116 protein-coding genes, 2 tRNA genes, 1 other RNA gene and 2 pseudogenes are annotated in these 111,062 nt (G+C 60.7%); 54 read left to right on the top strand and 67 right to left on the bottom strand.

The features are described from left to right. The first annotated feature begins 40 nt into the window (after window positions 1-40). Together HGP16_RS29510 and HGP16_RS29505 are read left to right on the top strand one after the other, a co-directional pair. Window positions 41-117 (top strand) — tRNA-Met (locus tag HGP16_RS29510). A 644-nt stretch (window positions 118-761) separates the two neighbouring features. After that, the gene (locus HGP16_RS29505; protein ID WP_168843509.1) at window positions 762-1,133 is read left to right on the top strand and encodes a hypothetical protein; all 372 of its coding nucleotides are present in this window, start codon (window positions 762-764) and stop codon (window positions 1,131-1,133) included. A 252-nt stretch (window positions 1,134-1,385) separates the two neighbouring features. On the opposite strand, the gene HGP16_RS29500 is transcribed toward HGP16_RS29505, so the two are convergent. From HGP16_RS29500 to HGP16_RS29465, 8 genes are all read right to left on the bottom strand, one after another. Next, window positions 1,386-2,018, bottom strand: a complete 633-nt coding sequence (locus HGP16_RS29500; RefSeq protein ID WP_168843502.1) for an outer membrane protein — start codon at window positions 2,016-2,018, stop codon at window positions 1,386-1,388. Window positions 2,019-2,377: 359 nt separating this feature from the next. Beyond that, complete coding sequence (locus HGP16_RS29495) at window positions 2,378-3,598, bottom strand: MFS transporter (RefSeq protein ID WP_168843501.1); 1,221 nt, start codon at window positions 3,596-3,598, stop codon at window positions 2,378-2,380. A 150-nt stretch (window positions 3,599-3,748) separates the two neighbouring features. Next, on the bottom strand, window positions 3,749-4,813 hold the full coding sequence (locus HGP16_RS29490) for an ABC transporter ATP-binding protein (protein ID WP_168843500.1): 1,065 nt from the start codon (window positions 4,811-4,813) through the stop codon (window positions 3,749-3,751). Further along, on the bottom strand, window positions 4,810-5,739 hold the full coding sequence (locus tag HGP16_RS29485) for a PfkB family carbohydrate kinase (RefSeq protein ID WP_168843499.1): 930 nt from the start codon (window positions 5,737-5,739) through the stop codon (window positions 4,810-4,812). The genes HGP16_RS29490 and HGP16_RS29485 overlap by 4 nt, the downstream gene beginning before the upstream one ends. Next, window positions 5,740-6,762, bottom strand: coding sequence for an SIS domain-containing protein (locus tag HGP16_RS29480; RefSeq protein WP_168843498.1), 1,023 nt, complete (start codon window positions 6,760-6,762; stop codon window positions 5,740-5,742). Further along, complete coding sequence (locus HGP16_RS29475; RefSeq protein WP_168843497.1) at window positions 6,759-7,604, bottom strand: carbohydrate ABC transporter permease; 846 nt, start codon at window positions 7,602-7,604, stop codon at window positions 6,759-6,761. Before HGP16_RS29475 ends, HGP16_RS29480 begins: the two co-directional genes overlap by 4 nt. Beyond that, window positions 7,604-8,488: a carbohydrate ABC transporter permease gene (locus tag HGP16_RS29470; protein WP_168843496.1), complete on the bottom strand. Its 885-nt coding sequence runs from the start codon at window positions 8,486-8,488 to the stop codon at window positions 7,604-7,606. Before HGP16_RS29470 ends, HGP16_RS29475 begins: the two co-directional genes overlap by 1 nt. A gap of 74 nt (window positions 8,489-8,562) precedes the next feature. Next, window positions 8,563-9,801, bottom strand: coding sequence for an extracellular solute-binding protein (locus tag HGP16_RS29465; protein WP_168843495.1), 1,239 nt, complete (start codon window positions 9,799-9,801; stop codon window positions 8,563-8,565). A 235-nt stretch (window positions 9,802-10,036) separates the two neighbouring features. On the opposite strand from HGP16_RS29465, the gene HGP16_RS29460 reads away from it, so the two are divergent. Beyond that, the gene (locus tag HGP16_RS29460; protein WP_168843494.1) at window positions 10,037-11,239 is read left to right on the top strand and encodes an ROK family transcriptional regulator; all 1,203 of its coding nucleotides are present in this window, start codon (window positions 10,037-10,039) and stop codon (window positions 11,237-11,239) included. Window positions 11,240-11,242: 3 nt separating this feature from the next. On the opposite strand, the gene HGP16_RS29455 is transcribed toward HGP16_RS29460, so the two are convergent. Further along, window positions 11,243-11,578 (bottom strand): DUF6665 family protein, encoded by a 336-nt coding sequence (locus tag HGP16_RS29455; protein ID WP_168843493.1) that lies wholly within the window; start codon window positions 11,576-11,578, stop codon window positions 11,243-11,245. A gap of 254 nt (window positions 11,579-11,832) precedes the next feature. Here HGP16_RS29455 and HGP16_RS29450 point away from each other — a divergent pair, with 254 nt between their 5' ends. Then, window positions 11,833-12,366: a methylated-DNA--[protein]-cysteine S-methyltransferase gene (locus HGP16_RS29450; protein ID WP_168843492.1), complete on the top strand. Its 534-nt coding sequence runs from the start codon at window positions 11,833-11,835 to the stop codon at window positions 12,364-12,366. 86 nt (window positions 12,367-12,452) lie between these two features. Here the strand turns inward: HGP16_RS29450 and HGP16_RS29445 are convergent, their stop codons facing one another. The 5 genes from HGP16_RS29445 to HGP16_RS29425 all read right to left on the bottom strand — a co-directional run bounded on the left by HGP16_RS29445 (window position 12,453) and on the right by HGP16_RS29425 (window position 18,692). Continuing rightward, window positions 12,453-14,456 carry an aldo/keto reductase gene (locus HGP16_RS29445; protein WP_168843491.1) on the bottom strand — a complete coding sequence of 668 codons (2,004 nt, stop codon included), beginning with the start codon at window positions 14,454-14,456 and terminating at the stop codon, window positions 12,453-12,455. A 51-nt stretch (window positions 14,457-14,507) separates the two neighbouring features. Further along, window positions 14,508-15,596, bottom strand: a complete 1,089-nt coding sequence (locus HGP16_RS29440) for an ABC transporter ATP-binding protein (protein ID WP_168843490.1) — start codon at window positions 15,594-15,596, stop codon at window positions 14,508-14,510. 15 nt (window positions 15,597-15,611) lie between these two features. Further along, complete coding sequence (locus tag HGP16_RS29435) at window positions 15,612-16,448, bottom strand: carbohydrate ABC transporter permease (protein ID WP_168843489.1); 837 nt, start codon at window positions 16,446-16,448, stop codon at window positions 15,612-15,614. After that, complete coding sequence (locus HGP16_RS29430) at window positions 16,445-17,305, bottom strand: carbohydrate ABC transporter permease (protein WP_168843488.1); 861 nt, start codon at window positions 17,303-17,305, stop codon at window positions 16,445-16,447. The genes HGP16_RS29435 and HGP16_RS29430 overlap by 4 nt, the downstream gene beginning before the upstream one ends. 112 nt (window positions 17,306-17,417) lie before the next feature. After that, complete coding sequence (locus HGP16_RS29425) at window positions 17,418-18,692, bottom strand: ABC transporter substrate-binding protein (protein ID WP_168843487.1); 1,275 nt, start codon at window positions 18,690-18,692, stop codon at window positions 17,418-17,420. An 86-nt stretch (window positions 18,693-18,778) separates the two neighbouring features. Between HGP16_RS29425 and HGP16_RS29420 the strand changes: the two genes are divergently transcribed. Together HGP16_RS29420 and HGP16_RS29415 are read left to right on the top strand one after the other, a co-directional pair. Beyond that, the gene (locus tag HGP16_RS29420) at window positions 18,779-19,726 is read left to right on the top strand and encodes a helix-turn-helix domain-containing protein (protein WP_168843508.1); all 948 of its coding nucleotides are present in this window, start codon (window positions 18,779-18,781) and stop codon (window positions 19,724-19,726) included. Window positions 19,727-19,802: 76 nt separating this feature from the next. After that, on the top strand, window positions 19,803-20,594 hold the full coding sequence (locus HGP16_RS29415; protein ID WP_168843486.1) for a TIM barrel protein: 792 nt from the start codon (window positions 19,803-19,805) through the stop codon (window positions 20,592-20,594). A 1-nt stretch (window position 20,595) separates the two neighbouring features. Here the strand turns inward: HGP16_RS29415 and copD are convergent, their stop codons facing one another. Together copD and HGP16_RS29405 are read right to left on the bottom strand one after the other, a co-directional pair. Continuing rightward, window positions 20,596-21,480 carry a copper homeostasis membrane protein CopD gene (gene copD / locus HGP16_RS29410; RefSeq protein ID WP_168843485.1) on the bottom strand — a complete coding sequence of 295 codons (885 nt, stop codon included), beginning with the start codon at window positions 21,478-21,480 and terminating at the stop codon, window positions 20,596-20,598. Window positions 21,481-21,664: 184 nt separating this feature from the next. After that, the gene (locus HGP16_RS29405) at window positions 21,665-21,859 is read right to left on the bottom strand and encodes a hypothetical protein (RefSeq protein ID WP_168843484.1); all 195 of its coding nucleotides are present in this window, start codon (window positions 21,857-21,859) and stop codon (window positions 21,665-21,667) included. Here HGP16_RS29405 and HGP16_RS29400 point away from each other — a divergent pair. Continuing rightward, the gene (locus tag HGP16_RS29400) at window positions 21,858-22,631 is read left to right on the top strand and encodes a metallophosphoesterase (RefSeq protein WP_168843483.1); all 774 of its coding nucleotides are present in this window, start codon (window positions 21,858-21,860) and stop codon (window positions 22,629-22,631) included. The genes HGP16_RS29405 and HGP16_RS29400 overlap by 2 nt on opposite strands. Before the next feature lie 8 nt (window positions 22,632-22,639). Here the strand turns inward: HGP16_RS29400 and HGP16_RS29395 are convergent, their stop codons facing one another. Both HGP16_RS29395 and HGP16_RS29390 read right to left on the bottom strand, forming a co-directional pair. Then, window positions 22,640-24,121: an NAD-dependent succinate-semialdehyde dehydrogenase gene (locus HGP16_RS29395; protein WP_168843482.1), complete on the bottom strand. Its 1,482-nt coding sequence runs from the start codon at window positions 24,119-24,121 to the stop codon at window positions 22,640-22,642. Window positions 24,122-24,193: 72 nt separating this feature from the next. After that, window positions 24,194-25,465 carry a 4-aminobutyrate--2-oxoglutarate transaminase gene (locus HGP16_RS29390; RefSeq protein ID WP_168843481.1) on the bottom strand — a complete coding sequence of 424 codons (1,272 nt, stop codon included), beginning with the start codon at window positions 25,463-25,465 and terminating at the stop codon, window positions 24,194-24,196. A 221-nt stretch (window positions 25,466-25,686) separates the two neighbouring features. On the opposite strand from HGP16_RS29390, the gene HGP16_RS29385 reads away from it, so the two are divergent. The 3 genes from HGP16_RS29385 (at window position 25,687) to HGP16_RS29375 (ending at window position 29,144) form a co-directional block, all read left to right on the top strand. Next, the gene (locus HGP16_RS29385) at window positions 25,687-26,517 is read left to right on the top strand and encodes a MerR family transcriptional regulator (protein ID WP_168843480.1); all 831 of its coding nucleotides are present in this window, start codon (window positions 25,687-25,689) and stop codon (window positions 26,515-26,517) included. A 96-nt stretch (window positions 26,518-26,613) separates the two neighbouring features. Continuing rightward, complete coding sequence (locus HGP16_RS29380; protein WP_168843479.1) at window positions 26,614-27,240, top strand: ribonuclease D; 627 nt, start codon at window positions 26,614-26,616, stop codon at window positions 27,238-27,240. 233 nt (window positions 27,241-27,473) lie between these two features. Next, complete coding sequence (locus HGP16_RS29375) at window positions 27,474-29,144, top strand: hypothetical protein (RefSeq protein WP_168843478.1); 1,671 nt, start codon at window positions 27,474-27,476, stop codon at window positions 29,142-29,144. Window positions 29,145-29,246: 102 nt separating this feature from the next. On the opposite strand, the gene rpsA is transcribed toward HGP16_RS29375, so the two are convergent. The 4 genes from rpsA to aroA form a co-directional block, all read right to left on the bottom strand. After that, a complete protein-coding gene (rpsA, locus tag HGP16_RS29370) occupies window positions 29,247-30,950 on the bottom strand; it encodes a 30S ribosomal protein S1 (RefSeq protein WP_168843477.1) in 1,704 nt (567 codons plus the stop codon). A gap of 182 nt (window positions 30,951-31,132) precedes the next feature. Next, window positions 31,133-31,765 carry a (d)CMP kinase gene (cmk, locus tag HGP16_RS29365; protein WP_168843476.1) on the bottom strand — a complete coding sequence of 211 codons (633 nt, stop codon included), beginning with the start codon at window positions 31,763-31,765 and terminating at the stop codon, window positions 31,133-31,135. 29 nt (window positions 31,766-31,794) lie between these two features. Next, a complete protein-coding gene (locus tag HGP16_RS29360; protein WP_205926733.1) occupies window positions 31,795-31,965 on the bottom strand; it encodes a hypothetical protein in 171 nt (56 codons plus the stop codon). 57 nt (window positions 31,966-32,022) lie between these two features. Further along, complete coding sequence (gene aroA / locus HGP16_RS29355; protein WP_168843475.1) at window positions 32,023-33,378, bottom strand: 3-phosphoshikimate 1-carboxyvinyltransferase; 1,356 nt, start codon at window positions 33,376-33,378, stop codon at window positions 32,023-32,025. Between the two features lie 272 nt (window positions 33,379-33,650). On the opposite strand from aroA, the gene HGP16_RS29350 reads away from it, so the two are divergent. The 3 genes from HGP16_RS29350 to HGP16_RS34615 all read left to right on the top strand — a co-directional run bounded on the left by HGP16_RS29350 (window position 33,651) and on the right by HGP16_RS34615 (window position 35,012). Beyond that, window positions 33,651-34,031: a TIGR02300 family protein gene (locus HGP16_RS29350; RefSeq protein WP_168843474.1), complete on the top strand. Its 381-nt coding sequence runs from the start codon at window positions 33,651-33,653 to the stop codon at window positions 34,029-34,031. A 151-nt stretch (window positions 34,032-34,182) separates the two neighbouring features. Further along, window positions 34,183-34,258 (top strand) — tRNA-Ala (locus tag HGP16_RS29345). Window positions 34,259-34,517: 259 nt separating this feature from the next. Further along, window positions 34,518-35,012, top strand: coding sequence for a zincin-like metallopeptidase domain-containing protein (locus HGP16_RS34615; RefSeq protein WP_312867351.1), 495 nt, complete (start codon window positions 34,518-34,520; stop codon window positions 35,010-35,012). Here the strand turns inward: HGP16_RS34615 and HGP16_RS29335 are convergent. The 4 genes from HGP16_RS29335 to HGP16_RS29320 all read right to left on the bottom strand — a co-directional run bounded on the left by HGP16_RS29335 (window position 34,963) and on the right by HGP16_RS29320 (window position 37,658). Beyond that, window positions 34,963-35,571, bottom strand: coding sequence for a DNA-3-methyladenine glycosylase I (locus HGP16_RS29335; RefSeq protein ID WP_168843473.1), 609 nt, complete (start codon window positions 35,569-35,571; stop codon window positions 34,963-34,965). The two genes, HGP16_RS34615 and HGP16_RS29335, sit on opposite strands and share 50 nt — an antisense overlap. 3 nt (window positions 35,572-35,574) lie before the next feature. Then, the gene (locus HGP16_RS29330; RefSeq protein WP_168843472.1) at window positions 35,575-35,862 is read right to left on the bottom strand and encodes a YciI family protein; all 288 of its coding nucleotides are present in this window, start codon (window positions 35,860-35,862) and stop codon (window positions 35,575-35,577) included. An 83-nt stretch (window positions 35,863-35,945) separates the two neighbouring features. Then, window positions 35,946-36,536, bottom strand: coding sequence for a TetR/AcrR family transcriptional regulator (locus HGP16_RS29325; RefSeq protein WP_168843471.1), 591 nt, complete (start codon window positions 36,534-36,536; stop codon window positions 35,946-35,948). Between the two features lie 30 nt (window positions 36,537-36,566). Further along, entirely contained in the window at window positions 36,567-37,658 is a 1,092-nt protein-coding gene (locus HGP16_RS29320) for an alkene reductase (RefSeq protein ID WP_168843470.1), read from the bottom strand. A gap of 373 nt (window positions 37,659-38,031) precedes the next feature. Between HGP16_RS29320 and HGP16_RS29315 the strand changes: the two genes are divergently transcribed. The 8 genes and pseudogenes from HGP16_RS29315 (at window position 38,032) to HGP16_RS29285 (ending at window position 42,938) form a co-directional block, all read left to right on the top strand. Beyond that, window positions 38,032-39,123, top strand: coding sequence for a tyrosine-type recombinase/integrase (locus HGP16_RS29315; protein WP_246705632.1), 1,092 nt, complete (start codon window positions 38,032-38,034; stop codon window positions 39,121-39,123). Beyond that, window positions 39,120-39,326 carry a hypothetical protein gene (locus tag HGP16_RS34265; RefSeq protein ID WP_246705631.1) on the top strand — a complete coding sequence of 69 codons (207 nt, stop codon included), beginning with the start codon at window positions 39,120-39,122 and terminating at the stop codon, window positions 39,324-39,326. Before HGP16_RS29315 ends, HGP16_RS34265 begins: the two co-directional genes overlap by 4 nt. 29 nt (window positions 39,327-39,355) lie before the next feature. Continuing rightward, complete coding sequence (locus tag HGP16_RS29310; protein WP_246705630.1) at window positions 39,356-40,057, top strand: tyrosine-type recombinase/integrase; 702 nt, start codon at window positions 39,356-39,358, stop codon at window positions 40,055-40,057. Further along, window positions 40,054-41,046 carry a tyrosine-type recombinase/integrase gene (locus HGP16_RS29305; RefSeq protein ID WP_168843505.1) on the top strand — a complete coding sequence of 331 codons (993 nt, stop codon included), beginning with the start codon at window positions 40,054-40,056 and terminating at the stop codon, window positions 41,044-41,046. The genes HGP16_RS29310 and HGP16_RS29305 overlap by 4 nt, the downstream gene beginning before the upstream one ends. A gap of 103 nt (window positions 41,047-41,149) precedes the next feature. Beyond that, window positions 41,150-41,413 (top strand): annotated as a pseudogene (locus HGP16_RS29300) (zincin-like metallopeptidase domain-containing protein); the annotation flags it as partial. Window positions 41,414-41,486: 73 nt separating this feature from the next. Then, entirely contained in the window at window positions 41,487-42,125 is a 639-nt protein-coding gene (locus HGP16_RS29295) for a hypothetical protein (protein WP_168843469.1), read from the top strand. Between the two features lie 52 nt (window positions 42,126-42,177). Next, a complete protein-coding gene (locus HGP16_RS29290) occupies window positions 42,178-42,462 on the top strand; it encodes a DUF1778 domain-containing protein (RefSeq protein ID WP_168843468.1) in 285 nt (94 codons plus the stop codon). Continuing rightward, entirely contained in the window at window positions 42,462-42,938 is a 477-nt protein-coding gene (locus HGP16_RS29285) for a GNAT family N-acetyltransferase (protein ID WP_168843467.1), read from the top strand. Before HGP16_RS29290 ends, HGP16_RS29285 begins: the two co-directional genes overlap by 1 nt. 8 nt (window positions 42,939-42,946) lie before the next feature. On the opposite strand, the gene HGP16_RS34815 is transcribed toward HGP16_RS29285, so the two are convergent. Continuing rightward, the gene (locus HGP16_RS34815; RefSeq protein WP_168843466.1) at window positions 42,947-43,534 is read right to left on the bottom strand and encodes a recombinase family protein; all 588 of its coding nucleotides are present in this window, start codon (window positions 43,532-43,534) and stop codon (window positions 42,947-42,949) included. A 178-nt stretch (window positions 43,535-43,712) separates the two neighbouring features. Here HGP16_RS34815 and HGP16_RS29275 point away from each other — a divergent pair, with 178 nt between their 5' ends. From HGP16_RS29275 to HGP16_RS29260, 4 genes are read left to right on the top strand one after another with little or no spacing between them, the layout of a single operon-like run. Beyond that, a complete protein-coding gene (locus tag HGP16_RS29275; RefSeq protein ID WP_168843465.1) occupies window positions 43,713-43,946 on the top strand; it encodes a hypothetical protein in 234 nt (77 codons plus the stop codon). Window positions 43,947-43,987: 41 nt separating this feature from the next. Next, complete coding sequence (locus HGP16_RS29270) at window positions 43,988-44,185, top strand: hypothetical protein (protein ID WP_168843464.1); 198 nt, start codon at window positions 43,988-43,990, stop codon at window positions 44,183-44,185. After that, window positions 44,182-44,502 (top strand): hypothetical protein, encoded by a 321-nt coding sequence (locus tag HGP16_RS29265; RefSeq protein ID WP_168843463.1) that lies wholly within the window; start codon window positions 44,182-44,184, stop codon window positions 44,500-44,502. The genes HGP16_RS29270 and HGP16_RS29265 overlap by 4 nt, the downstream gene beginning before the upstream one ends. 28 nt (window positions 44,503-44,530) lie before the next feature. After that, window positions 44,531-44,746 (top strand): hypothetical protein, encoded by a 216-nt coding sequence (locus tag HGP16_RS29260; protein ID WP_168843462.1) that lies wholly within the window; start codon window positions 44,531-44,533, stop codon window positions 44,744-44,746. A gap of 280 nt (window positions 44,747-45,026) precedes the next feature. Here HGP16_RS29260 and HGP16_RS29255 read toward each other — a convergent pair whose 3' ends face one another. Continuing rightward, window positions 45,027-45,542 carry a recombinase family protein gene (locus tag HGP16_RS29255; protein WP_168843461.1) on the bottom strand — a complete coding sequence of 172 codons (516 nt, stop codon included), beginning with the start codon at window positions 45,540-45,542 and terminating at the stop codon, window positions 45,027-45,029. Window positions 45,543-45,675: 133 nt separating this feature from the next. Here HGP16_RS29255 and HGP16_RS29250 point away from each other — a divergent pair, with 133 nt between their 5' ends. Together HGP16_RS29250 and HGP16_RS29245 are read left to right on the top strand one after the other, a co-directional pair. After that, window positions 45,676-46,077 carry a hypothetical protein gene (locus HGP16_RS29250; protein WP_168843460.1) on the top strand — a complete coding sequence of 134 codons (402 nt, stop codon included), beginning with the start codon at window positions 45,676-45,678 and terminating at the stop codon, window positions 46,075-46,077. Window positions 46,078-46,145: 68 nt separating this feature from the next. After that, the gene (locus HGP16_RS29245) at window positions 46,146-46,835 is read left to right on the top strand and encodes a hypothetical protein (protein ID WP_168843459.1); all 690 of its coding nucleotides are present in this window, start codon (window positions 46,146-46,148) and stop codon (window positions 46,833-46,835) included. Between the two features lie 50 nt (window positions 46,836-46,885). Here the strand turns inward: HGP16_RS29245 and HGP16_RS29240 are convergent, their stop codons facing one another. Then, a complete protein-coding gene (locus HGP16_RS29240; RefSeq protein WP_205927585.1) occupies window positions 46,886-47,332 on the bottom strand; it encodes a hypothetical protein in 447 nt (148 codons plus the stop codon). Further along, window positions 47,314-47,817, bottom strand: coding sequence for a hypothetical protein (locus HGP16_RS29235; protein WP_168843457.1), 504 nt, complete (start codon window positions 47,815-47,817; stop codon window positions 47,314-47,316). Before HGP16_RS29235 ends, HGP16_RS29240 begins: the two co-directional genes overlap by 19 nt. A 647-nt stretch (window positions 47,818-48,464) precedes the next feature. Between HGP16_RS29235 and HGP16_RS34475 the strand changes: the two genes are divergently transcribed. The 3 genes from HGP16_RS34475 to HGP16_RS29225 all read left to right on the top strand — a co-directional run bounded on the left by HGP16_RS34475 (window position 48,465) and on the right by HGP16_RS29225 (window position 50,524). Continuing rightward, the gene (locus tag HGP16_RS34475; protein WP_281408275.1) at window positions 48,465-48,590 is read left to right on the top strand and encodes a hypothetical protein; all 126 of its coding nucleotides are present in this window, start codon (window positions 48,465-48,467) and stop codon (window positions 48,588-48,590) included. Between the two features lie 348 nt (window positions 48,591-48,938). Then, window positions 48,939-49,661 (top strand): YoaK family protein, encoded by a 723-nt coding sequence (locus tag HGP16_RS29230; RefSeq protein WP_168843456.1) that lies wholly within the window; start codon window positions 48,939-48,941, stop codon window positions 49,659-49,661. A gap of 71 nt (window positions 49,662-49,732) precedes the next feature. Then, window positions 49,733-50,524 (top strand): YdcF family protein, encoded by a 792-nt coding sequence (locus tag HGP16_RS29225; protein ID WP_168843455.1) that lies wholly within the window; start codon window positions 49,733-49,735, stop codon window positions 50,522-50,524. A 22-nt stretch (window positions 50,525-50,546) separates the two neighbouring features. Here HGP16_RS29225 and HGP16_RS29220 read toward each other — a convergent pair whose 3' ends face one another. Beyond that, complete coding sequence (locus HGP16_RS29220) at window positions 50,547-51,026, bottom strand: hypothetical protein (RefSeq protein WP_168843454.1); 480 nt, start codon at window positions 51,024-51,026, stop codon at window positions 50,547-50,549. A gap of 140 nt (window positions 51,027-51,166) precedes the next feature. On the opposite strand from HGP16_RS29220, the gene HGP16_RS29215 reads away from it, so the two are divergent. Beyond that, entirely contained in the window at window positions 51,167-51,802 is a 636-nt protein-coding gene (locus HGP16_RS29215) for a trimeric intracellular cation channel family protein (protein WP_168843453.1), read from the top strand. 104 nt (window positions 51,803-51,906) lie between these two features. On the opposite strand, the gene irrA is transcribed toward HGP16_RS29215, so the two are convergent. Then, window positions 51,907-52,329 carry an iron response transcriptional regulator IrrA gene (gene irrA / locus HGP16_RS29210; RefSeq protein WP_168843452.1) on the bottom strand — a complete coding sequence of 141 codons (423 nt, stop codon included), beginning with the start codon at window positions 52,327-52,329 and terminating at the stop codon, window positions 51,907-51,909. A 296-nt stretch (window positions 52,330-52,625) separates the two neighbouring features. Between irrA and fabA the strand changes: the two genes are divergently transcribed. From fabA to HGP16_RS29185, 5 genes are all read left to right on the top strand, one after another. Next, entirely contained in the window at window positions 52,626-53,141 is a 516-nt protein-coding gene (gene fabA, locus HGP16_RS29205) for a 3-hydroxyacyl-[acyl-carrier-protein] dehydratase FabA (protein ID WP_168843451.1), read from the top strand. 53 nt (window positions 53,142-53,194) lie between these two features. After that, window positions 53,195-54,418 (top strand): beta-ketoacyl-ACP synthase I, encoded by a 1,224-nt coding sequence (gene fabB / locus HGP16_RS29200; protein ID WP_168843450.1) that lies wholly within the window; start codon window positions 53,195-53,197, stop codon window positions 54,416-54,418. Window positions 54,419-54,422: 4 nt separating this feature from the next. After that, the gene (gene fabI / locus HGP16_RS29195; RefSeq protein WP_168843449.1) at window positions 54,423-55,229 is read left to right on the top strand and encodes an enoyl-ACP reductase FabI; all 807 of its coding nucleotides are present in this window, start codon (window positions 54,423-54,425) and stop codon (window positions 55,227-55,229) included. Between the two features lie 77 nt (window positions 55,230-55,306). Beyond that, the gene (locus HGP16_RS29190; RefSeq protein ID WP_168843448.1) at window positions 55,307-55,885 is read left to right on the top strand and encodes a GNAT family N-acetyltransferase; all 579 of its coding nucleotides are present in this window, start codon (window positions 55,307-55,309) and stop codon (window positions 55,883-55,885) included. A gap of 207 nt (window positions 55,886-56,092) precedes the next feature. After that, window positions 56,093-57,319 carry an acyltransferase gene (locus HGP16_RS29185; protein ID WP_168843447.1) on the top strand — a complete coding sequence of 409 codons (1,227 nt, stop codon included), beginning with the start codon at window positions 56,093-56,095 and terminating at the stop codon, window positions 57,317-57,319. Between the two features lie 37 nt (window positions 57,320-57,356). Here the strand turns inward: HGP16_RS29185 and HGP16_RS29180 are convergent, their stop codons facing one another. The 14 genes from HGP16_RS29180 to HGP16_RS29115 form a co-directional block, all read right to left on the bottom strand. Beyond that, window positions 57,357-58,373 carry a class I SAM-dependent methyltransferase gene (locus HGP16_RS29180; RefSeq protein ID WP_168843446.1) on the bottom strand — a complete coding sequence of 339 codons (1,017 nt, stop codon included), beginning with the start codon at window positions 58,371-58,373 and terminating at the stop codon, window positions 57,357-57,359. Window positions 58,374-58,673: 300 nt separating this feature from the next. Next, window positions 58,674-60,812: a polyribonucleotide nucleotidyltransferase gene (gene pnp / locus HGP16_RS29175; protein WP_168843445.1), complete on the bottom strand. Its 2,139-nt coding sequence runs from the start codon at window positions 60,810-60,812 to the stop codon at window positions 58,674-58,676. A gap of 323 nt (window positions 60,813-61,135) precedes the next feature. Continuing rightward, window positions 61,136-61,405, bottom strand: coding sequence for a 30S ribosomal protein S15 (gene rpsO, locus HGP16_RS29170; protein ID WP_047635766.1), 270 nt, complete (start codon window positions 61,403-61,405; stop codon window positions 61,136-61,138). Between the two features lie 152 nt (window positions 61,406-61,557). After that, window positions 61,558-62,409 (bottom strand): alpha/beta fold hydrolase, encoded by an 852-nt coding sequence (locus HGP16_RS29165; RefSeq protein WP_168843444.1) that lies wholly within the window; start codon window positions 62,407-62,409, stop codon window positions 61,558-61,560. A gap of 91 nt (window positions 62,410-62,500) precedes the next feature. After that, window positions 62,501-63,433, bottom strand: a complete 933-nt coding sequence (gene truB, locus HGP16_RS29160) for a tRNA pseudouridine(55) synthase TruB (protein WP_168843443.1) — start codon at window positions 63,431-63,433, stop codon at window positions 62,501-62,503. 12 nt (window positions 63,434-63,445) lie between these two features. Further along, a complete protein-coding gene (gene rbfA, locus HGP16_RS29155) occupies window positions 63,446-63,853 on the bottom strand; it encodes a 30S ribosome-binding factor RbfA (RefSeq protein WP_168843442.1) in 408 nt (135 codons plus the stop codon). Window positions 63,854-64,098: 245 nt separating this feature from the next. After that, window positions 64,099-66,816, bottom strand: coding sequence for a translation initiation factor IF-2 (infB, locus tag HGP16_RS29150; protein ID WP_168843441.1), 2,718 nt, complete (start codon window positions 66,814-66,816; stop codon window positions 64,099-64,101). A gap of 101 nt (window positions 66,817-66,917) precedes the next feature. Further along, entirely contained in the window at window positions 66,918-67,610 is a 693-nt protein-coding gene (locus HGP16_RS29145; protein WP_168843440.1) for an RNA-binding protein, read from the bottom strand. Beyond that, on the bottom strand, window positions 67,607-69,211 hold the full coding sequence (gene nusA, locus HGP16_RS29140) for a transcription termination factor NusA (protein ID WP_168843439.1): 1,605 nt from the start codon (window positions 69,209-69,211) through the stop codon (window positions 67,607-67,609). The genes HGP16_RS29145 and nusA overlap by 4 nt, the downstream gene beginning before the upstream one ends. Window positions 69,212-69,273: 62 nt before the next feature. Beyond that, entirely contained in the window at window positions 69,274-69,879 is a 606-nt protein-coding gene (gene rimP / locus HGP16_RS29135; protein WP_168843438.1) for a ribosome maturation factor RimP, read from the bottom strand. Window positions 69,880-70,038: 159 nt separating this feature from the next. Continuing rightward, window positions 70,039-71,277, bottom strand: coding sequence for a lytic murein transglycosylase (locus tag HGP16_RS29130; protein ID WP_246703601.1), 1,239 nt, complete (start codon window positions 71,275-71,277; stop codon window positions 70,039-70,041). A gap of 238 nt (window positions 71,278-71,515) precedes the next feature. Further along, on the bottom strand, window positions 71,516-72,121 hold the full coding sequence (recR, locus tag HGP16_RS29125) for a recombination mediator RecR (protein ID WP_168843436.1): 606 nt from the start codon (window positions 72,119-72,121) through the stop codon (window positions 71,516-71,518). 122 nt (window positions 72,122-72,243) lie between these two features. Further along, window positions 72,244-72,855, bottom strand: coding sequence for a LysE family translocator (locus tag HGP16_RS29120; RefSeq protein ID WP_168843435.1), 612 nt, complete (start codon window positions 72,853-72,855; stop codon window positions 72,244-72,246). A gap of 148 nt (window positions 72,856-73,003) precedes the next feature. Beyond that, window positions 73,004-73,540: an RBBP9/YdeN family alpha/beta hydrolase gene (locus HGP16_RS29115; RefSeq protein ID WP_168843434.1), complete on the bottom strand. Its 537-nt coding sequence runs from the start codon at window positions 73,538-73,540 to the stop codon at window positions 73,004-73,006. Window positions 73,541-73,653: 113 nt separating this feature from the next. Here HGP16_RS29115 and HGP16_RS29110 point away from each other — a divergent pair, with 113 nt between their 5' ends. After that, entirely contained in the window at window positions 73,654-74,130 is a 477-nt protein-coding gene (locus tag HGP16_RS29110) for an Lrp/AsnC family transcriptional regulator (protein WP_168843433.1), read from the top strand. A 17-nt stretch (window positions 74,131-74,147) separates the two neighbouring features. On the opposite strand, the gene HGP16_RS29105 is transcribed toward HGP16_RS29110, so the two are convergent. From HGP16_RS29105 to ffs, 3 genes are all read right to left on the bottom strand, one after another. Continuing rightward, window positions 74,148-74,471: a YbaB/EbfC family nucleoid-associated protein gene (locus HGP16_RS29105; protein ID WP_149635072.1), complete on the bottom strand. Its 324-nt coding sequence runs from the start codon at window positions 74,469-74,471 to the stop codon at window positions 74,148-74,150. Between the two features lie 106 nt (window positions 74,472-74,577). Beyond that, window positions 74,578-76,464, bottom strand: a complete 1,887-nt coding sequence (locus HGP16_RS29100; RefSeq protein WP_168843432.1) for a DNA polymerase III subunit gamma/tau — start codon at window positions 76,462-76,464, stop codon at window positions 74,578-74,580. A 47-nt stretch (window positions 76,465-76,511) separates the two neighbouring features. Continuing rightward, window positions 76,512-76,608, bottom strand: an RNA gene (ffs, locus tag HGP16_RS29095) — signal recognition particle sRNA small type. Between the two features lie 90 nt (window positions 76,609-76,698). Here ffs and HGP16_RS29090 point away from each other — a divergent pair. From HGP16_RS29090 to HGP16_RS29065, 6 genes are all read left to right on the top strand, one after another. Next, window positions 76,699-77,109: an HIT family protein gene (locus tag HGP16_RS29090; protein ID WP_168843431.1), complete on the top strand. Its 411-nt coding sequence runs from the start codon at window positions 76,699-76,701 to the stop codon at window positions 77,107-77,109. After that, entirely contained in the window at window positions 77,106-78,065 is a 960-nt protein-coding gene (gene nudC, locus HGP16_RS29085; protein WP_168843430.1) for an NAD(+) diphosphatase, read from the top strand. Before HGP16_RS29090 ends, nudC begins: the two co-directional genes overlap by 4 nt. 13 nt (window positions 78,066-78,078) lie before the next feature. After that, window positions 78,079-78,765, top strand: a complete 687-nt coding sequence (locus HGP16_RS29080; RefSeq protein WP_168843429.1) for a helix-turn-helix transcriptional regulator — start codon at window positions 78,079-78,081, stop codon at window positions 78,763-78,765. Between the two features lie 82 nt (window positions 78,766-78,847). After that, window positions 78,848-79,078, top strand: a complete 231-nt coding sequence (locus HGP16_RS29075) for a hypothetical protein (protein WP_168843402.1) — start codon at window positions 78,848-78,850, stop codon at window positions 79,076-79,078. Between the two features lie 229 nt (window positions 79,079-79,307). Next, the gene (locus HGP16_RS29070) at window positions 79,308-79,676 is read left to right on the top strand and encodes a VOC family protein (protein ID WP_168843428.1); all 369 of its coding nucleotides are present in this window, start codon (window positions 79,308-79,310) and stop codon (window positions 79,674-79,676) included. A 278-nt stretch (window positions 79,677-79,954) separates the two neighbouring features. Beyond that, window positions 79,955-80,353 carry a VOC family protein gene (locus HGP16_RS29065; protein ID WP_168843427.1) on the top strand — a complete coding sequence of 133 codons (399 nt, stop codon included), beginning with the start codon at window positions 79,955-79,957 and terminating at the stop codon, window positions 80,351-80,353. 196 nt (window positions 80,354-80,549) lie between these two features. Here the strand turns inward: HGP16_RS29065 and HGP16_RS29060 are convergent, their stop codons facing one another. Continuing rightward, a complete protein-coding gene (locus HGP16_RS29060) occupies window positions 80,550-81,404 on the bottom strand; it encodes a prephenate dehydratase (protein ID WP_168843426.1) in 855 nt (284 codons plus the stop codon). 24 nt (window positions 81,405-81,428) lie between these two features. Then, on the bottom strand, window positions 81,429-82,184 hold the full coding sequence (locus HGP16_RS29055; RefSeq protein WP_168843425.1) for a 3-deoxy-manno-octulosonate cytidylyltransferase: 756 nt from the start codon (window positions 82,182-82,184) through the stop codon (window positions 81,429-81,431). Between the two features lie 151 nt (window positions 82,185-82,335). On the opposite strand from HGP16_RS29055, the gene HGP16_RS29050 reads away from it, so the two are divergent. Further along, entirely contained in the window at window positions 82,336-82,914 is a 579-nt protein-coding gene (locus HGP16_RS29050) for a c-type cytochrome (RefSeq protein ID WP_168843424.1), read from the top strand. Between the two features lie 60 nt (window positions 82,915-82,974). Here HGP16_RS29050 and HGP16_RS29045 read toward each other — a convergent pair whose 3' ends face one another. Further along, the gene (locus HGP16_RS29045; RefSeq protein WP_168843423.1) at window positions 82,975-84,132 is read right to left on the bottom strand and encodes a patatin-like phospholipase family protein; all 1,158 of its coding nucleotides are present in this window, start codon (window positions 84,130-84,132) and stop codon (window positions 82,975-82,977) included. Between the two features lie 122 nt (window positions 84,133-84,254). Continuing rightward, on the bottom strand, window positions 84,255-85,199 hold the full coding sequence (locus HGP16_RS29040) for an AEC family transporter (RefSeq protein WP_168843422.1): 945 nt from the start codon (window positions 85,197-85,199) through the stop codon (window positions 84,255-84,257). A gap of 395 nt (window positions 85,200-85,594) precedes the next feature. Here HGP16_RS29040 and HGP16_RS29035 point away from each other — a divergent pair, with 395 nt between their 5' ends. Then, on the top strand, window positions 85,595-86,587 hold the full coding sequence (locus HGP16_RS29035; RefSeq protein WP_168843421.1) for an adenosine kinase: 993 nt from the start codon (window positions 85,595-85,597) through the stop codon (window positions 86,585-86,587). A gap of 97 nt (window positions 86,588-86,684) precedes the next feature. On the opposite strand, the gene HGP16_RS29030 is transcribed toward HGP16_RS29035, so the two are convergent. Together HGP16_RS29030 and HGP16_RS29025 are read right to left on the bottom strand one after the other, a co-directional pair. Next, window positions 86,685-87,284 (bottom strand): cadmium resistance transporter, encoded by a 600-nt coding sequence (locus HGP16_RS29030; protein ID WP_312867354.1) that lies wholly within the window; start codon window positions 87,282-87,284, stop codon window positions 86,685-86,687. Window positions 87,285-87,384: 100 nt separating this feature from the next. Beyond that, window positions 87,385-87,924, bottom strand: coding sequence for an SH3 domain-containing protein (locus HGP16_RS29025; protein WP_168843419.1), 540 nt, complete (start codon window positions 87,922-87,924; stop codon window positions 87,385-87,387). Window positions 87,925-88,114: 190 nt separating this feature from the next. On the opposite strand from HGP16_RS29025, the gene HGP16_RS29020 reads away from it, so the two are divergent. Continuing rightward, entirely contained in the window at window positions 88,115-89,116 is a 1,002-nt protein-coding gene (locus HGP16_RS29020) for a 2-hydroxyacid dehydrogenase (protein WP_168843418.1), read from the top strand. Between the two features lie 143 nt (window positions 89,117-89,259). Then, entirely contained in the window at window positions 89,260-90,573 is a 1,314-nt protein-coding gene (murA, locus tag HGP16_RS29015; RefSeq protein WP_168843417.1) for a UDP-N-acetylglucosamine 1-carboxyvinyltransferase, read from the top strand. Window positions 90,574-90,680: 107 nt separating this feature from the next. On the opposite strand, the pseudogene HGP16_RS29010 reads toward murA, so the two are convergent. The 3 genes and pseudogenes from HGP16_RS29010 to recF form a co-directional block, all read right to left on the bottom strand. Then, window positions 90,681-91,152, bottom strand: a pseudogene (locus tag HGP16_RS29010) (GNAT family N-acetyltransferase). Window positions 91,153-91,157: 5 nt separating this feature from the next. Continuing rightward, a complete protein-coding gene (locus tag HGP16_RS29005; RefSeq protein ID WP_168843416.1) occupies window positions 91,158-91,928 on the bottom strand; it encodes a molybdopterin-synthase adenylyltransferase MoeB in 771 nt (256 codons plus the stop codon). Between the two features lie 36 nt (window positions 91,929-91,964). Beyond that, window positions 91,965-93,092, bottom strand: coding sequence for a DNA replication/repair protein RecF (recF, locus tag HGP16_RS29000; protein ID WP_168843415.1), 1,128 nt, complete (start codon window positions 93,090-93,092; stop codon window positions 91,965-91,967). 335 nt (window positions 93,093-93,427) lie between these two features. Between recF and HGP16_RS28995 the strand changes: the two genes are divergently transcribed. Continuing rightward, the gene (locus HGP16_RS28995) at window positions 93,428-94,249 is read left to right on the top strand and encodes an APH(3'') family aminoglycoside O-phosphotransferase (RefSeq protein WP_312867353.1); all 822 of its coding nucleotides are present in this window, start codon (window positions 93,428-93,430) and stop codon (window positions 94,247-94,249) included. Window positions 94,250-94,320: 71 nt separating this feature from the next. Here the strand turns inward: HGP16_RS28995 and dnaJ are convergent, their stop codons facing one another. From dnaJ to HGP16_RS28980, 3 genes are all read right to left on the bottom strand, one after another. Then, entirely contained in the window at window positions 94,321-95,466 is a 1,146-nt protein-coding gene (dnaJ, locus tag HGP16_RS28990) for a molecular chaperone DnaJ (protein WP_168843413.1), read from the bottom strand. An 80-nt stretch (window positions 95,467-95,546) separates the two neighbouring features. Further along, window positions 95,547-97,466, bottom strand: a complete 1,920-nt coding sequence (gene dnaK / locus HGP16_RS28985) for a molecular chaperone DnaK (RefSeq protein ID WP_168843412.1) — start codon at window positions 97,464-97,466, stop codon at window positions 95,547-95,549. 509 nt (window positions 97,467-97,975) lie between these two features. After that, window positions 97,976-100,357: a transglycosylase domain-containing protein gene (locus HGP16_RS28980; protein WP_168843411.1), complete on the bottom strand. Its 2,382-nt coding sequence runs from the start codon at window positions 100,355-100,357 to the stop codon at window positions 97,976-97,978. 352 nt (window positions 100,358-100,709) lie between these two features. Here HGP16_RS28980 and HGP16_RS28975 point away from each other — a divergent pair, with 352 nt between their 5' ends. From HGP16_RS28975 to HGP16_RS28970, 3 genes are all read left to right on the top strand, one after another. Next, window positions 100,710-100,898, top strand: a complete 189-nt coding sequence (locus HGP16_RS28975; protein WP_168843410.1) for a hypothetical protein — start codon at window positions 100,710-100,712, stop codon at window positions 100,896-100,898. Window positions 100,899-100,989: 91 nt separating this feature from the next. Beyond that, window positions 100,990-101,112, top strand: a complete 123-nt coding sequence (locus HGP16_RS34470) for a hypothetical protein (protein WP_281408273.1) — start codon at window positions 100,990-100,992, stop codon at window positions 101,110-101,112. 235 nt (window positions 101,113-101,347) lie between these two features. Beyond that, entirely contained in the window at window positions 101,348-101,590 is a 243-nt protein-coding gene (locus tag HGP16_RS28970; RefSeq protein ID WP_168843409.1) for a DUF982 domain-containing protein, read from the top strand. A 342-nt stretch (window positions 101,591-101,932) separates the two neighbouring features. Here HGP16_RS28970 and HGP16_RS28965 read toward each other — a convergent pair whose 3' ends face one another. Next, entirely contained in the window at window positions 101,933-102,796 is an 864-nt protein-coding gene (locus HGP16_RS28965; RefSeq protein WP_168843408.1) for an SH3 domain-containing protein, read from the bottom strand. Between the two features lie 201 nt (window positions 102,797-102,997). Here HGP16_RS28965 and HGP16_RS28960 point away from each other — a divergent pair, with 201 nt between their 5' ends. Further along, entirely contained in the window at window positions 102,998-103,249 is a 252-nt protein-coding gene (locus HGP16_RS28960) for a hypothetical protein (RefSeq protein ID WP_168843407.1), read from the top strand. Between the two features lie 278 nt (window positions 103,250-103,527). Here the strand turns inward: HGP16_RS28960 and HGP16_RS28955 are convergent, their stop codons facing one another. The 4 genes from HGP16_RS28955 to HGP16_RS28940 all read right to left on the bottom strand — a co-directional run bounded on the left by HGP16_RS28955 (window position 103,528) and on the right by HGP16_RS28940 (window position 107,918). Further along, window positions 103,528-104,979, bottom strand: coding sequence for an efflux transporter outer membrane subunit (locus tag HGP16_RS28955; protein WP_168843406.1), 1,452 nt, complete (start codon window positions 104,977-104,979; stop codon window positions 103,528-103,530). A 348-nt stretch (window positions 104,980-105,327) separates the two neighbouring features. After that, window positions 105,328-106,275, bottom strand: coding sequence for a phosphoribosylaminoimidazolesuccinocarboxamide synthase (locus HGP16_RS28950; protein WP_168843504.1), 948 nt, complete (start codon window positions 106,273-106,275; stop codon window positions 105,328-105,330). 145 nt (window positions 106,276-106,420) lie between these two features. Beyond that, a complete protein-coding gene (locus tag HGP16_RS28945; RefSeq protein WP_168843405.1) occupies window positions 106,421-107,104 on the bottom strand; it encodes a phosphoribosyltransferase in 684 nt (227 codons plus the stop codon). Window positions 107,105-107,117: 13 nt separating this feature from the next. Continuing rightward, window positions 107,118-107,918, bottom strand: coding sequence for a pseudouridine synthase (locus HGP16_RS28940; protein WP_168843503.1), 801 nt, complete (start codon window positions 107,916-107,918; stop codon window positions 107,118-107,120). Window positions 107,919-108,280: 362 nt separating this feature from the next. On the opposite strand from HGP16_RS28940, the gene HGP16_RS28935 reads away from it, so the two are divergent. Together HGP16_RS28935 and HGP16_RS28930 are read left to right on the top strand one after the other, a co-directional pair. Continuing rightward, window positions 108,281-109,000: a response regulator gene (locus HGP16_RS28935; RefSeq protein ID WP_168843404.1), complete on the top strand. Its 720-nt coding sequence runs from the start codon at window positions 108,281-108,283 to the stop codon at window positions 108,998-109,000. Window positions 109,001-109,003: 3 nt separating this feature from the next. After that, window positions 109,004-110,356, top strand: a complete 1,353-nt coding sequence (locus tag HGP16_RS28930; RefSeq protein ID WP_168843403.1) for an ATP-binding protein — start codon at window positions 109,004-109,006, stop codon at window positions 110,354-110,356. A 65-nt stretch (window positions 110,357-110,421) separates the two neighbouring features. On the opposite strand, the gene HGP16_RS28925 is transcribed toward HGP16_RS28930, so the two are convergent. Next, window positions 110,422-110,628, bottom strand: a complete 207-nt coding sequence (locus tag HGP16_RS28925; RefSeq protein ID WP_112340115.1) for a hypothetical protein — start codon at window positions 110,626-110,628, stop codon at window positions 110,422-110,424. Window positions 110,629-111,062: the final 434 nt, after the last annotated feature.

Below are 111,062 nucleotides of genomic sequence, written 5' to 3'. Positions count from 1 at the left end.
TGGATAAGACGACAAATCGCCGCGCGATTTGCGTCAATGGCGCGGGGTGGAGCAGCCCGGTAGCTCGTCAGGCTCATAACCTGAAGGCCGCAGGTTCAAATCCTGCCCCCGCAACCAAATACAAAAGACTATCAAGACTTTGTCGGCCTCCTTCGGGAGGCCGAAGTCGTTTTTACCCCCGCAGCCCGCAACAAGCCAAAGCAAACCCCAAGGCGCAGAAAAATATTAAGCCGGGAAATAATATAAATACCTCTCTCAAATTCCCCAGGGCTTTCCTAGCGCGCAACAAGCGGCCACTGCGCTCACAACGCTATCTCTTCGCTCCCAAGCTCCCCGTACAAGCGTCGGCTATGGAGACCATCCCCTGCATCTGAGCAGGTCCAACCGCTCTTGCTGGGATGAAGCCATCTCCCATCGCCTCATCCCTCAAAAAGTATGATCGATGGTGACGCGATCGGAGATCGAGTGTGGTCGGCGAGAGGCGCCTCGTGTAGATCCGTGCACGGATGGGCGTTTCAACCATGGGTGAGTCCGAACCTGGCGTGAATTGCTGGATTGATTGTCTAGCACCTATCTCAACCCAGCCCAGCCCAGCCCAGCCCGCCCGATCCTCGATCGATATGAATATCCGAGACCAGATTTGGCTGCTCGACAAAAAGCAGCTGATATCGCGGCGCGCAATGCTGCCGTAATCCCCGCGACGTACCCCTGCCTGCGATCCCTCTCCAGTCGCAAAGGACTTCCTGATGTCTGTTACTCGCATGAAGCGGCGGCCGGCCGGTATTGCCGCGCTCGCAGTTTTGCTGGTCCTGCCGGCCTGCGCCTCGCAAATCATGAAGAGCTATATCGGCGCGCCGATCAGCAGCGTCATGCTCGATTATGGCCCGCCTGATAACGTTTATGATTTGCGCCAGGGTGAGCGCGCCTATCAGTGGCGCAAGCCGAAGACGCAAGTGGTATCAGGTCAATCCAGCGGTGAAGTCAAGGAAACGCGCCGGGGCAAGCGCTACGAAGTCACCGAAACGCCTGGCTATGTCGAGCAGACGGAATGCTTCTATACCTTCTATACCCGAAGCTCCGGGGCCGATTGGTATGTGACCAGCTTCCGCCAGCCCTCGCTCGAGTGCGAATAGATCCCCTGGCTGCCGGACTCCGAGATCTGAAAGGCAGCTCATGAACTTGGCCGTCATTGCTCGGCCTTCTCAGGAAAATTAGGCCAGACGCGGTGGATACGAATGGTTCGATTGCATGCGGATGGGCGTCTGACTGTCATGATTAAGAACGGCGAAGGGACTGATTCGGGGTTTGATCAGTCATCCTTCGCCGCTCCCGTCGGGCATGTCTTGTCTTGAAAAAGGCATGCCGACCTCTGCAAACTTCGCCGGTCAGAAGCGATAGTTCAGGCCGGCTTTGATGACGTGGTCGTGCACATCGCTCTTCGACTTGCCGGTCGATGTCGTCGTAGATACGTCGTTGGTCATGACGTAGTTGTATTCGACCTTAGCCGAGAGCCCGCCACCGAAGCCCTGTTCGATGCCGCCGCCGAAGAGATATCCCTGTTTCCAGCCGCCAGGACTGGAAACGCCCCTGCCGCCCTCGAATTTCGTCATCGTCAGGCCCGCTGTTCCGTAGATGAGGGTACGATCGAAGGTCAGGCCCGCCTTCGCCTTGGCGGCGCCGCGAAAGCGCTCTTCCACCTTGCCGTTTGGTACGCGTATCTCGTTGTTCCCAAGGTAGGAGCCCTCCAGTTCGGCGCCGAGGACACCTGGGCCGACCTGGAAGTTGTAGCCGGTTTGCACGCCACCGGTCAGGCCCTTGCCGCTGGCAAAGGGGCTCAGTTTCGGCGAGGCGATGCCGCCATGCGCGCCGAAATAGGCGCCGCTCCACTGGAAGGCCGACGGGCGGTCATAGGCGGAGGCATCCGGAGCCTGGTAGGTCGTGAAATCGGCGGCGAAGGCATTGGTCGCGGTCGCTAAAGCCAAAGCCGCGAACAGAATCGTTTTTGCGCTGAGAGACATTGATAACTCCATACGAAACCCATGCGCCATCCTCGGCGCCCGCAAGGTCTCTGTTTGCGTTGGAGAACCGGAAACGGTTCCTGCTTCTCTCCGGTGCCGTCCGTCTTGGGAAACGGATTGGCCTCGGGAGATGCAGGTCATTTTGCTCGCGAGAATTGCGGATACATTGCAGATTTTTGAAAGTATCGAAAAATTAGCAAGTATTTTTAGGTGGTTGAGTAGATTTATTTAATTATATTTTAAGGAAGAGAGGTTGCCGTCAGGCTTGGCCGTCGATCGAAATAGTGTTGTCGAAGGCATGAGCAGCGACATTCCCGCATCCATCATGTGCAATCGGATGCATGCGGCGTCCTCAATATTTACTCCGCTGATTTCGACGGGTCATTCTGGATGCATTCCAGCCAGGCGGCGGCGACGGCTGCCGCCAGCGACAGCAGGAAGACGAGGAGGATGCAGGTGGTGCGGAACGAGGTCAGGCCGATCGCGAGACCCGTCAGCATGTATTCCAGCGGCAGAAACAGCAAGACGACCGAATAGCAAAGACCCGTCACATAGGGCCGGCCGTCGCGCGGCGCCTTCATTTGCAGGATCGCAACGAAGGCGGGGGAGAGCCAGCCATTGGCCAGTCCGGCGACGAGACCGGCAAGCATCATCGTCACTGGCGAAATCTCCATCCACAGGATGCCCATCGAGAGCGCCAGGCCGAGGAGAGCCCCGCAAATGACAGAGGCGGGCGTCGGCGTGGCATGGCGCGATGCCAGATGCAGGTTCATCATGATCGTGCCCGTCGCCGACGCCGCGATGAAGAGGCCGAGCCACGCCACCGATTCACCCTGCAGCCGCAAGGCGGCGGGTACGATGAAAATCTGCAGCGTCATGAAGAAGCCGAGCGCCGCGCTTCCCCAAAGCGCGAATGGCAGCGACACGGCCGAATCGCGGAGCCGTTTCCCGGCATTGGCGATATCGCCGAGCCTTGGCGCCGGACGCAGACGGAATCTTGGCAGGCTGAAGGACAGGAGCATCATCGCGATGAAATTGCCGATGACGACCCACCACGCCGCATCCTTCGGGCCGATGACGGCAATGACGAAAGCGCTGGCCGCGGACGCCGTCAGCAGCATGAGGCCGTCGATCATATCGTCGACGGAACTGGCGGCGGCCGACGACAACCTCGAAAGACGGGCAATTTCCGGCGCCTTCGCTTCGGTGGCGACGGTCGCCGGCCCGTCGAGGATCGAGCCGGTGAAGCTCAGAATGAGGAAAGTGCCCGCATGCAGGAAATCCGCCATGTAGAGGATCGCGATCAGCAGCGACGTCAGCATTCCGACCTTGGCGGAGATGAGCGCGGTGTAGCGGATCCCGAGCATCTCGGCGATATAGCCGCCAAAGACCATGCCGATCAGGAGGACGACGCCGTTCACGAAGGCCACCAGCGCCATGAACACCACGCTGCGGGTGAGGTCATACATGATCCAGGGATATAGGACGGTCGCGAAGGCATGGCTGGCGTTCAAGGCGACATTGCTCAATTGAAGCCCGACGAAAGGCCATCGTACGCTGCGTTGAAGTTGTCGAAACACGATTCTTTCCCCGACGATGGTTTGGATCGTCAGGTTCGGGTCTCTGCCTTGCGGTAACATTACACAGGCTGAAATTTCATGGGGACGGCATCGGCAACCGAAACAGTTCGCGTGCCACCCTCGGCGAAGATATGCCTGGGTTCGAAAGGCCTATTCGCAGCGCCGGCCTGTGGCGCGATCGAAGAGATGCAGCGCATTGGCGTCGAAGCCGAGCTTCAAGCTCTGCCCTTCGGCAATGGCGGTGCGTGGCGGCAGGCAGGCCATCAGTCGCTGCGAACCCGCCTGCGCCGTCACGATAAGCTCGGGTCCGGTCAATTCCGCCACTTCGCAAACGGCCTCAAGCTGGCCCCTTTCGTCGAGGTGCAACGTCTCCGGACGGATGCCGACCACCAGCTCATGCCCCTGTTTGATCTCGGCTTCCGTTGACGGCATTGGCAGGGTGATCGAGGTTCCGTCGATGCGGAGTGAACCCTGATCGGAGGTGGCATTCAGCAGGTTCATCGGCGGCGCGCCGACGAAGGTCGCGACATAGAGCGTTGCCGGATGATTGTAGATCTCGTCGGGCGTGCCGAGTTGCTCGATGCGGCCGTCCCGCATCACGGCAATGCGGGTCGCGAGCGTCATCGCCTCGATCTGGTCGTGCGTCACGTAGACGACCGTGGTCTTCAGCATCTGATGAAGGCGCTTCAGTTCGGTGCGCATCTCCATGCGCAGCTTGGCATCGAGGTTCGACAGCGGCTCGTCGAAGAGAAAGACGTCCGGCTTGCGTACCAGCGCCCGGCCGATTGCGACGCGCTGGCGCTGGCCGCCGGAAAGCTGGCTCGGCTTGCGTTCCAGCAGCGGCTCGATCTGCAGCAGTTTCGCCGCCTCGCGCACCGCCTTGTCGCGCACTGCTGCAGGCACTTTGCGCATTTCCAGGCCGAAGCCGATGTTGCGATGGACTGAGAGGTTCGGATAGAGTGCATAGGATTGGAACACCATGGCGATGTCTCGGTCCTTCGGGTGCACGCCGAGCACGGAGCGATCGCCGATGCGGATATCGCCGCTGGTTGCCTCGGCAAGCCCGGCGATGATGTTCAAAAGCGTGGACTTGCCGCAGCCCGACGAGCCGAGCAGCACCAGGAACTCGCCGCTTTCGAGCGAAATATCGATGCCCTTCAGGGTCTCCACTTCGCCATAGCTTTTGCGGATATTCTGGATTTCGAGCGCGCTCATCGAACGGCCTCCTCGGGTGCTTTAGCCGGGCCATAGCTGCGCGGCAGAGTGGAAATGGCGCGGGAAGCGATCGCGGTCCCCGCCGAAAGGCAGGCTGCAGGCGGCTCGCCGCGGGCAAGGGCGGCCAGGAAGCCGGCATTGAAGACATCGCCGGCGCCGATCGTATCGACGACCGTGACCCGCGGCGCTGTGGCCGAAACGAGGGTGCTATCGGCATCGATGGCAAGCGCGCCGTCCGGGCCGCGCTTGACGACGAAGATGGCGCCTTCTGGCATCAGCGCATGAAGCGCGCGTGCCGCCTCGGCCGGATCGTCCATGCCGGCAAGAGTCGTGGTCTCGACCTCGTTCATCAGCGCGATGCCGCAGCGCGACAGCCAACGCCTGACGGAATCACAATTCGCCTGCGTCCAGCCATCGAGCGGCCAGCCCGTATCGAGAGCAACCGTGATCCGGTGCTTGTCGGCCCAGTCGAACAGGGCGTTGTAGTCACGGGCGAGATTCTCGGTGAGGAAAGCTCCGCACAGCAGGGCATAGCCGCCGGCAAGCCTTTTGCTGTCGAGAACCGCAAGCACGTCGTCGAGACTGAAGTGCGGCAAGTGGCCGCGCGTTGTGAAGAAGGTGCGCTCGCCATCGGGATGGGTGATGCCGACCGAGAGCGTCGTGCCCTCCGGTCTGACAGGCCATTTACTGCTGCGAGCGCCGAACGCGTCGCCGAGCCAGCGTCCGAATTGGTCGCTACCGACGTTGGCGGCAATCTCATAATCGATACCCAGCCCCTCCCAGGCGAGCGCGCTGTTGCCCGCCTGGCCGCCGACGCGCAGCTCGTCATGATCGACGATGACCTCGGTGCCGGCTTTCGGCCATGGCGCTGCAGGCCCTAGGATCAGGTCGATATTGACGTTGCCGATGACTGCAAGCGGCTTCATTCATTCGCTCCGCGTGATCTTGGTGGAGCGCACCGGCGTGCCGGCATTCTCCACCCGCTCGTCGGCAAAGGCGATCATCAGCGATTGGGCGACGGGCAGCATCTGGAAGATGGCGGCAAGGCCGGTTTCCGGTTTGAAGCGCAGGGTGACGCAGCCGGGCACCGGCTCTTCTTCGGAACCATCGAAGACGATAACCGGCGCGCCGGTTTCGAGCGCGGAAACGGCCATGGCCGTCACGAGGCCGGCCGTCGCATCATTGCCACGGAAGAGGACGACGCCGATCGAGGGACCGAGCATTTCCATCGGACCATGGCGCAGCTGGCCACCTTCAAGCGAGAAGCAGGGGCGACGGGAAAGTTCGGTGAGGCCGAGCGCCAGTGCCTCAGCGATGCCCTGCAGGCGGCGGCCCGAGGTGACGACCGTCTCGACATCGGCGAGAGCTGAAAGCGCCGGCGCGATATCGAGCGTCTCAGGCGCGCGAAGCACGGCCAAAGCACGGGCGGGATCCTGCCCGAGGGCGGTGAAGATCGCCAAATGCAGTGCGAAGGTTACGGTGAGGCTGCGGGTTGCCGCAAAGGCAAGCTCGGTGCCGCCGGTGCCGACGAGAGAAGGCGCGGTTCTCGCGAGAAAGGAGCTGCCCTCCAGCGTCAGGCCGAAGGTATCGCCAGTGCCGCCCGTCTCGTTGAACCAGCGCAGCACCTCGGCGCTTTCGCCGGATTGCGAGGTCATGAAGATCGTGCGCCCTTCCAGCGACAGCGGCTGACCGAGCTGTTCGGAGAGCGGCAGGGCGATGGCATCGATGCCGCCGGCGCGATAGAGCGGTTCGACAGCCCGGTTGACAGCGTGCGAGCCGCCCATGCCGAGCAGCAGTAACTTGCCGGTGCGCTTCAGCGATGCGGCAGCCTTGGCAGCCATATCGGCGGCGGCTCCGAGGGAGGCAAGCGCATCTGTATGTTGGCGAACCATTTCGCGGTCGATGGCGGCAAGGCCGGCGGGGCGTGTTTTCTCTTTGGTCATGGTCATCCCTTGACGCCGCCATTGGTCAGGCCCGAGATCAGGGCGCGTTGCATGACAAGGCCGATCAGCACCGGCGGCAGGGCGGCCAGCACGCCGGCAGTCGCGATCAGTCCGTAATCCGAGACACGGCCGCCGGCGAGATCCGCTATGGCGACGGTGAGGGTCTTGGCGCGCTGGTCTGACGTGAAGAGCAGCGCATAGAAGAATTCATCCCAGGCAAGCAGGAAGGCGAAGAGCGCCGAGGTGGCCATGACGGGCATGGCAAGCGGCAGTGTGATGATCTTCAGCGTCTGGAACAGCCCGGCGCCGTCGATCATCGCCGCAGCCTCGATCTCCTTCGGAATGGAATCGAAGCCGGATTTCATCAGCCAGGTCGTGAATGGCGCCAGGATCGTCAGATAGACCAGCGCCAAGCCGAAGACGTTGTTGAGCAGGCCGAGATGGGCAAGGCCCATGTAGAGCGGTACGGCGAGCGCCACCGGTGGCAACATATAGGTGGCGATGACCATGGAAAGCGACCATCCCACGGACGGCGTGCGCGATACGGCCCAGCCCGCGGGAATGGCGAGCGCGATCGCGGCGATGGTCGCCATGCCGGCCACTTCGATACTGTTGCGCAACGACGAGGTGAATGCGGCGCCCTCGCTGTTTTCCAGCGTCGACAGCAGCACTTTGTAGCGCGAGAAATCCGCCGTCTGCGGCCACCAGCGCAGCGGCTTGGCAGCAAGATCGGCAGCCGGCGAAATGCTCATGATGAAGAGCCAGGCGATCGGCGCTAGAATCACGACGGCGAGCAGGATGGCGCAGACATAGATGAAGCAGGTGAAAAACGGGCTCTTGCGTTCCATCAGGTGGCACTCCCCGCGGTTTTGCGGACAAGGGCGGCATAGGCGGCGGCAAGCACCGTGACCAGCAGCGTTACGATAAGGGCGAGCGACGCACCCGACCCCGCTCGCTGGAAAGAGAAGGCCTCCTGATAGACGAGGATCGACAACGTGCGCGTGCTGTTGGCCGGGCCGCCGCGGGTCATGACCCAAATGATGTCGAAGACCTTGAAGGCCTCGATGGTGCGCAGCACCAGCGCTACCATAAGCGGTCCTACGAGGTAGGGAAGGATCACAAAACGGAAACGCTTGAAGGGTCCTGCGCCATCGACGAGCGATGCGGCGGTGATATCGCGCGGCACCGCCTGCAGGGCGGCCAGCGCGATCAGCGCCACCAGCGGAAAATTCTTCCAGCAATCGGCGACGATGAGCGCTGTCAGCGCCGTGCCCGGTTCGCCGAGCCAGGAGCGGTAGGCGTCGATAAGGCCGAGCTGGGTGAGTGCTGCGTTGAGTGCACCATATTCGGGATTATAGATCAGCCGCCAGAGCGTCGCGTTGACTACGGTCGGCAGCGCCCAGGGCAGGATCATCAGCGCGCGCAGCACGCCGCGGCCTTTGAAATCCTGGTTCAGAAGCAGCGCGGCGAGGACGCCGAGCACCATTTCGGCGGCGACGGAGACGATCGCAAACCAGGTCGTGGTGATCAGGGTGCGCTGGAAATTGGAGTTCGCCAGCATCTTGGCGTAGTTGTCGATGCCGACGAAATTGCCGCCGGTTCCCACAAGCTTCGCATCGGTGAAAGAAAGGCCGACCGTGTCGACGAGTGGCCAGCCGATCACCGCGATCATCACCACAAGCAACGGCAGCATCAAAAGCCAGGCGCGGGTTGTCATAGAGGTGCCGGACATGGCGGGCCCCTTCTTTCATTCTTCATGGAGGATCAAGAGAGGCGGGCGGCGACTGGCACCGCCCGATAAGGGTATCAGAGACCGCTGTTTTGGGCAGCCGACTTCAGCGCATCTTCGGGCGAAGACTGGCCGAGCAGCGATTCCTGGATCGCCTGCTGAAGTGCTGTCGACAGTTCCTGATATTTCGGCGTCGTCGGACGCGGATACATGGCGGCGAGGCCGACCTTTGCGGCTGCGATCAGTTCTTCCTGACCCTTCGTCACGGCCGGGTCGCTATAGGATGATGCCCAGATCGGCAGGCTGAGCTTGGCATACTGGTTCTGTGTCGCCTGGGAGGTCATGTAGCTGATGTACTTCCAGGCTTCGTCCGGATGCTTGCTGGCAGACGTGATGCCGAGGCCCATCGAGCCGTTGACGGCCGAAGCTTCGCTCTTGCCGGCAACGCCGGGTGCCGGCACGACGCCGACCTTGCCCGCGACCTTGCTGTCCTTCGGGTCGTTTGCCATGTTGTACATGTAGGTCCAGTTTAGCGCGAAGGCGGCATCGCCGTTTTCGAAGACCTTGCGGACGTCCTCCTCCAGGAATTCCTTGGAGTTCGGGTTGGTGAGACCGGACTTGTAGCTGGTGACCATGTATTTCAGGGCATCGAGACCGCCGCCGGTCTGGAAGTCCGGCTTGCCGTCCTTGATGAAGTCGCCCTTGTAGGCACTGACGAGCGTGGCGTAGTCGCAGATCGCGGCCTCGGCCTGCGACCAGCTCCAGGCGATCGGCGTTGCCAGAAGGCCCTTGTCCTTGATGGCCTTGGCCTGCTCGTTGAGCTCGTCCCAGGTCTTCGGCGGCGCCTTGATGCCGGCCTTTTCCAAGATTTCCTTGTTGTAGAACAGGTACTTGGTATCGAGGATCCACGGCATGCCGTAATATTTGCCGTCATACTGGACCGTCGTCCATGCGCCCGGCAGGACATTCTTCTTCGTGTCGTCCGAGATGCGGGAGGACACGTCGACCAGAACCTTGTTGGTTGCGTATTCGGCCGGCCAGATCACGTCGAACAGCACGACGTCATAGCCGCCGCCGGAGCCTTGAGCGAGCACGGTCTTATCGTGCAGGCCTTCATAAGGGACGAATTCGAGATTGACTTTGATGTCCGGATTGGCCTTGGAGAAGGCATCCGTCATGGCGCGCACATCGGCTTCGCTATAGGCGGCCTGCGCCATGAAGAGGGCATTGATCGTGGTTTCGGCAAAGGCATGCGAGGCGAAGGATACGCCGATCAGTGCTGCGCCGAGCAATGTCTTGTTTAATGATTTCAACATTCCATCCTCCAGTTTTTTTGACAGTCACACGATTTTTTTCCAATGGCGGCGGAAGTGTCGCCATCGGCTGTCGAGCAGGCAATTGGCCGGGCCGGCTGCCGAGCATCGATCGGAGCGTCTTCGGAGCCCCTTGGCTCGCTCAAGTTCCCTGATGAAACTCTCTGGTTTCTTTTAAGTCAATTGTCTTGACTAATTTGTTCTTCAATATTCTATTGGTGTCAAGAGGCAAATGCAGATGAACGATAATCGCCCGATTAGGGCCACGAGCGGAACGAACCACGAAGGCACCAGCGCCCATAACCGGCGGGTGATCATCGATGCCCTGCGGCTCAACGGTGCTCTCTCCCGCGCCGATCTCGCCCGCGCCACCCGCCTGACGAAGCAGACGGTCTCCAACATCATGGAGGAGCTGGAAAACGACGGGCTGGTGACCTCTCGGGAAACGGTACGCCGCGGCAGGGGCCAGCCCTCGACACCGTATGGTCTCGTGCCGGAAGGTGCTTTCGCCATCGGCCTGCAGATCGACCGCCACATCACGCGCGCCATCGCCGTCGATCTCGTCGGCAATGTCCTCATCCGCAAGGAAGCGAACTTGCCGGCGGGCGGACCGGCGACGGGCACGCCCGTCGTCCTGAAGCTGATAGAAGACGTGCGTGCCGAGCTCAGGCAGAGCGTGGCGCAGGCGGAGAAGCGCCTCGTCGGCCTCGGCGCGGCGATGCCGGGTCCGTTCGGTATCGAGCAGGATGAGGCCGACAATCCCTGGATGATGGGCGCTTGGCAACGCTTTCCGCTGCTGGAAACGCTATCGGCCGGAACCGGTCTCAATGTCACCCTGCAGAACGACGCCGCAGCCTGCGCGACCGCTGAGCGCATGGTCGGAGCTGCGCATGGGCTCGATCACGCCGTTTGCCTCTATGTCGGCTATGGTATCGGCGCGGGCCTCATTCTCGGCGGCGAGCTCTATAGCGGCGCGCACGGCAATGCCGGCGAAATCGGCATGGCGTTGTTGGGGGCAGGTGGCCGGCTGACCCAGCTGGAGCATCGCGCGTCGCTTGCCTCGCTCTACGATCACCTCGGTGTCGATCCGATGGCGGCGAATATCTATTCGCTAATAGACGCGCGCGCTGCGGCCGATGACCCCGATATTCTCGCTTGGATCGAAAGGGCGGCGGTCGACCTGCGCTGGAGCGTGCAGATCATCGAAACCATCTTCGATCCGCAGACGGTGATTCTGTGCGGCGGCGCACCCCCGGCGCTGGCAACGCGGTTGATCGCCGCCATGCAGCCGCTCCTGCCTTCCAATGCCGATCGTCCCGACCGGTTGCTGCCGCGCCTGCAGCTCGGCATGACCGACCCATGGGCCGTAGCGCGTGGCGCGGCGGTCGAGCCGATCGGCCACGCCTTCGATCCGCGCTTTCAGGCGATCCTGAAATCCTGATATTTAGGAATGCCGTGGACTGGCGCCGAGACGCGCGAGCACCTTATTCGGAATGCCATAGCGCTGGATGACGTCGCGGCTGTTGCGCAGGCCACAGATCTCGCGGTGGATGAACATTCCCCAGACGGCTTCGGCGGCGGCATCAACCAGCCGCTCGTGTTCCACGCCCAGCTTGCCCTTGGCCTCGCCCTCCTGCAATGCGGCAAGCGCTGCCTCGACCTTCATGCCGTGACGGCCGAGCGAACTCGCCCGTTCCGACATCATCTCATATTCGAGGATCCCGAGGCCGGTCTCGTTCGTCTGCGATGGATTGAAGTTGCGCGGCGGGCGAACTGTCATATCGGACTCCGCATGCTGTATGATCTGCCTCTACTCGATTTTACACAATTCCAGCTCATTTCCCAAGCGCGACCATCTGGCCTGCGTCATCGTGAGGCTGTCCGCGCGAGTTCAGAAATGCCGGGATTTCGCTGCCACTTATCTGTTTTCGGGTGGCTGGAGAACCTCATTTGAGGTCCAATACGCACATCAGCGCTTCTTCAGAGGCAATCACGCCCGATACTATGAGCGCAATTCAAGGAAAGGATATCGGCATGACCAAAGCTCCGAAAAATGCAGAAAACCACTACGTCTATCGGATCGTGAATTCGCCTGTTGGCGCATTGAAGCTCGTTGGCAGCGATAATGGGCTTGCCGCGATCCTCTGGGACAATGATCGGCCGGGCCGCGTGCCACTGCTGATCGTGGCTGAGGATGACAGCCATCCCGTGCTGCTCGAAACCGAACGGCAGCTCCGCGAATATTTCGCCGGCGAACGGCAGTCTTTCGATCTGCCGCTCGACTTTGCCGGAACGGAGTTCCAGCAGAAGGTCTGGCAGGCTCTGCTTGCCATCCCCTTCGGCGAGACGCGAAGCTATAGCCAGATCGCCACCGAGATCGGTTCGGCAAAGGCGATCCGTGCTGTCGGCGCCGCCAACGGCCGCAACCCGATCTCGATCATCGCGCCCTGCCACCGCGTGGTAGGATCAGCAGGCGATCTCAGAGGATTTGCCGGTGGTCTCGAGCGCAAGGCCTATCTCCTGCGGCTCGAAGGGGCTGATACGAAGACATTCGACTTCGCCGCCTGATCTCTCGGCGATGACAGACGGTATACCATGCAAAAGGCCCCTTCGGTTTCCCGGATGGGCCTTTCACTTTGAATCGACTAGCTATCTCAGCCTTCGAGCCACTTCACCTGTTCCGGCGTCAGCTTGATGTCGACCGCCGAAAGGCTGTCTTCCAGTTCGGCGATCGTGCGCGGGCCGATCAGCGGGATGACCGGGAAGGGCTGCGCGACGACATAGGCGAGCGCGATGTGGATCGGATGGCGGCCGAGCTTCTGCGCCAGTTCGATCGCCCTGTCGCGGCGGCCGAAATTGCGGTCGGAATACCAGACGCGCACCAATTCCTCCTCATCACGCTTGTCGCGGCCGGCGCGATCGGTGAAGAAGCCGCGGCCCTGGCTCGACCAGGCGAAGTTCGGGATCTGCTTGGCATTGAGCCACGCCTTCCACTCGTCGTCGGATGCGGCGACGCATCCGGCCCAGATCGGATCGAGCATCTCCGCCAACGAGAAGTTGTTGGAAAGTGCCGCCGGTGCCGCCTTGCCGTTCTTCTCAGCATAGGCGATCGCCTCATCAAAACGGGCACGCGTCCAGTTCGAACCGCCGAAGATGCCGCGGATGCGGCCAGCCCTTACTTCGGCATCCATGGCATCGACGAATTCGCCGACCGGAATGTCGGTGTTGTCGCGATGCATGAAGTAGATGTCGACATAGTCGGTCTTCAGGCGGTTAAGGGACTGGTCGAGCTGCTTGCGGATCATGTCCGGGTAGCAAAGTGGCGAATGCGCGCCCTTGCCGATAAGCACGATCTCCTCGCGCGGCACGTTGCGGCTGGTGTGCCAGTCGCCGAAGATGCTTTCCGTCTTGCCGCCGCCATAGACATAGGCTGTGTCGAAGGCGTTGCCGCCGGCTTCGTAGAAGGCGTCGAGCGTCAGCGAGGCGGCGGCGAAATTCGGGAAGAACTCGAAGCCGAGCGTGACGAGCGATGCCGGCTTGGAGATGCCCGGAATGCTGCGCTTCGGGATGCTGTTGCCCTTGGTGACGGTCGCGCCGGCAATGTTCTTCGTCCGGCGTGTTGCCTTCTCCACCTCGTATTCGAGGCCGATCGAGGCGCGCCACTGGTCGAGAACCCTAAGATTGCCTATCGAATCCGCCCAGTTGATGCCGGGATAGGCGAATTCCTTTTTGCCGGCACGGATGGCATCGCCGGCCGCATCGACTTCGAAGGAATAGAGCCAGCGCTCTTCCTTGACCTCGATCGTCTGCGTCTCGTCGCCCTTGATCAGTTCGATCTTGCCGACGCCGCCCTTGTGGCCGGATGCGAACCAGAAGTCGGCAACCTCGATCCGGCCTTCCGAGCCGATGATGCGCAGCGTGTTGTCCTGGTTCGCCATGATCGAGCAGGACACTTCGGCGATGATGTCGTTCGGGAACTTCAGCACGGCGGAAGCCCATTCATCGACGCCGGTCTGGCCGAGATGGCCGACGCCCGAGACCTTGTCGGGATCGAGGAACGGCTTGCCGTCGACGGCGCCGGCGATCAGGCGCGCCATCGATACCGGATAGCCGCCGACATCGAGGATGCCGCCGCCGGCCGTTTCATTGGCAAACAGCCGGTGTTCCGGCTTCACCGTGCCCATGTTGAAGCCGAAGGAGGTGCGGATGATGCGCAGATCGCCGATCGCGCCGCTCTTGATGAGTTCTATCAGCTTCGCCGTCTGCGGGTGGACGCGATACATGAAGGCTTCGCCGGCGAAGACGCCGGCCTTCCTGGCTTCGTAATAGATGGCTTCTGCATCGAAAGCCGAGAGTGCGATCGGCTTTTCGACCAGCACATGTTTGCCGGCGCGGATCGCCTTGATCGCCCATTCGGCATGGCCGGTATGCGGTGTGGCGATGTAGACGGCGTCGATCTCCTCGTCGGCGAGCAGGGCTTCATAGCCATTGACGATGCGCGCACCTGGGAAACCGTCACTGAGGCCCGGCTTGTCCGGATTGCGGCTGGCGATCGCCACCAGCTTGCCGCTGCGGGAATGAGCGATACCATCGGCAAAAGTCTGTGCGATCCTGCCGGGGCCGATAATGCCCCAGCGGATTGAGGTCTCAGTGGTCATGGAACGATCCTTTCCTAAATCTGCATGCTGTCTTGGGAGGATGGGCAGCGCCTATCGCAATCGGTTGCCGGCGCTGTCGAACAGGAATGTCTTGGCTGCCGCAAGCGCCACGGTGAGCTGGTCGCGGTTGCCCGTGTTACGGGATTCCTCGCGTTCGATGACGATCTGCTCGCCGCCTTCGATATTGGCGTAGATGTAGCTGGTGTTGCCGAGATGCTCCGCGACATCGACGGCGACGGTCATGTCGACCTCGCCGCGCCCGGCTTCGAGGAAATGTTCCGGGCGAACGCCGAGCGTCACCGGCTGGCCTACCGCCAGCTTGGCCGAGGTAACCGGCAACGTCAGGCGGACATTGCGCTGGCCCTTAAGCATGATGGCGATGCGGCCCTGCTGATTGTCCGCGACTTCGGCCTGGAGGAAATTCATCTTCGGTGAGCCGACAAAGCCGGCGACGAACTGGTTGGCCGGATCGTCATAGAGATCGAGCGGCGCTCCCACCTGTTCGATATTGCCGCCGCGCAGCACGACGATCTTGTCGGCCAGCGTCATGGCCTCGGTCTGGTCGTGCGTGACGTAGATCATCGTCGTGCCGAGCTTCTTATGAAGGCGCGAGATTTCGACGCGCATCTGCACGCGCAGCTCGGCGTCGAGATTGGACAGCGGCTCGTCGAACAGGAAGATCTGTGGTTCGCGTACGATGGCGCGGCCGATGGCAACGCGCTGGCGCTGGCCGCCGGAGAGCTGCTTCGGCCGGCGCTGCATCAGCTCGGTGATCTGAAGAATCTCGGCCGCCTGCTTAACGCGGCGGTCGGTATCGGCCTTCGGATTGCCGTTCATGCGCAGGCCGAAATTGAGGTTCTGCTCGACCGTCAGATGCGGGTAGAGAGCATAGGACTGGAAGACCATGGCGATACCGCGATCGGCCGGTTCCACGTCGTTGACCACGCGGCCGCCGATCTTGAGTTCACCACCGGTGATGTCTTCCAGGCCGGCGATCATGCGCAGGAGCGTGGACTTGCCGCATCCGGACGGCCCGACGAAGACGACGAATTCGCCGTCCTTCACGTCGAGATTAGCGCCGTGGATGATTTCCAGCGAACCGTAGCGTTTGACGATATTGGTAAGGGACAGTTCAGCCATACGGATCTCCCGGAATTATTTGATTGCGCCGGCGGCGATGCCGGCGATGAAGTGGCGCTGCAGGAGAACGAAGACGATGAGGATCGGCGCCGTCAGCATGACCGCACCGGCCATGATGCCGCCCCAGGAGACCCTGGTGAGGCCGATCAGGGTTCCGAGCGCCACGGGCGCGGTCATCATTCCCGGGCGGGAGTTGATGAGCAGCGGCCAGAGATAGTTGTTCCAGGAGGCCAGGAACAGGATGATCGCGAGCGCCGCCATGGTTGGCCTTGCGAGCGGCAGGGCGATGCGCAGGAAGATCTGCCATTCCTTGACGCCCTCGACGCGGGCGGCGTCAAAGAGCTCGCCCGGCATCATCGAGAAGGCCTGGCGCATGAACAGCACGCCGAGCGAATTGAAGAGCGGCGGTACGATCAGGGCGACCCATGAATTGGCCAGCCCGAAATCGCGCGCCACCATGATGAACTGCGGGATGACGACGACGGAGTAGGGCAGCGTGATCGTGCCGAGGATGATGCCGATGACGCCCGAACGGCCGGCGAACTGGTAACGCGCCAGGGCCCATCCGGCCATCGAGGTCAGCAGCACCGACAGGCAGGTATAGACGACGGCAACGACGATGGAGATCGTCATGGCGCCGATGAAGTTGGTGTCTGCCTGCAGGTTGCGGACGTTGTCCATGAAACCCGTCGACGGTGTCAGGATGATTCCGGGGCTGAAGATGCCGTAGTCGGGCATGGTCGAGAAGACGAACATCATCCAGAGCGGAAACAGCCAGATGATGGCGAGCGGCGCCAGCAGGCCATGCAAGGCGAGCGAGCGGACCAGAGTGGATTTGGACTTCGATTTCATTTCGGTTCGCGCCCCACCCAGAGATTGAGAAGAGAAATGGCCACGGCGAGCGCCGCCATCGTGTAGGCGATCGCGGAGGCATAGCCGAAGTTGGTCGACTGGAATGCCTGGCGATAGAGCAACAGGCCGAGCGTCTCGGTCCCGCCGCCGGGGCCACCCCTGTTGGTGATCAGATATGGTTCGGTGAAGAGTTGCATGGTGCCGATGACGGACAGGACGACGCAGAATAGAATGATCGGCTTCAACAGCGGCAGGGTGATGTGGATGAACTGCTGGAAGCGGTTGACGCGGTCGAGGGTCGCAGCCTCGTAAACATCCTCGGGGATCGATTGCAGCCCGGAAAGGATGATGATGGCGTTGTAACCCGCCCAGCGCCAGGTGACGGCGATGATGATGAGCACCATTGCTGCATGCGATTCGGCGAACCACGACACCGGCGCGAAGCCGACCGTGCCGATGAGCTTGTTGATGATACCGAAATCGACGTTGAACATCAGGCGGAAGACTGCGGCATAAGCCACCTCTCCAACGACGACGGGCGCGAAGAAGGCGAAGCGAAAAATGCTGCGTGCCTTCAACAGCGGTGAATTCAGCAGCACCGCCATGACCGTGGCGAGCGTGATCATGACGGGTACCTGGACGATCAGGATGATCAGCGTGTTTTGAAGCGCGTTGTAGAAGGCCGGGTCGCCGAACAGCCGCCCCCAATTGAGCGACAGATTGAACGTCCACGGATTAACCCGGGTGTTCTGGAACGAGATCAGGAACGAATCGATGATCGGCCAGACCCAGAAAGCGGCGAACACCAGAAGATAGGGTGCAAGGAACGCATAGGCGCTCCGGTTTCGCAACCGCATGAAAGCCTTCTCCTTTATGCGCAGTGGAATGACACGTGACGTCGCATCCCCGCCGCCCTGAGGGCGGCGGGGATGCCGGGCGCGGCTTGGGATGCGCGCCCGGCAGTGTCACTCATTTCGCGAGCGGCAGACCTGTCGCCGAAGCGATCTGCTGGGCCGCGTCGTCGAGCGCGGCTTTGCCGTTTGGATAGCCGCCGGCGAGGTATTTCGTCTGGACGGCCTTTATGACCTCATCCGCATCGCTGAAATACTGGGTGCCGGGGCTCGGGCGGATCTTCGGCAGGGTGGCGAGGATATCGGCCCAGACCTTTTGCCCACCCCAATAGGGCTGGGGCTGGTTGACGAAGGGATCTTGAACTGCCGTCAGCAGTGACGGCACGAGCCCGAAGGACTTCAGCATGGTCACCTGGCCCTCATTGGTGCCAAGCGTGTATTCTAGGAATTTCCAGGCGGCTTCCTTGTTCTTGGAGCCGCTGGCGATTGCGAGCGACGAGCCGCCGAGATTGGCCGCATGCTGGCCGTCCGCCGTCATGCTCGGCATCGGGTAGACGCCCCATTTGCCGGCGAGATCCGGCGAGGTAGAGCGGACGGTGCCTTCATACCAGCCGCCATAGAGCTGAGACGCCACTTTGCCGGCAGTGTTCGCCTGAATTTTCTCGTTCCAGTTCGCGGCGCTCATCAAGCCCGCGTCCTTGATCTCCTTGACCTTGTCCAGGGCTTTTACGCAGGCGGGCTGGTTGACGGTGATGCTCTGGCTGTCATACGAAAAATAGCCGCAGCCCTGTTCATTGGCGAGCATGCGGAACCATTCGGTATCGCCGTTGAGATCGGCCTGCGTCATGATTACGCCCGGATTGGCGGCGGAGATCTTCTTGCCGGCGGCAATGAAATCGTCCCAGGTCTTGATCGTTGCCGGATCGATCCCCGCCTTTTCATAAAAATCGCGGCGATAGAACATGGTGACTGGGCCGGAATCCCAAGGCATGGCATAGGCGGCATCGCCGACCTCAAGTTCGGCACGCTTGAATTCCGGGAATTGCTTCTTCAGTTCATCGTTGTAGCCGAGCTTCGTGAGATCGGTCAGGCAGTCCGGAAAGCGATTCCAGAAGATCGAGGCCTTGTGGTTTTCGATCGACATGACGTCGGGCAGGCCGTCGCCGCCGGCAGCACATGCGGCCAGCATCTTGTCGAAGACCTGCGGGTTCCCGATGTCCTGAACTTCGACCTTGATGTCCGGATATTTTTTATTGAACCCCTCGACCGTGGATTTCAGCGCCGATGCGGCGATGTTCCAGCTCCAGACGGTAATGGTGGTTTGTTCCGCAAAGGCAGAACCGGAAGCGAGTAGGGCCGCGATGGCCGTCGCTCCAGCTAGTTTTAAACGCATTGAAAATCCTCCCTTTTCAATTGCCGTCCGCAAGCGAACGCGCTTAAACTAGCTGCCGGTACGCTTCTGTCTCCTAAAAAGGGAACATCGACTTGGCGAAAAGTAAGGTGGGTCAACGGGCGGTTTATCAGCCGGGTGCGAGCAGCGTCGAAGGGCTGCCGACGATCCTGCAGATGTTTCACAATCATCCATTGCCGATGGCGAAGCCGCATTGGCACGCGCAGGTAGAGGTGAACTATATCGTGCGCGGCAGCGTGCACTACCGCATAGGCAATCACGACCTTACCCTGAAGGCCGGCGAGATCTGTCTGTTCTGGGGAGGGCAGCCGCATCAGCTGGATGAATTGTCCGAGGATTCGATCTATGCGGGCGCGCATCTGCCGCTCGTGCATTTCTTCCGCCTGCGGCTGCCGCTCGATATTTCCGGTCGCCTCATTCGCGGGCAGGCCTTGATAAGCTCGGCGACCGATGCCGCTGACGACGAAAATTTTGCCCGATGGCACCGTTACGTCATGTCGAATGACGGCGCCAAGGCCGAACATGCCGTTGCCGAACTTCTCCTGCGTCTGGAGCGAATTGCTTTCGAACCTTATCGCATGGTGCCGGAGAAGCCGGGAAACCTGGCGAACGACCAGGCCCATCCGCAGTCCTCACGCAGCCTGGCGAGAATGTGCGATTTCATCGCCGATAATTTTCTGGATGACATCGATACGGTCGATATCGCCAAGGCGGCGCATCTCCATCCGAAATACGCCATGAACCTCTTCAAGAAATCCACCGGCATGACGCTCGCCAAGTATGTGAACCTGCTGCGCCTTTCGCGCGCTCAGGCGATGCTAATGCGCGACGGCGCCAATGTGCTGCAGGTCGCCATGGACAGCGGCTTCGGCTCGATCAGCGCGTTCAACAAATCCTTTCGCCACATTGCCGGCATGACGCCTTCCGATTTCCGCCGCGACATGCGCGTACTCTCCGCGATCAACGTGGAAGCCATCGATTCGTCCGCGCGGCGCCCTCCGCAGATTCAGCGCTGACGCCTCTTGCGGTCACCGCCGATCCCGCGCATTGCTGGCGGGAATATTGTCGGCGGGAATGCGGGAGGAGATTTCAATGCGGCGGTTTTCGGCTTGTATCGAGTGGTTGTTTGCGCGTGATGGCGATGTCTTTGCGGATCGCATCCGGTTGGCGCATCAGGCGGGGCTCGATGCCGTCGAGTTCTGGCGCTGGACGAACAAGGATCTCGATGCGATTGCCGCCGCCGTTGCCGAGACCGGCATTGCGGTGTCCGGCCTGGTGGCGGAGCCGATGATCGCATTGACGAGTCCCGCAAACAAAGAGGCTTGGCTGAAGGGTTTGCGCGAGTCCGTTGCCGTGGCGCAGCGCCTCGGCGCGCCGGTTCTGATCGCGCAGGCCGGCGATGATCTGCCGGGATTTTCGCGCGCCGAGCAGCGGTCGGCTCTCGTCGCAGCTCTCAGCGCCGGCGCCGATGTTCTTGAAGGATCCGGCGTTCGCGTCGGCCTCGAGCCGTTGAACACGAAGATCGATCATGTCGGCTATTATCTGTCTTCGACGGAGGAAGGCCTGGATATCGTCGACGAGGTCGGCCGCGCCGAAATCGGCATCGTCTACGATCTCTATCACTCGGCCGTCATGGGCGAGGATACGCGTGAGGTCGTCGGCGATCGCATCAACCGGATCGTGCATCTCCATGTGGCCGATCATCCCGGCCGAGGCGATCCTGGTACCGGCCATATCGATCTGGCGGAGCGGCTGGATTGGGTATTCGCCCAGGGTTATCGTGGCAGGGTGGGCCTGGAATATAGGCCGGCGACCAGCGATGCCGAAGCTGTTCGCGCGGTGGTGAAATCGCTCGGCGGCTCTCCGCGAGGATCTGCGTCCTGACCTACACCGGCTCCAATATGCCGAAGATGGCGACGAGCCCGATTACTGCCATGCCGATGACGATCTCGGTGATGCTTCCAAGCCGGAGCGCCTGCAGCGCGCGGTTATGGTTGCGGCCGATCCATGGAACGAAGACATAGCGATTGACGATCGCCAGAAGCACCATGGCGGCGACCAGCGTGATCTTAATGCCAAGCAGTTTCTGGTAGGGCGACGACCAGTCCGTCGGCAGCCGTTTCAGGATCAGCATCGTGTTGACGATGCCGGAGGCGATGACGAGCGCGACGGCCACATGCCCCGCATTGGAGAAGCGTCGCAGCGCCACCAGCGCTTCCGCTCGGCAATCCTTGCAGTCGAGAAGGCGCAGAATGGGTCTCAGCGGCACGAGCGCTCCCAGCCAGCCGCCGGCGGTCAGCACATGCAGCACATCGTTGCCACGATGCATCTGCCTTAGCCAGCCTTCCAGCATCGAGGCGTGCCCGGTTAAGGAAAGGAAGGCAAGCCCCAGGCCCGAACCCAACGCCAGCCCGCGCCGCTGCCAGCCTTCCGGTAACAGGAAGGCGCCGACCATGACCACGGCCGCAGCCGCCTGTGCCTGCCAAGCCAGGCCGACCGTGGTCCGGAAGAGCACGTCTTGGATGGTGTCGGCATCGAGTGCATCGTTCCATCCATTGCCGATAGTCGCCGTCGTTGCGGGCAATGCCGCGAGTACCGTCACGGCTGCAATCGTGGTAATCGCGAAAAGTGGCCTTGTGGACACGCGCCAGACGGTATCGGCGAGCGTTTTCGGCACGAGCAGGCAGAGATAGGCGCAGGCGCCCCACAGAAGCATCAGCGACGCATCATGAAGAAAGCGGCAGAGTTGGAGCGCTGTCGTCGGATCCATCAGGATTTCACGTCAAATTTACGGGCGCCATGGGCAGCATTCCAGTTCAATACAGTGTCGCTTTCGCCGGGCAAGCGGGCAGCTGTCATGCCGGGGCGGGCAGACGACAGCCTTATCATGCTTCGGATGGCGGGGCTCTCTTTCGCCGGCCTGGCGAGCGCGATAGGATTGCGGATACGCACTGTCAACTTTCTCCATGCATAAAGGCGCCGTTCAGGACGCTTTGCCGCAAGGCAATCCGCTGTCGCAGGCCTTGGCCGATCGCGATATCGATCATGGGCGCGATTCCTGCTTTTTTGGCAAAGAATCGTCGCTTTTGAGTCCTTTTTGCAGACATAGTTGAGGCGTTCCGGGGTGTGCGCTCGAAAGGCAGTTTCATGGCGGCATCTAGGATACGCGAAAAAATGGCTACTGGCTTCGGCTCTCGCCGGCGTCGCGAATGGCTCGAACATCTCGACATGCCCACCTATGTCATCGGCGACGTCCATGGCCGTTACGATCTTCTGAGTGCGCTGGAGCGCAAGATTTTCGCCGATGCGGCAGGGCTGGCGGGCCGAAAGCTCATCATCATGCTCGGAGATTTCATCGATCGCGGCCCGGCTTCGGCGCAGGTGGTCGGCCGCCTGATGGCGTCGCCGCCGAATGGCTTCGACCGTATTTGCTTGACGGGCAATCACGAGATGGCAATGCTCAGCTATATCGACGGCGAGATATCGCTTGACGATTGGGTGGCGCTCGGCGGTGATGCGACGCTCGCTTCCTACGGCGTGGATATCCAAAAACTGAAAGAGCGATATCCCAAGCAGAAGCAGCTCGATACCTTCATACGGACCTGGCTGCCTGACGATCACGTCAATTTCCTGCGCCGTTTACCGATCCTGCTGGACACGCCCGAAGTGCTGTTCGTTCATGCCGGCATCGATCCGGACAGGTCGATTTCCGAGCAGCAGGACGACGATCTTGTCTACATCCGTTCGCGCTTCCACGACAGCGCGCAGCCTTTGCCGAAGCTGATCGTGCACGGTCATACACCAATCCGGCAGGCCGAAGTTCATGGTTTGCGGCTCAATCTCGACACCGGGGCATTCTATACCGGTCGGTTGACTGCGGCTCGGCTATGGCAGGGCCGCATTCACATTACCTCGACTTGATTTGCCGGCTACAGATTGCCGATGCAGAGATATTTCATTTCCAGATAGTCGTCGGCACCGTGGCGCGAACCTTCGCGACCGAGGCCGGATTGCTTGATGCCGCCAAATGGCGCCGTCTCCGTCGACATTAGGCCGGTATTGATGCCGACCATGCCGTATTCCAGCGCTTCGGCGACGCGCCAGACCTTCTTGAGGTCGCCGGCGAAGAAATAGGCCGCGAGGCCGAATTCGGTGTCGTTCGCCTGTGCAATTACGTCCTCGACGGTTTCGAAGCGGAAAAGCGGTGCCACCGGGCCGAACGTCTCCTCGCGTGCCACCTTCATGCTCCGGTCGACGCCGGTCAGGATGGTCGGGGAAAAGAAGGTGCCGGCACCTTCGATACGCTTGCCGCCGAGGACGACGCGGGCACCCTTCGATACGGCATCCCGAACATGGTCTTCGGCCTTGGCGACACCCTGTTCGTCGATCAGCGGCCCGACGGATACCCCCGGCTTGAAGCCGTCACCCACCGAAAGTTCGCCCACTTTGGCGGCGAGTTTGGCGGCGAAGGCATCATAAACGTTGGACTGGACATAGATGCGGTTGGCGCAGACGCAGGTCTGGCCGGCATTGCGGTATTTCGAAACCATTGCCCCTTCGACGGCGGCGTCGAGATCGGCGTCGTCGAAGACGATGAAGGGCGCATTGCCGCCGAGCTCGAGGCTGACCTTCTTGATCTGGTCGGCACACTGGCGCATCAGAATACGGCCGACCTCCGTCGAGCCGGTAAAGCTGATCTTGCGCACCTTCGGATTGCCGCAAAGCTCGCGGCCGATCGCTGGCCCGTCGATGCCGACGATGATGTTGAGAACGCCGGCTGGAACGCCCGCCTCTTCGGCAAGAACGGCCAGCGCAATCGCCGTCAGTGGTGTCTGCTCGGCGGGTTTCGAGACGACGGTGCAGCCGACGGCAAGTGCCGGCGCGATCTTGCGGGCGATCATGGCCGCCGGGAAGTTCCAGGGCGTGATGGTGCCGACGACGCCGACCGGCTGCTTGATGACGATCATGCGCTTATCATTCGACGGTGCGGGAATGGTTTCGCCGTAGATGCGCTTCGCCTCCTCCGCATACCATTCGACATAGGAGGCGGCGTAGAGGATTTCGCCCTTGGCTTCCGGCAGCGGCTTGCCCATCTCGGCCGTCAGGATCGCCGCCAGCTCATCGGCATTGGCGACCATGAGGTCGAACCATTTGCGTAAGGTCGCGGCACGTTCCTTGGCCGGGCGGGCGGCCCAGGCGACTTGGGCGATGTAGGCGGCATCGATTGCGGCCGTCGTTTCGGCAGCGCCCATATCCGGCAGCGAGGCGAGCACTTCACCGGTCGCGGGATTGATGACATCGAAGGTCTTCGTCGCCCCACCGGCCGTCCAGGCGCCGTTAATATAGCCGGCGGCGCGCAGGAGGCGCGAGGAGAAGGGAACGTGCTTGGTCATTGCTGTTGTAAACGACATCGTCTGCACTCCGACAGGTTTCGCCCGGCAGGCCGCACGGGCGGATAAAGGGAAATAGGTGGATCGCGTCCGTTAATGGGAGGCACTTGCCTCCAGCAACGATGCCTCGAGAATGTCGAGCGCCTCGCTAAACACGCCGTCCTGAATGGTGATCGGCGACAGAAAGCGGATGACATTACCGTGGACGCCGCAGGTCAAAAGGATCAGGCCCTTGTCGAGCGCGATCAGCCGCACCTTGTTGGCGAAGTCGGCACTCGGCAGCTTGGTCGTCACGTCGTTGAATTCCACGGCGTTCATGAAGCCTGGGCCGCGAATGTCGACGATTTCAGGCACCTTGTCGCGCAGCGATTCCAGCCGCTGCTTCAGGCGCGCGCCGAGCTGGTTGGCCCGGTCGCACAGGCCCTCGTCGGCGATGACGTCGAGCACGGCATGGGCAGCGGCGACCCCAAGCGGATTGCCGCCATAGGTGCCGCCAAGGCCGCCAGGTCCCGGTGCGTCCATGACTTCGGCGCGGCCGGTGACGGCGGCGAGCGGGAAGCCGCCGGCGAGGCTCTTCGCCATGGTGACGAGATCGGCCGCGACCTCATGGTGGTCCATCGCAAACATCTTGCCGGTGCGCGCAAAGCCGGTCTGCACCTCGTCGGCGACAAGGAGAATGCCGTGCTGATCGCAGATCTCGCGCAGCGCCTTCATGAAGGCTGATGGCGCCGGATAGAAGCCGCCTTCGCCCTGTACGGGTTCGAGGATGATGGCGGCCACGCGCTGCGGATCGACATCGGCGGCAAAAAGTTTCTTCAACGCCGCCAGCGATTGTTCGACGCTGACGCCATGCAGCGGCACGGGGAAGGGCGCATGGAAGACATCGCCCGGCATCGGGCCGAAGCCGACCTTGTAGGGCGCGACCTTGCCGGTCAGCGCCATGCCCATGAAGGTACGGCCGTGGAAGCCGCCGCCAAAGGCGATGATGGCGGAGCGGCCTGTGGCGGCACGGGCGATCTTGACGGCATTCTCGACCGCTTCCGCACCCGTCGTCACGAAGATCGTCTTCTTGGCGAAATCGCCGGGAACGATCGCGTTTAGCCGCTCGGCCAGATGCACATAGCTCTCATAGGGCACGACCTGGTGGCAGGTATGGGTGAAGCGATCGAGCTGCTCCTTGACGGCGGCAACGACGCGGGGGTGCCGATGGCCGGTATTCACCACGGCGATGCCGGAGGCAAAATCGATATAGCGATGCCCCTCCTTGTCCCAGATCTCGGCATTTTCGGCGCGATCGGCATAGATCTGCGTCGTCATGCCGACGCCGCGGGAAATGGCGGCATTCTTCCGCTCGGTCAAGGTCATGGCAGTTGCTCCCAGAAGCAATTTCGAATTATCTTGCAGAAGTTCTGCAACTTATTTACAAAACTCCTACATTTTTCCTGCAAGATTTCAAGCGGGATTTTGTACGGCTGTGAAGAAGGCGCCAAAGGCCGGCATGAAGCGCCGTGCAGTTTTTAAGGTGCGATAAAGCGCTTCATCCATGCTAGACGGATCGAAAGACAAGAGATCAGGGATATTGGCAAATGAGCAGCATCGAGCCAGAGCGCTACCCCGTGCGCTATAAGGTGGCGGAAGCGGCGCGTCTTGCCGGCGTATCGGCCTCCACCCTGCGGCTCTGGGAAAGCCAGGGCCTGGTCGTGCCCTCCCGCTCCGAGACCGGGCACCGCCAGTATAGCCCCGAGGACGTGGCGCGGCTGAAGCGCATTTCGTGGTTTCGCGCCGAGCGCGGCCTCAATCCGGCGGCTATCCGTGAGGCGCTGGAGACGGAGGAGGGGAATGCGCCGAGCGTTGAGAATGGCGAACAATCAGCATCCTCGGATCTCGGCCGCCGGCTTCGCTCGCTGCGCCATGCGGCAGGGAAAACCCTGGAGCAGGTCGCCGCCGATATGGGCATGACGTCCTCGACGCTGTCCACCCTGGAGCGCACCTCACAGGGCGTCAGCTTCAAGACGCTCCATGATCTGGCGGAATACTATAGCACGACGGTGTCGCGCCTGTCGGGCGAAGAGCGCGAGGACATTCCTGCGCTCATCCGGTCCGGCGAATGGCGTGCCTGGCCGGAGACGACTCCCGGCGTCACCGTCCAACTGCTTGCCGAGGGAAGGACGATGATGGATTGCCATCGCTTCGTGCTTGCGCCGGGTGCCGCGAGCGAAGGCGCCTATCGCCACGATGGCGAGGAGTTCATCCATGTCCTTACCGGGCGTCTGGAGCTGGTGCTCGATAGCGACCAGTTTTTCGATCTCCTGCCCGGCGATTCCCTTTATTTCGAAAGCCGTCGCTATCATTCCTGGCGCAATCGGCACGATGGCGAGACCATTTTGCTCTGGATCAACACGCCGCCGACATTTTGAGCGGCGCTCGTATCGTTATCCGGTATCGTTATCGCCCTGTCTGTTCTATAGAACGGACGAAAAGCGAACTCTGAAAGACAGGGCCGGGAGAATTTCATGGCTGCCACCATCCGCTATCACGAAGGTGATATTTCCACTGAGGATGCCGCCCGCTACACCGGCGCCATTGCCATCGACACCGAAACCCTCGGCCTCGTTCCGCGCCGCGACCGGCTTTGCCTCGTGCAGCTTTCGCCGGGCGATGGCACTGCCGATGTCATCCGTATCGCCGCTGGCCAGAAGCAAGCGCCCAATCTCGTCGCCATGCTCGCCGACCCGACACACCAGAAGATCTTTCACTACGGCCGGTTCGACATCGCAGTCCTGTTCCATACGTTCGGCGTCACCACGACGCCGGTCTTCTGCACCAAGATCGCCTCGCGCCTCTGCCGCACCTATACGGATCGCCATGGCCTGAAGGACAATCTCAAGGAGATGCTCGATGTCGATATCTCCAAGGCGCAGCAGTCGTCCGACTGGGCGGCGGACACGCTCTCGCCGGCGCAGCTCGAATATGCCGCCTCGGACGTGCTCTATCTCCATGCGCTTCGCGCCAAGCTGACGGAGCGCCTCCTGCGCGACGGCCGCATGGACTATGCGGATGATTGCTTTGCCTTCCTTCCGACGCGCGCCAAGCTCGATCTTCTCGGCTGGGAAGAGGCGGATATCTTCGCGCATAGCTGATCGGCTCGTTCGGCGGGAGAAATCCACAGGCCAGTGCCGCGAAAGTTGGCCTTTTTATTTAGCAATCTGTTAAGAAGCGGGCTGCTATCTTTCCACGTGGCTTCCAGCCCGACGCGTTCGCGTTTCGCTCTTCCGGTTATCCGGCGCTCGAAGACCCACCGGCCGCATGAGCGGACCCTGATTGAACCTGCCTCCCGCTTCCATCGTCGCCTTGCCAGACAAAGGAGCATGTCATGTTGCTTCCCGTAGCTGCCGTGTCCGCCGTGGGTGCGTCTATTGAAAAGCCGATCGTTGCGACAGCGGAGATCTCCGGGCTCCAGACCGCGGCGACACCGCTGGCCGTTCTATCGAATACGATCAACGCCAGCGTCGAGGGCAAGCTGAACATGCTCTTGGTTGCGGCCCGCGAGCGGATGCTCGATAGCCTGCTATCCGCCATCGACGCGGCCAGCCAGGTGGTGAATGTTTCACGTGAACCGGGCGAGAACAATGCCGCCTATGCGCAGCGCGTCGCCGCTGCCATCCGCAGCCTGACGCCACAGCAGCTCGTCGTCGCCCAGCAGCGAATGGATACGCAGACGAACATGCGGGTGCCGCTGCCGCTTCTGGCCGAGGCACTGGAAGACCCGGAAGCCCCGCAGGCGGTCCAGCTGGCTCTCAGCCTGGAGCAGGCAACGGCAGCCGAACCCGACGCCGTGCTGAAGGCAGTCGTCAATTCCTACGGCCAGAATGCCGGCAGGATGGAAGTCTCAGTCCCGCAGGTACCGGCCTCAACCCCGCTGCAGCGAGCGGCCGATCTGGCCACTCTGGCAATGGCTCTTGCGGCCGCCGCAGAAGAGCCTTTGCCTTCCACGGTGACGATTACGATCACGACAATGGCTGCTCAGCCGGTGTCCGTGCCAATGCCGTTCGCAGCCCAGTCTGCGACCCTGCCGCTGCAGACGCCCCAACCGGATGTTCCCACTCAATCCGCATCGGTTGCTGCCCAGCCGGCCCCGTCCCAGCCGATCGCACAAAGCCCAGCGGCCGCGGCCCCGCAAGCGACGGTCGTTGACGGCGGCGGCATTGCCGCAGGTCCGCCCCCGGCCTCACAGCTTGCCTCTCTTGTCGATGATCTGGCCGTAGGAATACTGCTGGGCGCGATCGCTGACGAAGCCGACCTTCCGACGGAAATCGGGTTGATCAGATCGCCGCTGACGCCGCGCGATATCCAGCAGATTCAAGCCGATATCAAAGAGGGGCTGCAGGTTGTCATCAGTCCGCCCGCGATGGCAACCGGTTCCGACCTGCAGCAGATCATTAGCAATCCCGCCTCTTCCGTCGAGAAGATCATCGCGCAGGCTCTGACGGCCAATATGACGACGCAATCGCCATCACAACCGCCGTCCATCGATGCAAGTGCTAGAAGCTCGGCATCGGCATTGGCCAGCCCCGCATCGCTGCCGGAAAGTACCGAGGCGCTCGCCACCGCCACGGTACTTTCCGGCAGGCCACAGTCGTCGGTGACAGCGTCGATGGCAATGTATGAGACCGCGGAGCAGGCGGGAATGTCCACGCCTCTGCCGCTTGGCGTTCCCTTTGTCGTGGCGAACTATCTGCCGGCCGACGTCCCCGTCAAGAACAGCCAATCGAAGCTGCTCGATCGCGTCGATCCGGTTGACGATGAAGAGGGCGGAGACGCTCAAGGCGAAGAGGCCGCCCAGCAGCAGGATAAGGATGAAGCTCAAGCGGAAGAAACGGCGCCGAAGGCGGCCGAAGAGGCTTCCGACGAAGCGGACGCAGGGCTTATCTCTCCTCCCCTTGACGAGGCCGGGCCGGAACAGCTTGCCTTGCCGCAGCCGTTGCGTGATCCCTTGCACGACCACGCTTTCGATTTCTACCGCCGCATGGTGGCCTGGGAATAGGCTGCCTCGAAACGGCCGGCGGTATAGGTGCGGCTAAACCGACAAAGAAAAACCCGCCGGATCGCTCCGGCGGGTCTTTTGTTGCCAGGCTTCTACCGAAGATTATTCGGCGTTGCGGTTCTTCAGAGCCGCACCCAGGATGTCGCCGAGCGAAGCGCCCGAGTCGGAAGAACCGAACTGAGCGACGGCTTCCTTCTCTTCTGCGATTTCCAGAGCCTTGATGGACAGCATGATCTTGCGGTCCTTCTTGGAGAAGTTGGTGACGCGAGCGTCGACAACCTGACCGACGGAGAAACGCTCAGGGCGCTGCTCGTCACGGTCACGCGACAGATCGGCGCGGCGGATGAACGAGGTCATGTCTTCGTGGTTCACGAGCTTCACTTCGATGCCGCCGTCGTTGACTGCGAGGACTTCGCAGGAAACGACTGCATTCTTGCGCAGGTCGCCGGAAGCGGCTGCTTCGCCGACTGCGTCCTTGCCGAGCTGCTTGATGCCGAGCGAGATACGCTCCTTCTCGACGTCGACGTCGAGAACGACGGCCTTGACGACGTCACCCTTGTTGTACTCTTCGATGACCTGCTCGCCCGGACGGTTCCAGTCGAGGTCGGAGAGGTGCACCATGCCGTCCACATCGCCGTCGAGGCCGATGAACAGGCCGAATTCGGTCTTGTTCTTGACTTCGCCTTCGACTTCGGTGCCAGCCGGATGGTTGCGGGCGAATGCTGCCCACGGATTTTCCAGCGTCTGCTTCAGGCCGAGCGAGATACGACGCTTGGTCGGATCGACTTCGAGAACGACGACTTCGACTTCCTGGCTCGTGGACAGGATCTTGCCGGGGTGAACGTTCTTCTTGGTCCAGGACATTTCCGAGATGTGGATGAGGCCTTCGATGCCCGGCTCCAGCTCGACGAACGCACCGTAGTCGGTGATGTTCGTGACGGTACCGGAGATCTTCTTGCCTTCCGGATACTTGGCCTGGATGCCATCCCACGGATCGCTTTCGAGCTGCTTCATGCCGAGCGAGATACGGTGGGTTTCCTGGTTGATGCGGATGATCTGTACCTTGACCTGCTGGCCGATGGACAGGATTTCCGACGGATGGTTCACGCGGCGCCATGCCATGTCGGTGACGTGCAGCAGGCCGTCGATGCCGCCGAGGTCAACGAACGCACCGTAATCGGTGATGTTCTTGACGACGCCGTCAACAACCTGGCCTTCTTCGAGGTTCTGAACGATTTCAGAACGCTGCTCGGCACGGGACTCTTCCAGAACCGTACGGCGCGAAACGACGATGTTGCCGCGGCGCTTGTCCATCTTGAGGATTTCGAAGGGCTGCGGGTTGTGCATCAGCGGGGTCACGTCGCGGATCGGACGGATGTCGACCTGCGAACGCGGCAGGAAGGCGATAGCGCCGTCGAGATCGACGGTGAAGCCGCCCTTGACCTGGTTGAAGATGACGCCTTCGACGCGCTCGCCAGCTTCGAACTTGGCTTCGAGCTTGATCCAGCTTTCTTCGCGGCGAGCCTTTTCGCGCGAGAGAACAGCTTCGCCAAGCGCGTTTTCGATGCGCTCGACGTAGACTTCGACTTCATCGCCAACCTTGAGCGTGCCGTCCTTGGCGCGCGCACCGAATTCCTTCAGTGCGATACGGCCTTCGACCTTGAGGCCGACGTCAACGACCGCGACATCCTTTTCGATGCCGGTGACGATGCCCTTGGTGACATAGCCTTCAGCCAGATCGTTCTTGGCGAAGGATTCTTCGAGAAGGGCCGCGAAATCTTCGCGAGAGGGGGAAGTTACAGACATAAAATCTCCTGGCGTGTCCTGATCATGCAATCTGGACACTGACGCGCCGGTGGTTCGCGTTAAATGGGCCTGACCCCAGTCCGCCTTCCCTTCCAGGAAAGCTATCCGGCGCTTGGACGGAATGTCAGGCTATTTGAAATCGGCGGTTCCGGGCGCGGGGCGCGCGAAAGCCGCTCATATTTTCAGGCATTTCGGCTCAGAGCGGTGTCGACGATCGACTTTGCCTTCTGAAACGCCGCTTCTATACTCATTTCTGAGGTATCTAGCAAGTATGCGTCTTCAGCCGGCTTCAGCGGGCTGTCGGTGCGGCCCATGTCGCGTTCGTCGCGCCGTTTTACATCCTCGAATATGGCGTCGTAATCGGCGCTGCCACCGGCTTCGACGATCTCCTCGTAGCGCCGCCTTGCGCGGACCGCGACGGACGCCGTCACATAGAGCTTCACCGGCGCGTCCGGGCAGACGACGGTGCCGATGTCGCGGCCGTCGAGTACGGCACCCGGCGTCTTCCCGGCAAAACGGCGCTGAGCCTCCACCAGAGCCCGGCGGACGGCCGGCATGACGGCGATCTTCGAGGCAGCCTCGCCGATCTCGTGCCTGGACAGAATGGTCCGATCTAGCCCGCCCAGATCGACTTTGCGCGCCATCGCCTCGGCAATGGCTTCGTCGTCGAGCGGCAATCCGGCATCGAGCAGAGCCTTGGCGGCCGCGCGGTAGGTGAGACCGGTATCGAGATGATGAAAACCATAAGTCTCGGCGATCCGGCGCGCCAGGGTTCCCTTGCCGGCGGCCGCAGGCCCGTCGATGGCGATGATCATGTCTTCTTCCGTCCCTACGCGGTCTCTCGTTATTTGCTGTAGCGACGCACCGCTTCGGCCGCTTCCGCCGCCTCCGTACGATCGAGCGCTCCGAGGTCTTCGGCCACGCCCCGTCGGTCAGCCAGCGGCCGGTTCTGGCTCACCTTCCATTTGCCGTCAATCGTCTCGATATCGATTTCAATGCCGATAACGCCTTCCATCGGGCTGCGATGAAGTCCGGCGGCGCATCTTCCACTGCCCTGGGCAGCGCAGGTCCATTAGCCCCCGGCTTCGATCGTCGCGCCCAATCCTGTCATCATAGCAAAAAAATCGGGAAAGCTGGTGGGGATCATGGCGGAATCGTCGACCGAAACCGGATGCTCGCTGGCAAGCCCCATCACGAGGAAACTCATGGCGATGCGATGATCGAGATGGGTCTTGACCGCGCCTGCGCTGGACCTGCCCAGGCCCTTGCCATCAGGCCTGCCTTGAACCGTCAGTGAATCCCTGCCTTCGCTGCACTCGACGCCGTTGAGCTTCAATCCTTCGGCGACGGCCGAGAGCCGGTCGGATTCCTTCACCCGGAGCTCCTCCAGCCCCTGCATGATCGTCGTGCCATCGGCAAAGGCGGCCGCGACCGCGAGCACGGGATATTCGTCGATCATCGACGGCGCGCGTTCGGCCGGCACCGTAACGCCCTTGAGCGCGCCGGAGCGCACGCGCAGGTCTGCAACATCCTCGCCGCCCGTCACGCGCCGATCGATGACCTCGATATCCGCGCCCATCTCCTGCAGCGTCAGAATGAGGCCGGTACGCGTCGGGTTCATCAGCACATTGCAGATGGTGATGTCGGAGCCGGGCACGATCAAGGCCGCCACCAGCGGGAAGGCGGCGGACGAGGGATCGCCGGGAACGTCGATCGTCTGGCCCGCGAGCCTGCCCTGGCCCTCGAGGCGGATGGTGCGGATCCCGGCGGCGTCGGTTTCGACTGCAAGTGATGCGCCGAAGCCGACGAGCATCCTTTCCGTATGGTCGCGGGTCATGACCGGCTCGATGACGGTCGTGATGCCGGGCGCGTTGAGACCCGCCAGAAGCACGGCGGATTTGACCTGTGCCGAGGCCATCGGCACGTGATAGGTGAGGGGGCTCGCTACGCGTGGCCCATGCAGCGTGACGGGCAGCCGGTCGCCGGCGGCGGCGCTGACCTGCGTTCCCATCCGGCGCAACGGATCGAGAATGCGCCCCATCGGCCGCTTCGAAAGCGAAGCATCGCCGACGAAGGTGGTCTTAAAATCGTAGGAGCCGACCAGGCCCATGGTCAGGCGGGATCCGGTGCCGGCATTGCCGAAATCGAGCGGCGTCTGCGGTGCCAGCAGCGCGCCATTGCCGGTGCCGCTGACGATCCATGCGTCGCCGTCCCTGCGGATCGCGGCGCCGAGCGCCTGCATGACCCTGCCGGTATTAAGGACATCCTCGCCTTCGAGCAGGCCGGTGATGTGGGTCTCGCCCGAAGCAAGGCCGCCGAACATCAGGGAGCGATGGGAAATTGATTTGTCGCCGGGAATGCGGATCGTACCAAAGAGACCGGCCGAGCGGCGTGCCACAGCTGGACGCGGGAGAGTGTCATGCGGCATGGGCAATTCCTTTGCGATGCCGATATTCCCTACGCATTCTGTGCTGGCTGCTATCGTCCTTGGCCAGATGTTCTGCGGTTCACATTGGCTGGTTAGCACAGGCGCGCCGCCCCGTCATCCCGCAATGTGTGAAACCGCGTGCGAAGCGGCATGAAGTTTAGCTTTGACAGAAACGGCCGCAACGATTAAGGGGACCGGCTGATATTTCCCTTAAAACGCCGGCTTCCCCGGCATTGCCGAATTTTCATTCGGCCATTCATGAGGCTTTGACAGTGGCGAAAGCGGAACTTGGAACAAAACGTACCGACCCCGATACCGGCAAGAAGTTCTATGACTTGAACCGGGATCCGGTGATCTCGCCCTATACCGGCAAATCCTGGCCCTTGTCCTTCTTCGAGGAAACCTCCGCTTCGAAGGAAGTTCCAGAAGAAGAGGAAGTGGCCGAAGTCGATACCGAAAACACCGAAGTCGAACTGGTGTCGCTCGAGGATGCCGACGAAGCGGCAAGCGGCGACGATATTCCGGATATAGGCGATGACGATGTCGAAATCGGCGACGATGACGACGATACCTTCCTCGAAGCCGACGAAGATGAAGACGATGACGATATGAGCGACATTATCGGCGTCACCGGCGACGAAGACGACGTCTGATTTCAAAGACAGTCGGCCCGGTAACTAAGAAAAATTTCCCGGGCCGAATTTTTCGGCTTGCTATCTGCAAAAACCAGAAGTAATAAGCCGCCACCCCGACGGGCGAAGTGCTCGGAAGGGCCCAGGGCCGGTCAAACGGCACCACCTTGATGGGGCTATAGCTCAGCTGGGAGAGCGCTTGCATGGCATGCAAGAGGTCAGCGGTTCGATCCCGCTTAGCTCCACCAATCCTTTTCTACCGCCTGAAATCAATGCGAACGCCTTGAAAGGCAAGCTACTTTCTGCGGTTCGATAGCCCTCATTTCGGAGATAGGGCAACCTTCCTGAAAACGCTAACCGAAGCACCAGTCTTTTGTCCCGAAGATGCTCGGAAGCCCATAGTTTACAAGGGCTTACCAAGAATTCCATCGCGGTTCGATAAGTTTCTTTGAATCCGGCCGCCGGCTTAGTGAAATTCGTCGTCCGCTTTGTCAGAACCCGCTTTTCTTGTTCCAATTTTTTGATTTGAGTCTCATAGGCGGCGAGGAGATCGAGCGCGATATTCCCTATATGAAGGGCTACACCGTGTTCAATGTCGAGCAGATAGAGGGTCTGCCGGAGCAATACACGGTGCCGTCCGTGCCGGTTCTCGATCCGGTACAGCGAATTGACGGCGCGGACATCTTCTTTGCCGCGACCGGCGCAGACATCCGCCACGGCGGCAACCGGGCGTTTTACAGCCAGAGCGATGATCGGATTCAGCTCCCGCCCTTCGAGGCTTTTAAGGACGCCGAAAGCTACTACGCCACGCTGGCGCATGAACAAATTCATTATGCCGTAAGCCGGATTATGCCGAATCTGATAAGAACGGCATTGGAATTGAACACCAACTACGCCTCGATGGTCGGCATAATTGCTACAAGCGGTAAGAACCCGGTTTGCTTTCCGTTGGCTACACTGGGCGCTGGAATTCCGCTCTCGCTTCTTCGACCGAAGCCCTGATCTCGCATTCCCAGACGTGGTCATTGATGAGCCCCATCGCCTGCATGAAAGCGTAGACGGTGGTTGGCCCCACGAAGGACCACCCACGCCTTTTCAAATCTTTCGATAGCGCAATTGAAGCTGCGGAAGTCGATGCAGTCTGCGGTTTGGCGCAATCTTCCCGTCGCGGCTCGAAGCGCCAGATGTAGGTGGCGAAAGAGCCCTCCGCCTTGACGAGCTCTTGCGCACGCTTCGCATTGTTGATGACCGCATTGATTTTGCCACGATGGCGTACAATTCCCTCGTCCCTCAAGAGTCGTTCGATGTCGACGTCGTTGAATAGTGCGATGCGGTTGAAATCGAAGGCCCAAAAGGCAGACCTGAAGTTCTCGCGCTTAGCGAGGATCGTTCGCCAACTCAAACCCGACTGAAAGCCTTCGAGGCAGAGCTTTTCGAAAAGACGAAAATCGTCGGAGACCGGAAAGCCCCACTCGGCGTCATGGTAATGAAGAAACTCCGGTGCGGCCGCGCACCAGCGGCAGCGCGGCCGCCCGTCATGACCCAGGACAGTTCCGCTCATCGATTACCCTTTCAGGAAAATAAGCCGTTCATCAACGCGGCCCGGCGTCACTTCGTGGATCTCGGCGCTGACCACACGCTCTGCTACGAAAGGATCCTCCTGAACCAACGCCTCAAGGCTTTTCCGATCAATATTGTGGGCGAGGAGTGTCCCGCCCGCGTTCGGCTGGAGGCTGCCTACAAGAAGAAAAGTCCCGCTGTCGAAGCCTCTTTTGATCCAGGCATTGTGTCCCTCAAGGAATTGGGCGGCCTGCGTCTTGTTGTCCGAAAATCTGAGAAATACGATAAACATGATCTGTCCCGTTTTTTGAGCTGTGATGGAATGAGAAAGGCCTCGCCGCGCTATGACGCGTCGCCGGTTTTGTTCGAGGCAGCTTATCCCCGGTCAGTTTTGAAGCCCTCGGCCGCGATATCCTTCAACCAGTCCTTCATCTGATCAACCTCGCGCTGAACGAAGTCTTGATCCTGGAAGGCATTGAAAAGGGTCGCGGCGCCCTGGCTTCGGGAGAGAAGATGCATGGCAAGCACATCCGCATCTGCTTCTCGGCCGAGTGCGACGAACTGACGGCGAAGCCACGTCCGGAACAGCATGAACAATCCGCCGGCGTCTGCCCGAGCTGCGTGGTTCAACTTCGCAAGCTCGCTCGTTAAGGTTCCGATCGGGCATCCATACAGTTTGATCTTATCCCCATTCACGATGAGGATATCGATAAAGCTGGAGATCCGCTCTACCGGTGTCTTGCCCTCTATCTCCCATCGCTCCAACATCGCATTGCGATCAGCCAGGCGTTTCTGGATTACCGCTTCGAGAATGTCGTCCTTCGTCTTGAAATGGTGATAGAAATTGCCGCGTGATATCTTCACGAGCTCGGCGATGTCTGCAAAGGATGTGTGCTCAAATCCCCTGCGGTAGAACAGATCGTCCGCTACGCCGACAATCTCCTCGCGTGTCGCTCGATTTGCCATCGTAGTGCCTCCTGTTGGTCTTCGGATGCCTTAGGCAGCGGAGGCCTCTTCGCCCGTGAAGAACGGATAGTCAGTATATCCGGCGTCGTCCCCGCCATAGAAAGTCGCCGGATCAGCCGTATTCAACGGTAACCCCTGCCGATAACGCCTTACGAGGTCAGGGTTGGCGAGGAAGGGCAGGCCGAATGCCACGAGATCGGCATCGCCATTTGCGATTGTCTGTTTTGCAAGGTCCAAGTCATAGCCGTTGTTCGCGATGTATGTGCCAGCGAAACACGACCGCAGAGCCCGATAGTCAACCGCGGACGATCTTTTTGACATGTCCCCCTGAAGCACGTGGACATACGCAAGGCCCCGAGTGCCAAGCTCCCGGATAATGTACTCGAAGTGAGCTTGCGGGTCGGAATCCACCATGGCGTTAAAGCTGTTCTCTGGTGTCAGACGCACACCAATCCTCCTTGCGGGCCAAACCTCACTGACGGCGTCGAGAATCTCATTCAGCAGTCGCATACGATTGCCGACACTGCCGCCATAGGCGTCACCTCGCCGGTTGCTGCCATCACGCAGGAACTGGTCGATCAGGTATCCGTTCGCTCCGTGAATCTCGATTCCATCGAATCCCGCACGCTTTGCCAACTCCGCGGCATGTCGAAACTGAGCGACGAGGCCTGGAATTTCCTCGAGCATGAGTTCGCGCGGTGTCACAAAATCCTGCATCCCGGCATATGTAATTGCCCTGCCGGATGGACGAACCGGCGACGGCGCGACTGGGACGGCCTCTTCCGGTTGGAGGCTCGGATGGGAAATCCGACCGCAGTGTTGCAGTTGCACGAAAATGCGGCCCCCGGAGGAGTGCACCGCGTTGGTCAGTCGGAGCCAGCTGGTCACATGCGTATCGGCGAAAAGACCAGGAGTGTAGGGATAACCGACGGCTTCTGCAGAAACAGGGGTAGACTCCGAGATGATCAGTCCAGCCGTGGCTCGCTGCTGGTAGTGCGTAACCATCATCGGCGTCACGTTGCCACTGCCATCGGCACGATTGCGCGTCATCGGCGCCATGACCATGCGGCTGGAAAGCGTCAAGTCATTAAGCTGAAAGGCACTGAAGAGATCTGCGGCCATTAATTCTTCCCTCAAATCGAATTAGGTCAACTGTCCTAGCGCAACGATTAGGTCAATTGTCCTAATCTGTCAACGCTCATATCTCTTCCCCGCTGAAATGTGCCGAGGAAGACAGTCCGGCCGTCGCCAACCAGCATGAGCCTGCCGTCTGTCGTGTATATCGGCCAGGTCAGCAAAGGCCGGTATCGAGTTAAATTAGAGGTTTGACGGGAAAATTGTTGCTCCACCAACCAGGAGCACAATGATGGACACATGCGATCAGTTTACCTGCCTCGATCCTTACTTAGCGTCCTTTGAGGCAAGTCTCGCATCCAAGAACTACAAAACGGCAACGCTGAAGCATTATCGCCATCTGTTACGGCGCTTCGCTAATTTGCTGGAGGCCGAGGGCATTGCACCGTCGGCGTTGACGCCGGACCTTGCTGTCGAGTTGGGATGTGGGTTGCCGACCACGCCGAAAAGCCAGATCAAGATCCCCAATCTTGCCAGGCTGTTCGTCGCGCATCTTATTGAAATCGGAGTGGCCACACGACCAGCCTTGACGCCTGCCAAAGCCGAACGCCAGCAATTGCTGGCCAACTTTGAATCCTATCTTCTGGGGCAACGCGGCCTAAGCCCTCGTTCCGTCGATCATGTGCTGGGGTTCGCAGCCCGCTTTCTCGATCACCGCTTCGGAGACCAACTGCTCGATCTCACAGTGCTGAGCGCGCGCGATGTCGTGGCGTTCATGGAGCATGTCATCGCACGCAAGACCCCATACCGCGACAAGACGTTATCCACGCACCTCCGCAGTTTATTCCAGTATCTGTTCGCCCAGGGGCTCACCACCACAAACCTCTCGCTCTGCGTGCCCAGGGTGCGCAAACCCTGGGGCGCCAGACTTCCACGATATCTGTCCCCCGATGAAGTGGAGACTGTGCTGGCATCGGTGGGAACCAATCCGCGGCGAGGCGCGCGCGACCACGCCATGTTGCTATTGATGGCCAGGCTTGGCCTGCGCGCGCCCGAGGTCATGGCGATCCAGCTCGATGACGTCGACTGGCGTTCCGGCGAGCTACTGGTTCGCGGAAAAGGGCAACGTCATGATCGGCTGCCAATTCCCTCAGATGTCGGCGAAGCGATCAGCAGATATTTACGCGAGGAGCGAACATCGACGACAACCCGCACGTTGTTCGTGACCCATCGGGCGCCGAACCGCCCGTTCAAGGACAGCCAGATCATCAATATGATTTTGAGGGAAGCGTTCGCGGCGACGGGCGTGAAGCCGCCGACACCGTATGTCGGATCGCATGTTCTGCGCCACAGCCTGGCGACGCACATGGTTCGATCCGGCGCTTCGCTGGAGGAGATCGGCGATCTTCTGCGGCATCGATCGCGCGCAACGACGATGATCTATGCGAAGCTTGACACGGATGGCCTTCGCTCCATTGCCCAGCCTTGGCCGGTCGTGGAGGCAGCACGATGAGCTTCCTTGCCGAACATCACCGCTACCTGAGTGTGAGAAGGCGGCTGGGCGCCGATCTGACTACAGACGAACGGATATTGCGCCGCTTCGCCGTCTTTGCCGACAACGATCGCGCGGAGTACGTCGACACAAGATTGGTCATGCGCTGGCTCGAGAGTCTCCCCTCCGCCGGCGCCGGAACACGGGGGCTCGCTTCCGGGTAGCTCGCCAGTTTGCCGCGTGGTTGCATGGTATGGATCCACGGCACGAGGTCCCGCCCCAAGGGTTGGTGCCTGGTCGTGTTCAACGAAAGCATCCACACATTTACAGCGACGCTGAAATCATTGCGATTATCGAGCATGCCCGAACGTTGCCATCCGTCTACGGCATACGCGGCCTGACCTGCTCGACGCTCTTCGGCCTGATCGCCGTGACTGGTCTTCGGATCAACGAAGCCCTGCGTCTCGACCACGCTGATCTCGATGTCGAATCTGGCGTCCTTCGTGTTCGGTACGGCAAACTCGGCAAGGAACGAGTATTGCCCCTGGATCCAACCGTGGTGCAACAACTGGAAAGCTATGGGCGGGAGCGGGACCGGCTATTGGGGCGCAGATCGCAAGCCCTATTCGTCACGTGCGAGGGGCATCGTCTTGGCGAATGCGGCGCGCGCTATAACTTCGCGCTGGTCTGTCAGCAGATTGGCCTGAGGCCGACACAGGTTCACGGGCGCCATGGGCGTGGGCCGCGCATCCATGACCTTCGCCACACCTTCGCGGTCCGGACGATGCTGAACTGGTATCGATCCGACCAAGATGTGGGCCGCGAGATGATCAAACTCACAACCTGGCTCGGGCACGCGAGCCCGGCCAATACCTATTGGTATCTGGAGGCGGTCCCGGAATTGTTGGAATTGGCTTCCGCCCGGATGACATGTGCGGCGGAGGGGAGGCAATGAAAGCAACAAGCTTCCCGGCACTGATCCAGCGCTTCTTCACTGATCGGCTTTGCACACAGATGGAGGCAAGCCACCACACCATCGCCAGCTACCGGGACACATTCCGGCTGCTGATCCGCAACGCGAGTTCACGGTGTGGAAAGCCGCCCACGAAGCTGACGATCGAAGATCTTGACGCCGATCTTGTCGCCGACTTCCTGACCCATGTGGAAACGGCGCGCGGTAACACGGCACGGACCCGCAATACGCGCCTGGCTGCCATCCGCTCATTCTTCCGCTATGTCGCGATGACCGACCCGACCTGGCTCCTCCATAGCCAGCGCATTCTCTCGATGCCAAGCAAGCGGTACGTGAAGCGAAGCGTGACGTTCCTCGACGCCGAGGAAATAGCAGCGCTGCTGGCTGCGCCGGATCGAACAACCTGGGTGGGACGGCGTGATCACGCCCTGCTGCTGCTTGCGCTTCAGACCGGGTTGCGGGCGTCCGAAATGATCAATCTGCGCTGCAAGGACGTGGTCCTTGGTGTCGGGGCTCATATCCGGTGCGTCGGCAAGGGGCGAAAAGAACGCAGCACGCCTCTTCGTCGCGATACGGCAAAACTGATTCAGGGCTGGATTGGTGAGCGTCATGACAGCGACAGTCCCTTGTTCCCTTCGATTCAGGGCGAGCGGCTCAGCCGTGATGCGCTGGAACATCTTGTGCGCAAGCACTGCCTCGCGGCATCGCGCGCCAGCCCAAGCCTCGCAGGCAAACGTGTTACGCCGCACACGCTGCGGCACAGCACAGCGATGGAACTGCTCCATCACGGCGTAGACCAATCCGTGATCGCACTATGGCTCGGACACGAATCCGTGGAAACAACTCAGATCTATATCCACGCCGATATGCGGTTGAAGGAAAAGGCGCTCTCGCAAGTCGCCCGACCGGAAACGCATCCGGGGCGGTATCGCCCCAGCGACGAGTTGCTCGCATTCCTCGAACCGCTCTGATTATGCCGAACTGCTGCATGGCCGAACCAGCTACCACCGCGTAGAAAATCGGCCATGCGGCATAATCCGGCTTACGGCATAATGCGTGTTATGCCGATATCGGCATAATAACGTCCACTGGACCAAGCAAAAGAAGAGGCTGGACCGTGAACTTGGCCGCAAGCGGTGGGGCGATGAAGGCTATGCGACGGAGGAACTGGTTGCCGAGCTTGGCGCGGCGTTTCTTTGCGCCGATCTCACCATCACGCCGGAAGTGCGCGAAGATCATGCCGCCTATATCGGCAACTGGCTGAAGGTGCTGAAGGACGACAAGCGGGCCATCTTCACCGCCGCCGCCCATGCGCAGCGGGCCGTGGATTTCTTGCACCAGTTCAGCGGCAAGGCCGAGCAGCAGGATGCCGAACCCCTCCAATCCGCAGCAGCATATGGAGGGCAGGGTCATGAAACGCCAATCCTTTTCCGCCGACCCGGATCAATTCGGTTTCGACAGCCTTCTGATCGAGGCCGAAACCGTCAACCGGCAGGCCGCACTCGAAAAACGCTTCGCGCATCTGCCCGGCACGATGGACGAAGCCCTACCGGTCTATCGCGATATCATCAAACGGCATCACGCCGCCATGCTGGCGGGCAATACTGAAACGACCCTGCAGCTTCGCGAAGAGGCGCATGATCTTGCCCTGCGATTGAACAACGGCGAGCCCGGCATTTTGGCCGGACCGGACGCACCCGGTTGCATGCTGGAACGGCTGACCGTTGCCGATAACGGGATCGTTCCGCTCTGGGGACAGACCGGCAGCTTCATCATCGAAGTGCAAGGCATGAACGTGCGGATCGATATGGATGGTATTTTCGGCATCGGATCGCAATATAGCCCTTGGATGAATTTCAGCGTCCATGCAGTCCATTGGAACAAGCCGTTCCTCTCCGAAACCGGGTATCGCAGCTTCATGGGATTGCAGGCCCAACTGGCCCCCGGACTGACGCCGGATATCTTCGCCTCGCAAGTTATCGACGCGCATGTCCAGAAGGAGCTTAAAGGGCGGCTTAAGGCTATCGAGCCGCGATATCGCAAGAAATAGATACACATTGTGTATGCGTTTATGCTATATTGGCTTTGAAGGAAAAAATGCCATGACCAGCAAAAACGCCACCGATACCCATACCCGCGCCGTCAATTTGAGGGTTCGTGAGGACGTTCGCGTCCTGATCGACCGTGCCGCCAAGGCCCACGGGAAAACCCGTTCGGATTTCATGATCGACGCTTCGCGGCGTGCCGCCGAAGACGCTCTTCTTGATCAGACATTGGTGCAGGTCGATCCTGACAGCTATAAACATTATCTCGCCGTCCTCGACCAGCCGCCAAGCGGCGAAGGCTTCGAACGGTTGATGAACGCTCCCAAACCCTGGCAGCCGTAATGTTGTCAGCACCGGCGCTTCTTAGCGAAGCGCACGATCTCCCGCTATTCGATAGCGGCCACGACAGCCTCGATGAATGGCTGCGCCGCCGGGCGCGGGCCAATCAGGTCAGCGGCGCATCTCGAACCTATGTGGTTTGTGAGGGCGAGCGCGTCGTCGGTTATTATTGCCTGTCATCGGGAGCGCTCGCAGTCGCCGATGCGCCGGGGGCAATCCGGCGCAACATGCCCGACCCTGTTCCCATGGCGGTGCTTGGCCGTCTGGCCATCGACCGCAACTGGCAGGGAAAAGGCATCGGAGCCGCGCTGTTGCAGGATGCCGTGCTGCGCACCGGGCAGGCAGCCCACATCATGGGCATTCGCGGCCTTCTGGTTCACGCCATCTCCGAAGAAGCCAAGGCCTTCTATGAGCATTATGGATTTACGGCCTCGCCCGCAAACCCCATGACCCTGGTATTATCGTTGAAGGCTCGATAAGGCTTGAGTCAGGACCGGCTTATCGTCGTCGGAAGCTTCCGGTCCCTCTCAGCCGGCAAGCGGAACTGATTCAGGAGCCACCCTTTGGCGGGCTTCCAAGGCAGAGCCCACGCGTGAGGTGGGGACGAGCTTCGATGGCGAACCCCGTGCTTAGTTCGAACTGAGATCACCTCATGTTCGAGCTGGGTAAAACTGGCAATAACGCCGAGCACGAACCGGCCCTCGGGAGCCTCGAAATCGGCGGAAGTTCCCCGCCCGTTCAGCACGCGGACATGAACCCCGCGCTCCGTCAAAAATTCCACCGTCGATATCAAATGCACGCTCTTCCGGCTCAAGCGGTCCAGCCGCCAAACGACAAACCGATCTCCGCTCCGACATTTGCGGATCGCTTTCTCCAATCCACGCCGCCTTGCGATAGTGCCCTTGGCTCTATCGGCATAAACGGTGTCGCAGTTCGCACCCCTCAACGCTTCGAGTTGGAGGGCAAGATTTTGCCTCCTGGTTGAAACGCGGGCATAGCCAACGCATAGCGAGTTCGAAAGGCCGACAGCCCGGCCCCATATCCTGTTCAAGCGGAGAACAAAACACTTTCCCATAGGGAAATCATGATTTGCTGTGCTGCAGAATCAATAGTGACTACAGACGCATTCCGGCAGAAAAAATGGCCGCAGATTGGACACTGAAGAGTGTAAAAATTTGTCCTGTCCGAAGGATTCACAGCCTTACCGATCCGCCGTACTATGTCAGCGAGCAGACAGGCGGAGAATTTTCGCGATGGAAGAAGGTAAGCGCCGGAAGACAAAACGCAAGAAGAAGGGAGCTATTCCCCTCGATATGGCCATGTTGCACCTCTCCGGCCTCGATTGGATGGAGGCGATGCAGTACATCAACGAGCGCGACGGCTGCAATTTGAACAAGCACGAAATACTGATTTTGGCGAGCGGTCTCGAATACTCCTATGAGTGCGAACTGGTCAAAGCCGTCCGGCAAGGACTGCTTTATGTTTGATGGCGGCAATTTTGGACGAAGCGATCTGGTAGGGGGTTGTCATGACCGCCGCCGAGTTTGAGCGGGTCGAGGCCCTGATATTGAACATCATAGGGTTCAATCAACTGGCCGAAGATCATTGGCCGGACAAGACGCCGCTGCAACAACTCACCTACGACGCGCAGGTTTATGCTTGCGGGGTTGCCCTTGCCACACTGCTTTGCCGCGTGAAACTCAAGGTAGACGAGGAACCCGAATGATTACCAGACCTACGGCCCTGATCGGCATGGCGGCAATCGCATCAATCGGGATTCCGGCCAGCTCGCCCGCCGTGCCCGCGCCGATCCTGCACCCGTTGCCAAACGGCATGACACCGGAGTTTTTCCGCGAGCTGGCGGCGGATCGACGTGCAGGCCTTCGGGACAGGGCGTTGACGGCCTTTCAGCGCGACCGCTTCGCCCTCGATGCCGAGATATTCGGACGCATGGCCTCGCAGCTCGAACCGTTCGATGATCTGGAAACGGAATTATGGGCACGAGACCGCGATATTATCGCCCGTCACGGCTTTCCACTATGACAGGCCGCAACCGCCTTAAGCGTGGCCCATGGGTCTTTTCGTAATGATAGATAATTGGACGCTCCGGCAGCGGCAAAAACTGAACGAGTATCGCGCCGAGCTGGCGACCGTGCCGCACTGGACATGGCGGGCCGAGTATTTGCGCCGCATGGTGTTATGGACGGAAGAGGCCATAGCCGTACATCTGGAATGGAAGGCCGCAAGCGCCTCAAATGTGATCGAGCTGGCCCACTACCGCCGATAAATCCTGCTACCTGTCTTTTCTTCGTAAGAGCAGATCCGGGCGATGCTATGGCTTGAGATGCCCGGCCCCCAGGAAAACGCTGCCACTAAAACGCGGCGAGTTGTTTAGTTTGCCCGCAACCATAAGAAACGTTCAAGACTTGATTTTAAGCTGGGGAATCTAATCGCTTAATAGTAGATAACGACTGGTTCGGGCTCGATACGGAGATTTTCGACCGCATGACTTCCAGCTTGAACCGTTCCAAACCCTACAGGCTGAATGATTCCGGCGGAATCAGGCGCTATGGTAGGACGTGTTCCTGCATGGCGTCTTGGCGCTTGAGGGACCGGCTGAGTGTCCAGTGCTTGACGCCCATCTCCCGTGCTACGCTGGCCGTGCTTTTGCCGCTGGCTGCAATGCGCTTGCGGGCGGCTTCCATGCCTTCTTTGGTACGTTGGGACAGCGTCCGCCGCTCGAATTCCGCCAAGGCGGACAGCATGGTGTAGACGAAAATCCCCGCCGGCGTGGAAGTGTCGATGCTCAAATTGGCGATCTGGAAATGCACGCCCCGCGCCCGCAGTTTTTCGGCTTCGGTCAGCGCATCGACCACCGAGCGAAACGCCCTGTCCAGATCCCACACCACCAGCATATCGCCGGACTTCAGCCGTTTCAGCACCTTGTCGTAAACCGGCCTTCGGGCGCTGCAAGCCGACAGGGTTTCGATGTGAAGCTCGTCACAGAGGTTTTTCAGGCCCTCGACTTGGCGGTCATGGCGCTGATCAGGGGTGGAAACACGGATGTATGCTATCTTTTTCATGCACTTTCAGTGGGTTAGGGGATAATTTGGGCTCACACAATCGTCCCCTATCGCTTCGGGCATATCGGCGTCCCACGCCGCAAGTCTGCCCCACCTCAAAACCTTATTTTCTATAACATATTACCAGAATCCAGTGCCGTTATACAATTCTAAACAAAACGGGACGGTTTTGAGAGAGTTTAAAAAGCTGAATATTTCCGTTGTACTTGCCGGACAATTGCTTGTTGTCATGGCCGGAAGCGCGAGCGTTACCGCCACGCCAGCGGCAGCGGCCAACGACTTCACCGCCGCGAAAGTCATGAACGAGATGAAGCCTGAAGAACGCGCAGCCTATTTTGCGGGCGTGGTCGAAGGGCTTGCCATCGCCCGCTATATGAAGGACGGCAAGCAGAACGCGGGCATGAATTGCATCTATTCTTGGTACTACGAGGATAAGAAGACCTTGCCAGCGCTCTATGAAGCTTTCGACAAGTATCCCTCGTATCCGCCGGGATCGATCATGGACGTGCTTGTCAAAAAGAAATGCGGTGAATGATGGAGACAGTCCTTCCCAGAGCATGGCAGGAGGAATTCCAGCGGGCGGCCATCGGTCGGCGCGAGGACATGCTGGATCGGGAAAAGACAATCCGTTTCAATCTGCAAGAACGTGACAAACGTGACGAGCGCGAAAAGCTGGAAAAGCAGGAGCGCGAGGATTTAGAGACGTGGACCGAGACCGTTCTTGCGACGACAGAACAGGTCGCCGCGTTCAGGGTCCAACTGGACAGCTATGACGCCAAGACCGTTGACGCCCTGATGGACAATCGGGAAGCGATGGAAGCCGTGCGGCATAAGATGGACGACATGCTGGATAGAGCTGAAGTGCTGCCCGATGGCCGCAGGGTCTTCAAAACGATGGACGGCAAACGCGTGTTCGATGAGCACGGTCAGGAGCTTGCGCCCGAAGTTATCGAAGCATCCAGCATCGATGACAAAAAGCCGAAATGGGAAACGTACAAGGATTCGATGGATGAAAATACGCGCCTGACCTATGAACGTGAGCAACTCATTGAATACCAAACCAAGCTGGATAAGGCCCGCGCCCGCCTCGACAAGGGCGACATCACGGCCAAGGAGACGGATTCGATCAAGGCCGATCTGTCGAAAACCATGCCGGACGCCGTGCGCGAGAAGCTCGGCCTTGAAAAATCGAAGCCGGACGCGAAACCGGAAGCCAGCGCACCGGCCTTGCCCGATGACATGGACAATCTCATGCGCAAAACGGGGTTTGCTCCCGTCGCCTCTGTTCCATAGGGCTGTCCCCTCTAAAATCTCTACAATTAACAGATCGATTTTAGCCTGGCTCAATGGCCATGTTCATCGATGATGATGGCGGATGCGGCCTGATCGCCGAAATCACGCCTTGCCTCTATGATCGCATCGCGGATTTTGCGAACCGTCCAGTAACTTGCCCACAGCATGGTTTTTTCGTGGATATAAGTTCCCATCTGCAAGGACGCGACGGAATATCCGGCCGTAAGAGGGGCGCAGGCGACCGCAGCCATCGTGAGCTGTTCATCCAAGTACAAGAGGTCGCCGAACCGCCACGCGAAGAGCAGGATACCGAGCCCGAGGGCCAGCGATAGATAAAGCGGTTCGCGCCCGATCCGAATTGACGTGATCGGCGCAAGCGCCTGATCCTTATGTTTCGTGCGCAAATATCTGCCGGTTATGACAATGCCGCTGCGATCACGATAGTAAATGGTGCTGACGTTCATGATAGACCTCTTCGTTATGTCGCAGGCCCGCATTGACCCGACTTCGCCAATCCAGCGGCGATCTGCGGCAATGTCTCTATTGCGGCGGGTCGATAGGCTCGGAGGCTCATGACATGCAGGAGCATCGGAAACCGGGCCTCATCAAAGGCCGTTGCAACGGCGCATCCGCAGACTGTGCTGGTGTCTATATCGTTCGACGCCGCTAAGTCCGGAAACTCGGGCACCGTGAGATCTTCAACCAGATCGTCCATGGTGTTCTTGAACGGCATATCCGCGAAACCTTCCGTCAGGCGGCGGTAGATATCGACCGCCGCCTTTTGCTTGTTGTATTCCCGGCGCATGGCGCGATTGTCACTGGCGAGCCCGTTCTGCACTATGGCCTCGCATTGGGGGATAACCGTCTTTGCGGCCATGCGGTGCTCGACCAGAGGTTGGAACCATAAAGCGCACGCAATACCGTAGAGGACGATGCCGCCCAGCAGCGACGGGGGGCAGATTTTGGCGATGAGTTCGTACACGATGCGGCTCCTATCGAAAACGACAATAAGTTGTAAGGAGGGTTTGGGCGGCGTCCGCCGTCAGACCTCCTAGTCGCTTAACGGCACGCCGCGCTCAAAAGAAATCCGTCTTTATTTCGCTAATTGCACTGTATCTGCAGTTTCAGGACGGCGTTTCTTCGGACAAATTCGAAGCTGAAGCGCTGAAATTGCTGCAAAAACAGACGACAATTTCACAATCGGTTTTGCGCGAAATACAATCCAATCATCAGAAAAACATTGGCAACAAAAGCGCAGGACCACCCAAGCCAAAATTCGCAAAAGATGCGGCGCCTGTGAAAAGCAAATCTGACCGTCGGAAACAAGTTCAGAAGATTCGGAGAAAGGAGCTGATTGACCATCGAAAGGCTTTCAATCCGAAAACGGTGAAGTAAAGCCCGACCAACAGCTATGCCGATCGGGCTGTGAGACAGCTTCAATGTCTCTCCGGGTATAGCGCTCCCGGTGCTTCTCGACGGGAAGGAACGGCCACGCACAAACCCCGACCTACTCGAGCGATTGCCCGCTTTCTCGATTGGAGCCCTCCTCAAAGCTCCAAGCCAAGATATAGCTTGCATTCTTTCCGACGCTGCTTGGTAATGTTCCGTTATCGCAAACAGGAGGAATCGATGGCCAAGGGTCAAGCTAAAAGCAATAAAGAGGTCCGCAAACCCAAGAAGGACAAGGCCGCTCCTGCTGCTGCGCCTACTCTTGGTACCAAGGCGGTCGAGTCTAGTAAGCAGAAAAAGCCATGAACTTTCGCCTTCCCGATATCGCTTCGGGGAGGCTGAAGTTCATGAGCCAAGCGAGCTTCCGGTGGGCCTCCAACTGCGCGCGACGCATCTTTTGGATTTTGACGTGTGCGTTCACGCTGCCGCCGTTCCGATGGATTTGAGGGCATCGAGAAGATGGTGTTTCTCTATGTAGCCAAGGTCGTTCTCGTAGGAGTTCGCGACCCAGGGGGCCTTTAGCCTCACAGTCAAAGAAGAGGCTGCTCTGAATAAGCCTGCCTGTTTTCCGCGTATCGATAATCTAATCCATCCTCCGCATTCCCCCAACTTCATGCTAGCCTCAAATCTTCCGCCAACCACGTCGATTCGGCCATGACCAGACAGCGCCGCCGCCGCCTTATCAAGACCCGCCGCACGGTGACGGGGTTTCTGCTCGTAGCCTCGATCGCCTTTCTGGCTGGGATGACCGATGCCGTCGGCCTGATGCTGACGGGCAATTTCGTGTCCTTCATGACCGGCAATACGACGCGGGCGGCGATTGCGCTGGGGACGGGCGAGTTCGGCCATGCGGCGGTGCTGTTTTCGGCCATCCTGACATTCATTCTCGGCAATGCGCTCGGGATCGTCATTGCCCATGCGGCAGACCGGCGGGCTTTCGTGGTGCTTGCCTGCGTCAGCATTCTTCTCGCCATGGCGGCGGGCTTTGCGGAGCCGTCGCTGGTTCTGGTGCAGTTCTATCTGGTGGTGCTGGCCATGGGCATGGTCAATGCCACGGTCGAGCATATCGAAGGCCTGCCGATCGGCCTCACCTATGTCACCGGCGCGCTCTCGCGCTTCGGTCGCGGTCTCGGCCGTTTCCTGCTGGGGGATCGGGATTTTCTCTGGACAGTGCAGATCGTGCCCTGGAGCGGCATGATCTCAGGCGCCATCATCGGCGCGCTTTTGGCCGGCGCCTTTGGTGCGCACGCGCTCTGGCTGGTGTCGATGGTCGCCCTCGTCCTGGCGCTGTCGACCCTTTTTATCCCCCGCCCGCTGCAGCGCCGCTTCAATCAGCGGTTCATTATTTCGGCATCGATGGTGCGGCGAGCGAAATAGCCACATTGCAGTGCACAAAAATCTGCTAGGGAAAAAACGAATCGTTTTGCCGACAAGCGTAAGGATATGCCGTGTTCGTTTTTTCGAAACTTGTCTGGATTTTTGGTCAGCCGCTCTCGCTGGCGTTTCTTTTCATCCTGGTGACCTTCATCGCCGCTCTCCTGCGCTGGCGCGCCACCGTGATTGCCTCGTCGCTGCTGTCGGTGCTGATCCTGTTCGTCTCGCTTTATACGACGGCCGGCGCCTATGTCGTTCAGGGGCTGGAAGAACGCTTTCCGCGCGCCGCCGCCGATCCGGCGGATCTGAAATGCATGATCGTTCTCGGCGGCGCCACGCAGAATGAGGTGACGACGGAGCGCGGTGGCTACGAATTCGATTCGGCCGGCGATCGCCTCGTCGAAGCGCTGCGTCTGGCGCAGAAATACCCACAGACGCGCATCGTGATCTCGGGCGGCGATGGCTCGATCGGCGGCACCTATGAGGGCGATGCCGTCATCTCCGAGCGCTTCTTCACCGCGCTCGGTATTCCCAAAGACCGCATGGTTGAGGACAAGACCTCGCGCACCACCTTCGAGAATGCGGTCAATACGAAGGAGCTGCTGGCGCAGAACGGGCTTTCGAATTGCCTGCTGATCACCTCCGGCTTCCATATGCCCCGCTCGATGGGCATCTTCCGCAAGCAAGGCATCGATGTCGTGCCCTGGCCGGTCGACTATCGCAGCACCGGCAAGGAAAGCCTCGGCCTCGATTTCACCCAGCCGTCGCGCAATGCGCAGCTCCTGGCGACGGGCCTGCGCGAATGGGTCGGCCTGGTCGGCTATTACGCCGTCGGCCGCACGTCGGCGCTCTATCCCGGGCCGTAACTATATGCCCGGGCCGTAAAGCCTATTTTTTTGAGATGGTGACGAATTTGACGCCCCGCACCCGGACGGTGATCTCGCAGCGGTCCTCGCCATCACCGCGGTCGCAGAAGCGCGGATGCATCTTCATGACCAGCACCATATTGCCGAAGCGCTGGATGAAATCATAGCCGTAGATCTGCGCAGTAGCGACGAGCAGGTAACCGCCCTCGGCCACCTGGACGTAGAAGTTATAGGGGCAGCCCTCGTCCGTGCAGTAGGGGCCTTTTTCGCCTTTGCAGGTGATTTCGCCCTCGTTGACGACGATATCCATCAACTTGTCGTTGTTGATGTCCTGCTGGGTCGCGAACTTGTCGCCGAAGCTCACCTGGCCGTCGCAGCTCTTGGTGAAGTGATCCTTCTCGAATGCCACGGGATCCTGCAGGATCGATTGCTGCGCCTCGGCCACGGCGGGCATGATCACGAATGCAATGAGATTGAAGATCACGATCAGCAGGGATTTCAAGGGGGATTCCTCTTCGAAGCGCCGTCGCAGCCACGGTGGTCGCCGCAGCTGCTGCGACATCTTTGCACCTGCCGGCTTGCGCGGCCCTTGCCGTCGTGATTCATTTCGAGAAAATCGCCGGCGCCTCGTTGGAGTTTTCGATGTCGCTTCTCTCGTTTCTGGACTATGCCGGCGTCGCTCTTTTTGCCGCAACCGGCGCGCTCGCGGCCTCGCGCAAACAGCTCGATCTGATCGGCTTCTTGTTTCTGGCGGCCGTGACCGGCATTGGCGGCGGCACGCTGCGCGATATCGTCCTGGGAAGGGTGCCCGTGTTCTGGGTGCTGAATCCGACCTATATCATCATCTGCGCCGTGGTCGGCGTCCTGGTCTTCTTCACCGCGCATCTGTTCGAATCGCGCTATCGGCTGCTCATCTGGCTCGATGCGGTGGGGCTGTCAGCCTATTGTGTGATGGGGGCGGCCAAGGGCATGGCGGCGACGGGTTCGCCCACGGTTGCCATCGTCACCGGCGCGCTGACGGCAACGTTCGGCGGCATCCTGCGTGATCTCCTGGCAAACGAGCCTTCAGTGCTGCTGCGTCCGGAAATCTATGTGACCGCTTCGCTCGTCGGCGCAGGTGTCTTCACCGCCGCCAATGCGACGATGTTGCCGCTTTATGCCTCGGCGGGGTTAGGCGTGATCGCCGCCTTTGCGGTGCGCGGCGGCGCGCTCTGGTTCGGCTGGACCTTCCCGACCTATCGCCACAAGCCTGGCCGGCATCCGGATGATGTGATGTAGATGGGAGGCAATCGGAGTTACGCAGTAGGCAATAGCAAATTGCTGGAAGACAATTCTATTGCCTATTGCCTATTGCCTATTGCCTATTGCCTATTGCCTATTGCCTATTGCCCATGCTTGCGGCGCAGGCGGATCACCACGTCGACATGGGCGATTTCCATGCCCTTCGGCGGTTCCGGCAGGTTGTCGATCGTCAGATTGCTGATCGGGATATCCAGCACCTCGTTGTGGCCTTCCACGAAAAAGTGATGGTGATCGGAAACGTTGGTGTCGAAATAGGTCTTGGTGCTTTCGACAGCCAACACGCGGATCAGGCCGGCCTCGGTGAACTGATGCAGCGTGTTGTAGACGGTTGCGAGCGAAACCGGGACGCCGGCGGCAACGGCTTCCTCGTGAAGCTCCTCCACGGTCAGATGGCGGTCGCCCTTGGCGAAGAGAAGATCCCCCAGCGCGATCCGCTGTCGGGTCGGCCTCAGGCCGACAGTGCGCAGCCTGGTTTCGATCGCGATTTCGGCTTCTTCCGCCATTCAGGGACTCCGGATTCCTGATTTCTATAATTCTTTACTAAACCATATAACTTTTGCCTTGATTGCTTTCAATAGTTTCAATGGGGTGGGAAGGTGCTCAAAAGCCGGAAAAATCGGGCTTTTGCCGCATTTGGCACTGGTAGCGGCTCTGGCGTTCCTGTATGCGACCACCACATAAGAGCTAGTGCGTTCGATCGGACGGGTGAATGAGAGTGTGATGGTTGCGCTTCATTTTCTATCGATCTTGCACTAAAGCTTCACATCCATCGGCATTCATGCGGGGGAAACGGAATTTTATGACGACGAGACAATCCAGCTTCAATTACGAGGAAATCCTGGCCTGCGGCCGCGGCGAGCTGTTCGGCCCCGGCAACGCACAGCTTCCCCTGCCGCCGATGCTGATGGTCCACCGCATTACTGAAATTTCCGAGACCGGTGGTGCTTTCGACAAGGGCTTCATCCGCGCCGAATACGACGTGCGTCCCGACGACTGGTATTTCCCTTGCCATTTTGCCGGCAACCCGATCATGCCGGGCTGCCTCGGCCTCGACGGCATGTGGCAGTTGACCGGCTTCTTCCTCGGCTGGCTCGGTGAGCCCGGCCGCGGCATGGCGCTTTCGACAGGGGAAGTGAAGTTCAAGGGCATGGTTCGCCCGGAAACGAAGCTTCTCGAATACGGCATCGACTTCAAGCGCGTCATGCGCGGCCGCCTGGTCCTCGGCACCGCTGACGGCTGGCTGAAGGCCGACGGCGAGGTCATCTATCAGGCGATGGATCTGCGCGTGGGCCTGTCGAAGGACAAGGTCGCCTGAACCGCGGCGCCGCCGCCTCCACAAAGACAGACGTTTTAGAAAAGGTCATCGACATGAGACGGGTAGTTGTTACGGGTCTGGGTATTGTCTCTTCGATTGGAAACAATGCTCAAGAAGTGACCGCCTCGCTGCGCGAAGCCAAATCCGGCATTTCTTTCTCTCCCGATTTCGCCGAGCACGGTTTCAAGTGCCAGGTATGGGGTTCGCCGAAGATCGATACGACCGATCTGGTGGATCGCCGCGCCATGCGCTTCCTGTCGCAGGGTGGCGCTTGGAACCACGTCGCCATGAAGCAGGCGATCGCCGACAGCGGTCTTGAGGAAGGCGACATCACCAACGAGCGCACCGGCATCATCATGGGCTCCGGCGGCCCGTCGACCCGTACGCTGATAGAAGCCGCCGACATCACCCGCAAGAACAACAGCCCGAAGCGCATCGGTCCGTTTGCCGTGCCGAAGTCGATGTCGTCGACCGCGTCTGCAACGCTTGCGACCTGGTTCAAGATCCACGGCGTCAACTACTCCATCTCGTCGGCATGCTCGACCTCGGCGCACTGCATCGGCAACGCCGCCGAGATGATCCAGTGGGGCAAGCAGGATGTGATGTTCGCCGGCGGCCACGAGGATCTCGATTGGACCATGTCCAACCTCTTCGACGCCATGGGCGCCATGTCGTCCGACTTCAACGACAACCATCCGGAAACTGCTTCGCGCGCCTATGATGCCAAGCGTGATGGCTTCGTCATCGCCGGTGGCGCCGGCGTGCTGGTTCTGGAAGAGCTTGAGCATGCGAAGGCGCGCGGCGCCAAGATCTATGCCGAAATCGTCGGCTATGGTGCCACCTCGGACGGCTACGACATGGTCGCACCGTCGGGCGAGGGTGCCGTGCGCTGCATGCGCCAGGCGCTTGCCACGGTGAAGGGCGATATCGATTACGTCAACACCCATGGCACCTCGACGCCGGTGGGCGACAGCAAGGAAATCGGCGCGATTCGCGAAGTCTTCGGCGACAAGATCCCGCCGATCCAGTCGACTAAGTCGCTGACGGGCCATTCGCTCGGCGCGGCAGGCGTTCAGGAATCGATCTATTCGATCCTGATGATGCAGGAACGTTTCATCGGGGAAAGCGCCCATATCGCCGAACTCGATCCGGAATTCGAAGGCGTGCCGATCGTGCGCAAGCGCATCGACAACGCGAAGTTCGATATCGCTCTTTCGAATTCCTTCGGCTTCGGCGGCACCAACGCCACGCTCGTGTTCCAGCGCTACAACGGATAAGGCAATGACGGGAATCATGCAGGGTAAGCGCGGCCTCATCATGGGCGTCGCAAACAATCACTCGATTGCCTGGGGTATTTCAAAGGCGCTTGCGGCCGAAGGCGCGGAACTGGCTTTCACCTTTCAGGGCGAGGCGCTCGGCAAACGCGTCAAGCCGCTCGCAGCCGAAGTCGGCTCGGATTTCCTGCTGCCTTGCGATGTCGAGGATCTGGCCTCCGTTGATGCCGTCTTCGACGCGATCAAGGAGCGCTGGGGCAAGCTGGACTTCATCGTCCATGCCATCGGCTTTTCCGACAAGAACGAACTGAAGGGTCTTTATGCCAACACCACGCGGGACAATTTCACCCGCACGATGGTGATTTCTTGCTTCTCCTTCACGGAGATCGCCAAGCGCGCCGCCGATCTGATGACGGAAGGCGGTAGCATGCTGACGCTGACCTATAACGGCTCGACGCGGGTCATCCCGAACTACAACGTCATGGGCGTCGCCAAGGCCGCGCTCGAGGCGTCCGTTCGCTATCTCGCCGCCGATTACGGCCCGCGCGGCATACGCGTCAATGCCATTTCCGCCGGCCCGATCCGCACGCTGGCTGGCGCCGGCATTTCCGATGCCCGCGCCATCCTGTCGTGGAACCAGCGCAACGCGCCGCTGCGCAAGTCTGTTACCATCGATCAGGTCGGCTCGTCGTCGCTCTATCTCCTGTCGGATCTGGCAGCGGGGGTCACCGGCGAAGTCCACTTTGTCGATGCCGGCTACAACATCACCTCGATGCCGACGCTGGAAACGCTGTCGAGCGCGGACGCCGAGTAAGCGCACTGATCTGAATCATCCTCTCGGCCCTTGGTCGGGAGGACCATACTTCCGGATATCCTTCCAGAGGATTCCCGATGATATCAAACGACGCAAAACCTCTCGCATCGACCAAACGCCTGATCCTCCGCCGCTTCATGCCCGAGGATTTCGAAGCCTATAGCGCCTACCGCTCCCTGCCGGAGATCTACCGTTTCCTGTATCGCGATCCGCCTTCACCGGAGGCACTGCGAGAGCGTTTCGATGCCCGTTTGCATTCGCAGTTCCTGGAAGACGGCGATACGCTTCTATGCGCCGTCATTCGGCGGGAGGATGGTGCTTTGGTGGGAGATGTCAGCCTAACATTCAGAAGCAAAGCCGCTTTGCAGGCCGAGATCGGCTATACCTCCAACCCGGTCTATGCCAGGAAGGGATATACCACCGAGGCGACGGAAGCCATGATTACCCTCGGCTTCGAAAAATTCGGCCTTCACCGGATTTTCGCGCGGTTGGATGCGAAGAACGCCGGCTCAGTCGGTGTCGTCGAACGGCTTGGTCTCCGCCGTGAGGCGCTTTTGATCGAAAACGATCGCTTCAATGGCGTCTGGGGCGATGAATGTGTCTATGCCGTGCTGAGCCGCGAATGGGCAGCAAGAGCGCCGAATCGGGCGCGTTAACCGGCGCTGGATAAGATTTTACGAAAATTTTAGGTTAATTCTATCTTGCCGGGGATGGCCCGTTACCGCTGGCCGGAATTCCGATACAAGGCAGGCAATCAACAGTATTTCCTGCATGTCCATCGGCATTCACTAGAGCCGGATGTCGTCCGAAAGCCGATCACACCTTTCGGCATCATGCTCTAGCCATTTACGGGAACCCCAGCCGTGAACATCATAACTGTTGCTAGCCCCAAGCCGCTCGATTCGCTGGACGAGGCGGCACCGCTCGAATCCGCTGCCACCCTAAGGGCATTGGGGCCGGATCTGCTGCGCGCGCTTGCCATTCTCCTCGTCATGCTCGCGCATCTGCCGGCGGATGCGACACCGCTGCCGCTCGCCGGCATCAGGCCCTATGGCTGGATCGGCGTCGACATCTTCTTCGTACTCAGCGGTTATCTCATCGGGCACCAGCTGATGACGGAAGCCGCGCGCCGCCATGGCGTCGACTTCAAGGCTTTCTATCTGCGCCGGGCGTTCCGCATCTTGCCGGCCTTTCTGCTGGTGCTTGCAGTCTATACGTTTGTCCCATCCCTGCGCGATGCGCCGGCGATGCAGCCCGCCTGGCGGTTCCTGACATTCACGGTCAATTTCGGGCTTGATCCTCGTCTGGGCAGCGCATTCACCGAAGCCTGGTCGCTGAGTGTCGAGGAGCATTTCTATCTCGCTCTGCCGGTTCTCGTCGTCTTGCTCAAGCGGCGAGCGACAGCGGGCTTCATAGCCCTTCTGGTGGCGACGATCGTGATCGCCGGTATGGGGCTGCGGTTTGCGCTCTGGCAGAGCCATGTCGGCCCGATTACCGAAATGCAGGCCTACAGGGAAGCGTTCGCCGTCTATCTTAGAGAGATTTATTATCCGACTTACAACCGGCTGGACGGGCTCACCTTCGGCGTCGTTCTGGCGGCGATCCGGCTGTTCAAGCCGTTGCTATGGGAAAGGTATATGCCACCCTACATCACGCTTGGCATTGGCGGCATGCTCATGATGGCGGCGGCGGTGATCTTTTCCGTCCGCGGGCCGCTCGCCGAAACCAATCTGCCGCTCGTGTTCCAGCCTCTTCCAGGCGCAGTCGTCGGCTTTCCGCTGTTCTCGGCGGGCGTGGCGTTCATTCTCGGCGCATTGCTGGATCTGCAGCCGAGGATCGGGCGCTGGCACTTGCCGGCCACATCAGGCATCGCAACGCTCGCCTACAGCCTCTACCTCACGCACAAGGGCGTCTACCATCTCGATCAGATGGTCTTCGGCAAGGACAATCTTCAGGGGCTTTCGGGCTTCGTCATCTACCTCGCCACCTGCTTCATCGTGGCGGCAACGCTCTGGTTTCTCGTCGAAAGAAACTTCCTGATCCTGCGGGATCATCTGGTGCCGCGCTTACGTCGTGCCGACGAAGCTTGACCCATAAGAAAGGCGGCCGATTGGCCGCCTTTGTCGCTTATTTCTTTGCCCAGAGCACTTTGTAGCGGGCATTGCGGCAGGTCTCGCCGAATTCCTTGAAATTCTCCGCCAGCACCGGCTCGTAGGGCAGGCCGCGATTGGCAACCAGCATCAGCCGGCCGCCGCCACGCAGCGCCGAAGCCGCCGTCTTGATCATCGCCTGGCCAAGCGAAGGCTCGGCGGCATGGCCCTCGTGGAAGGGCGGGTTCATGATGATCAGGTCGTACTTGTCCTTGACCGGTTCGCTCGCCAGATCGTGCCAGAAGAAGCGCTGGGAGACTTTCGGGCAATGCGACAGCAGGTTGGCGCGCGCGGCCTCCAGAGCGCCGTAATGGGCCTCGTAGAGGTCGATGCGCTCGATCCTCGGCGATTTGGTTGCGAGCTCGACGGAGAGGTAGCCCCAGCCGGCGCCGAAATCGGCGGCATCGCCGGCAAAATCGGTCGGCAGGCGCGAGGCGAGCAGTTCGGAGCCGGCATCTACACGGTCATGGGAGAACATGCCGGGCGCCGTGGTAAAAGTGTCGTCAACGAGCGTTGCCGGCTTTGCGAGCTGTGCCGTCAACACCTTGATGTCGGTAGGGCGCGCAAACCAAAAGGCGACGCCGTGATATTTCGGCATATGCTCGACCTCGAGACCGAAGGCTTCGATGCGCTTGCGCAGCGGCTGGATGCCGTCTTCCTTGCCGCCGGCAACGAGGATGAGGCCGCCTTCCCTAACGCGCGCCAGCGCTTGGGCGATGTGATCCTCGTTCTCACCCTTGTGCTTGCCGCAGAGCACCAGCGCGCCGTCATAGCCTTCGCCTTCGATCTCCGGCGTCACGTTGATCCGCTGTGCCTGCAGCTGACGATAGAAGGGACGGAAGCCCTGAACGGCCGAAAGCTCGGCCGCGAAGCCTTCCGGCAGCGCAAAGCCTGCCTCGGCGCCGAGAAACAGGATTCGCTCACCCTCTCCGGGCGCGTCGACAGTACCGGAGGCAAAGGGATGGAACAGGGTCTTCAGGGCATCGCGGCTCATGGGCGTGGTCTCGTTATTGTTTCGTTGGTCGGGCTTGCTGGCAGGTATCTGTTTCCGCGCGGGCCCCTCACCCTAGCCCTCTCCCCGTCGGGACGGGGAGAGGGACGACGGAGTAAGATAGCGCCTGATTGCTTAAAGGCGGCGTCAAACATGGTCTAGTCCCCTCTCCCCGCAGTGGGGAGAGGGTTTAGGGTGAGGGGCCAGGCACGTAGTTTCGGCAAAACCGAACCGGCTAACCTCTTAAATATAAAAAGGGCGCGGAAAGGATCCCGCGCCCCGGAACGTGAATGAAGGCGCGGCTTACTCGGCCGCGTCGTCCTTCTTCTTGTCGGCAGCGATTTCCTGGCCGGTCGCCTGGTCGACGACCTTCATGGACAGGCGAACCTTGCCGCGCTCGTCGAAGCCGAGGAGCTTCACCCAGACCTTGTCGCCTTCCTTGACGACGTCCTGTGTCTTGGCAACGCGCTCGGAAGCGAGCTGCGAGATGTGGACGAGGCCGTCGCGGGCGCCGAAGAAGTTGACGAAGGCGCCGAAGTCGGCGGTCTTGACAACGGTGCCTTCATAGATCTGACCGACTTCCGGTTCTGCGACGATCGAGTGGATCCACTTGCGGGCCGCTTCGATTTCCTTGCCGGAGGAAGAGGCGATCTTGACGGTGCCGTCGTCTTCGATGTTGATCTTGGCACCGGTCTTTTCGACGATTTCGCGGATGACCTTGCCGCCCGAGCCGATGACTTCACGGATCTTGTCGACCGGGATGTTCATCACTTCGATGCGTGGTGCGAATTCGCCGAGCTGGCCACGGCTTTCGGTGATTGCCTTGGACATTTCGCCGAGGATGTGGGCACGACCGCCCTGTGCCTGGCCGAGAGCGACCTTCATGATCTCTTCGGTGATGCCGGCGATCTTGATGTCCATCTGCAGCGAGGTGATGCCGTCGGCGGTGCCGGCGACCTTGAAGTCCATGTCGCCGAGGTGATCTTCGTCACCCAGGATGTCGGAAAGAACGGCGAAGCGATCGCCTTCCAGGATCAGACCCATGGCGATGCCGGCAACGGGCTTGGCCAGCGGAACGCCAGCATCCATCAGAGCGAGCGAGGTGCCGCAAACCGTTGCCATCGAGGACGAGCCGTTGGACTCGGTGATCTCGGAAACGACGCGCAGCGTGTAGGGGAACTGTTCCGCCGTCGGCAGCATCGGGCGGATAGCGCGCCATGCGAGCTTGCCATGACCGATTTCGCGACGGCCCGGCGAGCCCATGCGGCCGGTTTCGCCAACCGAGTAGGGCGGGAAGTTGTAGTGAAGCAGGAAACGCTCCTTGTACATGCCCGTCAGGCTGTCGACATACTGTTCGTCTTCACCGGTGCCGAGCGTGGCGACGACGATCGCCTGCGTTTCACCGCGGGTAAAGAGAGCCGAGCCGTGCGTGCGCGGCAGGAGGCCGACTTCCGAGACGATCGGGCGAACGGTCGACAAGTCGCGGCCGTCGATGCGGCTCGACGTGTCGAGGATGTTCCAGCGGACGATCTTCGCCTGCAGGTGCTTGAAGATGGCGCCGACTTCTTCGGCCGTGTACTTGGCTTCGCCTTCCTCGGGCAGGAAGTGTGCCTTCACCTTGGCCTTGACGGCGTCGACGGCGGCATAGCGATCAGCCTTCTGCGTGATCTTGTAGGCGTCGCGCAGTTCGGCTTCGGCAAGGCCGAGCATTTCCTTCTCAAGCTCGGCATAATCTTCCGGCTGGAAGTCGCGGGGCTCCTTGGCGGCGACTTCGGCAAGCTGGATGATCGCGTCGATCACAGGCTGGAAGCCGCGATGGCCGAACATGACGGCGCCGAGCATGATGTCTTCCGGCAATTCCTTGGCTTCCGACTCGACCATCAAAACGGCGTCTTGCGTGCCGGCGACGACGAGGTCGAGGCTCGATTCGTCCATCTCGTCGAGATGCGGGTTGAGCACGTATTCGCCGTTGATGTAGCCGACGCGAGCGCCGCCGACGGGACCCATGAACGGGACACCCGACAGTGTCAGGGCAGCCGAGGTGGCGACCATCGACAGGATGTCGGGATTGTTTTCCAGGTCATGCTGGATAACGGTGACGACGACCTGCGTGTCGTTCTTGTAGCCTTCCGGGAAGAGCGGGCGGATAGGGCGGTCGATCAGGCGCGAAACGAGGGTTTCGTTTTCGCTCGGACGGCCCTCGCGCTTGAAGTAGCCGCCGGGGATCTTGCCGGCTGCATAGGTCTTTTCCTGGTAGTTGACGGTGAGCGGGAAGAAGTCCTGGCCCGGCTTCGGTGCCTTGGCCGAGACGACGGTCGCAAGTACCACGGTTTCGCCGTAGGTGGCGACGACGGCGCCGTCGGCCTGGCGAGCGATCTTGCCGGTTTCCAGCTTTAGCGGGCGGCCTGCCCACTCGATTTCAACGGTATGGATATCGAACATATCTTATCCTTGCATTGTGCGGGAAAAGGCGCCGTCGCCGACAAGTTCGGCAAGACGCATCTTCGACCACACGAAGTGACGTATCACGGGCAAGACAACGAGAGGCTTTCGAAGATCGGCCGAAGCACGAGGCTTCGGCTGAAAGCATCCGGCAATCCTGCCCCATGACAGGTCAACGGTTGTTGTTGGCAGCACCGGCCCATCCGGCCTGCCGGCAGTTTCGCGTCGCGCAATTGCAAGGCGCAAGCGAAACAGTCTCAAGGGTTCATAACCCCTTATAAGCAACCGGCGGACGTTCAGCAGAACGCCCGCCGGAGATTCTGTTAGCGGCGGATACCGAGGCTGGTGATCAGCTTGGTATAACGGCCTTCGTCCTTCTTCTTAAGGTAGTCAAGAAGCGAGCGCCGGCTGGAAACCATCGTCAGAAGGCCACGACGGGAGTGGTTGTCCTTCTTGTGGTCCTTGAAGTGGTCCGTGAGGTTGTTGATGCGCTCGGTCAGGATCGCAACCTGGACTTCCGGAGAACCGGTGTCGCCTTCGACGGTCGCATACTCCTTGATCAGCGCAGCCTTGCGCTCAGCAGTGATCGACATCGGATAGTCCTTTCTATGAGAGGAGATTGAAGTCGCCAAACGCCGGGATGTCGTCCAGCATTGGCCGCGAATGCAATCAGGCATGCCTGATGCTGGCGCTGCCTATAAACCAAATGAGCGGCAATGGAAAGAGGGTTCTCCCTGAGGCGGTTTCAGCGGCCCGCCATGGCGTCCCGGATCATGGCATCGTAACCCTCCGGATCTTGCAGCATCGCGAAATGGCTGGCGTCCTTCAGTACGACGAGCCTGGCACCCGAAATCTCCTTCGCCATCATCTGCGTATGGTCGAGCTTGACCGCCTCGTCATGGTCGCCGATGGCAAGCGTCACCGGTACTGTGATCTTGCTGAGGTCGGTTGCCGTCCATGCCGGCTGCGTTGCCCACATCTGCGAAATCTGGTTGACGAAGGCATCGTACTCGCTCGGCGTCGGTGACAGCTTTTTGTAGTACTCGCCGGCGACATTGATGTAGTCGTTGAAGGTCTTGTTGCTCATGACGTCGGGCTTCACGCCGTCGGTCGTGACATTGGCCGCCTGGGCGATCACCCGGGTCAGCTTTTCGGGATGTTTCATCGCCATGTCGATGCCGATGATGCCGCCATCCGACCACCCGACCAGCGTCACCTTGCCGATCTTCAGATAATCGAGCAGCGCGACATAATCCGAGGTCATTAGATCATAGCCGAAGGGCTGCTGGCTGCGCGTCGAGCGGCCATGCCCGCGGCTGTCGGCAACGATAACGAGGTGATCCCTCGCGAAATCGGCAACCTGAGCGCCCCAGACATCAGCATTTCCCAGTCCGCCATGGATGAAGAGGATGGGGTCACCTTGACCATACTCGGCATAGTACATCTTGATGTCGTTGACATCAGCCATGCCGCTCGTCTTCGGCTGCGGCATTTGCGGGAAGGGCGGCAGTCCGGCCCAACGCTCGGCGGAATGCGTGCTTGCGACTGTGAGGAACAACGAAAGGAACGTTAGTATGCCAATGGTAGCTGTGCGCATATTCTCCCCCATGAACGGGCCGTCATGGCCCGCCGGGAGCATATCGCATCGCAATTGCCTCGCAATAGCAACCGTTCCTGCTGATTGGTGCTTAGACGAAAACGCGCTTAGGGCGGAATTCGCCCTGGCCGATTTCGCCGATCGCAATCAGCTTGCCGCGCGCCGTGGCATAGGCCTCGGTTTCGGCGACCGGCGCGTCGCGTCCGCGCACCAGGATCGGGTTGCCCATCTTCAGGCGATGTGCCTGGTCGTCGCTGATGACGAGATGCGGCAGCGAAGACAGGGCCTCGGCGGTGTCGATCAACAGCGCGTCGAGGGCCGCGAGCCGCTCGTCCGCATCTTCGATCTCCTCCAGCGCCACCAGATCGGCAAGCGGCACCATCGCCTCCTCGGCGAAAGGCGCGACGAAGCTGCGGCGCAGGCCGGAAATGTGGCCGTAGCAGCCCAGATCGCGGCCGAAATCGCGGGCAAGCGCGCGCACATAAGTGCCCTTGCCGCACTCGACCTCGAAATGCGCCGTATCGACATCCGGGCAGGCGAGCAGCGTCAGGCGGAAAATCTCCACTTCGCGCGAGGGGATCTCGACGATCTCGCCCTCGCGGGCCAGGTCATAGGCGCGCTCGCCTGATATCTTGATGGCGGAGAATTGCGGCGGGATTTGCTGGATGGTGCCGGTATAGTTCGGCAGCAGCGCGCGAATATCCTCTTCGCTCGGACGCTTGTCGGAGGTGGCGGTTACTGCGCCTTCGAGGTCATCTGAAGCGCGCTCCTCGCCCCAGGTCACGGTGAATTCATAGATCTTGCGGCCGTCCATGACATAAGGGACCGTCTTGGTGGCGTCGCCGAGCGCGATCGGCAGCATGCCGGATGCGAGCGGGTCGAGCGTGCCGGCATGACCGGCCTTCTGGGCTTTGAACAGCCATTTGATCTTGGAAACGGCTTCGGTCGAGCCGAAATCAACCGGCTTGTCGAGGATGAGCCAGCCCGAAATCGGGCGGCCCTTGGGCTTGCGTGGTTTGGACATTCTCTGTCTCTGTTATTGATCTTGGTCGTTGTCGTCTTCGAGATCGCGGCTGACCTCGGGCGAGCGCAGCAAGGCGTCGATCTTCTTGTAATTGTCGAAGCTCGTATCGTCGCGGAAGCGGACTTCCGGCATGTACTTCATCTGGCGAAGCTGAGGACCGAGACGGCCGCGGATATATTTAGCATGGCGGTTCAGCGCCTCGATGACGGCGCCGTGGTCGGTGACGCCGAGCGGGGTCACGAAGGCGGTGGCGATCTTCAGATCCGGCGACATGCGCACTTCGGAAATGGAGATTACCGTGCGCTCGATCAGGTCGTCGCGCACTTCGCCGCGCTGCAGAACCTGCGTGATCGCTGAGCGCACCTGCTCGCCGACGCGAAGCATGCGCTGCGAAGGCGCGGAAGAAGTTGGTTTGGTCATGGTTGTTCCGTTAGCAGCGTCCCGTGGACGCGATAAAGCGGGTCACATGACTCGATCCGGCGCAAAGGTCAAGGCTGGACAGGATTTACTGCCCGCCAGAAGCCGAGAATCCTTGCAAATACGATCTCCTGCTCCGCCTGGGAGGAGAAGACGGCTGCCGGGATATGGGCTGCGAAGGAGATGGGGTCCAAGAAAAAACCGCCGGTTTCGCCGGCGGTTTTGATATCTTGCAAATCGAAGATTGCTTAGAGCGTACGGGTGATATGCTCGACGCGGAAGCACTCGATCGTGTCGCCGACGCGGATGTCTTCGTAGTTCTCGAAGGCCATGCCGCATTCCTGGCCGACATTGACTTCCGACACTTCGTCCTTGAAGCGCTTGAGCGTCTTGAGCTTGCCTTCGTGGATGACGACGTTGTCGCGCACCAGGCGGACGCCGACGCCACGCTCGACCTTGCCTTCGGTGACGCGGCAACCCGCGACCTTGCCGACCTTCGTGATGTTGAACACCTCGAGGATCTCGGCATTGCCGAGGAAGGTTTCGCGACGCTCCGGAGAGAGCAGGCCCGACATCGCTGCCTTCACGTCATCCACCAGGTCGTAGATGATGTTGTAGTAGCGGATTTCGATACCTTGACGCTCGGCGAACTGACGAGCCTGCGCGTTGGCGCGGACATTGAAGCCGATGATGGCCGCATTGGAAGCCTCCGCCAGCGAGACATCCGACTCGGTGATGCCGCCTGCGCCCGAATGGACGATGCGGGCACGAACTTCGTCGGTGCCAAGCTTGTCGAGCGCGCCGGCAATGGCTTCGATCGAGCCCTGCACGTCGCCCTTGATGACCAGCGGGAATTCCTTCACGCCGACAGCCTGGAGCTGGGTCATCATCTGCTCGAGCGAGCCGCGCTGACCGGACAGGCGGGCAGCCGCCTTGTCGCGGGTGAGGCGCTGGCGATATTCCGAGATCTCGCGGGCACGGCTTTCGCTTTCGACGACGGCGAACTTGTCGCCGGCCTGAGGTGCGCCGGAAAGGCCGAGCAGTTCGACCGGCATGGCCGGGCCTGCTTCTTTCACATGCTCACCCTTGTCGTTGACGAGCGCACGGACGCGGCCCCACTGGTCGCCGGCAACGACTATTTGGCCGGGACGCAGCGTGCCCTTCTGCACGAGCACGGTGGCAACCGAGCCGCGACCACGATCGAGCTGAGCTTCGATAACGGTGCCTTCGGCGGTGCGGTTCGGATTAGCCTTGAGATCAAGGATTTCCGATTGCAGCAGAATGGCTTCCAGAAGCTTGTCGAGATTGGTGCGGTTCTTCGCGGAGACTTCCACGTCGAGAACTTCACCGCCCATCGATTCGACGAAGACTTCGTGCTGCAGCAGCTCCGTGCGGACCTTCTGCGGATTGGCTTCGTGCTTGTCGATCTTGTTGATCGCGACGATGATCGGAACACCCGCCGCCTTGGCGTGGTTGATCGATTCGATCGTCTGCGGCATCACGCTGTCGTCGGCCGCGACCACCAGGATGGCGATGTCGGTCGCCTGGGCGCCGCGGGCACGCATTGCCGTGAAAGCGGCGTGGCCGGGCGTGTCGATGAAGGTGATCTTCTGGCCGTTCTGCTCGACCTGATAAGCACCGATGTGCTGGGTGATGCCACCGGCCTCGCCGGCGACGACGTTGGCGTGACGGATCGCATCGAGAAGCGAGGTCTTGCCGTGGTCGACGTGACCCATAATCGTGACGACGGGCGGACGGGAAACCAGTTCGCCTTCCTCGTCGACAACGTTGAAGATCCCCTGTTCGACGTCGGATTCCGAAACGCGCTTGACCGTATGGCCGAATTCGCCGGCAATCAGTTCGGCCAGATCGGCGTCGATGACGTCGCCCGGCTTCATCATCTGGCCTTCCTTCATCAGGTACTTGATGACGTCGACGGCGCGTTCGGACATGCGCTGCGACAGTTCCTGGATGGTGATGGTTTCCGGCAGGACGACTTCACGCGAGATCTTTTCGCGCGTTTCCTGCATCTGGCTGCGACGGAACTTCTCCTGGCGGCGACGCATGGCCGAAAGCGAGCGGCCGCGGGCGGAGCCGTCCTCGTCGACATTGGCCGTCGTTACCGTCAGCTTGCCACGGCGGCGTTCATCCTCGGTCTTCGGACGCGTGGTAACCGGCTTTGCCGGCTCAGGGCGCGTGACCTTGCCGCGGACCGGAGCGCCACGGGGCGGGCCGCGATCGCTCTCTTCCTCATTGACGCGACGGCGGCTGGCCGGGGCTTCGCCTGCAGGAGCGCCAGGACGTGCCGGCTGAGGAGCCGCATCCGGACGACGCGCAACGACAGGAGCCGCAGGCGCCCGGACTGCCGGCTTCGGCGCTTCCACCGATGCGGGCGTCTCGACCTTGGCTTCCAGCGCGCGAGCCGCTTCTTCTTCGGCGCGGCGTGCGGCTTCAGCCTGCTCGGCGATGCGACGGGCAGCTTCTTCCTCAGCGCGGCGGGCCTCTTCCTCGGCACGACGAACCGCATCGGCGGCATCGCGGACCTGGGCTTCGGCAAGCGCACGGCGGCGCGCATCCATTTCGCCAGCCGACAAATGGTTCAAAACCACCGGTCGCGACGAACGTTCCTGCTGCGGGCGCTGCTGGCTGTTCTGGTTCGATTGCTGTGGCCGCTGCTGCTGGCCACCAGGCTGATGAATGCGCGGAGCCGGCTGCGGCGGGCGCGGCGGCTGCGGCGTCGGCTCGGCGACGCGCGTCACCGATGGCGCAGCTGTCGCCGTCGGCGTGATTGGCTTTTCGTCTTCAGGACGTAGCGGGCGGCGCTTACGGGTCTCAACCACGACCGCCTTGGTGCGACCGCGGCCCATATCCTGGCGCACGGTGCCCTGGTTTACGCCTGAAGGTTTCAGGGTGAGGGTCTTCTTACCCGAAACACTCAGCGTCTTGTCGTCTTGATTGTCGGTCATTCCGTTCCTGTTCCTTCGGACAGGGCTCGGAAACGTCCGTCAGACCCTGTCGTTCAATGCATGTACCTTAATGAGGCGTCCGGCGTAGGCCGGTGACCGCGTCATTGTTTTCGCCGGCCAGCGCCACCCGTTGCCCGGGACTGACCGCCGTTGCGGTACTGTTCGAGCAGGTTTGCGCGCTTCACTACACCTTCACCGGCCTGCCCTGCAAGCGCTGCGGCATGGATAAAAGCATTCTGGCCCATCAGTTCTTCCATTTCCGCCTCCGTGAAGACACGGAAGGAGGGTATTTCCTTTTCGGTTTCCATACCGAGATGCCAGGCCTTTCGCGCCTGGTCGATCTTGCGGACGCCATCGGCGGCGGCGGCGATCGCATGAAACACGGCAATTGCCGAGCCGTTGCGAACAGCGCCATCAACCTTTGATGAACCGCTGACGAACCGGCCCGCCTTGCGCGCCATGTGCATCATCCCGGCCAATTGCGCCAGGAGAAGGCGGTCGACGATGGCACCCAGATCGGCCGGTGCCGTCACCTCCGCCTTCAAGGCGCGGGAAAACAGTTTCTTTGCCACTGCCTTGTCCACCAACGCCCGGTCGACCTTGACCCAGCAGCCGCGTCCCGGCAGTTGCCGCTTCAGGTCGGGAACAACGGTCCCGTCGGGAGCGGCGACGAAGCGGATCAACTCATCGGGCGATCCGCTTTCGCGTGTTACGATGCACATGCGGCCGTTTGCGTCGTCACCGCCGAGATTATTGTCCTCGGCCGGTGCGCTAGGCCCCTGGGTGATCGTCATGCTTGTTGCTCGGTCTCATCCTCCGCGACCTCTTCGGTCTCAGCGGCAAGATCGGCTTCTGTGATCCAGCCGGCCAGCAGGCGGGCCTGCACGATCATCTGTTCGGCCTCGACTCGCGAGACCTCAAGCTTGGAGAACAGGCCCTCGAACTTCTTCGTTTCGCCGTTCTTGCGCTCGCTCCAGCCGACGAGATCGTCGGCGGCGCAGCCGGCGAAGTCCTCGATCGTCTTGATGGCGTCCTCACCGAGGGCGACCATCATCTGCGCAGTCATGCCGTTGATCTCACGCAGTTCGTCGGAGACGCCGAGCGCCTTACGCTTCTCGTCCATCTCAGCCTCGAGCTTCTCGAGATATTCGCGGGCGCGAGTCTGGATTTCCTGGGCGGTGTCTTCGTCGAAACCGTCGATCGAGGAGATTTCGTCGAGATCGACGTAAGCAAGTTCCTCAACGGCGGCAAAGCCTTCCGAGGCCAGAACCTGGCCGACCATTTCGTCCACGTCGAGCGCGTCCATGAACAGGTTGGTGCGCTCGTTGAATTCCTTCTGACGGCGTTCCGATTCCTCGGCTTCCGTCATGATGTCGATATCCCAGCCCGTCAGCTGCGAGGCGAGACGGACATTCTGGCCGCGGCGGCCGATGGCGAGCGACAGCTGTTCGTCCGGAACCACGACTTCGATTCGTTCGGCATCCTCGTCGAGAACGACCTTGGCGACTTCGGCCGGCTGCAGCGCGTTGACCACGAAGTTCGCCGGCTCGTTGGACCAGGGAATGATGTCGATCTTTTCGCCCTGCAGTTCGCCGACGACGGCCTGAACGCGCGAACCGCGCATACCGACGCAGGCGCCGACCGGATCGATCGACGAGTCGTTCGAAATAACGGCGATCTTGGCGCGCGAGCCCGGATCGCGGGCAACCGATTTCACCTGGATGATGCCGTCGTAGATTTCAGGCACTTCCATGGTGAAGAGCTTGACCATGAATTGCGGATGCGTGCGTGACAGGAAGATCTGCGGGCCGCGCTGTTCGCGGCGCACGTCGTAGACGTAGGCGCGAACGCGGTCGCCATAGCGGAAGTTCTCGCGCGGGATCATCTCGTCGCGGCGGATAATGCCTTCGCCGCGGCCGAGATCGACGATGACGTTGCCGTATTCGACGCGCTTGACCGTGCCGTTGACGATTTCGCCGACGCGATCCTTGAATTCGTCGAACTGGCGGTCACGCTCGGCCTCGCGCACCTTCTGCACGATGACCTGCTTGGCCGACTGGGCGGCGATGCGGCCGAAATCCATCGGCGGCAGCGGATCGGCGATGAAATCGCCGAGGGCTGCGTCCGGGTTGCGGTCGCGGGCCAGTTCCAGCGGGATCTGCGTGGAATAGTCTTCGGCCTTCTCGACCACTTCGAGCAGGCGCTGCAGGCGAATCTCACCCGTTTTCGGGTTGATGTCGGCGCGGATGTTTGATTCCGTGCCGTAACGCGAACGCGCGGCCTTCTGGATCGCGTCCGCCATTGCGGCAAGCACGATCTCGCGGTCGATGACCTTTTCGCGCGCCACTGCATCTGCGATCTGCAGAAGTTCTAGCCGGTTCGCACTGACTGCCATTGTCTTTAGTCTCCGTCTTCCTGCCCTTGGGTTCCCGTTCCGTCAGGCGGTTCGTTGATCGGTTATTCTTCTTCGTCCGCTTCGTTCTGGTTCGCAGCCTCGGCTTTGGCAAGCTTGTCGGCGCGCAGTGCGTCGCGGATAAGATCGTCCGTCAGGATCAGCTTGGCTTCGGCCAGCGTGCTGAACGGAATGGTCACCTTGGGCTCCTCGCCATAGGCGACCTGGTCGCGTTCGATCGTGAAGCCATCATCGTTGACGACGGCGATCTTGCCGCGGAAACGCTTGCGGTTATCGACGAGGATCGACGTTTCGCACTTGACGATGTGGCCGATCCAGCGCTGAAAGTCCGATTTCCGCACCATCGGGCGGTCGATTCCAGGCGAAGACACTTCGAGATGATACGCCTTATCGATCGGATCTTCCACATCCAGCACCGGAGAAATGGCCGTGGAGACCTCTTCGCAGTCCTCGACGGTCATCGTGCCGTCGTTGCGCTCGGCCATGATCTGCAACGTCAGGCCATTCTGGTTCAGGAGACGCACGCGCACCAGGCGGAAGCCCATGCCCACAAGGACGGGCTCAATGATGGCGGCAACGCGCTGGTCAAGGCCGGTTTCGACGATCAGCCTGGGTTCATTGGTATTGTCTGCGTTTGTCACGTCCGACAAGCATTCACTCCTGCAGTGTTCTTGCATTCGGAGATCGCGCTAATAAAAAAGAGCGGGTCCTTGCGGCCCACTCTTCATCACACGATCAAGAATTTGATGCTGATATAAGCCCCTTTCCGGGGAATTGCAAGGCAGCCGCGTTGAAAGCTGTCTGTGCCGCTATTTCAGCACGCCGAGCATCGAGCTGTCGGGATAGCAGGTGGGCTTCATGCCGCTCTTTTCCTGCCACTGGCCGATCGACCGTCTCGTCTTGTAGCCGGGCAGGCCGTCGGTGCCGCCGACATCATAGCCTTTGTGCTCCAGAGCCTTCTGCATATTGGCGACGTCGGAACGCAGCATCTTGCCGACATCGCCCCATTTTTCCTGGAAGGCGCCGCTGCCATAGGCGATGCGGTCGGCGAGATTGCCGATATAGAGGCCGTAGAGGTCGGAGTTGTTGTATTCCTTGATGACGTAGAAATTCGGGGTGACGATGAATTCCGGCCCGTCGCGACCGGCCGGCACCAGCATCATGCCGCTGGCCCGCAATTCGTCCGAGGGAAATGGCTTGCCGGAAACGCGCGTAATCCCGAGTGAAGCCCAATGCGAGATCGGCTTGGCGAGGTCGGGACCTTCCTGGGCGCAGGAGACGGCCTGCGGGATCGTGGCTTCGTAGCCCCAGCCGCGACCGCGCTGCCAGCCCTTCTGGACCAGATAGTTGGCTATCGATGCCAGCGTATCAGGCACCGAGGTCCAGATATTGCGATGGCCGTCGCCATCGAAATCAACGGCATATTTCAGATAGTTGGTCGGCATGAACTGCGGCTGGCCAAGGGCGCCCGCCCACGAACCCTTAAACTGATCCGGCGTGACGTCGCCATGTTCGAGGATGCGCAGTGCTGCGATGATCTCGGTGCGGAACATGTCCTTGCGGGTGGACATGAAGGCCTTGGTCGCCAGCACCTGGATCGCCGAGTTCGGTAGTTTGGCGATGCCAAAACCGGTTTCGCGGCCCCAGATGGCCAGCAGGATCGGTCCCGACACGCCATAGGTCTTCTCGATCCGCCGCAGCACCGGCCCATATTGCGTGGCAAGGCTCCGCCCTGTCGCGGTCAGCTTCTGTAGCCGCGCCTCGTTGAAGTAGGGGGCGGGAGAGGAGAATTCGGCCTGGCTCTGCGCCTGTTCCCTGGGCTTGGGGAAACCCGGCGGCTCCAGATCCGGCAGATCCCAATTCAGCGTCACGCCGGTAAAGGCGGCCTGGAAGGTCTTTTCGGAAATCCCCGCCTTTCGCGCTTCCGGCCAGAGATCCTTCTGGATCCAGGCCTGGAACTGCGCTTCGACGTCGGCCTTCGAGGCGGCGAATGCGGGGAAGGGGAAGAGGGTCAGGATGATGCAAAGCAGAGAAAGCAGCCTTTGCATATGTCGAGCCGCGGCTACCCCCCTCTGTCCCTTTCGGGACATCTCCCCCACAAGGGGGGAGATTGTTGGGAGACTGCCGCGCCTTCCATGGGGCTGATTTACTTCGGCTTCAGCAGATTCAATGCCTGTTTGAGAGGAAACGGTGTTGCAAGCGACCGATCTCCCTTGTGGGGGAGATGTCACGAAGTGACAGAGGGGGGTATGCACTCTCCTCATACTCGGTCCTTTACCGTCTCCGTCAAATCGCCGTCCGCGCCCTCAGTGCCGCCGCCAGCGTGCCCTCGTCGAGATAATCGAGCTCGCCACCGACCGGCACACCATGGGCAAGGCGGGTGATCTTGATCTCCAGTCCAGCGAGCTGGTCCGTTATATAGTGTGCTGTGGTTTGCCCCTCGACCGTGGCGTTGACGGCGATGATGATCTCGCGGACGCCGCCTTCGCTGACACGCGCGGTCAGGCCGCGAATATTGAGGTCGTCAGGACCGACGCCATCGAGCGGCGACAGGACGCCGCCGAGAACATGATAGACTGTGTTCATCGCGCCGGATCGTTCCAGCGCCCAGAGATCGGAAACATCCTCGACGACGATGATGACGGATTGGTCGCGCCGCTCGTCGGTGCAGACGGTGCAGGGATCGGCGGTATCGACGTTGCCGCAACGCGAGCAGATCTTCACCTTGTCATAGGCATCGCCCATGGCATGGGACAGCGGCCCGAGCAACTGGTCCTTCTTCTTGATCAGATGCAGCGCCGCCCGCCGCGCCGAGCGCGGCCCGAGGCCCGGCACCTTCGCCAGAAGCTGGATGAGTTTTTCGATTTCGGGGCCGGTGACTCGCTTTGCCATGGGAGGCTTTTAGCTCATAAGCTCACGGAACGGAATCACGGAAGGGGCGGTTGGCCGATGAAAATTCCGGCCATTTCCCATAGCGAGCTATCATTGTCGAGCCGGGTCACCGTAGAGCCAGGTCATCGCATGGCAATCGCCACGGCCGCGCCCGCCATGGTGCCGGCGCTGGCGCGATTGGCGATGCGCACGGCGCGGCGGCTCTTGAGGAAGGCCCGAGCCTTGGCCGCCAGCATCGCCCAGGAAAGGTCGATGACGACAAGCACCGCAAACATCGTCGCCACCAACTCGGCCCAGCCGGCGATCGTCACGCCATGCAGGTCGATGATCGACGGCAGCAGCGCCACGTAGAACACCATGATCTTCGGATTGCCCATGGTGACCGTGAAGCCGGCGAGGAAGAGCCTTGCGGGCGATTGCGCGTCCGGCAGCTGTTCTTCGGTCGTATCGGAGGCGGCAAACCACATCTTCCAAGCGAGATAGAGCAGATAGGCGACGCCGAGCCATTTGATCGCCACGAAGGCCACGTGGAAGGTTTCGGCAATGGTCGCAAGGCCGGCAACCGCAAAGGTCAACCAGATCGCCTCGCCAAGCCACATGCCGGAAAGGAAGGGCAGCACATTGCGCGCGCCCTTCGTCAGCACGCGCGCCACCAGCGCGGCAATGCTCGGCCCCGGCGATCCCGCCGCAATGAACAAAGCACCGGCAAAAACAAGCAGCGTCGACAGGCTCATCGCATTTCCTCCAATAGGGCCTTCCGATCAGCCCCGATCCGGCGCTCCAAGCAGGCAGGCCGGACGATATCCGGAAGAAGACGACATCTGGACGAAGATGTCCAGAGATAGCATTCCGGCCTGGCTGTTCCGAAACCGGGTTCCGGGTTTAGCCGAGCTGCGCGCGAAAGCGCTCGAAGATCGCCTTGCCTTCCGGCCAGTCCCCTAGTCTGGATGCCGCATTGATATGGCCGCGCGGCCCGACATCGGCGAACGCGCTGCCCCATATTTCGGCGCCGTGGCGCGCATGGTCGAGGGCGCAGAAGGGATCGTCGGTGCTGGCGACCAGCAAAGATGGAAAGGGCAGCCGCTTCGGCGGCGGATTGGCGAAGCTGCCGGCTTCAGCAAGATAGACTTCGCCTGTGGGGTCGGGAGCCGCGACCAGCAAGGCGCCAAGGATCGCCGCCTTCCGCATGGGTGCCCAATGGGCGATGAGCTGGCAGGCGAGGCTGTGCGCGATCAGGATCGGCGGCGTCTGCGACCGGGAGATTTCCCGCTCGAGCGCGGCGATCCAGTCCGTGAGTATCGGCTTGTCCCAGCTCGATGGCTGGAAGCGGCGCATGCTTGGGTCCTGCCGCTCCCATAACGTCTGCCAATGGCTTTCACCCGAGCCGCCAAGCCCCGGAAGCATGATGATATCGGTCATGTCGATCTTTTCTCCATAGTAACCTACGGCGAAAAGCTGACATGTCGTTTCATCAATTGACATTGCAATCCATCGGATAAAATTTGCCATAACCGATGAATTGAAGGTGAGTGATGGACAGTATCGAAAGAGGGCTGGATCCGACGGATCTGTCGATCGTCGAGATCCTGCAGCAGGACGGAAGAATTTCGGTGTCGGAGCTTGGCCGCCGCGTCGGCCTCTCGCAGCCGGCGGCTTCGGAGCGCCTAAAGCGGCTAGAAGAGCGCGGCGTGATCGCCGGCTATCGCGCAGTCATCGATCCCGCCGCCGTCGGGCTCGGCATGATGGCGGTCATCCGTCTACGGACGACGCACGAGCATATCCGGCCCTATCTGAAACAGTTTTCGGAAATGCCCGAGATTATCGAGGTTCTCAGGCTGACGGGCGAGGATTGCTTTCTGTTGAAGGTTCTCGTGCCGACACCATCAGACCTTGAAACCATCGTCGATTCCATCGCCCGCCATGGCGCGGTGACGACGTCGCTGGTGCTGCGAAACGAACCTGCAAAGGCGATCGGCCGCGATCTCATCCGCAAGGCGGCCGCCCGGTGATCGGATAGGCGCCAGCCTCAGAACGGCAGCTTGAAGCCGGGCGGGATCGGCAGGCCGGCGGTCAGTTCGCGGGTCTTTTCGGCGGCCAGCGCCTCGGCCTTCTCCTGTGCGTCCTTGTGGGCCGCGACGATCAGGTCCTCGAGGATTTCGACATCGTCTTCCTTGAAGAGCGACGGATCGATCTTCAGGCCCAGCATCTGGCTCTTGCCGTTGACGGTGACTGTGACGAGGCCGCCGCCTGCCTTGCCTTCGACGCGAATGTCGGCGATCTCCGACTGCATCTTCTCCATCTTGGCCTGCATTTCCTTCACTTTGCCCATCATGCCCATGATGTCGCGCATCGTCTTTGGTCCTTCTGCTGCATGCTTCTATTTCCCATCGGCTAAGATGTGCCGCCGGCCGCCGCGGTCGTCGAGCCGAGCGGTTCCGCTGCCCTCTATCTTACCCTTAGAATTCTATATCGTCGCCTGGTAGGATATCGCCATCGACGGATTCGGCGACTGCCGGCGGGGCGGCAGCCTCCTCCTCGTCGTCCGTCTCGGGTGCCCGCACCCGCACGTCGATGATTTTTGCGCCCGGAAATTGCGCCAGGATCGCCGCGACATCTGGGTCCTGCCGCGCATCGGCGACCCGCTGCTTCTGTGCATTCGCCTCCACTTCGACAAGCGTCGGCTGACCTTCCTCGCGGCTGAGGCTGACGATCCAATGGATGCCGGTCCATTCCTTGAGCTTGACGGCAAGCTCGTTCAGCAGCGTGCCGGGAGCGCCCGGTGTCAGGCTGACATCCAGCCGGCCCGGCTCCAGCCTGACCGGGCGCACGAAGGCGCGCACCAGCGCTTTCAGCTTCGGATCGCGCTTCTGGCCGGCAAGTTCGGCAATATCGGCCATCGAATTGACCGGCACCAGCGGCTTCGGCGCTTCGGCCGGCTTCGGCTCGATGCGGCCGACGGGTTGCGAATCCGGCTGCGTGTTCGGCACGGCGCGCAGCATGGCGACCGGTGCGGAAGGCGTCGGTCGCGGCGCCGGCGTTTCGACGGCACGCGCCATGGCGTTGCCCTGATAGGAGACAGCTGCTCCGCCGCCGTTGCCGCCATTACCGATCGGCGCGGACGATGATGGACGGGCGCCGCCATTGCCGTCGGAAAATTCGGCAAGTCTGCGCGCGGCATCTTCGGGTGCGGGAAGATGGGCCGCGTGCGCAAGGCGGATCAGCACCATTTCGGCAGCGCCGGCGGTGCGGGAGGCATTCTCCGTCTCGGTAATGCCCTTCAAAAGCATCTGCCAGATGCGCGAAAGCGCCGTCACGGCGACGCCCTGTGCGAATTCCGTCGCTTTCGTGCGCTCGATTTCGCTGAGCGACGGATCGTCTGCGGCATCGGGCACATATTTGAGGCGGGTCACGAGATGGGTGAAATCGGCAAGATCGGTCAGGACGACGACGGGATTGGCGCCGGCCTCGTACTGGCTGTTGAATTCGGCAAGTGCCGCAGCGACGTCGCCTTTGACGATATGGCCGAAGAGATCGACGATGCGGGCGCGGTCGGCAAGTCCAAGCATGGCGCGCACGGCGTCGGCGGCAACGAAGCCACTGCCGTGGGCGATCGCCTGGTCGAGCAGCGACAGGCCGTCACGCGCCGAACCTTCCGCGGCCCGGGCAATCATGGCGAGCGCCTCCGGCTCGGCCTCGATGTCTTCCTTGCCGGCGATGGTGGTGAACAGCCCGACGAGATCGGAAGCGCTGATGCGGCGCAGGTCGAAGCGCTGGCAGCGCGACAGCACCGTGATCGGCACCTTGCGGATTTCGGTCGTGGCGAAGATGAACTTCACATGCTCGGGCGGCTCTTCCAGTGTCTTCAAGAGCCCGTTGAAGGCGGCCGTCGACAGCATATGCACTTCGTCGATGATATAGACCTTGTAGCGGGCCGAAACCGGACGGTAGCGCACCTGCTCGATGATCTCCCGGATATCGTCGATACCCGTGTGCGAGGCGGCGTCCATCTCGATGACGTCGACGTGCCGGCCTTCCATGATCGCCTGGCAATGCTCGCCGGGTTCGCGCAGGTCGATGGTGGGCCGATCGATCGCAGCGGTCTTGTAGTTGAGGGCGCGTGCCAGGATGCGGGCTGTCGTCGTCTTGCCGACGCCGCGCACGCCGGTCAGCATATAGGCCTGGGCGATGCGCCCGGTCTCGAACGCGTTGGTCAGCGTGCGGACCATCGGCTCCTGGCCGACCATCAGATCCGTGAAGTCCTTGGGCCTGTATTTGCGGGCCAGCACCCGGTAACCGGTGCCGGTCGAGGCGGCATCTTTTGCTTGTCGCTCGCTGTCGCTCATCGCCCTGCTTTTTGCCCGGTGAAAGCCGGGTCTTGCTTTCGGAAAGGGTGGGAGGCTGGCACGATGACCCGTGCCGGGCTCGTTAGGGCTGCTTCCTTCCGGACCTGACCCGGTTGGCGAGTGGCTCGTCCACCACCAACCTCCCGGATGCACATATCGGCAATATCGCCATCAAAAGCAAGCCAAGGTCAAAAAAAACTGCTAAACACTTGATAAAACAATGGAGGATGCCCCTTGAAGGAGTTTACGCTCGACGACCGTCTGGCGAATGACAGCGTTTCCGTCGCGATGACAGGCCTTTGCGATGCGCGGCTGATGAAGGATCGCCGCTGGCCCTGGCTCGTGCTGATCCCTCGCCGGCCAGGCAAATCGGAGGCTTTCGAGCTGACGCCGCTCGACCGGATCCTGCTGACCTTCGAAACCGACAAGGTCGCAAGCGCGCTGAAGACAGTGACGGGTGCGACAAAAATCAATGTCGGGGCACTTGGAAATATCGTCCGTCAGCTGCATGTTCATGTGATTGCGCGGTTCGAAGGTGATGCCAACTGGCCAGGTCCCGTCTGGGGCTACGGCAAGGCGGAACCCTATTCGGACGAAGACATGAACAGCCTCATGGCCAAGTTGCGGGAAACCCTTTCACAATGAGCCATTCCATCTTCTCCTCGGATGCGCCGCATCCGGAAGCCAGCAGTCTCACCGCCTTCGCGGAAAACCAGCTCAACCGGGATGCCGAGCATCGTGACGAGGAATCGATCAAGCATGCGCTTGCCAAGGAGGGCACGCATATCCTGGCCTTTGCCCAGGAGCGGCTTGTCCTGAAGCATGACGGGCAGGTGCTCGACCCACTGTTTGCCCGCTACGAGCTGCAGGAGCTTGATCCGAATTGGGAGGACGCCGTGCTGCTCGGCTATCGTAAGACCGGCGAGCCAAGGCTGGCGGTGCCGGTGCGTGTCAACGCCGATGAACTTGCCAGCCAGTATAAGCCCGCGGATATGCGCGCGCTCTGGCGCGATCTACTGCTGGAAGGCGAAATTCTCGGTGAGGCCGCTCAGGGTATGAGCCTCATCCGCTGGAATAGCGACAATCGCTTCTGCGGCCGCTGTGGCTCGGCGATGGAAAGCCGTATTGGCGGCTACAAGCGGGTCTGCACGGCCTGCGAACATATGATCTTCCCGCGCACCGATCCGGTCGTCATTATGCTAACGATCGACGAGGAAAGGAATCGCTGCCTGCTTGGCCGCAGCCATCATTTTGCGCCGGGCATGTATTCGTGTCTCGCCGGTTTCGTCGAGCCGGGCGAAACCATCGAAAATGCGGTGCGCCGCGAGACGCACGAGGAATCCGGCATCCATATCGGCCGCGTGCGCTATCATGCGTCGCAGCCCTGGCCGATGCCGCATTCCCTGATGATCGGCTGCTATGCCGAGGCGAAGTCGACGGACATCCACATGGATGAAGCCGAGCTTGAGGATTGCCGCTGGTTCACCCCGGAAGAGACGCGTGCCATGCTCGACCGCGTCTCCGCATCTGGCAACACATCTCCACCCAAGGGCGCCATTGCCCATCGCCTGATGCGCGATTGGGTGGAATGGAAGCGCTAGGTCCCGTCCCATCATGGCCCGCTCGGAACGCTTGCTGACGCTGTTGCAGACACTGCGGCGCTACCGGCGGCCGGTGAGCGGCGCCGTTCTGGCGGAGGAGACCTGCGTCAGCCTACGCACGCTCTACCGCGATATCGCCAGCCTGCAAGCGCAGGGTGCCATGATCGAGGGCGAGCCCGGCATCGGCTATGTGCTGAAGCCGGGCTTCATGCTACCGCCGATGATGTTTTCGCAGGACGAGATCGAGGCGCTGGTGCTGGGATCGAGATGGGTGGCACGCGCGACCGATGCGCGTCTGGCAGCCGCTGGCACCGACGCTCTCGCCAAGATCGCCGCCGTGCTGCCCGCCGAAATGCGCGAGGCAATCGACCAGGCGGCGGTGGTCGTCGCCACGCGCCGCATCACGGAAGACAAGGCCGATCTTTCCCTCATGCGCAAGGCGATCCGCACGGAACGCATGGTGCAATTGACCTATGGCGACGTGAATGGCGCCATCTCGACCCGGCGCATCTGGCCCTTCGCGCTCGGCTATTTCGACAATGCCCGCATCGTCATGGCCTGGTGCGAGCTGCGCCAGGATTTTCGCCATTTCCGCGCCGATCGCATCGTCGATTTCGCGGTGCTGGAGGCACGCTATCCACGCCGCCGCATCGCGCTTGCGCGGGAATGGCATGCCCGTGAGGGCGTCGTCCACGATTGATCCGCCAGCGCACACTACTGCCAGAAACTGTCAGTAGGCGCGACTATGATGGGCACCATCCAAGCAGGAAGGAGGACCGATCATGGCAAGCAATGTTTACACGCAGCAAGCGCATCGTGGTGTCATCAAGGCGCACGAAGGTAAAGACCCTTCAATGCCGGGGTGGCCGGCTCGCCTCTCGCAGATTGCGCTTGGCTACTTCACCCGCCACTGGGATCGCCTCGACATCGAGGAAACGCCGAATTCCGTAAAGCGCGACCTGGGCTTCCTGGACGGCCGCGCCCCTTACCGCGAGGAAGACCGGATGCACTGAACGCATCCGCCGAAGCAATTCCAGAAAAAGTGCGCAGCAGTTTTCCGTCCGGAATTGCGAGGCAACTAAGAGATACAGCAGTTCACAGATTCCATGAAAAGCTGAACCGCTCTAACTCCCAGCCCAACTACCGATGCAATCTCATTGCCCTTCTACCGGCAGGCTCAGCACCGCCTGCCGGATCGCATCCGCATGCCTTCATATCCATCCGAACAAGAGGAATATCCAAATGACTAGCCCGAATCTCATCATCTTCTACGTCAAGGACCCCGGCGAAAGCACGCCATTCTATCGTGACCTGTTCGGCCGCGAACCCGCCTTCGCGTCACCGAATTTCGTGGCCTTCTCGCTCGACAACGGCCTCAGTCTCGGTCTCTGGCGCCGCAGCACCGTCGAGCCGCAGCCCTCCGCCATTGGCAATCGCGGTGAATTGGGCTTCATGGTCGAGGGCGCCGGCGCCGTCGAACAGCATTATAGGGATTGGAGGGCGCGCGGCCTGCCGATCGCGCAGGAATTGACGACCATGGATTTCGGCCCAACTTTCGTCGTGCTCGATCCCGATGGTCATCGCCTTCGCGTTTGTGAGCCGGATAAGTGAATCCCCTGTCCAGCTTGCCCCTCTCCCAGCACGCGGGGAGAGGGACGACCTCAGGCCCTCGCCAAGCCCCATGATGGAAGGTAGGCTGCAGGCGCGTCTATCTCCTCCTCCCTGCAGGCGGGGAGAAGGTGGCCGAAAGGCCGGATGAGGGGCTAGAGGCGACCTCCGAAGATCGTTTCAACAAAGTGGTTTGCCAACAGTCACGCCAATCGTCCACGTTGACTCATGGCCTTCGCAAAAGACACTGATCGATGGATATAGAGTCACGGGAGGATTGATTGCTGCATCATATTTCATTCGGTGTCTCGGATATCGAGAAAGCCGCTGCGTTCTACGATGCAGCTTTCGCGCCGCTCGGCTATATCAGGGTCTGGGAGGATTTGAGCCCCGGCGATCCCGATCAGGCCATCGGATATGGTCCGCCGGGTGGGGGCGATAAGTTCGCCATCAAATTGCGGGGACAGGAAGCGCGAGCTCCTGGCTCGGGCTTTCATTTGGCCTTTGCCGCGCCAAAGCGGGAAGCCGTCATCCTGTTCCATCAGGCCGCATTGGCTCATGGTGGCACGGACAACGGGCCGCCAGGTCTTCGACCGCATTACGGGCCGAATTATTTTGCCGCCTTCGTCATCGATCCAGATGGGCATCGTATCGAGGTTGTTACCAAGGCTGCGGAATAGCCAGCGGTTGGAAATCACAAGGATACCGTCACCCGCCCTCGTGGTTCGGGGCTTCGCTCTTCGAGCTCCGCACCTCATCATGAGCACTGATCTTTTGTGCCTCGCCACAGGGCATGGTCCACCTCATGGTGAGGTGCGGCGCCGTTAAGCGCAGCGAAAACGGTAACCACGAGGTGGACCGGATTCTTATCGGATATTAAAGATCACCCCGCATCGGATGGCCCTTGTAGACGCCGAGGATGCGGACCTTTTCCGAGAAGAAGCGCAGTTCCTCCAGCGCGCGACGCACATGCGCATCGGAGGGATGACCCTCGATGTCGGCATAGAACTGCGTTGCCACAAAACGGCCGCCGAGCTGGTAGCTTTCCAGCTTGGTCATGTTAATGCCGTTGGTGGCGAAGCCGCCGAGCGCCTTGTAGAGGGCGGCCGGAATGTTGCGGACGTTGAAGACGAAGGTGGTGACGATCTTCTCGTCCGGCGCGCTGCGCTCCGCCCAGTTTTCGTCGCGCGACAGGACGACGAAACGCGTCATGTTGTCTTCGGTGTCCTCGACATTCTCGGCGATGATCTCGAGACCATAGAGATCGGCCGCGAGCCGCGGCGCCAGCGCCGCCATGCTGCGGTCGCCGGTTTCCTGCACCAGCTTGGCCGCACCCGCCGTATCGCCGGCGATGACAGGCTTCCAGCCGTTGGCGCGCACGATGTTGCGGCATTGGCCGAGCGCATGGATGTGGCTGTGTACGGTGCGGATCTCTTCCTTCTTGACACCCGGCAGCACCATCAGCTGAAAGCGGATCGGCATGAAATATTCGCCGACGATATGCAGGCGCGATTCCGGCAGCAGGTGATGGATGTCGGCGACACGACCGGCAATCGTGTTTTCGATCGGAATCATGCCGAGATCAGCCTCGCCGTTGTCGATGGCGGAAAAAGCATCCTCGAAGGTCTGGCAGGGCAGCGGCTCCATGGTCGGGAACATGTCGCGGCTGGCCATGTCGGAATTGGCGCCGTAGTCGCCCTGGAACGAGATCTTGTTGGTCTTGCTGATCATGGAACTGCCTTTGGAGGACTGCCGTCAAAGAGAGGCGGCGGATAGGATGCGTCTGGCCTTTTCGAGGTCGGCGGGAGTATCGACACCGAGCGGAACCGTGTCAACGATCTCGACATCGATGCGCATGCCGGCTTCGAGCGCCCGAAGCTGCTCCAGCGATTCGCGCAGTTCCAGCGGCGATGGACCTGCCTTGACGAATCGCTCGAGCGCGGAGCGGCGATAGGCGTAGAGACCGATGTGGTGATAGAGCGGCCCCTTGCCGTAGGGCGCGGTGGCGCGGGTGAAATAGAGGGCGCGCAGGCGGCTATCCGAGATCGGCGATCCGATGACCTTGACGACGCTCGGCAGGGTCTTCTCTTCCTCGTCCTTGATCTCGACGGTCAGCGTGGCGATATCGACGGACGGATTTTCGAGAGGGCGCAGCGAGGCGCGGATGGTGTCGGGATCGATAGTCGGCAGGTCGCCCTGAACATTGACGATGATTTCCGCACGGCCTTCGGGATCGACGGCCTGCAGCGCCTCATAGATCCGGTCCGAGCCGGATTGATGGTCGGTGCGTGTCATGACCACCTCGAAGCCGGCGTCGGCGATTGCGGCATAGGTGTCCGCATGATCGACGGCGACGACGATGCGACCGATCGCCGCCTCGCGCGCGCGCTTGGCAACCTGTACGATCATGGGCAGGCCGCAAATATCGGCGAGCGGCTTGCCTGGAAGGCGCGTGGAGGCCATGCGGGCGGGAATGAGGACCAGCGTCTTGTCTAAATTTGGATCTGTCATTGTTGGGCCTTCTATTCCTGCGGGAAAGGTGTCAAAACGTCTCACGATGGAGGCCGTTTACAGAGTTGCAAGAAACAGCCAAAAGACATAGGTTTCGCGCGAATTCAAGATGGGCCGGCGGAGGATGCTGGCGGCGAGGGGAGCATAGCAGATGAATTCATCCTACGTGAACATGGGTGTCGGGGCGCTTTTGGCCACGCTATTCGTGTTGAAGTCCGTGTCGCTCGCATCAGGATTTATTTTCCATTCAGAGACGCCGGAAAAGCCCGGTTTCGCCATTGTCGCGACCGAGGAACCGGCTGCGGGCGGCGACAAGGGTGCGGCCGCCAAGGCGGAAACGCCGATCGCCCAGCTGCTGCAGAAGGCTGACGCCAAGGCCGGCGAAGCCATCTTCAAGAAGTGTCAGGCCTGTCACTCCGGAGAGAAGGGAGGACCGAACAAGGTTGGTCCCGATCTCTGGGGTATCATCGACCGCCCGGTTGCCGAGCACGAGGGCTTTGCCTATTCGGCCGGCATGAAAGATTTTTCCAAGGGCGGTTCGGAAAAGTGGACCTACGATCATCTCTATCACTTCCTCGCAGCTCCGAAGAAGTTCGTCGCCGGTACCGCGATGGGCTTCGCCGGTCTACCGAAGGAAGAGGACCGCGCCAACGTGATCGCCTATCTGCGCACGCTCGCCGATACGCAGGTGCCGTTGCCGGATCCGAACGCGCCGGCTGCCACGAACTGAGAAAATCCAAATGATGGATTGAAAACCCGGTCGTCAGAGCCGGGTTTTTTGCGTTGCTATTCAGGCCAAATGGCGGCGCGAACGCGTTCTTTGATCGAGGTCGAAGACCTTCAGCCCATCCTCGGCGCTCGGAGGCACGCGCCAGTCTTCAGCGGCCAGTGCCTTGCGGGCATCGCGCAAGCCGGCTTCCCAATGCTCATGCATCGATAACGCCGAGAACTCGTAGTCCTTCGAATGCGAACGGAACTGCTTGTTGCGGTAGATCAGGTGAATGATGGTGACGCCGTAATCGGAGCAATGTTGCTCCAGCTTCTTGATCTCCGGATCAGTCTTGGCTTCTTCGGGAAGGCGGGCATAAAGCTCCGATATCGCGCGCCGCAGGCGATGACGCTCCAGAAAGAGATCGGTATTGAGCCGGGTGCGGCTCGAATAGGTGATGTCCTTGCGCCGCTCTTCCACCTCTTCCAGGTCCTGCGGCATCGGGCCGATGGCGCTGAAAAGATCGACCTGAAAAACGACCGTGTCGATCGCGGCGCCGTTGCGCAGCACGTAGGTCAGCGGCGTGTTCGAGACGAGGCCGCCATCCCAGTAATATTCACCACCAATCTTGATCGCCGGAAAGCCGGGAGGTAGTGCGCCGCTCGCCATGATGTGCTCCGGCGCTATTCTGATGTCGCGGTTGTCGAAGAAGGCGAAGTTGCCGGTGCGCACATTGACCGCACCGAGGCTAAGGCGCACCGGGCCATGGTTGATTCGGTCGAAATCGACATGATCGAGCAGCGTTTGGCGCAATTGTTCGGTGTCGTAGACGCTGGTGGCACCCGCGGAGCCGCGCGACTGAAACCAGGCCGGGAGCTGCCAGGGAGAAAAGAAGCCAGGCACGCCGAAGGTCGATACCCACCAGCTGCTGACGGTGCGGTAGAAGGGGTTCGTCTCCCGCTGCCGCTCCATCAGGAGATCGACGGGAAGCTGGATGGTGACGTTGTTCCAGAAGGAGCGTAGCTTCTCAAGCCGCTCGCCCGGCACGTTGCCGGCCATGATGGAGGCGTTGATGGCGCCGATCGAGATGCCGGCGATCCAGTCAGGTTCGATATTCTGTTCTCTGAGTGCCTGAAACGCGCCGGCCTGGTAGGAGCCGAGTGCGCCGCCGCCCTGCAGCACGAAAACTTTCTGCGAATAGGCGGACGCGGGATTGGTAAGCGGAGCTGCAATATTCATGTGCCATCCTTTGCTGCGCTCCGGATGGGAAGGCCGGGATGCGCAAAATATATGACCATTTTCCTGCCTGCTTCTCCGAATGCGGAGAGATGCCATTGCGAATCGGCGGGTTCAAGCCAGCGCTAGGCGAGCAGATAAGCCCAGAGCGACACCGAGAAAGCCCCGAGCGCGGTCGTCAAGGTAATCGTCGAGGCGGCGAGACTGTGACCGACGCCGAAGCGATTGGCAATCAGCCACGCGTTCACACCTGTGGGAACGGCGGCCGTGAGCACGAGTGCCGCCCGCCATTCCGGGCTTAGGCCGAGCAAAAGGCCGGCCGCCAGCACGCAGGCCGGTAGCAGAAACAGTTTAAAGCCGGCAATCACGCTGGTGATGCCGAGATTGCCCGATAGTCCGTATTGGCGCAGCGCCATGCCGAGCGAGATCAGCGCCGCAGGGCCGGCGATGTTGGCGATGCTGTCGACCACGGTGCCGAGCGTGGCGGGGATGGGAATGCCGGTCAAGTGGACAATGAGGCCGCAGAAAAGCCCGATAACAAGTGGATTGCGCACAAGGTTTCTGCCGACCTGCCGCAGCAGTTCGCCGGTGCTGCGGCCGGCGCCGGCATTCTCCTTGCGCTCGGCCTGTTCCATCAGCAGCGTGCCGGCGATCATCATGGTCGGCAGGTGCACGGCAATCAGGATAGACATTGCCATGACGCCGTCTGGCCCCACGGTGCGCCCCACCAGCGGCAGGCCGATGAAGATCGTATTGGCGAAGGCGGATGATACGCCCGCGAGCACGCCGATACGCGCATCCCGCCCGAACATCCGGGTCGCAACGATATGGCCGGCAGTCCAGGTAACGGCGACGCCGGAGAAATAGGCGATCCATAGCCGAAACGGCGAAGCGCCGCGAAAATTCGCCTCGGCGATGGTCTGAAACAGCAGGAGAGGCACGGCGATCTTGAAGACGAATTCGCTCATTGCTTCGCCGACCTCGGCTTTCAACAGGCCGGTGCGCACAATGATCCAGCCGACGAGAATGAGCAGGAAGACCGGGAGGACGTCTGTGAAGATTTCGGACATGCCGGGCGTGGGCCGTGAAGAGTGGCTCGGGAAGGGCTATCCGGGAGTTGTAGCAGCTTGCTTATGGGTGGGAACCCATAAAAACAAAAAAGCGGGCAACGCCCGCTTATGTGTCCGGTCTCACCGGAAAGTCCCCCCGGTGCACATGCCGCCAGTTCATCCGTGGTCGGCCCGCGTACCGGTGAGGCGGAAGGCATCATTCCTTCCCAGACTGGCTCAGAAACCTTGTGAGCTTCCCATCCCAGCCGCTTGATAAGAATTTAAAGATAGAAAGTGACAGGCAAATGACCGATTGGAATTTAGTTGGCCACGCTGGCGCTGATTTTTCTTCCAAACTTCGGAAAAACCGATAATACCGGATACCGGCTATCACCAATACCGGGATCCTCCAATAGATGACTCGCTTCGACGTACTGACCGTTGGCAATGCCATCGTCGACATTATCGCCCGTTGCGACGATCAGTTCCTGATCGACAATGCGATCACCAAAGCTGCGATGAACCTCATAGACGCCGAACGCGCCGAGCTTCTTTATTCGCGCATGGGCCCGGCTCTGGAAGCTTCGGGCGGCAGCGCCGGCAACACGGCAGCAGGTGTCGCGAATTTCGGCGGCAAAGCAGCCTATTTCGGCAAGGTTGCGAAAGATCAGCTTGGAGAGATCTTCGCACATGATATCCGCGCCCAGGGCGTGCATTATGAGACCAGGGCAAAGGGCACTTTTCCGCCGACTGCCCGTTCGATGATCTTCGTGACCGAGGATGGCGAGCGCTCGATGAACACCTATCTCGGCGCCTGCGTCGAACTCGGGCCTGAAGACGTCGAGGAAGAGGTCGTCGCCGATGCCAAGGTGACCTATTTCGAAGGCTATCTCTGGGATCCACCACGCGCCAAGGAAGCGATCCGCGACTGCGCCCGCATCGCACACGCCAATGGCCGGGAAATGTCGATGACACTGTCCGACAGCTTCTGTGTCGGCCGCTATCGGCACGAATTCCTTGACCTGATGCGGTCCGGCACCGTCGATATCGTCTTCGCCAATCGCGACGAAGCCCTCTCGCTCTACGAGACCGACGACTTTGAAAAGGCGCTGACGCTGATATCGGCTGATTGCAAGATCGCCGCCGTGACCACAGGCAAGGATGGTGCCGTCATCGTGCAAGGCAACGAACGCTATGTGGTCGACGCCCATCCGATCGAAGAGCGCGTCGATACGACCGGTGCCGGCGATCTTTTCGCCGCTGGCTTCCTGTTCGGCTATACGCAAGGCCGTAGCCTGGAAGATTGCGCCAAACTCGGCAACCTTGCCGCGGCCATCGTAATCGAACAGATCGGCCCGCGGCCGATGCGGTCGCTTTTGGAAGCGGCAAAGGAATTCGGGCTGCTCTGACGGAGAGCGTCCTCAGAGTCCCAATCCGCAGATCATGGAAGCCGCCTTCAGCAGATCACTGGGGCGGCTTTTGTTATGAAGCCGCCGGATCCGGCCATCACCAGAAGAGCGTCGCGGTTCCCGCTTCATAGAGAATGAGGATGCCGAGCGCGATCAACACGAATGGCACGACCCTGCGTCCGTGTCGCCTGATCGGTGCGCCAAGCTTCGGGTGATTGACGAGGGAGTGCGCCGCGCCCAGCCAGACCGCCGTCAGCACGGCGAAGATACAGCCGATGGTCAGGATCTCGTGAGCGGAGCGGGTGGCGAAGAGCGGCGTATAGATGCTGATATTGTCACCGCCATTGGCGATCGTCACCAGCGCGATGGCCGCGATATTGCTGTGGCCGGCTGAGGCTTTCTGGTGATCCTCCGCGTCATTCTCCGTCTCGGCGCCGTTCCAGACCTCCCACAGTCGTCTCAAGCCAAAATAGATCGGAGCAAGGCCGAGCAGGCCGACATAGGCGACGGGAATGACGAGGACGAGCAGCGAGGCGATGGTGCTGAAGCCATAGAGCGCGCCAATGCAGAGATATTGGCCAATGACGATCTGTCTGAAGCGGAACTTAGGGTCGGCAAAGAAGCCGAGAAGAACGAAGATGTCGTCTATATTCGTCGAAACGAAGGTAGCGATGGCAACGCCGAAAACGCCAAGCACATAAGCCAAGATCGCAGCTCTCCCTTTGCGATACCGGATATATCATTGCGCCGGAAAAGTCGCATGGCTGCATTCGTAGCGGAGCGATGCGGGTTTCGCGTTACTTGAAGGCCTCGCCGGGGTAAGCACCCCAGATCTCAGATTGCGCCACCCAGCCTTCGGTGCCGTCGGCCGTGACGAGGCACCAGTCTCCGGTGCATTCGCGAATGTTCATCATCACGCCGGGCTGAAGCTTGGCAATGACGCCGGCGGATGGCTGAGACTCGCGGCGCATGTTGACGAATACGGCCTTGCCCTTGCCCTTCATCCAAGGTGCGGCGATCGCCGAACGCTGGCCTGATAGCAGGGACTGGTTGACCCAGCCCTCCGTGCCGTCGGCATCGCGCACGCGCCGCCAGTTATCATATTCCTGGATGATCTCGACCGGCAGTCCCTGCTTGAGATAGAGCCACGACACCGCATAGTCGGCGCTTGGCCCGATGCGCAGATTGACCCGCTTCGACTTCAGCGTGACGAAGCGCGGCAGCGGTAATCCGCTCGGCCCCTTGGCGGCCTGGGCGGCGGCAAGATCCGCTGACGCAGCGGCCATCATCAGGCCGATTGCGAAAATGGCGCAGGACTTCAATACTTTGCCACGCATGGGATTTCCGTTCGTTCGTCATGACAAAGGCGCCGTTCCGGCAACCTTTCGCTCCGGTGAGCGGCAAATCCTCGGATCGCGTCAGCGAGTTTTGTTTGTCTTCGCCTGCGGGTCTGGTAGAAATGCCCGGAACGGGAAAATTATCCCGCTTCTTGGTTAAGAACATCTGAACAAGGCATCGCCGCTCGCCATGACGACGAAGAAAAAACCGAAGGTCTACGTCACGCGCAAACTGCCGGACGCGGTGGAGACGCGGATGCGCGAGCTCTTCGATGCTGAGCTCAACATCGACGATCGCCCGCGCAGCAAGGACGAGCTGATCCAGGCCGTCCGGTCGGTCGACGTGCTGGTGCCGACGGTCACCGATCGGATCGATGCGGCGGTGATCGAAGAGGCCGGTCCCCAGATGAAGCTCATTGCCAGTTTCTCCAACGGCACGGATCATATCGATGTCGAGGCCGCCGCCCGTCGCGGCATCACGGTCACCAATACGCCCAATGTGCTGACCGAAGATACCGCCGACATGACGATGGCGCTCATCCTCGCCGTGCCGCGGCGCCTGGCGGAAGGTGCGCGCGTGCTGACGGACAATCCCGGCGAATGGGCCGGATGGTCGCCCACCTGGATGCTCGGCCGGCGTATCCACGGCAAGCGCATCGGCATCGTCGGCATGGGGCGGATCGGCACCGCCGTTGCCCGCCGTGCCAAGGCATTCGGCCTCTCGATCCATTATCACAACCGCAAGCGCGTCAATCCGGCGACCGAGGACGAGCTGGAGGCGACGTACTGGGACAGCCTCGACCAGATGCTGGCCCGCGTCGATATCGTTTCGGTTAATTGCCCCTCGACACCGGCCACCTATCATCTGATTTCCGCCCGACGCCTGGCGTTGCTGCAGCCGACGAGCTACATCGTCAATACGGCGCGTGGCGATGTCATCGACGAGACCGCGCTGATCAAGATCCTGCGCGAGGGAAAGATCGCCGGAGCCGGCCTCGACGTGTTCGAAAACGAACCATCAGTCAATCCGAAGCTGGTGAAGCTTGCCAACGAGGGCAAAGTGGTGATCCTGCCGCATATGAGCTCGGCCACGCTCGAGGGCCGCATCGACATGGGCGACAAGGTCATCATCAATATCCGCACCTTCATCGACGGCCACCGCCCCCCCAATCGCGTACTGCCGTTTCGGTAAGCGAAGCGCTCTGATTTTCCAGCTGGAGCAAGGCGGATACTCCCGGCTTCAAATTTGATCTCACTTCCCTCTTACCGGTCATGTGCATGTCACAAAGCCGGCTCAGAGGTGACCGCAAACATAAATCAGGAAGGGCGGAAACGATGGCGCGGGCGCTGCCGCATGAGCGGATTCAATATGTGGTCGAGGGCGGCTTCAAGCTGTCGGGCGAGATCGCACCGAGCGGCAACAAGAACGCCGCGTTGCCGATCATCGCCGCCTCGCTTTTGACCGATCAACGCGTCGAACTCAGCAACGTGCCGCGCATCCGTGATGTCGAGGCGCTGGTGGAGCTGATCCAGTCAGTCGGCGCGAAGGTGCGCTGGCTCGGTCGCAACGAACTCGAAATCGAGGCGCGGGAACTTCGCCCCGCCAATCTCGATCCCGATCTCTGTGCCCGCATCCGCGCCTCCATCCTGCTTGCCGGTCCGATGCTGGCGCGCTGCGGCGAGATCACCCTGCCGCCGCCCGGCGGCGACGTCATCGGTCGCCGGCGCGTCGATACGCATTTCCTGGCGCTGGAACAGCTAGGCACCAAGATCGAGGTCAATAGCGTCTATAGTTTCCGTACCGACGGGTTGCATGGCGCGGATGTCTTCCTCGACGAGCCGTCCGTGACGGCGACGGAAAATGCGCTGTGCGCCGCCGTTTTCGCCGAGGGGACGACCATCCTGCGCAATTGCGCCTCCGAGCCGCATGTGCAGGATCTGGCCCGGTTTCTGACCGCAATGGGCGCTCGGATCGAGGGCGTCGGCACCAATATGATGACCATCCACGGCGGTCAGCGGCTCGGCGCAGTTACGCATCGCATCGGCCCGGATCATAACGAGGTGGGATCGCTGATCGGCCTTGCCGCAGTCACCGGCTCGGAAATCATCATCCGCCGCGCGGGCGTCGAGCATCTGCGCTCGACCCTGATGACCTTCGAGCGCCTCGGCATCCGCTGCCAGATCGACGGCGATGATCTCATCATCCGCTCCGGCCAGGAGATGAAGATCCAGCCCGATTTCGGCGGCCATATTCCGAAGATCGAAGACCAGCCTTGGCCGGCTTTCCCGGCCGATACCATGTCGATCGCCATCGTCACCGCGTCGCAATGCGAAGGCGTCGTGCTGATGTTCGAAAAGATGTTCGAAAGTCGCATGTTCTTCGTCGACAAGCTGATCGCCATGGGCGCCCGCATCGTGCTCTGCGACCCACATCGCGCCATTGTCGCCGGCCCCTCCAAGCTGCGAGCCGCCCAGCTCGAAAGTCCCGATATCCGCGCCGGCATGGCCATGCTGATCGCGGCGATGTGCGCCGAGGGCACGAGCGTCATCAACAATGCACAGCAGATCGAGCGCGGTTACGAGCGCATCGAGGAGCGGTTGAACGCCATGGGCGCCCGCATCACCCGCATCCCGCCGCGCGGGGCGTGACGGCCCCGCTCGCCGGCTGAAGGGTGAGCTAGAGCAATTCCAGGAAAAGTGCGTAGCGGTTTACCGTCCGGAATTGCGAGAAAACAAAGAGATACAGCTGAACCACTCTAGATGACCGCCTTGCGCATCTCGATCGACGTCGTGCGATCGAAGCCGGGATGGCGGTTTTCGGCCACTTTCTGGAAGCCCCAGGCGGCGAAGGTAGCGTGATTGTCGATCAGCTCGATCCGCGTTTCCAGTCGAAGTATGTGAAGATCATGCTGCCTCGCCGCGGCTTCAGCATATGTCAATAAGCGTCTGCCGATACCCTTGCCCTGAGCTGCGGGAAGGACGGCAAGCTTACCGACATAAAGGCATTCTGTCTCAGGCCGGCAAAAAATACAGCCGGCTAACTGATCGCCATCGAATGCGACATAAGCGATCTCGTTCATAGCTTTCTCCCCTCAGCGCTTCCGGCGTCAGGGCAAGCGCAGAGGAGGGCGGATCGATTCGTCCGTTCATATAGGCAAAAGCCGCCAATATAAGATCAAGCAATGCATCCCAGCGGTCAAACCTGCCGTTGAGCCTTTGAATTGTAATCTCGCTCATTCGGCGGCGACTCGGGCACGTTTGCGGCGATAGCGCACGGTCTCGAAGCGCGCCGCAAGCCCGTCATAGAGCAGCAGACGGCCGACCAGCGGCTCGCCGATGCCTGTTATGAGCTTGATCGCTTCCATTGCCATCAGCGTGCCGATGACGCCCGTCAGGGCGCCGATAACGCCGGCTTCCGCGCAGCTGGGAATAAGACCTTCCGGCGGCGGCGCCGGAAACAGATCGCGATATCGCGGGTGGAGGTTGCCGTCCCCGTCGCTTTCGTAAGGCTTCAGCGTTGTTACCGACCCGTCAAATCGGCCGACAGCGCCGGTCACCAGCGGCAAACGCGCTGCTTCGGTCGCATCAGCGGCGGTATAGCGGGTGTCGAAATTGTCGGAACCGTCAATGACAAGGTCGAAACCGGTAAGGTGCTGCGTGGCGGTATCGGCACTGAACCGCTCCTCGAAGCGGATGACTCGCACATGCGGGTTCAGCCGCGCGATGGCGTCGGCCGCGCTCTGCGTCTTCATCTCCCCGATCGTGCCCGTATCGTGAATCACCTGCCGCTGCAGGTTGGACAGCGAAACGCGATCGTCATCGGCAATGCCGAGCGTGCCGACACCGGCGGCCGCCAGATATTGCAGCACCGGCGCACCAAGGCCGCCGGCGCCGATGACCAACACGCGGGCGGCCTTCAACTTTTGCTGACCGGCACCGCCAACCTCGGGTAAGAGGATATGGCGGTGATAGCGGGCGATTTCGTCTGAGGTCAAAGGATCCATGGGTGCGAGTCTACCACAATCGGGGACGAGGAGGTTCTAGGATTCCGTAATGCCGCCATGCGCGACGGTAAAGAATTGCGCGCGCTCGCCAAGAGCCGAGAACATGGATTTGTCCGTGCCGGTCATAAAGGCCTGGCCGCCGAGCCCGTCGATGAGATCGAAGAGTGCGGCGCGCCGGCCCTCATCGAGATGCGCGGCGATCTCGTCGAGCAGCAGGATCGGTGCATAGCCCGTCAGGTTGCCGACGAGGCGCGCATGAGCAAGGATGAGGCCGACGAGCAGGGCCTTCTGCTCGCCCGTCGAGCAGCGCTCCGCCTCCATGTCCTTTTCACGATGCCGCACCAGAAGATCGGCCCGGTGTGGTCCGTCAAGCGTGCGGCCGGCAGCGGCGTCGCGGTAGCGCCCTTCGCGCAGCATATCGGAATAGGTATCCTCCAGATCGATGGCCGGCCGGCCGAACTCTCCATCAAGGAAGCCGGATAGTTCCAGCGCCGCCGAGGGGAAAGGCGTCCCCTCGCGCGTTTCGGCAATCAGCCGCGAGAGAAGGCCGAGCATTTCCTGCCGCGCAATCGCCATGGCGATGCCAAGGCTCGCCATCTGTTCTTCGATGCCGGCGAGCCAGGATGGATCGAACCGGCTCTCCGACAAGAGTTTGTTACGGCTGCGCATGGCGCGCTCGAAATCGCTGGCCCGGCGTCCATGCGCCGGATCGAGCGACAGCACGAGCCGGTCAAGGAAACGACGGCGCTCTGAGGAGCCGCCGGTAAACAGCCCGTCCATGGCCGGCGTCAGCCAAAGAACGCGCAAATGATCGGTCAATTCATCGACCGTTTTGGCCGGCGTGCCGTTGATTCTGAGCCGGCGGGCGGCTGATTCGTCGGCCGTATCGATGCCGGTGCCGATTTCGACGCTCCCCTCGATGCCTTCGAGCTCGGCGAAAATCGAAAATCCGCCCGGCGCGTTGACCCGCGTGACATCGGCATAGGCGGCGCGGCGCAGGCCGCGGCCGGGCGACAGCAGCGACACTGCCTCCATGAGGTTCGTCTTGCCCGCGCCGTTGTCGCCGGTCAGCACCACATGCCGCTCGTCAAACGTCAGCGCCGCCGCCGCATAGTTGCGGAAATCGGAGAGCTTCAGGCGCGAGATGAAAACCTTGTTCGGCATCGGTCTTTCGGATTCTTGGTCGATGGGCGAGGCGTATGCCGAACCCCGCTCAAGTGCAAGGTTTTTGCCGGTTGTTCGCGAGGTCGATCGAATGAAGCGCCGTCAAGGGCCACCCTCGTCCTTCGACGGGCTCAGGATGAGTATGGAGTGAATCTTGCGCCGAACCCAAGGAATTGAGCTGCTGGAGGTAGGCTCTCATGGTGAGGAGGCCCAAAGCGCCGTCTCGAACCACGAGGGCGGATGATTCGTTCGCAAAAAATGCCGAGGAAGTTCGCGCTGGAGCATGGCGCTACCTATATCGCTATGCTTCGGAGACTTTTGGGCGAAGGGCATCAATTGGAATTGTAGAAGCACTGCTTGCCAAAGCGAGCCGCGACTGGACGCAAGTGAAGACAGGCGAATCGGGAGATCTCGTCTATCGGCGCGAAGACGGCCGTGCCTATGCGAAAATGGCAGCCCCAGCCCGATCGGCGGATCTTGCCGGCGAGCGCGACCGGCTGCTTTGGCTGCAGGGCAAAGGTATTGCCGTGCCTGAAGTGATTGACTGGCGCGAGGTTGAGGAAGGCGCGTGCCTGGTCATATCAGCAATTCCTGGCGTGCCCGCAGTCGATCTGGACGGAGATACGCTGCTGAAAGCCTGGCCCTCGATGGCGCGGCAACTGAAATCTCTTCATGAACTGCCCACGGATCAATGCACCTTTGATCGCAGCCTGTCTCTGATGTTCGCAAAGGCGGCGGATGTGGTCTCACGCCATGCCGTGAACCGGGATTTTCTGCGGCCGGAGGATTGGGGCAAGCCGGCTGGTGAACTGCTTGATCGCGTCGAGCGCGATCTGCCCGTGCGGATTGCGCAGGAGACTGCCGACAAAGTCCTCTGCCATGGTGACGCCTGCATGCCCAACTTCATGGTCGATCCGCATAGCCTGCAATGCATCGGCTTGATTGATCTCGGCCGGGCTGGGAAGGCGGATCGCTGTGTCGATCTTGCGCTGATGATTGCCAATGCCGAGGAAAGCTGGGCGAAGCCCGAACAGGGGCAAAAGGCCCTGTCGATCCTGTTTGAAACCCTGGAGATCGCCAAACCGGATCGCGAGCGTCTCGCCTTCTATCTCCGGCTCGATCCGCTCACCTGGGCTGATTCGCGCGGGGGTGAGTGATTCGTCCCCCGAAACAAAAAAATCCGGCCGAATCGTCGGCCGGATTCATGTGAAACACTTTGATTCGCCGCTCAGTCGCTGAACGTATCGAAGAAATCTTTCATCCGGGCGAAGAAGCCTGTTGATTCGGGATTATTGTCCTTCGAAGAGATCTGCTCGAATTCCTGCAGCAGTTCGCGCTGGCGCTTGGTCAGCTTCTGCGGTGTCTCGATTTGGATCTGGATATAGAGATCACCGATTTGGCTGGAGCGCAGCACCGGCATGCCCTTGGCCTTCAAGCGAAACTGCTTGCCGACCTGCGTTCCCTCGGGAACGGTGACACGCGACTTGGTGCCGTCGAGCGTCGCGACATCGAAGGTACCGCCGAGCGCCGCCGTCGTCATCGAGATCGGCACCGCACAATAGAGATCGGCGCCATCCCGCTGGAAGAATTCATGCGGCTTGACGGAGAGGAAGATATAGAGATCGCCCGCAGGCCCGCCACGTGTACCGGCTTCGCCTTCGCCCTGCAGGCGAATGCGCGTGCCATCTTCGATTCCGGAGGGAATATTGACGGAGAGCGAACGCTCCTCGGTCACGCGGCCTTGCCCATGACACTTAGTGCAGGGATCGGGAATGATCTGGCCGCGGCCATGGCAGGTTGGACAGGTGCGCTCGACCGAGAAGAAGCCCTGGGCAGCACGGACGCGGCCGGAACCCTGGCAGGTGCCGCAGGTCTTCGGCTGTGTGCCGGGCTTGGCGCCCGAGCCGGAACAGACGTCGCAAGTGATCGAAGTGGGTACCCGGATCTGCGCCGTCTTGCCGCTGAAAGCTTCCTCGAGCGAGATTTCCATATTGTAGCGGAGATCGGCGCCGCGCTCGCGTCCGCCGGAAGAGCGTGAGCGCGCGCGTCCGCCACCCATCATCTCGCCAAAAATATCCTCGAAAATATCGGAGAAGCCGCCACCGCCGAAGCCGCCACCAAAACCGCCGCCTCCGCCCATGCCGCCATGCTCGAAAGCCGCATGGCCATAGCGGTCATAGGCCGCGCGTTTCTGCGGATCCTTGAGCGTTTCGTAGGCTTCGTTGATTTCCTTGAACTTCCTCTCGGCGTTGCTGTCGTCCGGATTTTTGTCCGGATGATATTGCATTGCCAGCTTGCGAAAGGCGCTCTTCAGCTCTTTCTCGTCCGCCGTCTTGGAGACGCCCAACGTCTCGTAAAAATCCGCTTTTGCCATTCAGCATTAGACCCCGGAAATGGATTTCCGGCTGCCAAGAGGCAGCCGGATCAAAGTTTCCTGAACCTTTCGGTTCGCGCTTATGCAGACCGCTTATGGTCGCCTTCGTCCTTGATTTCCTCGTAGTCGGCATCGACAACATCGTCCTTGCCGCCTTCTGCCGAGGCACCACCGGAACCGGCTTCCGCCTGCTGCGACTCATAGATCGCCTGGCCGAGCTTCATGGAAACTTCCATAAGCGTCTGGGTCTTGGCCTTGATGTCTTCGGCATCCGGTTCGGAAGCTTCCGTCGCCGTCTTGAGCGCTGCGATCGCGTCGGAGATCGCGGTGCGATCGGCTTCCGTGACCTTGTCGCCATAATCCTTCAGCGACTTCTCGCTCGAGTGGATCAGGCTTTCGGCCTGGTTCTTAGCTTCGACACCTTCGCGGCGCTTCTTGTCTTCAGCAGCGTGGGCTTCTGCATCCTTGACCATCTTCTCGATGTCGGCATCGGAAAGACCGCCGGAAGCCTGAATGCGGATCTGCTGTTCCTTGCCCGTGCCCTTGTCCTTGGCCGAAACCTGGACGATGCCGTTGGCGTCGATGTCGAAGGTGACTTCGATCTGCGGAACGCCACGCGGTGCCGGCGGCAGGCCGACAAGATCGAACTGGCCGAGCAGCTTGTTGTCTGCAGCCATTTCGCGCTCGCCCTGTGAAACGCGGATCGTCACGGCCGACTGGTTGTCGTCGGCGGTCGAGAAGGTTTGCGACTTCTTCGTCGGGATCGTCGTGTTGCGTTCGATCAGACGGGTGAAGACGCCGCCCAGGGTTTCGATGCCAAGAGACAGCGGGGTCACGTCGAGAAGCAGAACGTCCTTGACGTCGCCCTGCAGAACGCCGGCCTGGATCGCGGCGCCGAGGGCGACGACTTCATCCGGGTTGACGCCCTTGTGCGGCTCCTTGCCGAACAGCTGCTTGACGACTTCCTGTACCTTCGGCATGCGGCTCATGCCGCCGACGAGAACGACTTCGTCGATTTCAGCGGCGGTGACGCCGGCATCCTTGAGCGCTGCCTTGCAGGGAGCGATGGTGCGCTGAACGAGATCGTCGACCAGGCTTTCCAGCTTGGCACGGGTCAGCTTCAGCGTCAGGTGCTTCGGGCCGGTGGCATCAGCCGTGATGAAGGGCAGGTTGATTTCGGTCTGCTGCGCGGACGAAAGCTCGATCTTGGCCTTTTCGGCAGCTTCCTTGAGACGCTGCAGGGCCAGCTTGTCGCCCTTGAGATCGATGCCGTTGTCCTTCTTGAATTCGGCAACGAGATATTCGACGAGACGCATGTCGAAGTCTTCACCGCCGAGGAAGGTGTCGCCGTTGGTCGACTTTACTTCGAAGACGCCATCGCCGATTTCCAGGATGGAGATATCGAAGGTGCCGCCGCCAAGGTCGTAAACGGCGATGGTCTTGCCGTCCTTCTTGTCGAGGCCGTAGGCAAGAGCTGCAGCCGTCGGCTCGTTGATGATGCGCAGAACTTCGAGACCGGCGATCTTGCCGGCATCTTTGGTTGCCTGGCGCTGAGCGTCGTTGAAGTATGCGGGAACGGTGATGACGGCCTTATCGACCTTTTCGCCGAGGTAGGATTCCGCGGTTTCCTTCATCTTCTGAAGGATCATTGCGGAAATCTGTGCGGGCGAATAGCCCTTGCCCTGGGCTTCTACCCAGGCGTCGCCATTGTCACCCTTGACGATGTTGAAAGGAACAAGATGCTTGTCCTTCTCGACGGTCGGATCTTCGTAGCGGCGGCCGATCAGGCGCTTGACAGCGAAGAGGGTATTGGTGGGGTTGGTGACAGCCTGACGCTTGGCCGGCTGGCCGACGAGACGTTCGCCGTCGTCGGTGAAGGCAACCATAGAGGGGGTGGTGCGGGCGCCTTCGGCATTTTCGATCACTTTCGCGTCCTTACCGTCCATGACGGCGACGCAGGAATTTGTCGTTCCAAGGTCGATACCAATTACTTTTGCCATATCATTCTCTCCTTGAAGCAAGCTGTCGGAACCCCTGCCAGGCATTCCATTGACAGCCCCTTACGGGATGGTCTTGAGGATTGCGCAGCCATGACTGCGGTGATGCCGCGTATATAAGTAGCGGTTTTACTGACTGCAAGGCAGGAAATGGCCCGAAATCCAGCAAAACAAATGGTTTGTCGCGTAAATTCCACCTAGCCCCATGTGCGCCGAGGACACGTGGATTTGACGCGACCGCGTATCAGAGCAGCCTTGCCGCGGCCATGCAAGCGTCTACTGCATAATTCCTTAAATCGGGATCGATTTAAGCATAAAATTAAGAAGCAGATCTAAAGTGCTAAAGCGACTTAGAGCCGGATGATTTCAGGTCGAATCGACCTGAAATCCGAATCCGTTTCTGAATCAAAAGGTTAGAGCGGAATGTCGTCCGAAAACCGCTCAAACTTTTCGGCATCCCGCTCTAGCACACCATATATGACGCGCGGCGCTGTCGGTGCAAAATTGCAATTTTATCGGCCGAGGATCACGTCGAGCAGCGAGGAGCGATGCGGCCGCGTCGTTGCGACCGGAGCACCGCTGTCGCCGATATCCGCCGGCGGGATATCGCCGCTGTCATAAGGGTAGGAACTGTAGGGATTGGTGTCATCGGCGAGGTTCGCCGGCGGCAGGTCCTGCGGGTCCCCATTGACCGCAGTCTGGTTGACGATCTGCGGCTGGATCGGCCTATGCTGCAGTGTCGGTTGCTGCACGATCTGTTCGCCGTCGGTGACGCCCGAGATGATATTGCCGATCGTCGTCGGCTGGTCGCCATTCGGCGCCTGCGCCATCGGCGGGCCGTTGTCGATGATCTGACCGCCGCCGAAGATCGGCGTCGGCGTGATGCCTTTGTGGGCAGCGACCATGAATTCCTTCCATGCCTTGGCCGGCAGCCCGCCGCCGGTGACTCTGCGCATCGACTTGCCGTCATCATTGCCGAACCAAACGCCGGTGGTCAGATGGCTGGTGAAGCCGACAAACAGCGCGTCGCGGAAGGATTGTGTCGTTCCTGACTTTCCGGCCGCCTGCCAGCCGGGAAGGCGGGCCGCCTTGCCGGTACCGTAGGCGACGACGCCGGCCATCATGGCGTTCATATTGGCAACGATATCCGGGTTCAGCACCCGCTGCGGATTATCGGTATTGGCCTGGTAGAGCACCTTGCCGGAAGCGGTCGTCACCTTGGTGATGACATGCGGCGCTACCTTGAAGCCGCCGTTCATGAAGGTGGCATAGGCGGAAGTCAGTTCCAGCAACGACACTTCGGAGGTGCCGAGCGCGATCGAGGCATTGGCCTGCAGGTCTGATTCGATGCCGAGCCTGCGGGCGACCTTGATGACCTGATCCGGCCCGACCTCGGCGACGAGTTGGGCTGCAACCGTATTCAGCGATTGGGCCACCGCGGTGGCAAGCGTTACAGGGCCGCTATAGCGTTGTTCGTAGTTCTCGGGCGCCCAATTGCCGATCTTGACAGGCATATCGTTGCGGATCGAATTGGGCGTCAGCCCCGCTTCCAGCGCAGCGGTATAGACGAATGGCTTGAAGGCCGAACCCGGCTGGCGCTTGGCCGTGACGGCGCGGTTGAACTGGCTCTGCGCATAGTCGCGGCCGCCGACCAGGGCACGGATGGCGCCCGTCGCGTCGACGGAGACGAGCGAGGCCTGCGATGCGCTCAGTTTCTTGCCGTCCTTTGCAAGCACGTCTTCCAGCGCCTTCTCGGCCTTCTCCTCGAGCGACATGTCGAGAGTGGTGTCGACTATCAGGTCTTCCTTGATGTCGCCGCCGATCAGCTTCGGCAGCTGGTCCATGACCATGTCGGCGACATAGTTCTCGGCACCCGTCCAGTAGCTCTTGGATCGAGTCGGCGGCTGCGACATCGCCGTCTTGATGTCGGCCTCGGAGATGAAGCCCTGATCGTGCATGGCCTGCAGCACCAGCTGCGCGCGGGCCTCGGCGGCGGCGGGATCGCGGGCGGGCGACAGCCGCGAGGGTGCCTTGACCAGGCCGGCGAGCATCGCCGCCTCGCCGAGGTTCACGTCCTTGGCCGACTTGTTGAAGTAGCGCCGCGAGGCCGCTTCGACACCATAGGCGTTGGAGCCGAAATAGACGCGGTTCAGGTACATCGTCAAGATCTGGTCCTTGGTGTACTTGTGCTCCAGCCACAGCGCCAGCAGCACTTCCTGCACCTTGCGCTCCAGCGTGCGGTCCGGCGACAGGAACAGGTTCTTGGCGAGCTGCTGCGTCAGCGTCGAGCCGCCCTGGACGGCGTGTCCCGTGAGCACGTTCGTCACGACCGCGCGGCCAAGGCCGATCGGGTCGAAGCCGAAGTGGGAATAGAAGCGGCGGTCCTCGATGGCGACGATCGCCTCCGGTATGTAGGGCGACATATCGCTGAGCGCCACGGCTTCGCCGCCGGTCGTGCCGCGATTGGCGAGCAGGGTTCCGTCGAGATCGTTGATCTTTACGTTCGGCGGCCGCTCGGGGATCGACCAGGTGCTGGCGCTCGGCATGCGCGAGCCGTAATAGGCGACAAGGCCCGCAAGGCCGATGCCGGCCCAGAGGCAGAGCACCAGGCCCCAATAGATCGTCGTGCGGATGAAGCCGAAAAAGCCGCGTTGCGGACGGGCGCGCCGCGCCGGTTTGCGGCGGCTGCGTGCGCGGCGAGGACTTTGAACCACGGGTTCTTCCTCGTCGTCCTCGTCTTCTTCCTCGTCGGGTTCCCGTTCCTGGTAATATTTCTTGGCTGAGTGCCTGTTGCCGACGATACGGTCACCGGCATTGAATCCGTCATCGATGCGTTCCCGGCCGCTAGAAAAGGATGGTTCTATCCTCTGGCGTGATTTCTTCTTATCTGCCATTGCCGGCCGGTCGTACCTCGGTGCCTATTCCCATGTCTTCTTTCAGGTGTCTTCTATCAGGCTGATCGCAGCGGCGGTAGAAATCTTCGCGCCCGTTCGGCCGAGCCCTTAAGCCGGCGCATCACCCTGAGAGCCGATATCGGCTGTCGAGGTGGCCACCGCCATTTGTTCACGAACCCTCGTGAAGACATCAAATCCCGCCTGAACTGTAAATGCGGCGATTTAAGGAGGGATTAAGAACAATTCCGGCCCAGGCCACGGGGCGCGCTCCGCCGCACGCCGGCGGCCCGAAGAGGGAACTTTTCGTCCCTTCGGACATTAACGAACAACAAGAACCAAAGAGGGCGAGCACATGAGTTCAGTGATCAAGATAGAGGAAGTCGACAGGAGCAGATTACGGGAAGTCTGGAGTGTCCAGGATTTCGCCCGCCGCCACCGGCTTTGCCAGGAGGAGGAAGCCCGGCTGAAGAAGCTGTTTGGTGACTTTGCGACAAAGCAGGAGCTGCTCTCCAACGCGCAGAGGCCGCCGCAATTTCGCTGAAAGGAATTGGTAGGCCAGGCGCGATGGAAATGGCGCGATAGACATCGTGGGCCGCTACGACCGCAGGTCGGCAGTGGAGGAGGCTGCGTCAATGTGGAAACATTTCGAACTATGGCTGGTCGATCAGATCGACCGGATATTCGGCTTGGAACGGCTTGCCCGCCGGGCGGGATTTTCCCCGGACGAGGCAAGACGCATCGCCCGTGAGAAGTAAATCGTATGCGATGCATCTATGACTACCCGGGAAGGCTTGAGAGGAAATTCATCACATTCAGGTCGTCCAGGCATGTCATCGGAGCCATATTTTCCCGATCAGATTAGCCCGATATGTCGCGGAAAGCGCGAAATCTTTCATATTTTCGAAAGTTCTGATCGGGGTTATAGTACTGTCATGTGGCCGTCGTGGAAGACGGTTCCAAGCAATTGGTAGCGCGTGAGGAGGAGTATTCATGCGGCACGTCAAATGGAGCGATCCCATCGAAGTCGGTTTTGCTCACGATAGTTTCCAGGTAGTGACCGGTCCTTCCGATGCATTGAATTGCATGGCCAACCTGTGGCCCGATCGGCGCGGTCCCTTGTATGTTGCAGCAAGAAGCCTTTGCCGGGCAGCCATCGACGGTCGCAAGTCTGCCGAAGAGGCGCGGGAAATGTTCATCTCGGCGACGCGTGAAGCGCACCTGAAGATGCACTGAAACCGGTCGGCATTTTCAAGCCATTTGCTCATTCGAGCCCTGCGAGCCGATAGAGGCGCGCCAAAAGATTCCGTTCAAGATATTTCCGTTTGAATGCCGTTTGTCCGAGCATCCGTTCGGATGCGGGTCGTTGCGTCGGTAATTGCCGCTCTTCGACGGACAGCGCATCAAAAAAGCCAGCGATCTCCAGGATCGCAGGCTTTAATTTTGCGGAATTCTCAGGGCGCCGTTAGAGCGTGATGCCGAAAAGTGTAGGCGGTTTTCGGACGACATCACGCTCTGCTTCTTTGTTTCTAGAGCGGATTCAGATTATAGGTCGGTTCGACCTAAAATCATCTGGCTCTAGCGGTTGGAACCCCTTACGGACATGCGGCAATTCGGTTCCGAGGCCGGGCAATCCTTATGATCCGGGCTATAGGGACCGGGCGAACGCGTCTCCTGTCGTGGATTGTTCTGCGGCTGCGGCTGCGGCTGCGGCTGCGGCTGAGGTTGAGGCTGCGGCTGAGCCTGAGGCGGCTGCCGTTGGGGTTCCGGGCGAGGGCGGTTGTCCGGGCGGTTGTTGTCGCGCTGCCGGTCCGGCCGATTATCCCAGTCCTGGTTGTTGTCTGGCCGCTGCCGGCCCCAGTTACGATTGTCATCGCGCTGCCGATCCCAGTCGCGATCGGGGCGACGGTCCCAATTGCCGTCCGAGTCGTTATTCCAGTCGCGATTGCGGTCGGGGCGGCGATCCCAATTGCGGTCCGGCCCGTTATCCCAGTCCGATCCGCGATCCCAGCCGCGGTCGGGCCGGCGATCGACCCAGCCAGGGCCACGCCGCCAGCGGTCGCGCTCACGATAGAAGTCACGGCCGCGATAATAGCGACCCCAGTAGTCATCGAAGTTGAAAACCACCGTCGGAATGCCGAGCGGCCGATAATATTGCGGGCCGACATAGATACGGCGTGATTGATAGGTGGCCTGGATGTAGCGGCCGGCGACCCATCCGCGACCGCCATAAAACGAGACATCGCACCAGGGCGTCTCGTTGAGGCAGCCGTTGATCTGCAGCGGCGCTCCGACCGGGATCATCGTCACCGCCGGATAGGCGGTGCTCGGACCTGACCGCATGTTGACGTTTGCGGTGGCAAAGCCTTCCGCTGCTTCCGCAATGGCCGGCAGCGCAACGAATGCGGCCAGCAAGCTTGCGGCAAGAATCTTGAACCTCATAAATACTCTCCCTTTGCGCACCGTCGTCGCGAAACCGCCAACGGATATCTTTCCGCATGCCGTGCGCCTACCCCGGCGCCATTCGGTAAGACTTTCCAATTCCGGCAAGATAAAGGCCATCGCATACACGGGACCTGATAGGGTTCCGTGGCGCACCTTCAATCTTTGCATGTATTTTAGAAGTATTCGCATGAATGCAGCTTGAACGATGGCTTCCGGCGGCCGGAAAATCTGCCGGATTCGTTGATATGGCCTGGTTGCGGCTCAAGATCGCGGCGTCACTCACTGCAGTCATTGGAGAGATCGATCGAAGGAATTGAAATGGCGGCCTTGAAATTGTCACCTTGCCCGCCGATATATGGTTCAGTCATGCAGCCGATGGCGGCTGGCGCGCTTCAAAGCGAGCCGTTTCCGTTCATCGTGGTCGTGAAAGCCAAGTTGACCTTCGGTTAACCTTTCACGATCAATCTGGCTGCAGTTCCGCATTGCCTTTGACCACGGATGTACTGGCACTGATGCGATAGCGGATGGCGAAAGGCCGGGTCATTCCGGCCTTTTTGATTTTTAGCGATGGCGTGCTCCTGCGGAAGCGGGGCGCGCCATTTTCAGTTTCAGCATTGCTGCTTCGGCATCTCACTGGCGCCAAAAGAAAAACCGCCGCAGGGAATGCGGCGGTTTTTCGGTTTAAGCTTTTTTATTCACGCAAGCGCCCGGCGGACCGGGCGACCTTGTCAGTTTGTCTTCTTGGCAGCGACCTTGATGACCTTGGCCGGAGCCGCGGCCACGGTTGCCTTGCCTGCGGGCATATAGCCGGCGCCGATCGCGACATTCAGCTTAATATAGTCAAGGGCGCTCTGCTGAACGGCCTGTGCCAGGCTCTGCTGAGCGCTGGTCACGTTGCGCTGGGCGTCCAGAACGTCGAGCAGCGAGGATGCGCCATCCTTATAGCTCGCGGTCGAGAGTTGCAGGGCTTCCTGGTAGGACTTGACCTGAGCATGCAGGGCCGCAACCGTCTGAGCATCGCGAGTGACGGCCGACAGAGCATCTTCAACGTCCTGAATCGCGCTCCTTACCGTCTGCTGCCAGACGATATACTGCTCGCGGCTTGAGGATTCGGCGCTCTTGACGCCGGCGCGCAGCGTACCGCCGTCGAAGATCGGCAGGTTCAGCGCCGGGCCGAACGACCAGCTGGTGAGACTGCCGCTCGTGGACGAGCTATGAATATAAGACGGCGAGATCGCACCGCTGAGCGTGATCGACGGGAACAGCTTGGCTTCCGCAACGCCAATCTGGGCGGTAGCGGCGGCGAGGTTGCGCTCTGCTGCGCGGATGTCCGGGCGGTTGCGGACGAGATCGGCGGGAACGCCGGTGCGGACGCTGCCGCGGAATACCGGCTGGCTGCCGCCGCCCTGCATCTGCGCGATGATCGCTGATGAAGGCACGTTCAGCAGCGTTGCGATGTGATGCACCGCCTGACGATAGTTGATCTCGAAGCCAGGAATCGTCGAAAGCGTCGAGTTGACGAGGCCTTCGGCCTGGACGACATCGAGGCGCGAGGCAGCGCCGGCTTCGAGCTGGAACTTGGTCAGCGAAAGCGTGTCGCGCCGGGACTTCAGGTTTTCCCGGGCGATCGCCACCAGCGCCTGATAATAGCGGGCGTTGACATAGCTGGTAGCCAGATCCTGCAGATAGGTCAGGCGTGCGGTATCGACGTTGGAGTAGGCAGCATCCAGCGAGGCGTTGGCGCTTTCCGTCGCGCGGCGATATTGGCCCCAGAGGTCGAGCAGCCACGAAACCGAGGCGCCGCCGCTGGTGCTGTTTCGCGTTTCGGTCTGCGTGCGCAGCGAGCCCTTCTGGCCGCTGGTCGTATGGTCACCGGTAACCGTCAGGCTCGGCAGGCCACCAGCACCCGCGGTAACGACCGCGGCTTCAGCCTGGTTGATGCGCTCCAGCGACTGCTGGATGTTGAGGTTCTGGCCAAGTCCCTGTGCCGCGAAGGCATTCAGCTTGGAGTCGCCGAAAGCGGTCCACCATTGCGAACCGGCGATATCGCCGTTGACCTTCGTACCGCCCTCCGAGAATTTGGCCGGGAGAGGCATTTCCGGTGGCTTATGGTCTGGGCCGCTGACGCAGCCTGCCAAAACAAGCAGCAGGGCGGGGGCGGCAGTACGAATGGAAACCATCACATTGTCCCACAATTCAATTTACTGATTCAGTGTCTTTTGACGGAGTCGACATGACTCCATGTTCCGGCGCTCCAGTCTTACGCAATACAAACAATGACCCGAAGCGGTCGGCGTCAATCTAGCAACGAGTTTAGCAATAGCACAGTGGCTTTTACGAATTCTCGGCAGCGAACATATGTAGGATCGGGCGAAATAGCAGCTTATCGGTAAAAAAAATCTGAAGTGTTGCAAAAAACATACCCTCGCATCCGCAATCAAGGGATGTGAATGGCGCAAAACTCCGCCGCCGCCACAACTTCCGCGAAGTTTCGGCGTGCCGATTCAGCTAAACGACCGTTCAGACGGTCACTTAGGGAAATAGCGAGCGAGGCTTGCGCGAACCCGGTCACGCGGTGTCGTGCCGTGATCGTCGGGCACGAAAGCAGCGCCTGTAATCGCTTCGTAGGCGCGGATATAGACCTTGGACGTCTGCTCGACGAGCTCGCTCGGAATCTCCGGAATCTCATCCTTGTAGGGGTCGCAGCGCTCGGTGACCCAGGCGCGCACGAAGTCCTTGTCGAAGCTTTCCGGGCGCGCGCCCTTTTCGAATCTGTCCTGATAGCTATCCGCCAGCCAGTAGCGGCTGCTGTCGGGCGTATGGATTTCGTCGGCAAGGATGATGGTCCCGTTTTCGTCGGTCCCGAATTCATATTTGGTATCGACAAGGATCAGTCCGCGCTTGCGGGCCATCTCCTGCCCGCGCGCGAACAGGGCAAGAGCGTAATCCGACAGCGTCTGCCATTGCTCTGGCGTCAGAAGCCCGTGCTCGACGATCTCAGTCGGCGTCAAGGGCTCGTCGTGACCGCCGTCGAACTCCTTGCTTGTCGGGGTGATGATCGGCTCCGGCAGGATCTGGTTGTCGCGCATGCCGTCCGGTAGGGTAATCCCGTACATCTCCCGCTGGCCCTTCTTGTAGAGCGTCAGAATGGATGTGCCGGTCGTGCCGGCGAGATAGCCGCGGACGACGACTTCGACGGGCAGGATATTCAGCCGTTTGCCGACGACGACATTCGGGTCCGGATAGTCGATCACGTGGTTCGGGCAGATATCGCTGGTCTGTTCGAACCAGTAGCGCGCCGTCTGCGTCAGGACCTGGCCCTTATAGGGAATGCAGGTGAGGATGCGGTCGAAGGCGCTCAATCGGTCGGTACTGATGATGATGCGGCTGCCATCGGGCAGATCGTAATTCTCGCGCACCTTGCCGCGATAGTAGTTGGGCAATTCCGGAAAATGGGCTTCGGAGAGAATTCGCAACGTGTCCACCAACAGGCTCGTGCATCCGCCCGACGGATGCTTCTTGAGCGGACCCTTAGCGCATTGCGGGCGGAATCGGAACGGTTTTCCCTTATATAATTATGCAATCCGCTTCCGGTCGCGGGGTCGCAGTGGGGAAAACCCGTCAGTGCGGCTGGCGCCAGCGGCCGTTTTCGCTTCGCTCCAGGATCGGCGTCGAAAAGACGCCGACGATCCGCTCGCTCCATTTCTTGCCCTCCATATCGACACGATCCCGCCAGCGCTCGGATTGCAGCATGGCCGCGCCGATCACGACGGGCTCGATACCGCAGGACGTCAGGAGGGAAAGCCCGGAGACGATCGAGGCGCCGCTGGAGATCACGTCGTCGACAAGTGCCACGCGCTTTCCTTCCAGCAGCGGCAGCATCCGCGGGTCTATATAGAGACGCTTTTCCTGGTTTGGCGTGGTGATCGAAGACAGCGCGACCGATAACTCCTCGCGATACCAGAACTTGCGCGATGTTCCGAGCGGCACATAGCGCGCATGGCCGAGCGCACGTGCCACCGCGCCAGCCAGTGTCAGGCCGAGCGTGGGCAATCCGGCAATGATATCGACATCATGAGCGGCGATCCGCGCGGCCAGCGCTTGCGCCAGCGCCTCCAGCACGGTGAAGCTTGCCTGATTGACGATCAGCGATGCCAACGCGTGTTCGCCGTCGGCGAGCATGCGGATCGGCAGGCGCAGCTGCCGCCCGTCCGTCAGTTCGGCCACGTGGAAATCCGCTCGCTCCTCCATCGGGTCGAAGCTGCCGGGCGCATGCAGCTCCTGCCAGAAGTCGTGGGGTTGCATCGCACTCAGCCTTCTATCGGTTGACTTTCATTCCGGCGCGCCGGTGCAGGCCAAGGATTTCGGCCTCGGTCAAGGCCCGCACACCGCCTTTCGGCAGATCGCCGAGCGCGATATCGCCGAAGGCGACGCGCACCAGCCGCAGGCATTCGATGCCGAGAGCCTCCAGCATGCGCCGGATTTGGCGGTTGCGGCCCTCCTTGAGCTCCACTTCGATCCAGCTGTTGCGGTCGCCGCTGCGCAGCAGGCGGGCGGAACTGGCGGTCAGCAGTTCGCCATCATCGAAGATGCCGCGCTCCATGCGCGCGAGCTGTTCCTCATCCATGATGCGGCCGACCTGCACGTGATAGGTTTTGCCGACATGGCTGACCGGATCGAGGAGGGTCTGGGAGAGCACCGTATCATTGGTAAAGAGCAGCAGTCCTTCGCTCGCCTTGTCCAGCCGCCCGACCGGAGCGAGGTGCCGGGCATCGATCTCCTTCAGGCAATCATAGACCGTCGGCCGGCCTTCGGGGTCATCGCGGGTGGTCACTAGCCCACGGGGCTTGTTCAGCATGAAATAGAGCTTCTTTTCCGCCGATATCTCTCTTCCGTCGATCGCGAATTTCGAATGCTCCAGATCGACCCAGGTGGCGGGATCCGCGATCTTCCGGCCATCCACGCTCACGCGGCCGGCGGTAATCAGCGCCTCCGCCTGGGTGCGGGAGCAGTAGCCGAGCTTTGAAAGCGCCCGCGGCAAGGTCACGCGCTTGCCCTCGGGCTGCTGGGCGCGCTTCGCAGCCCTGCCGGATCTTTGCGGTGATTGCCGCTGGCTCACCCGTTCTGCCTCGCGATCGCCGTTGCTGTCTTCATTGCGGTAGTCGGGCGTTGCGCCCGGGAAGAACACCTTTCGCACGCCGATGGCGGGGACGCAAATCGCATTGTCAGGGAGTAAGCAAGGCTGAAAGGCAGACAGGGCTCGCATTTCGTGGATGCGAGCCCTGTCGCGGGCCGGAGCGGGCGATGGGGTCGGGTAGACGGCAGGGCTGCCGCCATTCGCTCCGGAGGGATCGCGCTTGCCTGGAAACCTGCACTGCTTCTTTTGCTGGGATTTTTCAAAAGAAGGGAAATTTGTTACAGTTTGTAACGCCGGCCGTTTCCTTGTTGCCAAAACGCCCTCTCGCCCCGCATGGAAGGGCCATGGTTTCCGCATCGCTTCTTCTGGTCGAGGACGACCGCGAGATTAGGGCGCTCCTCGAGGAGTTCCTGAGTCGTGAGGGTTTTTCCGTGCAGGCGGCCGACAGCGCGGCCGCCATGGACCGCATTCTGTCCAAGGGTTTTCCCGATCTGATCATACTCGACCTGATGCTGCCCGGAGAGGACGGTTTGTCGGCATGTCGCCGCATTCGCGCCCGCAGCAAGGTGCCGATCCTCATATTGACGGCGAAGACGGAAGATATCGATCGCATTCTTGGCCTCGAAATGGGCGCCGATGATTATCTCGGCAAGCCTTTCAATCCGCGTGAGCTCCTGGCGCGCATCCGAGCCATCCTTCGCCGCTCCGGGCCGGAACGGCCGGAAGACGCCAGCATCCCGTCACGCCGTAAGTGCTTCGCCGGCTTGACCGTCGATCTCGACGGCAGGATCATCGAGATGGAAGGCGAGCGCGTCGTACATCTGACGACGGCGGAGTTCGATCTGCTTGTCTGCTTTCTCGAACGGCCGCGGCGTGTGCTCTCGCGCGAGCAATTGCTCGACTGGACACGCGGCCGCGGCGCCGACCCCTTCGATCGCACCATCGACGTCACGGTCTCCCGCCTGCGCACCAAGCTCGGGCATTGCCTGCCCGACGGCGCCCATATCATCACCACCGTGCGCAACGCCGGCTATCTCCTCACCACGGACGTGAAGGATGTCTGAGCCATGCTGAAACTCGGTCTCGTCGCCCGCATCATCATGATCGTCGCCGTGGCATTGTTCGTCATACAGCTCGCGGCTTTCGCCGCCGCCCAGCTGAAGCCGGATACGTCGTTCAGTCCGGAGTTGTCGCCGGCCATACGGGTCAAGACGGCGATCCGTCTTCTCGATGCCGTTCCGCCCGAGGCGCAGCCGATCGCCGTGCGGGCGCTGAATGCCAATGGTCTGGTACTCCGGCTCGCCGATGCGCCGGCGCCCGGTGAGAAGAACGGGACCTCGGATCTGACGCTCACCGGTAAGCTGGCGCGCGAGTTCGCCAATATCGCCTTCGGCAACCGCTACTTCAACATGCGCTCGCTGTCGGAAAGGCCGCGGGGCTGGTTCTCGGTCGGTGCGCCGGACCGGATCATGGAAGTGTCGATCGGCGTCGCAGGCGGCAAGATCGCGGTCTTCAATCTTCCCGAGACGCCGACCGTGCGATTGCATGGAATTCCCATCGGCCTTATCTCGGGTATCCTCGGCATGCTGGTCGCAGTCATCGCCATTGTCGCGGTGGCGCGGGAAACCCGCCCCTTGACGCGCTTGTCCCGTACCGTCAACTCGATCGGCAATGGATTGCAGCCGGTTCGTATTCCCGAAAGAGGAGCCTGCGAGCTGCGCATGCTGATCAAGGCGATCAACGCCATGCAGCTGCGCATCGCCGCCTTGGTCAATAATCGTACCCTGATCCTCGGAGCGATCTCGCATGATCTGAGGACCTACCTCACGCGCTTCCGCCTGCGCATGGAAATGATGCCCGACACACCGCATCGTGATCGGGCGATTGCCGATATCGAAGCCATGCAGCGGCTGGTGGAGGATGCTCTCGGCTTTGCCCGCAGCACCGTCGTTTCGGATGGCAGGACCATTGTCGATCTCGATGCAGCCATTTGCGGCCACGTGGCGGAGCGGCAGGACGGGCAGGGTCTTGTCGTCTTCGCGCCGATCGGGCAGCCGATCGCGGTGACCATGACCGAGACCGCCCTGGTGCGTGTGCTGGACAATCTCATGGATAATGCGCTGCGCTACGGTTGCCGAGCCGATATCGCCGTCGAACGTCGCGGAGATCAAACCGCCATCATTGTAGGGGATCGTGGGCCGGGTATTCCGGCAGACCGGCGCAAGGAAGTGCTCGAACCCTTTGTGCGGCTGGAAGAATCGCGCAACCGCGATCTCGGCGGCAGCGGTCTGGGCCTTGCGATTGTTCGTCAGATTGTCGAGGCGCATGGCGGCGCGCTCTGCCTCGAGGATCGCGAAGGAGGCGGGCTGAATGCCGTTGTTCTATTGCCGCCGGCGGTGATGGAAAGGAAAGCAGCCTGAAATAGGCGCGATTATTTTCGCAATCGTGCGGGTGCGCGATCGACGTGCTGCGCGAACGTGCCCGCTCAGTGGCAGGTCAAGAATTTCCTGAGCTCTTCCTGGCTCAACACGATACCGGCGGCCGCCTTCAGCGGATCCGGATGCGTATAGGTAAAGCTCGGCAGATCGGGCAGATCCAATGCCTGGCGCATGCTCATGATGCCGAGCGCGCGTCGGCCATTGGCGCTGTCGAAACTGACTTCGATAATGCTTTCCGGTCTTGTTGTGTGCATTGTTTCCTCCCTTCGCTGATATATAGCAGAAAGCTCATGTAAAATCTCGGTTTTTCTGAGGCCTGCGCGCGAGTTGCGCATCGGCGGGCTCATATCGCTGTCCGAAGGTTCCAATGCGCATGATGGTCGGGTTTGAGGGGGCTTAATCGTCAGAAGTTGGCGATAAGGCATCAGGCATGGAAATTTTGACCGCTTGGACAAACTTTTTCGAGGCCTCTGAGGAAAACTTTGCTCCCTTTTCCGTTCCATTCACAAATTCCGTTTTACAATCAATAAGTTACAAAAATGTCAGAATTTTTACAATGGGAGTGTTGACTTGGTTCGGAGGTAGGGTCTATAAGCCCGATCACTGAACGAGGGCGGCGGCGCTGCTGGCGACGACGACTTTCGCTCTAGTGTTTCCTTGATTGGCTGCGATGCTGATTGGTGGTTCT

Source organism: Rhizobium sp. P40RR-XXII, assembly GCF_012641405.1.
Taxonomy (GTDB): Bacteria; Pseudomonadota; Alphaproteobacteria; order Rhizobiales; family Rhizobiaceae; genus Rhizobium.
This window is presented reverse-complemented; position numbering and strand designations above follow the sequence as displayed.

Coding starts and splice junctions, on each gene's coding strand:
- HGP16_RS29505 (WP_168843509.1), top strand. CDS start 762: ATGAAGCGGCGGCCGGCCGGTATTGCCGCGCTCGCAGTTTTGCTGGTC.
- HGP16_RS29500 (WP_168843502.1), bottom strand. CDS start 2,018: ATGTCTCTCAGCGCAAAAACGATTCTGTTCGCGGCTTTGGCTTTAGCG.
- HGP16_RS29490 (WP_168843500.1), bottom strand. CDS start 4,813: ATGAGCGCGCTCGAAATCCAGAATATCCGCAAAAGCTATGGCGAAGTG.
- HGP16_RS29485 (WP_168843499.1), bottom strand. CDS start 5,739: ATGAAGCCGCTTGCAGTCATCGGCAACGTCAATATCGACCTGATCCTA.
- HGP16_RS29480 (WP_168843498.1), bottom strand. CDS start 6,762: ATGACCATGACCAAAGAGAAAACACGCCCCGCCGGCCTTGCCGCCATC.
- HGP16_RS29475 (WP_168843497.1), bottom strand. CDS start 7,604: ATGGAACGCAAGAGCCCGTTTTTCACCTGCTTCATCTATGTCTGCGCC.
- HGP16_RS29470 (WP_168843496.1), bottom strand. CDS start 8,488: ATGTCCGGCACCTCTATGACAACCCGCGCCTGGCTTTTGATGCTGCCG.
- HGP16_RS29465 (WP_168843495.1), bottom strand. CDS start 9,801: ATGTTGAAATCATTAAACAAGACATTGCTCGGCGCAGCACTGATCGGC.
- HGP16_RS29460 (WP_168843494.1), top strand. CDS start 10,037: ATGAACGATAATCGCCCGATTAGGGCCACGAGCGGAACGAACCACGAA.
- HGP16_RS29455 (WP_168843493.1), bottom strand. CDS start 11,578: ATGACAGTTCGCCCGCCGCGCAACTTCAATCCATCGCAGACGAACGAG.
- HGP16_RS29450 (WP_168843492.1), top strand. CDS start 11,833: ATGACCAAAGCTCCGAAAAATGCAGAAAACCACTACGTCTATCGGATC.
- HGP16_RS29445 (WP_168843491.1), bottom strand. CDS start 14,456: ATGACCACTGAGACCTCAATCCGCTGGGGCATTATCGGCCCCGGCAGG.
- HGP16_RS29440 (WP_168843490.1), bottom strand. CDS start 15,596: ATGGCTGAACTGTCCCTTACCAATATCGTCAAACGCTACGGTTCGCTG.
- HGP16_RS29435 (WP_168843489.1), bottom strand. CDS start 16,448: ATGAAATCGAAGTCCAAATCCACTCTGGTCCGCTCGCTCGCCTTGCAT.
- HGP16_RS29430 (WP_168843488.1), bottom strand. CDS start 17,305: ATGCGGTTGCGAAACCGGAGCGCCTATGCGTTCCTTGCACCCTATCTT.
- HGP16_RS29425 (WP_168843487.1), bottom strand. CDS start 18,692: ATGCGTTTAAAACTAGCTGGAGCGACGGCCATCGCGGCCCTACTCGCT.
- HGP16_RS29415 (WP_168843486.1), top strand. CDS start 19,803: ATGCGGCGGTTTTCGGCTTGTATCGAGTGGTTGTTTGCGCGTGATGGC.
- copD (WP_168843485.1), bottom strand. CDS start 21,480: ATGGATCCGACGACAGCGCTCCAACTCTGCCGCTTTCTTCATGATGCG.
- HGP16_RS29400 (WP_168843483.1), top strand. CDS start 21,858: ATGGCGGCATCTAGGATACGCGAAAAAATGGCTACTGGCTTCGGCTCT.
- HGP16_RS29405 (WP_168843484.1), bottom strand. CDS start 21,859: ATGAAACTGCCTTTCGAGCGCACACCCCGGAACGCCTCAACTATGTCT.
- HGP16_RS29395 (WP_168843482.1), bottom strand. CDS start 24,121: ATGTCGTTTACAACAGCAATGACCAAGCACGTTCCCTTCTCCTCGCGC.
- HGP16_RS29390 (WP_168843481.1), bottom strand. CDS start 25,465: ATGACCTTGACCGAGCGGAAGAATGCCGCCATTTCCCGCGGCGTCGGC.
- HGP16_RS29385 (WP_168843480.1), top strand. CDS start 25,687: ATGAGCAGCATCGAGCCAGAGCGCTACCCCGTGCGCTATAAGGTGGCG.
- HGP16_RS29380 (WP_168843479.1), top strand. CDS start 26,614: ATGGCTGCCACCATCCGCTATCACGAAGGTGATATTTCCACTGAGGAT.
- HGP16_RS29375 (WP_168843478.1), top strand. CDS start 27,474: ATGTTGCTTCCCGTAGCTGCCGTGTCCGCCGTGGGTGCGTCTATTGAA.
- rpsA (WP_168843477.1), bottom strand. CDS start 30,950: ATGTCTGTAACTTCCCCCTCTCGCGAAGATTTCGCGGCCCTTCTCGAA.
- cmk (WP_168843476.1), bottom strand. CDS start 31,765: ATGATCATCGCCATCGACGGGCCTGCGGCCGCCGGCAAGGGAACCCTG.
- HGP16_RS29360 (WP_205926733.1), bottom strand. CDS start 31,965: ATGGAAGGCGTTATCGGCATTGAAATCGATATCGAGACGATTGACGGC.
- aroA (WP_168843475.1), bottom strand. CDS start 33,378: ATGCCGCATGACACTCTCCCGCGTCCAGCTGTGGCACGCCGCTCGGCC.
- HGP16_RS29335 (WP_168843473.1), bottom strand. CDS start 35,571: ATGAGCGGAACTGTCCTGGGTCATGACGGGCGGCCGCGCTGCCGCTGG.
- HGP16_RS29330 (WP_168843472.1), bottom strand. CDS start 35,862: ATGTTTATCGTATTTCTCAGATTTTCGGACAACAAGACGCAGGCCGCC.
- HGP16_RS29325 (WP_168843471.1), bottom strand. CDS start 36,536: ATGGCAAATCGAGCGACACGCGAGGAGATTGTCGGCGTAGCGGACGAT.
- HGP16_RS29320 (WP_168843470.1), bottom strand. CDS start 37,658: ATGGCCGCAGATCTCTTCAGTGCCTTTCAGCTTAATGACTTGACGCTT.
- HGP16_RS34265 (WP_246705631.1), top strand. CDS start 39,120: ATGAGCTTCCTTGCCGAACATCACCGCTACCTGAGTGTGAGAAGGCGG.
- HGP16_RS29310 (WP_246705630.1), top strand. CDS start 39,356: ATGGATCCACGGCACGAGGTCCCGCCCCAAGGGTTGGTGCCTGGTCGT.
- HGP16_RS29305 (WP_168843505.1), top strand. CDS start 40,054: ATGAAAGCAACAAGCTTCCCGGCACTGATCCAGCGCTTCTTCACTGAT.
- HGP16_RS29295 (WP_168843469.1), top strand. CDS start 41,487: ATGAAACGCCAATCCTTTTCCGCCGACCCGGATCAATTCGGTTTCGAC.
- HGP16_RS29290 (WP_168843468.1), top strand. CDS start 42,178: ATGACCAGCAAAAACGCCACCGATACCCATACCCGCGCCGTCAATTTG.
- HGP16_RS29285 (WP_168843467.1), top strand. CDS start 42,462: ATGTTGTCAGCACCGGCGCTTCTTAGCGAAGCGCACGATCTCCCGCTA.
- HGP16_RS34815 (WP_168843466.1), bottom strand. CDS start 43,534: ATGGGAAAGTGTTTTGTTCTCCGCTTGAACAGGATATGGGGCCGGGCT.
- HGP16_RS29275 (WP_168843465.1), top strand. CDS start 43,713: ATGGAAGAAGGTAAGCGCCGGAAGACAAAACGCAAGAAGAAGGGAGCT.
- HGP16_RS29270 (WP_168843464.1), top strand. CDS start 43,988: ATGACCGCCGCCGAGTTTGAGCGGGTCGAGGCCCTGATATTGAACATC.
- HGP16_RS29265 (WP_168843463.1), top strand. CDS start 44,182: ATGATTACCAGACCTACGGCCCTGATCGGCATGGCGGCAATCGCATCA.
- HGP16_RS29260 (WP_168843462.1), top strand. CDS start 44,531: ATGGGTCTTTTCGTAATGATAGATAATTGGACGCTCCGGCAGCGGCAA.
- HGP16_RS29255 (WP_168843461.1), bottom strand. CDS start 45,542: ATGAAAAAGATAGCATACATCCGTGTTTCCACCCCTGATCAGCGCCAT.
- HGP16_RS29245 (WP_168843459.1), top strand. CDS start 46,146: ATGCTGGATCGGGAAAAGACAATCCGTTTCAATCTGCAAGAACGTGAC.
- HGP16_RS29240 (WP_205927585.1), bottom strand. CDS start 47,332: ATGCGGGCCTGCGACATAACGAAGAGGTCTATCATGAACGTCAGCACC.
- HGP16_RS34475 (WP_281408275.1), top strand. CDS start 48,465: ATGGCCAAGGGTCAAGCTAAAAGCAATAAAGAGGTCCGCAAACCCAAG.
- HGP16_RS29230 (WP_168843456.1), top strand. CDS start 48,939: ATGACCAGACAGCGCCGCCGCCGCCTTATCAAGACCCGCCGCACGGTG.
- HGP16_RS29215 (WP_168843453.1), top strand. CDS start 51,167: ATGTCGCTTCTCTCGTTTCTGGACTATGCCGGCGTCGCTCTTTTTGCC.
- irrA (WP_168843452.1), bottom strand. CDS start 52,329: ATGGCGGAAGAAGCCGAAATCGCGATCGAAACCAGGCTGCGCACTGTC.
- fabA (WP_168843451.1), top strand. CDS start 52,626: ATGACGACGAGACAATCCAGCTTCAATTACGAGGAAATCCTGGCCTGC.
- fabB (WP_168843450.1), top strand. CDS start 53,195: ATGAGACGGGTAGTTGTTACGGGTCTGGGTATTGTCTCTTCGATTGGA.
- fabI (WP_168843449.1), top strand. CDS start 54,423: ATGACGGGAATCATGCAGGGTAAGCGCGGCCTCATCATGGGCGTCGCA.
- HGP16_RS29190 (WP_168843448.1), top strand. CDS start 55,307: ATGATATCAAACGACGCAAAACCTCTCGCATCGACCAAACGCCTGATC.
- HGP16_RS29180 (WP_168843446.1), bottom strand. CDS start 58,373: ATGAGCCGCGATGCCCTGAAGACCCTGTTCCATCCCTTTGCCTCCGGT.
- pnp (WP_168843445.1), bottom strand. CDS start 60,812: ATGTTCGATATCCATACCGTTGAAATCGAGTGGGCAGGCCGCCCGCTA.
- rpsO (WP_047635766.1), bottom strand. CDS start 61,405: ATGTCGATCACTGCTGAGCGCAAGGCTGCGCTGATCAAGGAGTATGCG.
- HGP16_RS29165 (WP_168843444.1), bottom strand. CDS start 62,409: ATGCGCACAGCTACCATTGGCATACTAACGTTCCTTTCGTTGTTCCTC.
- truB (WP_168843443.1), bottom strand. CDS start 63,433: ATGTCCAAACCACGCAAGCCCAAGGGCCGCCCGATTTCGGGCTGGCTC.
- rbfA (WP_168843442.1), bottom strand. CDS start 63,853: ATGACCAAACCAACTTCTTCCGCGCCTTCGCAGCGCATGCTTCGCGTC.
- infB (WP_168843441.1), bottom strand. CDS start 66,816: ATGACCGACAATCAAGACGACAAGACGCTGAGTGTTTCGGGTAAGAAG.
- HGP16_RS29145 (WP_168843440.1), bottom strand. CDS start 67,610: ATGACGATCACCCAGGGGCCTAGCGCACCGGCCGAGGACAATAATCTC.
- nusA (WP_168843439.1), bottom strand. CDS start 69,211: ATGGCAGTCAGTGCGAACCGGCTAGAACTTCTGCAGATCGCAGATGCA.
- HGP16_RS29130 (WP_246703601.1), bottom strand. CDS start 71,277: ATGCAAAGGCTGCTTTCTCTGCTTTGCATCATCCTGACCCTCTTCCCC.
- recR (WP_168843436.1), bottom strand. CDS start 72,121: ATGGCAAAGCGAGTCACCGGCCCCGAAATCGAAAAACTCATCCAGCTT.
- HGP16_RS29120 (WP_168843435.1), bottom strand. CDS start 72,855: ATGAGCCTGTCGACGCTGCTTGTTTTTGCCGGTGCTTTGTTCATTGCG.
- HGP16_RS29115 (WP_168843434.1), bottom strand. CDS start 73,540: ATGACCGATATCATCATGCTTCCGGGGCTTGGCGGCTCGGGTGAAAGC.
- HGP16_RS29110 (WP_168843433.1), top strand. CDS start 73,654: ATGGACAGTATCGAAAGAGGGCTGGATCCGACGGATCTGTCGATCGTC.
- HGP16_RS29105 (WP_149635072.1), bottom strand. CDS start 74,471: ATGCGCGACATCATGGGCATGATGGGCAAAGTGAAGGAAATGCAGGCC.
- HGP16_RS29100 (WP_168843432.1), bottom strand. CDS start 76,464: ATGAGCGACAGCGAGCGACAAGCAAAAGATGCCGCCTCGACCGGCACC.
- nudC (WP_168843430.1), top strand. CDS start 77,106: ATGAGCCATTCCATCTTCTCCTCGGATGCGCCGCATCCGGAAGCCAGC.
- HGP16_RS29080 (WP_168843429.1), top strand. CDS start 78,079: ATGGCCCGCTCGGAACGCTTGCTGACGCTGTTGCAGACACTGCGGCGC.
- HGP16_RS29075 (WP_168843402.1), top strand. CDS start 78,848: ATGGCAAGCAATGTTTACACGCAGCAAGCGCATCGTGGTGTCATCAAG.
- HGP16_RS29070 (WP_168843428.1), top strand. CDS start 79,308: ATGACTAGCCCGAATCTCATCATCTTCTACGTCAAGGACCCCGGCGAA.
- HGP16_RS29060 (WP_168843426.1), bottom strand. CDS start 81,404: ATGATCAGCAAGACCAACAAGATCTCGTTCCAGGGCGACTACGGCGCC.
- HGP16_RS29055 (WP_168843425.1), bottom strand. CDS start 82,184: ATGACAGATCCAAATTTAGACAAGACGCTGGTCCTCATTCCCGCCCGC.
- HGP16_RS29050 (WP_168843424.1), top strand. CDS start 82,336: ATGAATTCATCCTACGTGAACATGGGTGTCGGGGCGCTTTTGGCCACG.
- HGP16_RS29045 (WP_168843423.1), bottom strand. CDS start 84,132: ATGAATATTGCAGCTCCGCTTACCAATCCCGCGTCCGCCTATTCGCAG.
- HGP16_RS29040 (WP_168843422.1), bottom strand. CDS start 85,199: ATGTCCGAAATCTTCACAGACGTCCTCCCGGTCTTCCTGCTCATTCTC.
- HGP16_RS29035 (WP_168843421.1), top strand. CDS start 85,595: ATGACTCGCTTCGACGTACTGACCGTTGGCAATGCCATCGTCGACATT.
- HGP16_RS29025 (WP_168843419.1), bottom strand. CDS start 87,924: ATGCGTGGCAAAGTATTGAAGTCCTGCGCCATTTTCGCAATCGGCCTG.
- HGP16_RS29020 (WP_168843418.1), top strand. CDS start 88,115: ATGACGACGAAGAAAAAACCGAAGGTCTACGTCACGCGCAAACTGCCG.
- murA (WP_168843417.1), top strand. CDS start 89,260: ATGGCGCGGGCGCTGCCGCATGAGCGGATTCAATATGTGGTCGAGGGC.
- HGP16_RS29005 (WP_168843416.1), bottom strand. CDS start 91,928: ATGGATCCTTTGACCTCAGACGAAATCGCCCGCTATCACCGCCATATC.
- recF (WP_168843415.1), bottom strand. CDS start 93,092: ATGCCGAACAAGGTTTTCATCTCGCGCCTGAAGCTCTCCGATTTCCGC.
- dnaJ (WP_168843413.1), bottom strand. CDS start 95,466: ATGGCAAAAGCGGATTTTTACGAGACGTTGGGCGTCTCCAAGACGGCG.
- dnaK (WP_168843412.1), bottom strand. CDS start 97,466: ATGGCAAAAGTAATTGGTATCGACCTTGGAACGACAAATTCCTGCGTC.
- HGP16_RS28980 (WP_168843411.1), bottom strand. CDS start 100,357: ATGGCAGATAAGAAGAAATCACGCCAGAGGATAGAACCATCCTTTTCT.
- HGP16_RS28975 (WP_168843410.1), top strand. CDS start 100,710: ATGAGTTCAGTGATCAAGATAGAGGAAGTCGACAGGAGCAGATTACGG.
- HGP16_RS34470 (WP_281408273.1), top strand. CDS start 100,990: ATGTGGAAACATTTCGAACTATGGCTGGTCGATCAGATCGACCGGATA.
- HGP16_RS28970 (WP_168843409.1), top strand. CDS start 101,348: ATGCGGCACGTCAAATGGAGCGATCCCATCGAAGTCGGTTTTGCTCAC.
- HGP16_RS28965 (WP_168843408.1), bottom strand. CDS start 102,796: ATGAGGTTCAAGATTCTTGCCGCAAGCTTGCTGGCCGCATTCGTTGCG.
- HGP16_RS28955 (WP_168843406.1), bottom strand. CDS start 104,979: ATGGTTTCCATTCGTACTGCCGCCCCCGCCCTGCTGCTTGTTTTGGCA.
- HGP16_RS28945 (WP_168843405.1), bottom strand. CDS start 107,104: ATGCAACCCCACGACTTCTGGCAGGAGCTGCATGCGCCCGGCAGCTTC.
- HGP16_RS28935 (WP_168843404.1), top strand. CDS start 108,281: ATGGTTTCCGCATCGCTTCTTCTGGTCGAGGACGACCGCGAGATTAGG.
- HGP16_RS28930 (WP_168843403.1), top strand. CDS start 109,004: ATGCTGAAACTCGGTCTCGTCGCCCGCATCATCATGATCGTCGCCGTG.
- HGP16_RS28925 (WP_112340115.1), bottom strand. CDS start 110,628: ATGCACACAACAAGACCGGAAAGCATTATCGAAGTCAGTTTCGACAGC.